General features: G+C 38.1%; 120 protein-coding genes, 2 tRNA genes, 1 other RNA gene, 1 pseudogene and 1 riboswitch. Of the genes and pseudogenes, 88 read left to right on the forward strand and 36 right to left on the reverse strand.

The annotated features are described in order from the left end of the window. The first annotated feature begins 161 nt into the window (after positions 1-161). The 3 genes from istA to dcm all read left to right on the forward strand — a co-directional run bounded on the left by istA (position 162) and on the right by dcm (position 3,997). Complete coding sequence (gene istA / locus JF53_RS15120) at positions 162-1,583, forward strand: IS21 family transposase (protein ID WP_053351207.1); 1,422 nt, start codon at positions 162-164, stop codon at positions 1,581-1,583. Beyond that, positions 1,580-2,305: an IS21-like element helper ATPase IstB gene (gene istB / locus JF53_RS15125; protein ID WP_047982139.1), complete on the forward strand. Its 726-nt coding sequence runs from the start codon at positions 1,580-1,582 to the stop codon at positions 2,303-2,305. The genes istA and istB overlap by 4 nt, the downstream gene beginning before the upstream one ends. Positions 2,306-2,650: 345 nt before the next feature. Next, the gene (dcm, locus tag JF53_RS15130) at positions 2,651-3,997 is read left to right on the forward strand and encodes a DNA (cytosine-5-)-methyltransferase (protein WP_047979732.1); all 1,347 of its coding nucleotides are present in this window, start codon (positions 2,651-2,653) and stop codon (positions 3,995-3,997) included. A 32-nt stretch (positions 3,998-4,029) separates the two neighbouring features. On the opposite strand, the gene JF53_RS15135 is transcribed toward dcm, so the two are convergent. Continuing rightward, a complete protein-coding gene (locus JF53_RS15135; protein ID WP_047979733.1) occupies positions 4,030-4,803 on the reverse strand; it encodes a PmeII family type II restriction endonuclease in 774 nt (257 codons plus the stop codon). Positions 4,804-4,965: 162 nt separating this feature from the next. Between JF53_RS15135 and JF53_RS15140 the strand changes: the two genes are divergently transcribed. Both JF53_RS15140 and JF53_RS15145 read left to right on the forward strand, forming a co-directional pair. Further along, complete coding sequence (locus JF53_RS15140) at positions 4,966-5,403, forward strand: hypothetical protein (RefSeq protein WP_047979734.1); 438 nt, start codon at positions 4,966-4,968, stop codon at positions 5,401-5,403. Positions 5,404-5,576: 173 nt separating this feature from the next. Next, positions 5,577-6,228: pseudogene (locus tag JF53_RS15145) on the forward strand (SDR family oxidoreductase). 104 nt (positions 6,229-6,332) lie between these two features. On the opposite strand, the gene JF53_RS17905 reads toward JF53_RS15145, so the two are convergent. Beyond that, positions 6,333-6,575 (reverse strand): Parvovirus coat protein VP1-like protein, encoded by a 243-nt coding sequence (locus tag JF53_RS17905; RefSeq protein ID WP_083443655.1) that lies wholly within the window; start codon positions 6,573-6,575, stop codon positions 6,333-6,335. Positions 6,576-6,780: 205 nt separating this feature from the next. On the opposite strand from JF53_RS17905, the gene JF53_RS15150 reads away from it, so the two are divergent. The 11 genes from JF53_RS15150 to JF53_RS15200 all read left to right on the forward strand — a co-directional run bounded on the left by JF53_RS15150 (position 6,781) and on the right by JF53_RS15200 (position 19,803). Further along, entirely contained in the window at positions 6,781-8,100 is a 1,320-nt protein-coding gene (locus JF53_RS15150; protein ID WP_083443656.1) for a DHA2 family efflux MFS transporter permease subunit, read from the forward strand. A gap of 65 nt (positions 8,101-8,165) precedes the next feature. Beyond that, positions 8,166-8,444 carry a hypothetical protein gene (locus tag JF53_RS15155; protein WP_053071825.1) on the forward strand — a complete coding sequence of 93 codons (279 nt, stop codon included), beginning with the start codon at positions 8,166-8,168 and terminating at the stop codon, positions 8,442-8,444. 108 nt (positions 8,445-8,552) lie between these two features. Continuing rightward, positions 8,553-10,220 carry a ribonuclease J gene (locus tag JF53_RS15160; RefSeq protein WP_047979735.1) on the forward strand — a complete coding sequence of 556 codons (1,668 nt, stop codon included), beginning with the start codon at positions 8,553-8,555 and terminating at the stop codon, positions 10,218-10,220. 541 nt (positions 10,221-10,761) lie between these two features. Next, entirely contained in the window at positions 10,762-11,718 is a 957-nt protein-coding gene (locus JF53_RS15165) for an ABC transporter ATP-binding protein (RefSeq protein WP_047979736.1), read from the forward strand. A gap of 4 nt (positions 11,719-11,722) precedes the next feature. Further along, positions 11,723-13,222, forward strand: coding sequence for an osmoprotectant update ABC transporter permease/substrate-binding subunit OpuFB (gene opuFB, locus JF53_RS15170; RefSeq protein WP_047979737.1), 1,500 nt, complete (start codon positions 11,723-11,725; stop codon positions 13,220-13,222). 210 nt (positions 13,223-13,432) lie between these two features. Then, positions 13,433-13,708: a DUF485 domain-containing protein gene (locus tag JF53_RS15175; protein ID WP_047979738.1), complete on the forward strand. Its 276-nt coding sequence runs from the start codon at positions 13,433-13,435 to the stop codon at positions 13,706-13,708. Continuing rightward, positions 13,705-15,249, forward strand: coding sequence for a solute symporter family protein (locus JF53_RS15180; RefSeq protein ID WP_047979739.1), 1,545 nt, complete (start codon positions 13,705-13,707; stop codon positions 15,247-15,249). The genes JF53_RS15175 and JF53_RS15180 overlap by 4 nt, the downstream gene beginning before the upstream one ends. Beyond that, the gene (locus tag JF53_RS15185; protein ID WP_047979740.1) at positions 15,246-17,015 is read left to right on the forward strand and encodes a LytS/YhcK type 5TM receptor domain-containing protein; all 1,770 of its coding nucleotides are present in this window, start codon (positions 15,246-15,248) and stop codon (positions 17,013-17,015) included. Before JF53_RS15180 ends, JF53_RS15185 begins: the two co-directional genes overlap by 4 nt. After that, on the forward strand, positions 17,012-17,758 hold the full coding sequence (locus JF53_RS15190; protein WP_047979741.1) for a LytR/AlgR family response regulator transcription factor: 747 nt from the start codon (positions 17,012-17,014) through the stop codon (positions 17,756-17,758). The genes JF53_RS15185 and JF53_RS15190 overlap by 4 nt, the downstream gene beginning before the upstream one ends. Positions 17,759-17,911: 153 nt before the next feature. Then, on the forward strand, positions 17,912-18,268 hold the full coding sequence (locus tag JF53_RS15195) for a DUF485 domain-containing protein (protein WP_047979742.1): 357 nt from the start codon (positions 17,912-17,914) through the stop codon (positions 18,266-18,268). Continuing rightward, positions 18,268-19,803 carry a solute symporter family protein gene (locus JF53_RS15200; protein WP_047979743.1) on the forward strand — a complete coding sequence of 512 codons (1,536 nt, stop codon included), beginning with the start codon at positions 18,268-18,270 and terminating at the stop codon, positions 19,801-19,803. Before JF53_RS15195 ends, JF53_RS15200 begins: the two co-directional genes overlap by 1 nt. 62 nt (positions 19,804-19,865) lie before the next feature. Here JF53_RS15200 and JF53_RS15205 read toward each other — a convergent pair whose 3' ends face one another. Then, entirely contained in the window at positions 19,866-20,372 is a 507-nt protein-coding gene (locus tag JF53_RS15205; RefSeq protein ID WP_053071826.1) for a universal stress protein, read from the reverse strand. 204 nt (positions 20,373-20,576) lie between these two features. On the opposite strand from JF53_RS15205, the gene JF53_RS15210 reads away from it, so the two are divergent. Continuing rightward, positions 20,577-21,521 carry a Gfo/Idh/MocA family protein gene (locus tag JF53_RS15210; RefSeq protein ID WP_047979744.1) on the forward strand — a complete coding sequence of 315 codons (945 nt, stop codon included), beginning with the start codon at positions 20,577-20,579 and terminating at the stop codon, positions 21,519-21,521. Between the two features lie 108 nt (positions 21,522-21,629). Here JF53_RS15210 and JF53_RS15215 read toward each other — a convergent pair whose 3' ends face one another. Then, entirely contained in the window at positions 21,630-23,105 is a 1,476-nt protein-coding gene (locus tag JF53_RS15215) for a DHA2 family efflux MFS transporter permease subunit (protein WP_407944463.1), read from the reverse strand. Between the two features lie 230 nt (positions 23,106-23,335). Here JF53_RS15215 and JF53_RS15220 point away from each other — a divergent pair, with 230 nt between their 5' ends. The 4 genes from JF53_RS15220 (at position 23,336) to JF53_RS15235 (ending at position 27,505) form a co-directional block, all read left to right on the forward strand. Further along, positions 23,336-23,935: a TetR/AcrR family transcriptional regulator gene (locus JF53_RS15220; RefSeq protein ID WP_047979745.1), complete on the forward strand. Its 600-nt coding sequence runs from the start codon at positions 23,336-23,338 to the stop codon at positions 23,933-23,935. Between the two features lie 184 nt (positions 23,936-24,119). Continuing rightward, positions 24,120-25,307, forward strand: coding sequence for a DUF4317 domain-containing protein (locus JF53_RS15225; protein ID WP_047979746.1), 1,188 nt, complete (start codon positions 24,120-24,122; stop codon positions 25,305-25,307). Positions 25,308-25,530: 223 nt separating this feature from the next. After that, the gene (locus tag JF53_RS15230; RefSeq protein WP_047979747.1) at positions 25,531-26,292 is read left to right on the forward strand and encodes a spr1630 family ClpXP-sensitive toxin; all 762 of its coding nucleotides are present in this window, start codon (positions 25,531-25,533) and stop codon (positions 26,290-26,292) included. A gap of 22 nt (positions 26,293-26,314) precedes the next feature. Then, a complete protein-coding gene (locus JF53_RS15235; RefSeq protein WP_047979748.1) occupies positions 26,315-27,505 on the forward strand; it encodes a spr1629 family repressor/antitoxin in 1,191 nt (396 codons plus the stop codon). A gap of 54 nt (positions 27,506-27,559) precedes the next feature. On the opposite strand, the gene cydS is transcribed toward JF53_RS15235, so the two are convergent. From cydS to JF53_RS17575, 4 genes are read right to left on the reverse strand one after another with little or no spacing between them, the layout of a single operon-like run. Further along, positions 27,560-27,667, reverse strand: coding sequence for a cytochrome bd oxidase small subunit CydS (cydS, locus tag JF53_RS18090; protein ID WP_407944464.1), 108 nt, complete (start codon positions 27,665-27,667; stop codon positions 27,560-27,562). Between the two features lie 10 nt (positions 27,668-27,677). Further along, positions 27,678-28,709, reverse strand: a complete 1,032-nt coding sequence (locus JF53_RS15240) for a cytochrome d ubiquinol oxidase subunit II (protein ID WP_047979749.1) — start codon at positions 28,707-28,709, stop codon at positions 27,678-27,680. Further along, positions 28,706-30,046 (reverse strand): cytochrome ubiquinol oxidase subunit I, encoded by a 1,341-nt coding sequence (locus tag JF53_RS15245; RefSeq protein WP_047979750.1) that lies wholly within the window; start codon positions 30,044-30,046, stop codon positions 28,706-28,708. Before JF53_RS15245 ends, JF53_RS15240 begins: the two co-directional genes overlap by 4 nt. 10 nt (positions 30,047-30,056) lie before the next feature. Next, a complete protein-coding gene (locus tag JF53_RS17575) occupies positions 30,057-30,203 on the reverse strand; it encodes a hypothetical protein (RefSeq protein WP_157052540.1) in 147 nt (48 codons plus the stop codon). 134 nt (positions 30,204-30,337) lie between these two features. On the opposite strand from JF53_RS17575, the gene JF53_RS15250 reads away from it, so the two are divergent. Beyond that, on the forward strand, positions 30,338-30,982 hold the full coding sequence (locus JF53_RS15250; protein WP_047979751.1) for a YczE/YyaS/YitT family protein: 645 nt from the start codon (positions 30,338-30,340) through the stop codon (positions 30,980-30,982). Between the two features lie 89 nt (positions 30,983-31,071). Here the strand turns inward: JF53_RS15250 and JF53_RS15255 are convergent, their stop codons facing one another. The 4 genes from JF53_RS15255 to JF53_RS15270 form a co-directional block, all read right to left on the reverse strand. After that, entirely contained in the window at positions 31,072-31,914 is an 843-nt protein-coding gene (locus JF53_RS15255) for an aldo/keto reductase (protein WP_047979752.1), read from the reverse strand. Between the two features lie 79 nt (positions 31,915-31,993). Then, positions 31,994-33,073 carry a Ger(x)C family spore germination protein gene (locus JF53_RS15260; RefSeq protein ID WP_047979753.1) on the reverse strand — a complete coding sequence of 360 codons (1,080 nt, stop codon included), beginning with the start codon at positions 33,071-33,073 and terminating at the stop codon, positions 31,994-31,996. Next, positions 33,066-34,127 carry a GerAB/ArcD/ProY family transporter gene (locus JF53_RS15265; protein WP_047979754.1) on the reverse strand — a complete coding sequence of 354 codons (1,062 nt, stop codon included), beginning with the start codon at positions 34,125-34,127 and terminating at the stop codon, positions 33,066-33,068. Before JF53_RS15265 ends, JF53_RS15260 begins: the two co-directional genes overlap by 8 nt. Then, the gene (locus JF53_RS15270; RefSeq protein WP_047979755.1) at positions 34,120-35,454 is read right to left on the reverse strand and encodes a spore germination protein; all 1,335 of its coding nucleotides are present in this window, start codon (positions 35,452-35,454) and stop codon (positions 34,120-34,122) included. The genes JF53_RS15265 and JF53_RS15270 overlap by 8 nt, the downstream gene beginning before the upstream one ends. A 230-nt stretch (positions 35,455-35,684) precedes the next feature. Here JF53_RS15270 and JF53_RS15275 point away from each other — a divergent pair, with 230 nt between their 5' ends. The 7 genes from JF53_RS15275 (at position 35,685) to JF53_RS15305 (ending at position 44,970) form a co-directional block, all read left to right on the forward strand. Then, entirely contained in the window at positions 35,685-36,800 is a 1,116-nt protein-coding gene (locus JF53_RS15275) for a sugar ABC transporter substrate-binding protein (RefSeq protein WP_047979756.1), read from the forward strand. A gap of 187 nt (positions 36,801-36,987) precedes the next feature. Continuing rightward, complete coding sequence (locus tag JF53_RS15280; RefSeq protein WP_047979757.1) at positions 36,988-38,508, forward strand: sugar ABC transporter ATP-binding protein; 1,521 nt, start codon at positions 36,988-36,990, stop codon at positions 38,506-38,508. A gap of 12 nt (positions 38,509-38,520) precedes the next feature. Further along, on the forward strand, positions 38,521-39,696 hold the full coding sequence (locus JF53_RS15285; protein ID WP_047979758.1) for a sugar ABC transporter permease: 1,176 nt from the start codon (positions 38,521-38,523) through the stop codon (positions 39,694-39,696). Positions 39,697-39,906: 210 nt separating this feature from the next. Next, entirely contained in the window at positions 39,907-40,884 is a 978-nt protein-coding gene (locus JF53_RS15290; protein WP_047979759.1) for a sugar ABC transporter substrate-binding protein, read from the forward strand. Next, entirely contained in the window at positions 40,881-42,344 is a 1,464-nt protein-coding gene (locus JF53_RS15295) for a sensor histidine kinase (protein ID WP_047979760.1), read from the forward strand. Before JF53_RS15290 ends, JF53_RS15295 begins: the two co-directional genes overlap by 4 nt. Beyond that, positions 42,319-43,857 (forward strand): response regulator, encoded by a 1,539-nt coding sequence (locus JF53_RS15300; RefSeq protein ID WP_047979761.1) that lies wholly within the window; start codon positions 42,319-42,321, stop codon positions 43,855-43,857. Before JF53_RS15295 ends, JF53_RS15300 begins: the two co-directional genes overlap by 26 nt. Positions 43,858-43,887: 30 nt before the next feature. Further along, positions 43,888-44,970: a D-xylose ABC transporter substrate-binding protein gene (locus tag JF53_RS15305; RefSeq protein WP_407944465.1), complete on the forward strand. Its 1,083-nt coding sequence runs from the start codon at positions 43,888-43,890 to the stop codon at positions 44,968-44,970. 59 nt (positions 44,971-45,029) lie between these two features. Here the strand turns inward: JF53_RS15305 and JF53_RS15310 are convergent, their stop codons facing one another. Next, positions 45,030-45,890 carry an aminoglycoside 6-adenylyltransferase gene (locus JF53_RS15310; RefSeq protein WP_047979763.1) on the reverse strand — a complete coding sequence of 287 codons (861 nt, stop codon included), beginning with the start codon at positions 45,888-45,890 and terminating at the stop codon, positions 45,030-45,032. Positions 45,891-46,032: 142 nt separating this feature from the next. Between JF53_RS15310 and JF53_RS15315 the strand changes: the two genes are divergently transcribed. Then, on the forward strand, positions 46,033-46,521 hold the full coding sequence (locus tag JF53_RS15315) for a hypothetical protein (protein WP_047979764.1): 489 nt from the start codon (positions 46,033-46,035) through the stop codon (positions 46,519-46,521). Positions 46,522-46,637: 116 nt separating this feature from the next. Further along, positions 46,638-47,189: a hypothetical protein gene (locus JF53_RS15320; protein ID WP_047979765.1), complete on the forward strand. Its 552-nt coding sequence runs from the start codon at positions 46,638-46,640 to the stop codon at positions 47,187-47,189. 131 nt (positions 47,190-47,320) lie between these two features. Here JF53_RS15320 and JF53_RS15325 read toward each other — a convergent pair whose 3' ends face one another. Continuing rightward, on the reverse strand, positions 47,321-47,632 hold the full coding sequence (locus JF53_RS15325) for a DUF3892 domain-containing protein (RefSeq protein WP_047979766.1): 312 nt from the start codon (positions 47,630-47,632) through the stop codon (positions 47,321-47,323). 2 nt (positions 47,633-47,634) lie between these two features. Continuing rightward, the gene (locus tag JF53_RS15330) at positions 47,635-47,850 is read right to left on the reverse strand and encodes a hypothetical protein (RefSeq protein WP_047979767.1); all 216 of its coding nucleotides are present in this window, start codon (positions 47,848-47,850) and stop codon (positions 47,635-47,637) included. Between the two features lie 147 nt (positions 47,851-47,997). Between JF53_RS15330 and JF53_RS15335 the strand changes: the two genes are divergently transcribed. Then, on the forward strand, positions 47,998-48,876 hold the full coding sequence (locus JF53_RS15335) for a DMT family transporter (RefSeq protein ID WP_047979768.1): 879 nt from the start codon (positions 47,998-48,000) through the stop codon (positions 48,874-48,876). Positions 48,877-48,910: 34 nt separating this feature from the next. Here JF53_RS15335 and JF53_RS15340 read toward each other — a convergent pair whose 3' ends face one another. Continuing rightward, entirely contained in the window at positions 48,911-50,140 is a 1,230-nt protein-coding gene (locus tag JF53_RS15340) for a putative glycoside hydrolase (RefSeq protein ID WP_162200789.1), read from the reverse strand. Between the two features lie 241 nt (positions 50,141-50,381). Here JF53_RS15340 and JF53_RS15345 point away from each other — a divergent pair, with 241 nt between their 5' ends. Beyond that, positions 50,382-51,368, forward strand: coding sequence for a cation diffusion facilitator family transporter (locus JF53_RS15345; RefSeq protein ID WP_047979769.1), 987 nt, complete (start codon positions 50,382-50,384; stop codon positions 51,366-51,368). Positions 51,369-51,383: 15 nt separating this feature from the next. Here the strand turns inward: JF53_RS15345 and JF53_RS15350 are convergent, their stop codons facing one another. Further along, positions 51,384-53,387, reverse strand: coding sequence for a sensor domain-containing protein (locus JF53_RS15350; RefSeq protein WP_047979770.1), 2,004 nt, complete (start codon positions 53,385-53,387; stop codon positions 51,384-51,386). 156 nt (positions 53,388-53,543) lie between these two features. On the opposite strand from JF53_RS15350, the gene JF53_RS15355 reads away from it, so the two are divergent. Next, a complete protein-coding gene (locus JF53_RS15355; protein ID WP_047979771.1) occupies positions 53,544-54,863 on the forward strand; it encodes a sensor domain-containing protein in 1,320 nt (439 codons plus the stop codon). Positions 54,864-55,090: 227 nt separating this feature from the next. Continuing rightward, positions 55,091-56,761, forward strand: coding sequence for a diguanylate cyclase domain-containing protein (locus JF53_RS15360; protein ID WP_047979772.1), 1,671 nt, complete (start codon positions 55,091-55,093; stop codon positions 56,759-56,761). A 48-nt stretch (positions 56,762-56,809) separates the two neighbouring features. On the opposite strand, the gene JF53_RS17580 is transcribed toward JF53_RS15360, so the two are convergent. After that, positions 56,810-56,953: a hypothetical protein gene (locus JF53_RS17580; RefSeq protein WP_157052541.1), complete on the reverse strand. Its 144-nt coding sequence runs from the start codon at positions 56,951-56,953 to the stop codon at positions 56,810-56,812. Positions 56,954-57,000: 47 nt separating this feature from the next. Next, complete coding sequence (locus tag JF53_RS15365; RefSeq protein WP_201777919.1) at positions 57,001-58,122, reverse strand: NAD(P)/FAD-dependent oxidoreductase; 1,122 nt, start codon at positions 58,120-58,122, stop codon at positions 57,001-57,003. A 169-nt stretch (positions 58,123-58,291) separates the two neighbouring features. Between JF53_RS15365 and JF53_RS15370 the strand changes: the two genes are divergently transcribed. Next, positions 58,292-59,224 carry a manganese-dependent inorganic pyrophosphatase gene (locus JF53_RS15370; RefSeq protein WP_047979774.1) on the forward strand — a complete coding sequence of 311 codons (933 nt, stop codon included), beginning with the start codon at positions 58,292-58,294 and terminating at the stop codon, positions 59,222-59,224. Positions 59,225-59,320: 96 nt separating this feature from the next. Here JF53_RS15370 and JF53_RS17585 read toward each other — a convergent pair whose 3' ends face one another. Both JF53_RS17585 and JF53_RS15375 read right to left on the reverse strand, forming a co-directional pair. After that, the gene (locus tag JF53_RS17585) at positions 59,321-59,488 is read right to left on the reverse strand and encodes a hypothetical protein (protein ID WP_157052542.1); all 168 of its coding nucleotides are present in this window, start codon (positions 59,486-59,488) and stop codon (positions 59,321-59,323) included. A gap of 116 nt (positions 59,489-59,604) precedes the next feature. Then, on the reverse strand, positions 59,605-60,174 hold the full coding sequence (locus tag JF53_RS15375) for a hypothetical protein (RefSeq protein ID WP_157052543.1): 570 nt from the start codon (positions 60,172-60,174) through the stop codon (positions 59,605-59,607). Positions 60,175-60,727: 553 nt separating this feature from the next. Here JF53_RS15375 and JF53_RS15380 point away from each other — a divergent pair. From JF53_RS15380 to JF53_RS17095, 7 genes are all read left to right on the forward strand, one after another. Further along, a complete protein-coding gene (locus tag JF53_RS15380) occupies positions 60,728-60,880 on the forward strand; it encodes a small acid-soluble spore protein P (RefSeq protein ID WP_047979776.1) in 153 nt (50 codons plus the stop codon). A gap of 212 nt (positions 60,881-61,092) precedes the next feature. Then, positions 61,093-61,878, forward strand: coding sequence for an MBL fold metallo-hydrolase (locus JF53_RS15385; RefSeq protein WP_201777918.1), 786 nt, complete (start codon positions 61,093-61,095; stop codon positions 61,876-61,878). 113 nt (positions 61,879-61,991) lie between these two features. Further along, complete coding sequence (locus tag JF53_RS15390; protein ID WP_047979778.1) at positions 61,992-62,978, forward strand: ABC transporter ATP-binding protein; 987 nt, start codon at positions 61,992-61,994, stop codon at positions 62,976-62,978. After that, positions 62,956-63,729, forward strand: a complete 774-nt coding sequence (locus tag JF53_RS15395) for an ABC transporter (protein WP_047979779.1) — start codon at positions 62,956-62,958, stop codon at positions 63,727-63,729. The genes JF53_RS15390 and JF53_RS15395 overlap by 23 nt, the downstream gene beginning before the upstream one ends. A 168-nt stretch (positions 63,730-63,897) precedes the next feature. Beyond that, positions 63,898-64,392 carry a spore coat protein gene (locus tag JF53_RS15400; RefSeq protein ID WP_047979780.1) on the forward strand — a complete coding sequence of 165 codons (495 nt, stop codon included), beginning with the start codon at positions 63,898-63,900 and terminating at the stop codon, positions 64,390-64,392. A 114-nt stretch (positions 64,393-64,506) separates the two neighbouring features. Beyond that, complete coding sequence (locus JF53_RS15405) at positions 64,507-65,061, forward strand: SLOG family protein (protein WP_047979781.1); 555 nt, start codon at positions 64,507-64,509, stop codon at positions 65,059-65,061. Between the two features lie 106 nt (positions 65,062-65,167). Continuing rightward, complete coding sequence (locus tag JF53_RS17095; RefSeq protein WP_064965388.1) at positions 65,168-66,061, forward strand: GNAT family N-acetyltransferase; 894 nt, start codon at positions 65,168-65,170, stop codon at positions 66,059-66,061. A gap of 59 nt (positions 66,062-66,120) precedes the next feature. Here JF53_RS17095 and JF53_RS15415 read toward each other — a convergent pair whose 3' ends face one another. Continuing rightward, positions 66,121-66,933: a glycoside hydrolase domain-containing protein gene (locus tag JF53_RS15415; RefSeq protein ID WP_047979782.1), complete on the reverse strand. Its 813-nt coding sequence runs from the start codon at positions 66,931-66,933 to the stop codon at positions 66,121-66,123. 149 nt (positions 66,934-67,082) lie between these two features. Here JF53_RS15415 and JF53_RS17590 point away from each other — a divergent pair, with 149 nt between their 5' ends. The 3 genes from JF53_RS17590 (at position 67,083) to JF53_RS15425 (ending at position 68,650) form a co-directional block, all read left to right on the forward strand. Next, a complete protein-coding gene (locus JF53_RS17590) occupies positions 67,083-67,235 on the forward strand; it encodes a hypothetical protein (RefSeq protein ID WP_157052544.1) in 153 nt (50 codons plus the stop codon). Between the two features lie 174 nt (positions 67,236-67,409). Then, complete coding sequence (locus tag JF53_RS15420; RefSeq protein ID WP_047979783.1) at positions 67,410-68,117, forward strand: class I SAM-dependent methyltransferase; 708 nt, start codon at positions 67,410-67,412, stop codon at positions 68,115-68,117. A gap of 14 nt (positions 68,118-68,131) precedes the next feature. Further along, entirely contained in the window at positions 68,132-68,650 is a 519-nt protein-coding gene (locus JF53_RS15425; protein ID WP_047979784.1) for an NUDIX hydrolase, read from the forward strand. Here the strand turns inward: JF53_RS15425 and JF53_RS15430 are convergent. After that, positions 68,631-68,960: a hypothetical protein gene (locus JF53_RS15430; protein ID WP_047979785.1), complete on the reverse strand. Its 330-nt coding sequence runs from the start codon at positions 68,958-68,960 to the stop codon at positions 68,631-68,633. The genes JF53_RS15425 and JF53_RS15430 overlap by 20 nt on opposite strands. 181 nt (positions 68,961-69,141) lie before the next feature. On the opposite strand from JF53_RS15430, the gene JF53_RS15435 reads away from it, so the two are divergent. From JF53_RS15435 to JF53_RS15500, 15 genes are all read left to right on the forward strand, one after another. Then, positions 69,142-69,714, forward strand: coding sequence for a hypothetical protein (locus JF53_RS15435; protein ID WP_047979786.1), 573 nt, complete (start codon positions 69,142-69,144; stop codon positions 69,712-69,714). Positions 69,715-69,762: 48 nt separating this feature from the next. Next, positions 69,763-70,455, forward strand: coding sequence for a response regulator transcription factor (locus JF53_RS15440; RefSeq protein WP_047979787.1), 693 nt, complete (start codon positions 69,763-69,765; stop codon positions 70,453-70,455). A gap of 83 nt (positions 70,456-70,538) precedes the next feature. Further along, entirely contained in the window at positions 70,539-71,462 is a 924-nt protein-coding gene (locus tag JF53_RS15445) for an ABC transporter ATP-binding protein (protein ID WP_047979788.1), read from the forward strand. Then, positions 71,455-72,222: an ABC transporter permease gene (locus JF53_RS15450; protein ID WP_047979789.1), complete on the forward strand. Its 768-nt coding sequence runs from the start codon at positions 71,455-71,457 to the stop codon at positions 72,220-72,222. The genes JF53_RS15445 and JF53_RS15450 overlap by 8 nt, the downstream gene beginning before the upstream one ends. Positions 72,223-72,245: 23 nt before the next feature. Then, on the forward strand, positions 72,246-73,157 hold the full coding sequence (locus JF53_RS15455; protein WP_047979790.1) for a sensor histidine kinase: 912 nt from the start codon (positions 72,246-72,248) through the stop codon (positions 73,155-73,157). Positions 73,158-73,277: 120 nt separating this feature from the next. Next, a complete protein-coding gene (locus tag JF53_RS17980) occupies positions 73,278-73,409 on the forward strand; it encodes a hypothetical protein (protein WP_269083310.1) in 132 nt (43 codons plus the stop codon). A 40-nt stretch (positions 73,410-73,449) separates the two neighbouring features. Beyond that, entirely contained in the window at positions 73,450-73,758 is a 309-nt protein-coding gene (locus tag JF53_RS17910; RefSeq protein ID WP_236686963.1) for a hypothetical protein, read from the forward strand. Between the two features lie 468 nt (positions 73,759-74,226). Further along, on the forward strand, positions 74,227-74,484 hold the full coding sequence (locus tag JF53_RS15465; RefSeq protein ID WP_047979791.1) for a hypothetical protein: 258 nt from the start codon (positions 74,227-74,229) through the stop codon (positions 74,482-74,484). 303 nt (positions 74,485-74,787) lie between these two features. Beyond that, positions 74,788-75,333: a hypothetical protein gene (locus JF53_RS15470; protein WP_047979792.1), complete on the forward strand. Its 546-nt coding sequence runs from the start codon at positions 74,788-74,790 to the stop codon at positions 75,331-75,333. Between the two features lie 105 nt (positions 75,334-75,438). Further along, positions 75,439-75,511 (forward strand) — tRNA-Thr (locus tag JF53_RS15475). A gap of 11 nt (positions 75,512-75,522) precedes the next feature. After that, positions 75,523-75,612: transfer RNA gene (locus JF53_RS15480), tRNA-Ser, on the forward strand. A gap of 220 nt (positions 75,613-75,832) precedes the next feature. Further along, entirely contained in the window at positions 75,833-76,333 is a 501-nt protein-coding gene (locus JF53_RS15485; RefSeq protein ID WP_047979793.1) for a GNAT family N-acetyltransferase, read from the forward strand. A 25-nt stretch (positions 76,334-76,358) separates the two neighbouring features. Next, positions 76,359-76,838: a GNAT family N-acetyltransferase gene (locus tag JF53_RS15490; RefSeq protein WP_047979794.1), complete on the forward strand. Its 480-nt coding sequence runs from the start codon at positions 76,359-76,361 to the stop codon at positions 76,836-76,838. Positions 76,839-76,842: 4 nt separating this feature from the next. Next, a complete protein-coding gene (gene fosB / locus JF53_RS15495) occupies positions 76,843-77,265 on the forward strand; it encodes a metallothiol transferase FosB (protein ID WP_047979795.1) in 423 nt (140 codons plus the stop codon). 35 nt (positions 77,266-77,300) lie between these two features. Continuing rightward, a complete protein-coding gene (locus tag JF53_RS15500) occupies positions 77,301-77,864 on the forward strand; it encodes a DUF6241 domain-containing protein (protein ID WP_053071828.1) in 564 nt (187 codons plus the stop codon). A 68-nt stretch (positions 77,865-77,932) separates the two neighbouring features. On the opposite strand, the gene JF53_RS15505 is transcribed toward JF53_RS15500, so the two are convergent. Continuing rightward, positions 77,933-78,364 carry a DUF6376 family protein gene (locus JF53_RS15505; protein ID WP_053071829.1) on the reverse strand — a complete coding sequence of 144 codons (432 nt, stop codon included), beginning with the start codon at positions 78,362-78,364 and terminating at the stop codon, positions 77,933-77,935. Positions 78,365-78,531: 167 nt separating this feature from the next. On the opposite strand from JF53_RS15505, the gene JF53_RS15510 reads away from it, so the two are divergent. Together JF53_RS15510 and JF53_RS15515 are read left to right on the forward strand one after the other, a co-directional pair. Further along, the gene (locus JF53_RS15510; RefSeq protein ID WP_053071830.1) at positions 78,532-78,858 is read left to right on the forward strand and encodes an ArsR/SmtB family transcription factor; all 327 of its coding nucleotides are present in this window, start codon (positions 78,532-78,534) and stop codon (positions 78,856-78,858) included. Then, complete coding sequence (locus tag JF53_RS15515) at positions 78,845-79,543, forward strand: SRPBCC domain-containing protein (RefSeq protein WP_047979797.1); 699 nt, start codon at positions 78,845-78,847, stop codon at positions 79,541-79,543. Before JF53_RS15510 ends, JF53_RS15515 begins: the two co-directional genes overlap by 14 nt. 67 nt (positions 79,544-79,610) lie before the next feature. On the opposite strand, the gene pdxK is transcribed toward JF53_RS15515, so the two are convergent. Both pdxK and JF53_RS15525 read right to left on the reverse strand, forming a co-directional pair. Continuing rightward, positions 79,611-80,408 carry a pyridoxine/pyridoxal/pyridoxamine kinase gene (gene pdxK / locus JF53_RS15520; RefSeq protein ID WP_407944466.1) on the reverse strand — a complete coding sequence of 266 codons (798 nt, stop codon included), beginning with the start codon at positions 80,406-80,408 and terminating at the stop codon, positions 79,611-79,613. A gap of 194 nt (positions 80,409-80,602) precedes the next feature. Beyond that, positions 80,603-81,481 (reverse strand): manganese catalase family protein, encoded by an 879-nt coding sequence (locus JF53_RS15525; RefSeq protein ID WP_047979799.1) that lies wholly within the window; start codon positions 81,479-81,481, stop codon positions 80,603-80,605. Positions 81,482-81,694: 213 nt separating this feature from the next. Here JF53_RS15525 and csaA point away from each other — a divergent pair, with 213 nt between their 5' ends. From csaA to JF53_RS15555, 6 genes are all read left to right on the forward strand, one after another. Further along, positions 81,695-82,024 (forward strand): chaperone CsaA, encoded by a 330-nt coding sequence (gene csaA / locus JF53_RS15530; RefSeq protein WP_047979800.1) that lies wholly within the window; start codon positions 81,695-81,697, stop codon positions 82,022-82,024. 44 nt (positions 82,025-82,068) lie between these two features. Then, positions 82,069-82,758, forward strand: a complete 690-nt coding sequence (locus JF53_RS15535) for a CBS domain-containing protein (RefSeq protein ID WP_047979801.1) — start codon at positions 82,069-82,071, stop codon at positions 82,756-82,758. Between the two features lie 277 nt (positions 82,759-83,035). Continuing rightward, positions 83,036-84,448, forward strand: coding sequence for a DHA2 family efflux MFS transporter permease subunit (locus JF53_RS15540; RefSeq protein ID WP_047979802.1), 1,413 nt, complete (start codon positions 83,036-83,038; stop codon positions 84,446-84,448). Between the two features lie 109 nt (positions 84,449-84,557). Next, positions 84,558-85,589 carry a S66 family peptidase gene (locus JF53_RS15545; RefSeq protein ID WP_047979803.1) on the forward strand — a complete coding sequence of 344 codons (1,032 nt, stop codon included), beginning with the start codon at positions 84,558-84,560 and terminating at the stop codon, positions 85,587-85,589. A gap of 67 nt (positions 85,590-85,656) precedes the next feature. Further along, positions 85,657-86,253: a short chain dehydrogenase gene (locus JF53_RS15550; RefSeq protein ID WP_047979804.1), complete on the forward strand. Its 597-nt coding sequence runs from the start codon at positions 85,657-85,659 to the stop codon at positions 86,251-86,253. A gap of 64 nt (positions 86,254-86,317) precedes the next feature. Continuing rightward, positions 86,318-87,118: an HAD family hydrolase gene (locus JF53_RS15555; protein ID WP_047979805.1), complete on the forward strand. Its 801-nt coding sequence runs from the start codon at positions 86,318-86,320 to the stop codon at positions 87,116-87,118. A gap of 20 nt (positions 87,119-87,138) precedes the next feature. Here the strand turns inward: JF53_RS15555 and serA are convergent, their stop codons facing one another. The 4 genes from serA to JF53_RS15575 form a co-directional block, all read right to left on the reverse strand. After that, positions 87,139-88,725, reverse strand: coding sequence for a phosphoglycerate dehydrogenase (gene serA, locus JF53_RS15560; RefSeq protein ID WP_047979806.1), 1,587 nt, complete (start codon positions 88,723-88,725; stop codon positions 87,139-87,141). Beyond that, on the reverse strand, positions 88,715-89,887 hold the full coding sequence (locus JF53_RS15565) for a pyridoxal-phosphate-dependent aminotransferase family protein (RefSeq protein WP_047979807.1): 1,173 nt from the start codon (positions 89,885-89,887) through the stop codon (positions 88,715-88,717). The genes serA and JF53_RS15565 overlap by 11 nt, the downstream gene beginning before the upstream one ends. Positions 89,888-89,918: 31 nt before the next feature. Then, positions 89,919-90,110 (reverse strand): hypothetical protein, encoded by a 192-nt coding sequence (locus JF53_RS15570; protein WP_047979808.1) that lies wholly within the window; start codon positions 90,108-90,110, stop codon positions 89,919-89,921. 134 nt (positions 90,111-90,244) lie between these two features. Further along, positions 90,245-91,348 carry a 5-methyltetrahydropteroyltriglutamate--homocysteine S-methyltransferase gene (locus tag JF53_RS15575; RefSeq protein WP_047979809.1) on the reverse strand — a complete coding sequence of 368 codons (1,104 nt, stop codon included), beginning with the start codon at positions 91,346-91,348 and terminating at the stop codon, positions 90,245-90,247. 131 nt (positions 91,349-91,479) lie between these two features. Then, positions 91,480-91,581, reverse strand: a riboswitch (SAM riboswitch). A gap of 195 nt (positions 91,582-91,776) precedes the next feature. On the opposite strand from JF53_RS15575, the gene JF53_RS15580 reads away from it, so the two are divergent. The 10 genes from JF53_RS15580 (at position 91,777) to JF53_RS15615 (ending at position 99,414) form a co-directional block, all read left to right on the forward strand. Next, positions 91,777-92,553, forward strand: coding sequence for a Cof-type HAD-IIB family hydrolase (locus JF53_RS15580; RefSeq protein ID WP_047979810.1), 777 nt, complete (start codon positions 91,777-91,779; stop codon positions 92,551-92,553). Between the two features lie 64 nt (positions 92,554-92,617). After that, the gene (locus JF53_RS15585) at positions 92,618-93,232 is read left to right on the forward strand and encodes a 3'-5' exonuclease (RefSeq protein WP_047979811.1); all 615 of its coding nucleotides are present in this window, start codon (positions 92,618-92,620) and stop codon (positions 93,230-93,232) included. Positions 93,233-93,398: 166 nt separating this feature from the next. Continuing rightward, positions 93,399-94,391: a signal peptide peptidase SppA gene (gene sppA / locus JF53_RS15590; protein ID WP_047979812.1), complete on the forward strand. Its 993-nt coding sequence runs from the start codon at positions 93,399-93,401 to the stop codon at positions 94,389-94,391. A 14-nt stretch (positions 94,392-94,405) separates the two neighbouring features. Further along, positions 94,406-94,873, forward strand: a complete 468-nt coding sequence (locus JF53_RS15595; protein ID WP_047979813.1) for an RDD family protein — start codon at positions 94,406-94,408, stop codon at positions 94,871-94,873. A gap of 256 nt (positions 94,874-95,129) precedes the next feature. Next, positions 95,130-96,716, forward strand: coding sequence for an acyl-CoA synthetase (locus JF53_RS15600; protein ID WP_047979862.1), 1,587 nt, complete (start codon positions 95,130-95,132; stop codon positions 96,714-96,716). A gap of 79 nt (positions 96,717-96,795) precedes the next feature. Further along, positions 96,796-96,936: a small, acid-soluble spore protein L gene (sspL, locus tag JF53_RS17100; protein WP_064965389.1), complete on the forward strand. Its 141-nt coding sequence runs from the start codon at positions 96,796-96,798 to the stop codon at positions 96,934-96,936. Positions 96,937-96,951: 15 nt separating this feature from the next. Continuing rightward, positions 96,952-97,200 carry a hypothetical protein gene (locus JF53_RS15605; RefSeq protein ID WP_047979863.1) on the forward strand — a complete coding sequence of 83 codons (249 nt, stop codon included), beginning with the start codon at positions 96,952-96,954 and terminating at the stop codon, positions 97,198-97,200. A gap of 82 nt (positions 97,201-97,282) precedes the next feature. Continuing rightward, positions 97,283-97,470: non-coding RNA, 6S RNA (gene ssrS / locus JF53_RS17105), on the forward strand. Between the two features lie 535 nt (positions 97,471-98,005). After that, positions 98,006-98,380: a VOC family protein gene (locus JF53_RS15610; protein ID WP_047979814.1), complete on the forward strand. Its 375-nt coding sequence runs from the start codon at positions 98,006-98,008 to the stop codon at positions 98,378-98,380. Positions 98,381-98,463: 83 nt separating this feature from the next. Beyond that, positions 98,464-99,414, forward strand: coding sequence for an alpha/beta hydrolase (locus tag JF53_RS15615; RefSeq protein ID WP_047979815.1), 951 nt, complete (start codon positions 98,464-98,466; stop codon positions 99,412-99,414). A gap of 53 nt (positions 99,415-99,467) precedes the next feature. On the opposite strand, the gene JF53_RS15620 is transcribed toward JF53_RS15615, so the two are convergent. Both JF53_RS15620 and JF53_RS15625 read right to left on the reverse strand, forming a co-directional pair. Continuing rightward, positions 99,468-100,037 (reverse strand): nucleotidyltransferase family protein, encoded by a 570-nt coding sequence (locus JF53_RS15620; protein WP_047979816.1) that lies wholly within the window; start codon positions 100,035-100,037, stop codon positions 99,468-99,470. A 40-nt stretch (positions 100,038-100,077) separates the two neighbouring features. Next, positions 100,078-100,653 carry a Maf family protein gene (locus tag JF53_RS15625; RefSeq protein WP_047979817.1) on the reverse strand — a complete coding sequence of 192 codons (576 nt, stop codon included), beginning with the start codon at positions 100,651-100,653 and terminating at the stop codon, positions 100,078-100,080. 141 nt (positions 100,654-100,794) lie between these two features. On the opposite strand from JF53_RS15625, the gene JF53_RS15630 reads away from it, so the two are divergent. After that, positions 100,795-101,073: a DUF4190 domain-containing protein gene (locus JF53_RS15630; protein WP_083443659.1), complete on the forward strand. Its 279-nt coding sequence runs from the start codon at positions 100,795-100,797 to the stop codon at positions 101,071-101,073. Positions 101,074-101,093: 20 nt separating this feature from the next. Here the strand turns inward: JF53_RS15630 and JF53_RS15635 are convergent, their stop codons facing one another. Further along, complete coding sequence (locus JF53_RS15635) at positions 101,094-103,217, reverse strand: metallophosphoesterase family protein (protein WP_157052546.1); 2,124 nt, start codon at positions 103,215-103,217, stop codon at positions 101,094-101,096. 193 nt (positions 103,218-103,410) lie between these two features. On the opposite strand from JF53_RS15635, the gene JF53_RS15640 reads away from it, so the two are divergent. The 8 genes from JF53_RS15640 (at position 103,411) to JF53_RS15675 (ending at position 111,653) form a co-directional block, all read left to right on the forward strand. Then, positions 103,411-103,632, forward strand: coding sequence for a type 1 glutamine amidotransferase family protein (locus tag JF53_RS15640; RefSeq protein WP_157052547.1), 222 nt, complete (start codon positions 103,411-103,413; stop codon positions 103,630-103,632). Between the two features lie 22 nt (positions 103,633-103,654). Further along, positions 103,655-104,167, forward strand: a complete 513-nt coding sequence (locus tag JF53_RS15645) for a DNA-deoxyinosine glycosylase (RefSeq protein WP_047979819.1) — start codon at positions 103,655-103,657, stop codon at positions 104,165-104,167. Positions 104,168-105,257: 1,090 nt separating this feature from the next. Further along, complete coding sequence (locus tag JF53_RS15650; protein ID WP_236686964.1) at positions 105,258-106,136, forward strand: sensor histidine kinase; 879 nt, start codon at positions 105,258-105,260, stop codon at positions 106,134-106,136. 10 nt (positions 106,137-106,146) lie between these two features. Beyond that, on the forward strand, positions 106,147-106,782 hold the full coding sequence (locus JF53_RS15655; protein WP_047979821.1) for a response regulator transcription factor: 636 nt from the start codon (positions 106,147-106,149) through the stop codon (positions 106,780-106,782). A gap of 388 nt (positions 106,783-107,170) precedes the next feature. Further along, positions 107,171-108,103 carry an ABC transporter ATP-binding protein gene (locus JF53_RS15660; RefSeq protein ID WP_047979822.1) on the forward strand — a complete coding sequence of 311 codons (933 nt, stop codon included), beginning with the start codon at positions 107,171-107,173 and terminating at the stop codon, positions 108,101-108,103. An 11-nt stretch (positions 108,104-108,114) separates the two neighbouring features. Next, positions 108,115-109,380 (forward strand): ABC transporter permease, encoded by a 1,266-nt coding sequence (locus tag JF53_RS15665; protein WP_047979823.1) that lies wholly within the window; start codon positions 108,115-108,117, stop codon positions 109,378-109,380. Further along, the gene (locus tag JF53_RS15670; RefSeq protein WP_047979824.1) at positions 109,377-110,495 is read left to right on the forward strand and encodes an ABC transporter permease; all 1,119 of its coding nucleotides are present in this window, start codon (positions 109,377-109,379) and stop codon (positions 110,493-110,495) included. The genes JF53_RS15665 and JF53_RS15670 overlap by 4 nt, the downstream gene beginning before the upstream one ends. A 204-nt stretch (positions 110,496-110,699) precedes the next feature. Then, a complete protein-coding gene (locus JF53_RS15675; protein ID WP_047979825.1) occupies positions 110,700-111,653 on the forward strand; it encodes an alpha/beta hydrolase in 954 nt (317 codons plus the stop codon). Between the two features lie 51 nt (positions 111,654-111,704). On the opposite strand, the gene JF53_RS15680 is transcribed toward JF53_RS15675, so the two are convergent. The 3 genes from JF53_RS15680 to dat form a co-directional block, all read right to left on the reverse strand. After that, entirely contained in the window at positions 111,705-113,702 is a 1,998-nt protein-coding gene (locus JF53_RS15680; RefSeq protein ID WP_047979826.1) for a S9 family peptidase, read from the reverse strand. 84 nt (positions 113,703-113,786) lie between these two features. Further along, a complete protein-coding gene (locus JF53_RS15685; RefSeq protein WP_047979827.1) occupies positions 113,787-114,305 on the reverse strand; it encodes a P-loop NTPase family protein in 519 nt (172 codons plus the stop codon). Between the two features lie 85 nt (positions 114,306-114,390). Further along, positions 114,391-115,266: a D-amino-acid transaminase gene (gene dat / locus JF53_RS15690; RefSeq protein ID WP_047979828.1), complete on the reverse strand. Its 876-nt coding sequence runs from the start codon at positions 115,264-115,266 to the stop codon at positions 114,391-114,393. Positions 115,267-115,343 lie beyond the last annotated feature (77 nt).

Raw genomic sequence — 115,343 nt, forward strand, 5'->3', positions numbered from 1 at the left:
TGTTTATGGCAAAATAAAAGTGCAGAGCTTTGCAATAGAAAAATGCAGAGTCCTGCACTTTATTTAATAGAAGTGTAGACAATAAAAAAAGACTTGCCAGCCACCCCAAGTCCCTCTAATGTTATTGGTGTCGAATCAAAACATATGGAGGTAATGAAAGGATGCTAGCAATGTCTGATATTAATTGTATCAAATTCCTTAGAAACAACAAGGGTTTATCAATATCCAAAATACAAGAAACATTAGGAATCAACTGGCGTACTGCCAAAAAATATGCAGATGAAGATCAATTGCCAAAGTCAAATTTAAAACAAAAAGATGGGATGATGTATACAGAAAAATGGGGAGAAATAGTATCTGATTGGTTAGTAGAAGATAGGAAGCTAAAAAAGAAATCTCGGCGTACTAAAAAACAGATTTTTATTGATCTCAAAGAACTTGGATTCAAAGGTTCGTACAGAACCTTGTGTTATTTTGTATCAGACTGGGAGAACACACATAATGAAGATGAGTTTGATAAAGGTTACGATCGTCTAGAACATCCACCGAGTGAAGCTCAAGTTGATTTTGGAATTATGGAAGCTGTTAAGGATGGGGAATTTGTAGATATACATGCATTAGTAATGTCTTTCCCATATAGCAATGCAGCCTTTGCCGTACCTTTACCATCAGAGAATCAAGAATGCCTTCTGCACGGGCTAAAGGAATTATTTAAACAATCAGGTGGTGTACCAAGAAAGATTAGGATTGATAACTTAACACCAGCTGTAAAAAAGACCCGCTCTAAACTAGAAGAAGCTCAATTAACCGATACCTTTATCCAATTTCAAAATCATTATGGATTTGAGGTTCAGGTGTGTAATCCGAGAAGTGGACATGAAAAAGGTAACGTAGAAAATAAAGTTGGTTATGTTCGGTACAATTTCTTTAGTACATCACCAATAATGAACAGCTTTGAGGAACTGACAGAAACACTTCGTGTTCAGTTAACGAAGGATAGAGAAAGGTTACACTATGAAAAAGAGGAGTTAATTGAAAATCTTTGGATTAAAGAAACTAAATACTTATTAGACTTACCTTCGCAAGACTATCCAGTATTTAAAGATACTGACGTAAAGGTAAATAAATATAATGAAACAAAATTAGATAACTCGGTTATACATATACCAAGAGCTGCAAACTATCCGGTCATTCATTTGATTTTAACATGGGACAGGTATAAAGCTGTATCTACTGATGGAGAGATTCTTAGTGAAGACTATAGACCTTATATGAATAAAAGCAGAGCTATTCCATGGACAACTGTGCTAAAGGATTGGATAAGAAAGCCAAGAGTGGTTCCTTACTCTAGGTATAATAAGTATTTACCAGGTAGAGTAAAAGATTATTTATTAGTGGATGATTTAACGCTTAGAAAAGAGAGATTAAAAGAATTAGTAAGTCTTTTGGTTACACATGACATGAAGAGAATTAATGAAGAATTCTATGATTTAATATCAGGAGAGAATGGCAACCCCTATGGGGTCAATTGGTCACTTTATGATTCCCTAACCCCCTCTGAAGATGGGAGGATTGTAAAATGAGTGATCCAATCCGTTCTATGTGTAAATCGCTTAGACTTGCATACGTTGCAGATATATACGAAGAGATTCAATTTGAATCGCCAACACAATTTTTAGAGGCATTATTCACTGAAGAATTTCGCTTAAGAGAAAAAGCTAAAATACAACGGTTGATTAAAAATGCAAAATTCTTAGATTCTAAGAATCTAAGTAATTATGAATGGCATGAGCAAATTAGATTTCCAGCACAATTAGATAAAGAGGAGCTAATTAGTCTTCAGTTTATTGATAGGAAACAAAATGTCGTTCTAGTGGGATCGCCAGGAACAGGAAAAAGTCATTTAGCAACTGGATTAGGTAGAAAAGCATGTGAACTGGGATACGAAGTCAGATTTCTTAGAGTTTCACTCCTAGTAGAACAACTAGAGCATGCATTAAGAGAAAATAAATTAGCAGCTTTTAGGAGGAGATTTGAGAAGGTTGATTTAATCATTTTAGATGAAATGGGTTACTTGCCGTTTAGTAAGGAAGGATCTGAATTACTGTTTCAATTAATCGCGGAGTGGTATGAGCAAAAAAGTTTAATTATTACTTCTAACTTAGAGTTTAGTCAATGGAATCGTATTTTCACTGACTCAAGACTAACTGCAGCGTTGGTGGATAGGTTAATCCACCACGCACATATACTTTCATTTAATGGTCAAAGCTATAGGCTTACTAACGCATTATCAAAATCACGCTAAATCATATAAAACAGGGTGGCAAAACTCTGTACTTTTAATTGCGCTATTCTGTACTTTTATATTGCAAAACACAGTTATAGATGGTAATTCGGTTAATGAGGTACTTTCGGAACTAGTGCTATTCTACGTAATAGGTAAAGAAAGGTTAATCTTTGTGAATAGAGATGATGCAAAAAACAAGAAAACCTTTCAAGCAAAAACCTTTTATGTATATGAGGTTAATATAAACTCACTATTAAAATTTGATTTAAGTGAGGAATAAAATGTTGACTCAGAGTAAAGTAAACTTTATAATAACCCTATTAGAAAGTTAAAATAGTTTTTAACTTTTCGGGAGGGGTATATATGCACTACGCTATAAGTAAAGAAAAAGTAAGACTACATATGAAAAAAAATGGAATATCAACACAAAAAGAATTGGCAGAGCAGTTGGGATTAAGTAAGAATCAATTATCTATGTTACTATCCCCAAACTATAATCCTATTAAAACTAATGCTTTAAAGCTATGTGAAACTCTAGATGTTAGTTTGAACGAAATTACTGAACAGTTGGAGTTTGATTTAGGCATTCAGGAAGAAAGCTCGAGAAAAGTCATTTACCAAAAAGGTAAAAAAGTAAAAGGAAATGACGATAATAATGATTTTATTGAAGTAAGAAATATTAAACCTAATAAAGAATATAAAGTCTTAGAATTATTTGCAGGTGCTGGTGGTCTAGGATTAGGTTTAGAATATGCTGGTTTTGAATCTATTGGTAATATTGAGATAGACAAACATGCATGTAATACGTTAAGGAAAAATAGACCAAATTGGAATGTGGTTGAAGAAAACATTGAGGTCATTACTCAAAAAGGAATTGAAAATTACATAGTTGCTCCAGCTGTAGGTGAACTTGATTTGTTATCAGGTGGTTACCCATGTCAATCATTTAGTTACGCAGGTAAAAAGGGTGGCTTACAAGATGCCAGAGGAACAATGTTTTTTCATTATGCAAAATTACTTGATCAGTTAAAACCAAAAATGTTTCTAGCTGAAAATGTAAAAGGATTAGTGAATCATGATAATGGCAATACATTAAAAACAATGTTAAAAGTATTTACTGAAATTGGTTACAAAGTAAAGTGGAAAGTACTGAGAGCATTGGATTATGACGTAGCTCAAAAAAGAGAAAGAATTGTAATTGTAGGGATTAGAAACGATTTAGTTATTAAAGAGAGCTTAGATTATTTCTTCCCCAAGCCATATGGTTATGAGTTAACACTGAAAGATGTTTTAAAAAATGTCCCTGATTCTGAAGGAGCAAAATATCCGGAGTCTAAAAAGAAAGTACTAGAACTTGTACCTCCTGGAGGGTATTGGAGGGATCTTCCTAATGAAATAGCTAAAGAATATATGGGAAAAAGCTATTATTCAGGAGGTGGTAGAACAGGTATGGCTAGAAGGTTATCTTGGGATGAACCATCATTGACTTTGACTTGTTCTCCAGCACAAAAACAAACAGAAAGATGTCATCCTGATGAAACTAGACCATTTACTGTTAGAGAATATGCCAGAATTCAAAGTTTCCCTGACACTTGGGAGTTTGACTGCTCAATAGGAAATGCCTATAAGCAAATCGGTAATGCTGTTCCTGTAAAAATGGCTAAAGCTATTGGATTATCAATAATTAATACTCTGAATCAACTGCAATAGAAATTGGAGGGTGTTATTAGTGCACCCTCTAATTAAACATCATATGTACCTTTTCCGTCAGCAACTTCTTTTATCTTTAAATTTATCTTGGGCTTAGAGTCTAGATTTTCCTCAATCTCTTTAGCCAGTGAATTAATAATCTTATCTATAAGTTTAGACCCATCATATTCAGTTGCGACATCACCTATAGCATTAGTTAGCCTATCATAAAAGTCCTTTTCCCCAGTAAGTCTATACCAAAAATCAACCCCGATAATCACAGGATATTCTTGAGCAATTTTTTTATAATGACCACTTAATTCTTCAGAAGTACCATAAAAAACACCAACAATTAGATCATTGAATCCGATATTGAGATTATTAGTCCTTGCTAAGTTTTTAACACCTTTAAAATGTCCCTTAATTGTCTCAACGTCATCTTTATTAATAGTGTTAGGTCCGGCTTTTATTTGGCAATATTTTCTTCTGCCATCAACCTTATCAATAAATTCAATATCAATTCCTGATGTGGTAGAAGCAAAACCTTCTAAGACATCACTGCAAAATTTTTGTAGTTTATTTCCGAATGTAGTGTTAATAGATGTTCCTAATACTCTAGGATATACTAATGCTTTTGCGATGCTGATAGGGTCGTCGTTTCCCGTTAGAAAACTTGCCTTATACTTGTCTAAAAAAGGATTAAGATTAAACTCTTTCAACTTAGTTAACTTTTCTGTATTAGCAATATGACTAGGAACAATTTCTTTTCTGAAAAATTCTTTAGCTTTCTTAATTATCTCATCATAATTACTTTTTATTTCATCCATTATATATACTCCTCTCGATATAATTATGCAATATGATCTAAAAAAATTATAACATATATACTATAGTATACTAGAGTGGTGAAATTAAAATGCATTCCAGTTTTAGTTGCGCACGAATATTTATCACATTACCTCAGCATATTACTACTGAGGTGATATATTATGAAGAAACTAATTCTATCATCAGTCGTAATATTCTTTTCCCTAATCCCATTCGCAACCAACGCACAACCAAGTATAGGCTGTCCCAATGCAAAAGAATTAGAAAAGCCTTCTCGGGCAGATAAGAATGAACTTGTAGAAGCACTGGATAAAATTATCCCGGAAACGTATGGTGAAAGTGACTATGGAAACTTTTATTCCGAATGGGAGGTCGTATCAGCTAAGCCACTGTCCAAAACAAATGGAATCGATCAGGATGAGGATTATTATGATATGGCGAGAAACTTTTGCGGTGAAGTGATAGCCGACCAATCGTGGTTAGTAACATTACATTTTCCAAGATGGGAAGGGAAAAGTGAGAGTGCAGTAAATGGTCAAATTTTCTTAGCGAAAAATAAAGCTGAAGACAATTGGTTTGCTTGGTATCGATATCATTAACAGGTTATGAGCTCCATTAATGTGGAGCTTTTTTTATTCCGAATATCAATAGCAAACCTAATTCTATCGAAGCGCATTCCTAGACAGCATCCTCTTTTTCGATTTAAGCTAGAGATGAGAAACACGGAAGTTTACGAAAAATAGTTATCACTATAAGAGAAAGGCTGTCTGGAATGAAGATTCTTGTAGTTGGGGCTAATGGTCAGATTGGAAAACATCTGGTGTCGTTTATACAGAAGAGCGATCAATTAACGGCAAAAGCAATGATTCGAAACGAGGAACAAGCTGCCTTTTTCGAAACGTTAGGGGCGGAAACAGTCATGGTTGATCTGGAAGGTAGTGTTGAATCGATAGCGGCAGCGGCTAAAGGGGTTGACGCGATTGTATTCACTGCTGGTTCTGGACCGCATACTGGGAAAGATAAGACAATTATGGTTGATCTAGACGGGAGCGATTAAAACGGTAGAAGCAGCTAAAATTGCTGGTGTGAAGCGATTTGTAATGATTAGTTCATTTGATACGAGACGTCAAGCAATCCTCGATGCTCCCCCGTCATTTGCACCATATGTTGCGGCAAAATATTATGCGGATGAATGGTTACGATCTACTGATTTGGATTATACCATCATCCATCCAGGTGGATTAACGAGTGATCAGGGAACAGGCGAGGTAAAAGCAGGGTTTGACCTGGCTATTGCTTCAATTCCTAGAGAGGATGTTGCGCGCGTCATTGTTGCTAGCTTAGAAGATGATTCCACTATCGGAAAGGAATTTCAAGTGGTTAGTGGCTCAACACCTGTAAATGAGGCTGTTCATACTGTTTGATTTCTTACTCTAACGATAGAACAATAAAGACAATCACAATTGCTCAATTTTTGTGATTGTCTTTTTTTGACTAAGTAGTCACTGACATACAAAGTACAGCCTTTCTAAAATCCACTCTTCAAGGATATAACCCGATACATGAGTCGTGCGTCTCTCCCTAATCTGTCTCTTCGGTAGAGATACGGCTGGAGATTACGTAAAAATAGCTCATCACAAGATCTTCTTGAGCCCGGCGGCCGACGGTAGCATTCATCGTGTTGCATGCAATAGTGGTCTAATGGATTAGTAGGTGCACCAGGGCCACTACATCCTGGCCCGCAGTAACGATAACCTGGTAGACACGGCATGACAATTCTCCTCTCTATGATGCGTGCAGGAAGTAATGTATAGTATTAGTTTATGCAGCGTGTGGTTAGGTGACATAGACGAAAATAATAGACTCATAGTGGAATTTAAGCAATCTAATAGCGGAATAATTTTCGTTCATGTATTCTGGATAAAGCGAATAGAATTCCTAAGATAATTGGGAATATTACAGGAGAGAGGGTCATTATGCAGACGGAGAATTTTAACAGAAAAACGATTGTTACATTGCTACTTGCGGGTTCGTTTATTGCCATTTTGAATCAAACATTAATGATTACCGCAATCCCTCCAATTATGGAGGAAATGGGAATTACAGCTAATACAGGTCAATGGTTAACAACCGTATTTATGCTAGTAAATGGTATTATGATCCCTGTCAGTGCGTTTTTATTAGAACGATTTACGACAAGGCAGCTGTTTATTACAGCGATGAGTATATTTGCTGTTGGGACAGTGGTAGCGGGAGTTGCTCCTACGTTTTCCACATTGTTGATTGGACGTATCATTCAGTCTGCTGGCGCAGGTGTGATGTTACCACTCATGCAGACAGTATTCCTGATGATTTTCCCAGTTCACAAGCGCGGAGCAGTGATGGGATTGATTGGTCTTGTTATCTCATTTGCTCCGGCAATTGGACCAGCGTTATCTGGTTATGTGACGGAGCATTATTCATGGCGTGTCTTATTCTTTATTATTTTGCCGATTGCAATTATTGATATAGTGATTGCCTTCTTTGCTATGAAAAATGTAACGGAAGTACAGAAGCCAAAACTTGATATTTTATCCATCATCCTTTCGTCGTTTGGATTTGGTGGCTTACTATATGGATTTACGTCAGCAGGAAATTATGGGTGGTTTGCATTAATTACCGTTGTGACACTTGCTGTTGGTGCCGTTTCCTTAGTTGCGTTCATATTGAGACAGCTAAAGCTCAAGCATCCAATGCTTGAGTTCAGGGTGTTTACGTATTCTATCTTCCCGTTAGCGGTGGCGATTGGCATGATTGCTTTCATGGGGTTAATTGGAGTAGAAACATTAATTCCGCTTTATATGCAAAACATGCGGGACTTTACAGCGTTCGAAGCAGGGTTAGCGATATTACCGGGGGCAGTCATAACTGGAATTATGTCACCGATTGCCGGTAGAATTTTTGATAAATTTGGTGCTAGAAAACTAGTCATAATTGGGTTAGCGATTATTACGGTGTCTTCCTTTACATTTATAAATCTAGACACAACTACCTCGTTTATGTACATGACGATTATGTACAGCATTCGAATGTTTGGGCTATCATTGGTTCTAATGCCAATTGCAACGGCTGGTTTAAATCAGCTGCCTAAACGCTTAATACCACATGGAGCAGCAATGGATAATACGATGAGACAAATTGCTGCTTCAGTTGGAACGGCAATCCTAGTCACTGTGATGACAACGTCTGAGGAAATTGCAACAACGAAGGAAATTGCCAATCCGGATATTTATGGTGCGAATAGTACAGACTGTTAAAACCAAATGGGGAGTTTATTTTCTCCATTTTACATCCTTGTTTCATCACACCTGATAGTGGTTGGGTGCGTAACCAGTTTGGAGAGAAAACGTACTGGAAGGTTGAAAAGTATTTCTTGGAAGGAGTTTATGATCAGCGAATCCCAGTTGATGCGGAGGAAAAAGTTGTTTATTATCATCGCACCATAACAAGCTATGTGAAGGCCATTCACCAAGCTGGATTTGCGATTAATGCTATGCTTGAGCCGAAGCCATCAGAGGATATGTTGATGAAATACCCTGAATTTGAAGAAGATCTGAATGTATCGTGTTTCTTAGTGTTTAAGTTGAGGAAATTATCCTAAATAACTTCATGTTTTGAAAAGCTGTCTTATTAATGAGGCAGCATTTTTCTTTCTATAAAATGGAAAATTGAGGGCATACTAAACCAAATTTGAATGCAGGAGGGTTAAATGCGCATGAACGAGAATTTACTATCTGTCTTTGCCCTTGGCGGCTTAAATGAAATCGGAAAAAATATGTATGCCATAGAATATGGAAATGATATCGTGGTAATCGATTGTGGCAATAAATTCCCAGATGAGAGTTTGTTGGGGATTGATTTAATTATCCCAGATATTTCGTATCTGGAGGAGAATAAGGAACGGGTACAGGCATTGATTGTCACCCATGGACATGAGGATCATATTGGTGGGATTCCGTTTTTCTTGAAGAAAGTGAATGTACCTGTTTATGCGACTCGCTTCACCTTAGGATTAATTGAAATTAAATTAAAGGAGCATCGGTTTTTACGGGAAAGTGAGCTAATTGGAATTCACTCGGATTCGGAAGTGAAAATCGGTGATATGATGATTAGCTTTTTCAAAGTAAATCATAGCATTCCGGATTGCTTAGGCATTGTTTTCAATACGCCAGCCGGGACGATTGTACATACAGGAGATTTTAAGTTTGATTTAACGCCTGCGAATAATGAGCGTCCTGAGATTCACAAAATGGCTGAAATTGGAAACAAAGGTGTATTGCTGTTATTATCTGAAAGTACCAATGCTGAGCGATCTGGTTACACGCCATCTGAACAAATGGTAGGGGAGAATTTGGAACGAATTTTCACGAAAGCGAAGCGGAAAATTTTTGTGTCTACCTTTGCTTCTAATGTTAGTCGCATCCAACAGGTTGTCCAAGCATCAGAGAAGACAGGACGAAAACTAGCCTTACTGGGGCGATCGATGGTGAATGTTGTACAGGTGGCAATGAAACGTGGGTACTTAATTGTTCCAAAAGGCATGTTAATTGAAACTCGTGATATTCACGAATTGCCACCAGAGATGGTAACCATTTTGTGTACGGGGAGCCAGGGTGAGCAAATGGCAGCCCTCAGTCGATTGTCTACGGGGAATTTTCGCGATGTGGAGGTTTTGCCAGAGGATACGGTTATTCTAGCGGCGGGGCCTATCCCTGGGAATGAGAGGAATGTAACGAGTATTGTTGATAATCTATACCAACTTGGTGCCAATGTGATATATGGACCAGGTAGCAGTTCTGGTATGCATGTTTCCGGTCATGGCTATCAGGAAGATTTGCGGCTCATGCTTACGCTAATGAAACCAACGTATTTTATTCCGATTCATGGTGAATATCGGATGCTGCATCACCACCAAATGCTGGCCGAATCAGTCGGGGTTGAACCTGGTAACACATTTATTTTAAAAAATGGGGATGTTGTGGATATAACAGACGGTATTGCGCGGAGTACGCGAACAGTGCCGAGTGGTGATACCTATGTGGATGGGGTGGATGTTGGCAATATGGAGTTTGTCTTGCGGGATCGGCAAAAGATTTCGGAAGATGGTATGCTGATGATTATCATTCCGCTCAGTAAACAAGAGGACAAATTGCTTGCGGATCCTGAGATCATTTCGCGGGGATTCGTGGATACTAATTTCACTGAACTACGAAAAGGGATAAACCGAATTACATTAGATACGATAAATGAGCTTCATGCGGCTAATCGTACGTCATGGAATGTATTGAAGAAACAGGTGAAACGTTCCATTGGTCAGTATGTGAAGGAGCGGACAAGGAAGGAACCGATGATTGTTCCGATCTTGCTTGGGATTTGATAAGAGGTTGGATTGGGAGAAGTAATCGCGGACTTGATCAAGTGGCGGCGGTTGCTTCTTTTTGGTTAGAGAGACACGACAAAAATTTAGCAGTAATTCTACTTTACTAGAATTACTTAATTTAGCAAACTCAGGATATTGTATGTCTTAATCTTATTCATTCTTCCTAGAGGAATATGGTCAATCGCACCTGAATAGTTGTAATATTTTTTTAGTGTGGTAGAATGTTGCGTATGAAATAGAATGTTTGTTCGCTTAATGTGGTTTAACTTAAGTAATTAGTAATCTTTAAGAAATGGTCGTAACCCCACAAGCAAGATCATTGAAATCCAAATGATCTACCATTAAGCTAAACCTACGTGAATTTTGTAAGAAAAGGATAATCACCTCTTAGACATACTAAATATCCAACGATTGATTATTTAAATGGTACCCTAGAGGATTTACATCATAGGGTAGAATGTTTTAAATAAACATTTTCCGAGTAAATGGTACGCGATCAAAGAAGAAGTCTTTCCAATAAAAAAAGGAGAACTAATTTATGATTAAATTTGAAGATGTATCAAAACAATACCCAGATGGTACGGTTGCAGTTGATTCAATAGACTTTGAAATTCAGCAAGGAGAATTTTTTGTCATTATTGGGCCTAGTGGATGCGGGAAAACGACGACTTTAAAAATGATAAATCGGTTAATCCCATTAACCGGAGGGACAATATTGATAAACGATAAAAAAATTAGTGCGTATGACATCCATGAGTTAAGATGGAACACTGGCTATGTGCTTCAGCAGATTGCATTATTTCCACACATGACAATTGCGGAAAATATTGCAATTGTACCTGAGCTAATTAAATGGGATAAAGAAAAGATTGAGAATCGAATACATGAATTGATGAATATGGTTGGGTTAGATCCTGAAACCTATGCAAGTCGAAAACCAAGTGAATTATCCGGGGGAGAACAGCAACGGGTTGGCGTAATTCGTGCCCTTGCAGCTGATCCAGAGATTATTTTAATGGACGAACCATTTAGTGCCTTGGATCCGATTAGTCGGGAAAAACTTCAAGATGACATGCTTGCCTTAAAGAAAAATCTTAAAAAGACGACTGTTTTTGTCACGCATGATATGCAAGAGGCATTGAAACTAGCAGATCGTATTTGCATTATGAAGGATGGAAAAGTTGTTCAAATAGGAACACCACAGGAGCTAGTTAATAACCCTTCAGATGAATTTGTTAAAGAATTCGTTGGGGATAATTCTAACAACTGGATAAGTGATATGACAATAGAAGGTTTACTGCGTCCGCTAGATGAAGAGGAAACATTAGAGTCATTCCAGATAATTAAATCTGTTACCACACCACTAAATAAATTAGTAGAAATTCTATCAAACTATGAACAAGTTGGAATTGAAAAAGATGGGAAACTAATTGGTTTTATTAATCGCCAATCGGTAATGAACAAATTAGCAACGATGCTGCAGGAAGGGGTGTAAAACGATGGATAATTTACTTCAAGTATTTCAGGATAGAAAAACCGAACTAGGAAGCGCACTAGTGGAGCATATCCAAATTTCCTTTATCGCCCTTTTCTTCGCCGTTCTAATTGCAATACCATTAGGAATCTATATTACAAGACATAAAAAAGTTGCGGAAGGGATTATTGGTATTTCATCGATTATTCAAACCATTCCTTCTCTAGCGCTATTAGGAATTCTTATTCCGTTATTCGGTATCGGGAGAGTCCCAGCCATAATTGCATTAGTTGCATATGCATTACTGCCAATTTTACGAAATACATACACAGGAATTAAAGAAGTTGACCCTTCCTTAATTGAAGCTGCAAGAGCTATGGGAATGAACTCTAGAAGAAGACTTATTAGGGTAGAAATTCCACTTGCAATGCCTGTCATCATGGCCGGAATTCGAACAGCAATGGTATTAATTATCGGAACTGCCACTCTTGCAGCGCTGATTGGTGCTGGGGGCTTAGGCGATATTATTTTACTAGGTATTGACCGAAATAATACTACCCTTATTTTACTGGGAGCTATACCAGCAGCACTACTTGCTATTTTGTTTGATTATTTATTGAAACGTTTCGAGAATCTTTCCTATAAAAAAGTGTTGCTATCACTTGGAGCAATTGGAATAATAGCTATTCTAGTTATTGTTGCTCCGTTAATTGGGAAGCAAGATGATAAAATTGTTATTGCAGGAAAACTAGGAGCAGAGCCGGAAATCTTAATCAACATGTATAAGATTTTAATTGAAGAGGAAACCGATTTAGAAGTAGAATTACAACCAGGTCTAGGTAAAACGTCATTTGTATTCAATGCGTTAAAATCGGGTGATGTTGATATTTATCCAGAGTTTACGGGGACAGCCATTTCCGAATTTTTAAAGGAAACCGCAACAAGTAACGACCGCGAGGAAGTATACCATCAGGCAAAAGAAGGCATGTTGGAAGAGTTCAATATGGTCATGCTGGAGCCAATGGCGTATAACAATACCTATGCCCTTGCCGTCCCGAATGATTTTGCAACACAATATGGCTTAGAAGCAATTTCTGATTTAAACGGGTTGGAGGATCAGGTGAACGCTGGTTTTACATTGGAATTTTCCGACCGTGAAGATGGTTATCTAGGAATTCAGTCTTTATATGGAATTGCGTTTTCCAGTCTTGTTACGATGGAACCAAAGCTCCGATATGTAGCGGTAGAATCAGGTGAAATCAATTTAGTAGATGCCTATTCGACCGACAGTGAATTACGGCAATATGGACTTAAGGTACTGGAGGATGACAGGCAGCTATTCCCACCATATCAAGGTGCACCATTATTAAGAGAAGAAACGGTTCAAGAGTATCCAGAAATCGTTGATGCGTTGAACCAATTAGCAGGAAAAATAACCGATGAAGAAATGCGCGAAATGAATTATCAAGTGAACGTAGAAGGAAAAAGCGCATTTGAAGTTGCAAAGGAATTTTTGGGTAAATAATCTAATCCCTCGATACTGATGTATCGGGGGATTTCTATGAAAATGGATTGTAAGTCGTTGGATATATTCTTTATGAAAATAGAGTGTAAATTCGCGGTTGTTGTTTTAGCATAATGGAACAAATACCTTTACAACCCACCCCAATCCCTTTATTATTCGAATTAATAAAATTTACTGATAGTTCACCTGCGGTGGTTTGGAGGAATGGGGATGGAAGAACGTTTGCTAGTCTTGATTCATGAAAAAAGACGAATGATGCTACTATCTTTAGGAATAGTGTTTTTGTTTTATTTTTCACTCCCGTTGTCGCTAATCTTCTTTCCAGATATGATGAACCGTACAAGCTTTATCTACGGTGTAACATGGGCATGGCTATATAGTTTCTTACAAATCCCGATGACTTGGATTATGGGTATACTTTATCATCGCAAGGCGAACGTATTTGAACAAAAAATCAAACAAATGAAGCGGGAGGAAATTCTATGAATCTGACTTATTTCTTATTTTTCCTCTGTATCATTGTTTGTACGTTAATTATTACTTATTGGGCAGCGAAACGTACGAATACGACAAACCGCTTTTATATTGCTGCTGGTAGTTTAACAGGTTTTCAGAATGGCATGGCGATCGCTGGCGATTTTATTAGTGCAGCTTCCTTTCTTGGGGTCGTAGGAATGATAGCCATTAGTGGGTATGATGGGTTTTTATATTCCATTGGCTTCTTAGTTTCGTATTTAGTTGTATTGTTCGTCATCGCGGAGCCTGTTCACCGTCTTGGAAAATATTCGCTTGGGGATGTGATTTGTTCTCGTTTTCCAAGTGATAAGATGCGCTGGATGATGGCATTTGGTGCGTTTATCATATCGATTCTCTACATGATTCCACAGCTTGTTGCCTCAGGATTTTTGCTTCGTTTATTACTTGATATCGATTATTCTATCTCTGTGTTAGTTATCGGGGGCTTAATGACCGTCTATGTTGTCTTCGGTGGGATGGTTGCGACCTCATGGGTTCAAATTGTGAAAACCGTTGTCCTGATGTCGGGAACCTTCTTACTATCCCTAATCGTATTTTCCAATTTCAATTGGGATTTGACTGCTTTAATCGATCGGGTTAAGGAAGGAACACCATTGGGGGATAGTTTCTTTATACCTGGACATTTGTTTGAAAATCCATTGGAATTCTTTTCACTACAGCTTGCTTTAGTTCTTGGTACGGCAGGATTGCCACATATTTTAATGCGATTATTTACTGTTCGAAATACGTTTGAGGTGCGGCGATCGTTACTAAGTTCTACTTGGATTATTGGCTTGTTTTATATGATGACGCTCGTGTTAGGGCTTGGAACAGTAGCATTATTAGGGTATCCAAATTTAATCGCAAATGATCCGACTGGGAATTTGGCAGCACCTTTATTAGCGCGTGAGGTTGGCGGTGATTTTCTTTTGGCATTTGTTTCGGCAATTGCCTTTACAACCATTGTTGCGGTTGTTGCTGGACTAGTGATATCGGCAACGGCGGCATTTTCACATGATATATTTCATCATATTTTGAAAAAAGGTCAATCCACTGAAAAGGAACAGCTACGGGCAGCGCGCTGGACAGCGGTTGGGATTGGCTTGATCTCTACTTTATTTGCCTTACGGTTGGAAACGATAAATGTTACGTTTCTAGTATCGATGACGTTTATTGTGGCGGCTGCTAGTAACTTTCCAGTACTTGTCTTAACACTATATTGGAAGCGCTTTACACAAGTGGGGGCTATGACTGCAATGGTGAGTGGACTTGTGGCATCACTAGTATTAATGGTTCTTGGTCCACATATTATGAATGTAGATGGAGGATGGATTGCGCGCGCGCCAATCATTGGGTTGTATAATCCGGGGATTATTGCGATTCCAATTGGTTTTCTAGGTGGTATTTTTGGATCAATTGTTTCTCATAAACAAGCGCAAAGTAAAGCGGAATATCAGCGTTTCTATATGCAGTCTCAAACTGGTGTGATGTCAAGGGGAGAGAAGCCATGAGGGATCTGACAATCATTTTATTTGAGCGTTTAGGCCTATTGCTGGTTATTGCCTTTGTAATGACACGTACACCTGGATTCAAATCATTATTATACCGAGAATATAGTGTGAAAATGTCGCTCTTACATGCGGTGGTCTTCGGAATATTTGGCATCGCAAGTACCGTTACCGGTATCATCATTACAGATGATGCGACGATTATTCGTACGTTTGTTATTTTTCCAGTGGCTGAAAATCAACTGATTGTAAGCTCCAGCTTAGTCGCCATCGTTATTGCTGGTCTATTAGGTGGACCGATGGTTGGCTTGGGGGCAGGATTCATTGCTGGGAGTCATTTAATGTTTCTTGGCGGAATCGGCTGGTTAGCGAATGGAATCGTGAATCCGTTGACGGGTTGGCTAGCAGGGATGACAGCGAGATTTTTCTCGAATGAACGTGTTATTGCCCCACATAAAGCATTATTTATTGGCGTGTTTCCACCCATTTTGCAAATGCAGTTATTACTTATTTTGTACGCTGATGGTGCTAGTTTGGTTGGTATAGTCGATCAGATTGGCTTGCCACTTGTTCTATCGAATTGTATTGCGATTGCTATTTTTACAGCAATGATTGGTATAGTTTTGCGGGAGCAGGAAAATGAAGCGGCACTTGCAACAAAACAAGCATTGACCATTGCCGAAGAGGCGTTGCCTTTTTTACGAAAAGATTCGAATGAGGAAGTGGCGGAAGGTCTTGCGAAATTGTTGTTTGAACGGTTGAAACTTGCTGCGGTTTCTGTGACGAATAAGCAGGTCGTTTTAGCACATGTTGGGCTTGGTGATAGGCATCACCGACCCGGGGATTTGATTGCGACACCACTTGCGCTTACTGCTATCAAGACAAATAAATTGCAGGTTTCTTATATGAAGGGGGACTTGCAGTGTCATCATGAGGATTGTCCATTAGAAGCAGCAATTATGATTCCGATTAAGGAAGCAGATGATGTTACAGGGCTTATCACCTTTTACTTTCGGAAGGCACAGCATATTTCACCGGTTGAGCTGATGATGGCAGAAGGATTGGGGAAATTCATATCGAATCAATTAAATGTCCTGACAACGGAAAAACTGAAAGACCATATTCGTGATGCAGAGCTACGAAATTTACAGGCGCAAATTAATCCGCATTTTTTATTTAATACGTTACAACTGATTGCATCATTATTTCGAGAGGATCCACAAACAGCAAGACATTTAACATTGCAATTGGCGAACTATATGCGATTTAACCTACGACTTGTATCGAAATCACTGGTGGAACTTGAAAAGGAATGTGAGCACGTTCAGGCATATACTGCCATTATTCAGGAACGATTCCGTGGGAGACTGCAGATTGATTTTATCAAGCCAGATAATTTAACACCTATTTATATTCCACCTTCTACCATTCAACCGTTAATAGAAAATGCGGTCCAGCATGGTTTGAAGGATGTTGCGGAGCAGGCAAAAGTGGTGATTCGTATTGAACAGGTAGACCGAGCGGTTTCTATATCTGTCAGGGATAATGGCTGTGGATTTCCTAAGCATATATTGCCATTGATTCTTCATAAACCATTAGTAGGTAAACAAAATGGTGGTACCGGTTTGTTTAATGTGAATCAGCGATTAATCCGGCTGATTGGAGAGTCGGCCAAGCTCCATATTCGTAATTTACCAAGTGGCGGTAGTGAGATCAAATTTGCGATTCCAATTCCAGCTGATACGCTTGAAGGGCGGGTAGTAACATGAGTATTCGTGTGATGATAGCCGAGGATGAAGTAATGGCTCGTAAGGAACTACTTTATTTGTTGGGGGACGAGAAGGGGATTAGTATTTTACCTCATGCAGAAACAGGGGAACAGGTTATTGAATTATCCAAGGAACATCAGCCAGATGTGATATTTTTAGATGTGCATATGCCTGGATTATCAGGTGTGGAAGCAGCGAAAATGATAAATGAGAAATCAGATAATCATCTGCCATTATTTGTTTTCACCACGGCGTATGATGAGTATGCTTTGGAAGCTTTTGATGTGGAGGCAATTGATTATCTATTGAAGCCTTATGATGAACTACGATTTAAAAAGGCGATGGCTCGAATTCGAAAAAAGGTCAGTAGTAGACTCACACCAAACGATGATTCAAAAATACAGCCAACTACATCGAAATTATTAGTCGATGATGGTGAACGGATGGTTGTTGTTGCGCCCGAATCAATTTATTATGCGGTGCCGAATAATCGGTTGCTGGAGATTCATACAGAGGATAAAGTAATTATGAGTCGCATGACATTACAGGAGTTGCAGGATAAGCTATCCGAACAATTCTTCTTTCGGGCACATCGCAGCTACTTAGTAAACTTAAATCATATATTAGAAATTACCCCGTGGTTTAATGGTACGAGTAATATCACGTTAAAAGATAAAGGCCGGACCGTTATTCCCGTAAGTCGGACTGCGAGTAAAACCATCCTAAAAACATTTCGAGTATAGGCATGTCTAAGTCTACCGTTTAGGAACGAAATAAAACCATTGAACCATCGAATTCAACCGTTTGCGCCAACTTTGTCTTATGAATGTTCGAAATAATTATAATAATTAGTAAGCGCTTACAGTTAATGAAAATGAAAGAAGGAGGATGGTTTAATGGCTCAACCGAAGCTTGCGGAAGAGAAGCGAAAGGTGGATTATGTAAAAGTAGAAAATAGTCCACAATTTAAACAACTGATGGCAAACAAAAAGAGGTTCATCGTGCCGATGACGATATTTTTTCTAGTATTTTACTTTTTGTTACCAATCTCAACTTCTTATGGAACATTTTTAAATACACCAGTGTTTGGTGACATTACGTGGGCGTGGGTATTTGCGGTCGCGCAATTTGTTATGACATGGGTGATTTGTTCCATCTATGTGAGAAAGGCTACTTCTTTTGATGAAGAGGCTGATCAGATCATTGCTGATCAGATCATTGCAGATCAGATTAAAAAAGGAGGTAACCGCTAATGGAGCCGATAGTTGTTATTCTATTTCTTGCGATCGTTACATTGACTTTGGTTATCACGTATTATGCTGCCAAACGAACAAAATCAACTAGTGAGTTCTATACTGCAGGTGGGGGCTTAACGGGCTGGCAAAATGGACTTGCGATTGCTGGTGACTATTTGTCTGCTGCTTCTTTCCTTGGGATTGCAGGTGCGATTGCCTTGCAAGGGTTTGATGGATTTTTCTACAGTATCGGGTTTTTAATTGCTTATTTGGTTGTATTGCTATTAGTAGCGGAACCATTGCGTAATCTCGGTAAGTATACTTTAGCGGATATGATTAATTCCCGTTTTGATGCGAAAAAAGTAAGAGGAGTTGCGGCATTAAGCACGATTACCATCGTTCTCTTTTACATGATTGCACAGCTAGTTGGTGCAGGTGCATTGATTCAGCTTTTATTTGATATTCCGTATTGGATAGCGGTATTAATTGTTGGGGTCATGATGACAATTTATGTATTGTTTGGAGGAATGATTGCTACTAGCTGGGTTCAAATTACCAAGGCAGTATTACTAATGGCTGGGATGATCATTATTTCATTCATGGTCTTATGGAAGTTTAATTTTAATATATCGGCGATGTTTACTGAGGTGAAATCAGCAACGAGTCATGGGGCGGACTATTTAAATCCGGGGATTAAGTATAGTGATCCACTCGGAACAATTTCGTTAATGCTTGCGCTAGTATTAGGTACAGCTGGTCTGCCACATATTCTAATGCGCTTCTTCACGGTAAAAGATGCACAAACAGCGAGAAAGTCTGTTATTACAGCGACATGGACAATTGGGATATTTTATATTCTAACGCTTTTCCTAGGCTTTGGTGCGGCAATATATGTTGGTGAAAGTGAAATTCTAGCAGCGAATCCTGGTGGAAATATGGCAGCTCCATTACTCGCCGAAGCTATTGGAGGGAATATATTATTTGCCTTCATCTCAGCAGTAGCATTTGCAACGATTTTAGCGGTTGTAGCAGGGCTGGTGTTGTCCGGTGCATCTGCATTTGCTCATGATATTTATGGGCAAATTATTAAAAAAGGACAGTCAACAGAAAAACAACAAATGCTTGCAGCACGTTATGCAGCACTTGGAGTGTCTGTGTTATCAATTTTATTATCATTAGGTGCGCAATTCTTAAATGTTGCCTTCCTAGTATCACTTGCTTTTTGTATCGCTGCAAGTGCTAATTTACCAGTTATTCTATATACCGTTTACTGGAAACGATTCAATACGTCCGGTGCAGTTTGGGCGGTCCTATCTGGGTTGATATCAGCTCTAGTTCTTGTATCACTCAGCCCGAGCGTATTCTCACCAGTTGAAGGAGCAGCACTATTTGTTGGTGAGCCAATCTTCCCATTAGAAAATCCAGCACTTTTCAGTGTTCCGATAGGATTTCTCGGGGGCTATCTTGGTACGATATTCTCGAAGGAAAATGACTTTGCCCGTTTTGCAGAGGTAAAGGTACGAGCGAATACAGGGTATCGGGAAGCGGAGTAAGGTGTAAGGAAAACGGAAAAAGCTGCTTGGGTGAAAACCAAGCAGCTTTTCTTGCTATTATTCTACTTCACTACTAACACTGGACAGTCTGCTTCTTCTACAACCTTCTTACTCACACTACCCATCACAAATTTTTTGATACCACTTATTCCGCGATTTCCCATGATGATAAGGTCGGTATCATGGTTTTTCGTGTAGTTGAGTATCGCATTAACTGGCTTCCCAGATAATATTTCATAGTCTACATCTAGTAAATTCGTTAACCGAAGCTCGGCATCGGAAATGATTTTGTCTGGTGTATCGTCTTGTGTGCTAGTTTCCATGATTCTATGTTGGGTTCCGATGCTTGGTGCTGGAAAAGGTCCCATATAGACATGGGATTGGTATAGGCTAGGATCTGAATTTTGGGTTGCCCCTGGTGTCACCGCAGTTTCTAGCGAAGGGCTATGCACATATCCTACCGTTAAGTTTGCATTCGTTCGTTTTGTCATGAACTCCGCAGTTCTCAATGCTTCTATACTATCAGGTGATCCGTCAAAAGCTAAAAAAATATTCTTAAATCCTTCCATCTTCAAACACTCCTTTTTGAGTTTTGGATATTTAAAGGACTTGCTATGTATATTCACGACTTAAAGGTTCTTTAAACTTACAGAGATATTAAACTAGTATGTCAAACTGATTACGAAAGAGCGGGCTAGGGTTTATTTTCATTGCCAAGCCTGTACTTTCGTGTGAAAATTAACTAAAGAAAGTTCATAAAAGGGAGTGCTATCATGATACATATTGGAATTATTGGACTTGGAGCAATTGGACAACGATTAATCAAGCAATTTAACGAGCATGCGGAAGTAGAAATTGTCGCAGTATGTGACCGAATGGAATCACTAGTACATGATACAGCAGCATCTATTGATAGGGTGCAAGCTTATACGGATTATCACGAATTAATTGCGGATAGTAAAGTTGATTTGGTTTATGTAGCAGTTCCTCCTAAATTTCATCATCAGATTGTTATGGATGTGCTACAGGCGAAAAAGCATGTGTTATGTGAAAAGCCGTTAGCGAATTCGCTGGAAGAGGCGCAGGAAATGGCAGAGGCAGCCAAGAAATCAGGAGTCGTTCATGCGATGAACTTCCCACTAAATTACGAAGCAGGCGCTACTAAATTTGCTGAACTTATACGTCAGAATTATGTTGGCAAGCTGCGTCGTGTGCAGTTTACGATGCATTTTCCGAACTGGCCAAGACTTTGGCAACAAAATGACTGGGTGAGTGGACGAGAACAAGGTGGGTTTGTGTTAGAGGTTGGCGTTCATTTCATCCAACAAGTTATCAAGATATTTGGGGATGTTAAAAATATTCAAGCACAATTGGAGCTACCAGCTGACGCGGATAAATGTGAAACAGGGATTATCGCCACTGCTGAACTGTTGGATGGAACACCTGTATTAATTGAGGGATTAAGTCAAATTGCTGGTAAGGAACATATAGCGTTTACGGCGTATGGAACTGATGGTGTATTATCACTAGAAAACTGGGGTATCGTAAAAGGCGGAAAAAATGGAGAAGAATTAGTTGAAATCCCTGCAGCTGATCAGCCTAATAACAGCTTAATAGAAGAATTAGTAAAAGCTGTGAATGGACAAGCGGCAGAAATTTATAATTTTGAAGTTGGCCATCAGGCACAAGTTGTATTAGAAGAACTGCGGAAATTATAAGTTTTGTACACTATATCAACCCAAGCCTGTCATACAAGAAAACTACTAAGCATAGGATCACGTCATCGTGAACGTTATAACTTAGTAGTTTTTCTTTTTCCAATTTAACTATGATTTTTCAGCTTGTGCTGAAGCCTCAGGTGCTTGTTCCACACGCTTAATAAAGAAGGCAAGCACTAAACTAATGATTCCAAAGACAAACATAATGAAATAAGAATCATTGATTCCTTGAATAGACGCCTCCATTGTCAAATGGGCTTGTGATTCAGCATCAATACCGCCATGCGTCATGAGCTCCTGTAGATGGTCTTTCGTTCTACTTGTCATGATGGTCACAAGCAGCGAAGTACCAATCGCACCTGCGACTTGTCTTGCCGTATTTGAAATGGCGGTACCATGTGCATGTAGACTTTTAGGTAATTGATTTAATCCTGCTGTTTGTAGTGGCATTAAGAATAGTGCCATTCCAATTCGGCGACCTGCATACATCAAGATCAGATACGTATAGCTGACCGAGTCAGTTAAATTCGTGAATGTATATGTTGTCGCTAGAATGATTGCGATTCCGATGATGGAAAGCCATTTTGCTCCGAATCGGTCAAAGAGTCGACCAACTGCTGGGCTGAGTAATCCCATCAATAAAGCTCCAGGCAACATCAGAAGTCCTGACTCCAATGCCGTAAATCCACGTGCGTTTTGTAGATACAGTGGTAGTAAAATCATATCTGCATACATGACAACGGTAATCGTACAATTGATAATGGTCGTTAGGGTGAACATAGTATAGTTAAATGCTCTTAAGTCTAGGAATGGATTGTTAGAAATTAGTTGGCGCCATGTGAACAGCACAAGCGTAATTGCTCCGATACTTAAAGAAACAATAACTTCCCAGTCTGTCCAACCTTTATGACCAGCCTCGCTGAATCCATACAGTAGTCCACCAAAACCAATTGTTGATAAGACGAGACTAATGTAATCCATTTTTGTTTTAGTCGTATCCGATACATTTTTAAGGAAAATAAACCCGCAAATGATAACAATAATAATGAATGGAATCATCCCATAAAACAATACTTGCCAAGGGAAGTAATCGAGAACATACCCCGTTATGGTTGGACCAATTGCTGGTGCAAAGATAATTGCTAGTCCAACGGTTCCCATTGCCGTTCCACGTTTATGTGGTGGAAATAGGGATAATACTACGTTCATGAGTAATGGCATGATAATACCAGTTGAAGCTGCTTGAATTAAGCGGCCAATTAGTAGAACGGAAAAATTAGGTGATAATGCTGCGACTATAGTTCCGATGAGGAATATAAACATTGAAGTCTGGAACAATTGTCTAGTGGTAAATCGTTTCATTAAAAATCCTGTGATTGGAATTAGCACACCATTTACTAGCATATAGCCAGTGGTTAGCCATTGCCCTGTTGACGGTTGGATGTTAAAGACATCCATTAATGTTGGCAGTGCAACAGTCATTGTTGTTTGGTTAAATAAAGCAAAAAACGCACCCAAAATCATGATAATCAAAATGGGGGCCTTTTTGACCGAACTGAGGTCAGTAGTGGCACTAGTTGTCAAAACGCATTTCCTCCTCTTTTACAGCTGTAGATTAAATTTACAGTTTGTAGTATAATTTACAAGACATAAATTACATTATAGGGGCAAGGATAATCGTTTTCAAGTTACAATAAATCGCTCACTGTCTATTACTTTACGTAATTTTAATAGCTGTAGTTTAAAGCTAAAAAGAACGACGATATTATTTATTGTGTTGTATAGATGGATGGTGATGGAGGGAAATCAACTATATGCGTAACCAAGAAGACCAGATGGATCGACGGGTCATTCGTACAAGACAATTGCTTAAAAATGCTTTAATTGAATTACTGCAGGAAATGGATATAGAAAAGATTTCAGTCAATCGACTTGCAGAACGCGCTACTATCAATCGAGTGACTTTTTATCTGCATTATCAAGACATATCCGACATGCTAGAGAAGCTGTCTGATGAAATGATAAGTGAGATTACGAGCCTGTTAGATGAACCGATTAATCCGAATGCATCCAATCACGAGGAAAATATTCGAATGCTGGAAAAATTCCTTGAGCATATTGCAGCGAATGGAGAATTTTATAAAACAATTCTAGCTTCGAAGCGGATACCAATATTCAAAGAACGGCTTTTGGCATTTCTTACAGATTGGCTTGATTTAAGAATCGAAAGCAAAATCGAAGGGGGCAATTCCTTTGTTTTACAGGCAGGTATTCAAAGGGACATTCTATTATGGTATGATGCAGCGGCATTAATCGGAACAGTTGTTGCCTGGCTCCGGAATGATATGCCCTACTCTCCGTCCTATTTAGCGAAACAAATTTATATAATCCATAAAAAAGGAATCTTTGAATAGCATTCCAAGAAAGAAGTAATTTGTCACCATATATGGAGATTGATTACTTCTTTTCTGTTTAACGTTTATATACTACTAATGAAAATTAATAAAAAAGACACAAGAGAAACAGCTATCATTTGTGATAGAATTAGAGAATGTGTTGAAGGAATCATACAGATTACAACTTAGGAGCATAAGAACATTGAACAAAAAAGACATCGCAAATTTTCGCAAACAATTTAAAGTAAATAACGATCTATTAAAGATACATGAAATTTTTTATGTGTATATTATGAAAGAATCAAGTGATATTTATCATCATCAAAGCTTCCCATTTGAGATGCTTGAACAAGAACAAAAAGAATTATTTATCGATAACTTTAAAAAAGTACTATCTGGACAATTAGACGAAAAGCTATTCGAGTTAAAATTCCAGCGAGATGTACCAGAGAGTAGTCAGTTAATTCTCCATCAAGGACTTTTAAGTCAGGATACGGAAGCATGGAAGTCACATATGCTTCTGCTTGTTGAAAAGATGCTGAAGGACAAGCAATATGAGATGGATCTTGTAGTTACCTTTATTCGTGGGGAATATAGGAAACCGATGAAGAAGAGTGATGAGTCAGAGGAAAGTTCACGAGATACAGTTTATTCCAACCCGTTTATTTTATGTAGTATGAATAAAACTCTCGATCCGAAGAAAGAATTACTGTTTGATTACGTCGAGAAGGAATTCAAATACAATATTGTCGTGGATCCAATTATTAATTTGAAGGCACCAATTTCGGGATTTCTTTTCCCATGCTTCGGAGACGGTGGGGCAGATGTTAATCATGTCCTCTATTCGGCCGGTAAGAAATATGAACTCGATTATCATGTTATTGAAGAAGTGTTGAATGCCGAGGAAACGATGACGGCAGAAGATGATAAAATTGTATTTGAGGAAATTGTTAAGAAAGTAACTGGTGATCAACTTAATACATCTACACTTTCGAATGTTTATGATGAAATTCATCGTGTTATTGAAGAAAATGAAGAGGAAGAAGTGCCTCGATTAGATTATAAGGACGTTGAAAATGTTTTGCGTGTTAGTGGTGTTAAGGATGTTGATACTGAAAAGGTTGAAACAGCGTTTAAGACCGTGATTGATGATGAAAAATACGAGTTTAAGGCGAGCAGTATTGTACCGAAATATTCGTCGAAATCAATCAAGATTAAGACGAAGGTTGCAGATATTGCCGTTAGCCCACAGGATCTTCGTTACGTGCGACAAGTTCATTTTGACGGCAAACTTTGTCTGATGATTGAAGTAGAGGAAAATCCATTAATAGAAGGCTTTCAAATGATCCCAGAGGTATTGTTTAATAAAGTAGAAGATAAACAGGAATAATTGAATTGGAAAAACGTCTGTTACTATTACTTCCAAGAATAGTAACAGACGTTTTTAGGTTGTTCAGATGACAATAACCTAGTATATCGAGTAACCTCATTAACTTTACAATTTAAATAATAAAATGCACAAAACTTTAAAGAAAATATATACAAATCATATTTTCTTTAATAAAATTGAATTAAACATTATGATTTAGTATAAAGTAAAGGGGTAGATGATATTGAAGGAATTTAAATTAGCAACTGAGTTAAGTCAGAAGATAGTTGATGGTTTAATGGAAGGATATCGTGAATACCTTGAGGTAAGAAGAGAAAAATCTAGGAGTATGAAAGTAAGTGGTGCATACGCATGGGTAAAGGGAAACCATATAGATGATCAAGTAGCTACTGCTTGTGAAGAATATGGTGTAGAGAGTAAACTAGCTAAAGCGGGATTAACATGGCAGTATCTTCAATTTCAACATCAAGATGAAAAGATACTATTTATTGTAAAGAACGCTAGATATTTTAATAGGGAACAAGTTAGTAGAGGAAAGGATGCTACAGGTAACTTAAATAATACTAAAATGCTGTACATGGAAGAATTAATAAAAATCAATTCATCGATTGATTTTCTTAACATTAATACCGTAGAAACAAATGATTCAATTCAATTACAATTATTTGAAGAAAGCTTTCTTAGTGATGAAGATAATTTTGAAATTGGTAAAATTGAACCTAACTTTGATCGATTTTATATCGTTACATATGAGATTGATGAGAATCAGTTAATTTCTAAAATATCTTTGTTTATGCCAAATCCGATTGATAATAGGGCATATCTAATTGATGATTTAACTCAATATATTAACCCAACAAATAGTGTCTTTATCGATGAAGAACTAAAAGAAGTACTTTCTACAAGTGCTGAAGTTATAAATAATTATGACGCGTTTAAATTTGATATTGGTATTAGTCAAGAATCTAGGGAAAAAGAGAGTTAATTAAAACAGGGAGGTATAGCCTGTGTTTATAGGCAAAAATTTGACCAACATCAGAATACTAAATGGATTAAGCAGAAAACAGTTGGCAGATAAAATAGGTGTTACGGAGCAGGCTATTTGGCAATACGAAAACGGATATGTATCTCCTAAATTACAAGTTGTAAATCAATTAAAAGCAATGTTTCATGTAAAATCCAGTTATTTTTATCATCACGACATTTTACATTTTTATGATATGGATAATATCCACATAGAAAATATAGCATATCGTTCGGAAACCATTAATTCACTGCATAAATCCTTGAGTGAATCAATACATGTCAAATTTATTGATGCTTTTTTAAAGAAAATTGAGGCCCGAATTAGTTATCCACATAATTTACTTTTAGAAATTAGAAATGATGCAGTTAAGTTTTTAGAAACAAATTTTGAACTGGAAAGAAATTGTCAAATCAAACATATTGCTAAATTAGCTCGAAAAAAAATAGGTTTAAAGGAGAACACAAATCAAGACTTCCTATTTTTATTAGAAAAAGCAGGAGCCTTTGTTTTTGAAAAGGAAATCGGCGAATCAATTGATGCTTACAGTGTATGGAGTGAGGATAATAGAGCTTATATTATACTTGGATCTATTAAAAAATCCGCAGTTAGAAGAAATTTTGATTTAGCACATGAACTCGGGCACTTACTTATCCATTATAAAGTTGAATTCTCTGTGCAAGACAAGAAAGATTATCGCGTCTTAGAGGATGAAGCAAACTATTTTGCATCGGAATTTCTTTTACCAGAGGAAGAGTTTATTAAAGACTTTAAATATATAGAGAAAAAGTCGAACCCAGATGCTTATATTGATGTAAAACAAAAATGGTTAGTATCATTACAAGCGATTGCAATACGGGCATTTAAATTAGGGTTAATTGATTATCAACAGTATCGATACTTCTATATGGTAGTAAACAAAAAAGGGTATAAAACTAGTGAACCATTAGATCCAACGCTAGCAATACAGCATCCTTTTAAAGTAAAAAGTATATTACAATTACTTTTCGATAATGGTTTTTACTCAGTAACCGGATTAATGGATGAAATGAGAATAGACCAATCCTTTCTCTCAATTTTAACAGGGTTGGATGAAGATTTTTTTATTCTGAATAGAAATAAGGAAGAGAAAAGATTTAGTGTAAATGAATTAAACGTCAAAACGAATTTTTAAGTCTCTTTATACAAAAAAGTAATCGTCACCCTTATCTAGGTGCGATTACTTTTTTTACTCTTCTTCACTAACCACGCCATCCTTCAAGACCGCCCAGAATGAAACTGCAATCGCTGCTATAATGACAAGAAATGGCGCTATAAATAGTAAAAAACTATCCACTCTACTCACCTCAATGTTCCTGCTTTGATTTTCCACTGACATAATCCTTATTGAATAAAAACAACTTTAGCAACAAATAAAGGGATGGAATAAGTAGTGCTAGTCCTGCAAGAAATACGACTATCAGAGCAATGGCCATGGCTTCGTTTGTAAAACCATCATAAAGTGTAAGGTAAGGATATAGTAAATAAGGGTAATGGGAAATTCCATACCCATAAAAGGCTAAAGTAAACTGCCCCACTAGAAGCCAAAAAGCAGTTCCGTAATTTTTTCGTTTCCAAATAAGCCAAACTGTACCGATAAAAAGTAAGAATGAGAGGGCAAACATCCACCATAGGTTCAAGAGCCGCTCGTAATGCTCAGGGTTGTGGTAACGTAGTTCATAAATGATACCACCTGCCGTAATAATTGTCGGGAGTGCCCAAATGAGAGCATATCTTCTAAGCAGATTGGTCGCAGCGGTATCATTTGCTTGATCTGCATACCAGGTTAGAAATACTGCTGATATGTATAATAATGCCGATACACTTAACACGACAATGCTCCAGGTTAAGGGACTTGTAAATAATGTCCAATATTCCAAATTAGGAGTTCCATCCTCCATCACGATGAAACCACCCTCCGATATGGTTAACACAATTGATAATGCAGCAGGAAGAAGTAATCCTGCCACTCCATACATAAAAGCATACCCTTTGTGTGACGGATTTCCGTATGTTTCAAATGCATAGTATGAGCCGCGGATAGCTAGGAGAATAATGGCTATACTTACCGGAACCAGTAAAGTTGTCCCATAATAAAAGGCTGTTTTCGGGAAAAATCCAACCATCCCTACAAAAAAGAACACAAGAAAAACATTCGTTACCTCCCAAACGGGGGATAAATAACGCTGAATAATAGTTGTTAGGATATGGTGTTGGTTCGTAAATTCACTATAAGCATGGAAAAAACCTGCCCCAAAGTCAATCGAAGCAATTAATACATAGCCAAATAGAAATGTCCATAGAACGCCAATCCCGATGATTTCTAAATCTAGACTCATAGCTTCACCTCTCCTTCGCGATCCTCCAGTTCCTTCTCTACAGGATTTTTACGGAACATTCTTGTCAAAATTACGATCGAACCAATTCCGAGTATGATGTACAGAACGCAGAATAACAAAAGCATTAAGTCTACTTGATTACTTGTAGTTGCACCTTCTTCGGTCCGCATAATCCCACGGAGAATCCATGGCTGTCTACCCACTTCAGCAAGCCACCAGCCTGCTTCCATCGCAACAACAGAGAGTGGACCACCGAGTACAAGTAATCGGTGAAACCATTTGGAATCCACAATACTCCACTTGAAGATTCGCCCGACAACAAATACAAGCGATACGGCGATCATCAGCATTCCAATCGATACCATAACATCAAATAAATAGTGGATATATAATGGTGGAGTTTCTTCCTTTAAAAATTGGTCCAATCCTATCACTTCAGCAAAGGGGGATCCATGTGCAAGAATGCTTAATGCATAAGGGATTTTTATTGCATAATCTACCTCACCATTGGAATCTAGTGTACCGAATAAAATAAGTGGTGCCCCTTCCTCTGTTTCAAAGTGCCACTCGGCTGCGGCGAGTTTTTCTGGCTGATATTCAGCCAAATATTTACCAGATAAGTCTCCAACAATAAGTGACGTTAACGAAAAAATCAGCCCGACCTTCATCGTAAGAAAGAGTGCTTTTTTATGATAAATATGATTGGAACCCTTTACTAATCGGAATGCGGCGATGGATGCAAGGACAAAAGCAGAGGTCATATACGCTGTACCTACGACATGGGCTACCTTTGTCGGCATTGCTGGGTTAAACATTGCTTTTAGTGGATTGACATTGACAAGTTCTCCATTTGCAATGTCAAACCCTTGCGGAGCATTCATAAACGCATTCACGATAGTAATAAATACCGCTGAGAAGGATGCGCCAATCGCAACAGGAATTAGTAATAGTAAATGCTTTTGCTGATTTTCAAACCGATCCCATGTATACAAATAAATTCCAAGGAAAATCGCTTCAAAAAAGAAAGCGAATGTTTCCATGAATAGTGGTAGCGAAATGACATTACCTGCTAGCTCCATAAAATTTGGCCAGAGTAATGTAAGCTGAAGGCCAATTGCAGTTCCAGTTACAACACCAATAGCAACCGTAATGACAAACCCACGTGTCCACCTTCTAGCTAGTAATATGTAATGCTCATCCTTTTTCTTAATTCCCACCCAATGGGCGAGCATAATCATCAGCGGTACGCCAACTCCAAGTGTTGCGTAGATAATGTGGAAGGATAATGTAAGCTCGGTTAAAATTCTGCTGTAGTGAACGGCACTTTCGTTTATCATGTTGCCCCCCTTATCCGCTCACTAATCTACCAATGATAGATAAAAGCATGATGGCAGCAACACCAAGGGTGAGCCATAATAACTTTTTTTCATGAATTTTGTACATTGGTTTTTCGGCGTGGTTTTGTTGGTTCATAGTCCTCGTATCTCGTTTCACTTATATCATCCCTAATCTGTAATGTCTTTATTATTCGTAGAAGTGTGGTGTAATATGCATAGGGGAGAAGTCGATTACCTTTCAAATTTCTAATAATCATACTATGATAGTTTAGACAGAAAGTAGGGGAAAAGATGGTACGTATCATTCGATGGTCCATGTATATTTGTGGGTTAATCTTCTTTAGCTATGGGATTACAATTGCACTGAAAATGCAGCATTTAGGGATACACCCGTGGGATGTTTTGAATGTGGCGTTATATGACAAATTAGGTTTGTCTATTGGGTCTTGGGCAATTATTATTTCGATACTTTTAATTATTGTTTCCTGGATCTTAGACAAAAGCTATATCAAACTGGGTACCTTTTTGAATGCAATTCTTGTTGGCGTGTTCGTCGATTTCTTTTTGTGGATGGATGTACTGCCAACAGCAAGTCATACGTGGACTGACATTCTAGTGATGATCGTTGCGATCATTCTAATGGGATTTGGTGGAGGATTATATAATGCAGCTGAGATAGGATCGGGTCCGAGGGATGGATTCATGTTATCCATTTCAGATAAAACGGGTATTTCCATAGGTCGAATACGGATTATAGTAGAGACGGTAGTCCTATTGATAGGTCTGGCTTTAGGTGGTCCCGTATTTGTTGTTACATTTATTTTCACGTTTATTCAGAGCCCGGTATTTGCTTTTACCTTTGTAAAATTTAAGCGAGTTAAATCCTTGCTAGAGCAACAATACCAGCAAAAGCAACCATCAAAAACAAGTGCATAGCTTGTAACAACAGTGAAAGGGCAGGGGAACTTGTAAGTGTTCCCTTGCCCTCATTTATTAGTACGTTGCCCGAAATTTCTAGTTTACAATTAAAACTCCTCATATTCAGCAGGATTCTGATTCCACATTCTGCCATCAATTCGAGAAAGTGCCCCAATGGTTTTCATATCGTCATCATCTAATGAAAAGTCGAATATCGAAATGTTTTCTAGCTGTCTTACAGGGGAAGCAGATTTTGGTATTGCCACTGCTCCTAGTTGGTAATGCCAGCGTAAGACAATTTGTGAGATACTCTTTTCGTGTTTAGCTGCAATGCTTTTTAGTGTATCGTTTTCGAAAACATCCTTCGCCCTTGCTAAGGGACTCCAAGATTCGGTTACAATTCCGTGTTCTTCGTGCCATTTTCGTTGAGTAGCTTGATTGAAAAATGGATGGAGCTCAATTTGGTTCATACTTGGTAAGACACCTGTTTCTTCCTGAAGGCGCTGTAAGTGTTCAGGCAAGAAATTACAAACACCAATAGAGCGGATTAACCCCCATTTTTTCGCATCAATTAAGGCTTGCCATGCTTCCACATAGTGATCCCGTTTTGGATTTGGCCAATGGATTAGATAAATATCATAATAGTCAAGATTGGCGCGATATAGCGATTCTTGTATGGTAATGACAGCATCTTCATATGTATGATAGCGTCCTGGTAGCTTCGATGTAATACGAAGGTCCTCTCTTCGGATCGATGTACGGCGGATGGCTTCCCCAATTGTTCCTTCATTTTCGTAATTATAAGCGGAATCGAGCAAACGGTAGCCTTTGTTAATAGCACTTTCAATAGCAGAAGCTCCTTCATTTCCTTTTAGCTTATAGGTACCATAGCCAACAGCAGGGATACGCATGCCGTCATTTAGCGTTATTTCTGGTATTTGGTGGGTCATTCTACTTCACTCCTCTTCAACTATTTATAACAATAAGTTTATCATATGGAGCATTTTTTTTACGAAAATGAGCTTTTAATTAATTCGTTAACGTTTTTAAATTTCCTTCATTTTGAATATCTACATGGATGTCTAATTGAAACGTAAGATTAGGATAGTATTCGGAACGCCAATTCTTTAATTCAGAATTAGGCAATTTATTTCGAAAGTATCGGCCAGTTCCTAGTATGTCAGCCTCACTTGATTGTAATTTAGCAAACATCTTATTAAACCTCTTTTGAAGAAGCTCTTTTAATTGTTTTTTAATTTCCCTTTTTGTTTCGGCTCCAATAGTTTCTAATACCGTTACGTTTAGATTTAAATCAGCTGTTAAGTAAGCTTGTCCATTAATTAACTTACTGTCATAATTGACCCAGTTTCCCAAAATCATAATACTAGCTTCATCTAATATCTCTATCATACCTTGCACGCTATTTTCCCATAAGGCGTTATATAATAAGGTTTCGTTTGGGTCGATTTCCTCGACGGCCTTTCCTTTTCTTATAACTAATGATCCTACTTGTTCAAGCGTTGTTGTTTCTCCTAATGAAATAATCGGTAAAGCGGTATCATAGGTTCGGGAGTGGATACTTTTGTATACTTGCCAGAGTCGAGTTAAAGCAATCTGGGGATTCCAACCAGCATTTTTCTCAAAAAAATCTAAAGGAGTAGTACTGCTTGGGATAATTTGTTCGTTCATGCTTTGAAAAAAATGATTCATATCTTCCTTAATGGTAGCAATTAACACCTTGGAAGATACATCTCTTGATCGCATAAAACCGGCTATGAGGTCTTCTAACCCCTGTTTTGCTAACTCGTGATCTACGATGATTACTTTTACGTGAAGTAGGTCTATACTGCTTTCCATGTTTGAGCTAATGTTGTCAATAACGTGGTTAATCGTTTTCCCTTCTCCTATGATGATTCTTGTTTCTAGAGTTTCCTCCACTGGTTCTGAAACCTGCAAGAAAACTTTATAGTTATCTTCTTCTGTAGTGACGCCTAACACAACTGGCATGGTTCGATGGTTAATGTCTCTTATGTCCCAGCAACCATATAGGTTTAAAAACAATATACTAAGGAAAGAGATTTTTATGATCCTGCATCTGTCTCTATTCACTTTTTCTTCTCACCCCCAGGATGTAAATCGAAATGGGAACAGATAGTAAGACATAAAATCGTAAGAACGTATTCCATTTAAATAGATTCTCCATGGAACTCCACGTTGGAATAAAAAAGCTAATAATGTATATCAAAGCCGAAATTATCACCAAAAGGTAGGCAGGTTGCCAAGAGGAAATGTAATGGTTTGTAATTCTTACAGTTTTCCATAATATAAGTGAAATAAATAACATAATAAACGTCAGCAAACTCAGTAATAAAAACATCGTAATTCGGTCAAACATTAGCCACGTCAAATTTATTGCATCAACTGCCATTACAAATGGAAATAAAAATGTTGAAGCAGTAGATCCCCCAAATGTAAGAACAGGAATGTAAACGGAAAGGAAGAAACAGGGGATAATTATTGTCAATGCAATAAATACCTGCTTCCGTTTATAGCTAAGATACGGTTGTACAAAGCCAAGGAATATAAATCCTCCACCAACGGCAAAAAAACTCTTTAAGTAAGAGGAATTAGTTAAAAATGAAAAGTCATTACTCCAAAAGGGGAAAAAATGATACCAATCGACATTTTGAAATGAAATTATTAATACAAAAAAAACTAGCGGTAAAAACACGAAGGCGATAATGAAACCAGTTCTAAAAATTGCTTCTATGCCTTTAGAGGCTAAATAAGTAGAAATAGTAAGTAATAGTGCCATAACAGCCCACAAGGGTGTATTAGATAAAAAAACAATGGTAATTATTTCAGAATATGCGCGTACTAAAATAATATTTTCCATTAGAAAATAGAAAAAGATTGGTGCTAAGAAACACAAAGAATAAAATTTGCCAGCCTCTGAATAGATAGTTATAATATCGGTTTTTGGAAAAAAATGGAGTCCTTTCAAATACACTGCAACAATTATAATATGACACACAATACCGATACTTATAGGGAGCCAAAATCCTTGCTCAGTACTTTGAATAATATTGGCGGGATATAAGAAAAAAATAAGACCAAGGTGTACTAGGATATACATAAATACAATATGTAAGCTTTTATCCATTTTTAAGATCATCCTTCGAAAAATTAATATTTAAATACGGGACGCCAAATGTATTAATACTTGCTAAATAGGAGCAAACGAAAAAAAGTCCCACTAAGATACCAAGTACACCGAAGCTAGCAGAAAAGATAAGGACAATGTATTTAAATATGCGAATGGAAGCAGAATTCTGAACGCCGACAATAGAGGAATTTGCAATGGTTACAGCTGCTAAAATTATAATTAGCAGGTTGCTGACTAATTTTGCTTCAACGACAGCCTGGCCAAGAATAATACCGCCTACCATAGTAATGGTAGGGCCTACACTTTTAGGGAGTCTTACACTTGCCTCCAGTATTAACTCAAGAATAATGAGCATAATCATAATTTCGATAAAGGCCGGATAGGGAACACCGTTACGGCTTTGCGCTACAGATAAGGCTAATTCTATTCGCAAAACCTCTGGGTTAACGGAGACTAAAGCGACGTATAACCCAGGTAAAATTAAGGTTACTAAAAAAGCAATAATTCGTAATAACCTAATGGCAATCATGAGCGGATAGGTATAGTTTCGATCATTTTCTAGCATAAACATATCCCCAATCACACTAGGAAGAATAAGCGCAAAAGGAATTCTGTCGACAAATAGTATTATTTTTCCTTTTAATAATGCTGAACTTGCCTCCTGTGGAAGCTCAGTTGTGTGAACTTGAGAAATGATACTCAAGAGGGGAAGACCTAACAGTTGCATCAGTTCTTGAATATTATTGAATCCCTTTGATGTATTTTGTTCCAGAAGTTGAACGACTTTTCCCACGATATGTTGATCAGCCTTGGTCTCATAATAGACTAAAGACACACCTCTAGTGATTTCTTGTCCAATTGATATATTCTTCACCTTCAACTTGTCAGAAATAATTTCCTTACGAATAATCCCAATATTAACATCTCTGTCCTCATTAAAAGCATAATGTGATCCTTGTAGAATAGTTTCATTCGAAGGGGACTCAATTGCTCTTTGAATCTCTTTGTTAATAGGAATCACACGTAATAAATATTCAGATTCTTTCCCTAAGTAGATAAGTAAGTTCCCTTCAAAAATAGCAGTCATTGCTTGTTCTTTATCGGTAATCTTTTCTCCTATTTCCTGCAACTGTTCTAGACTAGCGTTTGCGGATAAATTAGTTTCAAGGAGCTGTTGTTGAATTGCTTGATTTGTTCTTGAAATATCAATTAGGGATTTAAGACCAATAATCACGACACTTTTATTGCCGTACATATGTTCAGTCATAAATATATCATCATGATGAACAAGGGAATCTTTTAAAAATAGGAATATAGATTTCATACCTTTATTTATCCTTTCGGAGTTTCTTAGCTAGTATTTCCCTTTTTACATGTAACTATTATTTGGTTCATGATTCTTGGGAAAGTGTTCATTCTTGAGGAATAAGAGTACATAGGTTAAAAAAATACAGCTAATATTAAAAGATTACCACTTGTTAACGCTTACATGTAGTTTGCTAGCCACTATAATGAAACGTGTAAACAGCAAACAATTGAAAAGGGGAGAGAAAAATGAACAAATTAATGAAAGCGCTAACGCTTAGTTTTGTTGCTGTAATGTTTCTTTTTGTATTAGCTGCGTGTAACAGCGATAGTAGCGGTAGTGGTGGGGCAGTAAGTGTTGGTATCGTTTTACCGACTAAGGATGAGCCTAGATGGGTTCAAGATGAAGAACGATTTAAAGCTGCACTAGAGGATTCTGAGTATACAACTGAAATATTGTTTAGCCAAGGATCATCTGCAAAGGAAAAAGAAAATGTTGAAACGTTAATTAGTAAAGGTATTGATGTCCTAGTAATTGCACCTCATGATGGTGCTGCAGCAGGTGCAGCGGTAGAGGCTGCTAAAGCAGAGGGGATTACGGTTATTGCGTATGACCGATTGATTACCGACACAGATGCAGTCGATTATTATGTAACATTTGATAGTGTTGCAGTAGGAGCTGCACAAGGGCAATACTTAATTGACAATGTAGAAGGTACTGGGGTTCCACTATACCTTTATGCCGGAGCTTCCTCAGATAACAATGCTTTCTTATTCTTTGAAGGTGCATGGAGTGTACTACAACCGAAAATTGCAGATGGAACATTTGTGATTGCTAACTCAAGTGAAGCAGAAGGTTTAAAGGATAAGGCAGAGCTTTCTCGTGATGAAATGAGTGCGATATTAGGACAGGTAACAACAAACTGGGATCCTAATGAATCGAAGAATAAGGCAGAAACACATTTAACTGCTGTTGGAGATGACTTAAAAGGTGATGTTGCTATCCTAGCACCTAACGATGGTACAGCACGTGCGATTGCAGATGTATTCGGGGCAGAATCAGCAATCTCAAGCTATGTAATTACGGGGCAGGATGCAGAAAAAGCATCTATTCAGTATATCCTAGATGAAAAACAAACGATGACTGTATTTAAAGATGTTCGTACACTTGTAAATGACGCTATGGGGATGGCTATCGATATATTAGAAGGTAATACACCAGAAACTACTGGCTCGTATAACAACGGAGCAGTAGACGTCAAAGCGAAACAAACCGATGTAATTGTTGTGGAAAAAGACAACGTTCAAACCGAACTAATTGACTCTGGTTACTACGAAGCAAGCGAATTTACAGGACTAGAGTAAACGATTAATAGTGTGAAGAGCCCAGGGGCAAAAGTAAAACGAGAAGGTAGAAAAGCGAACGATGCATGAACTTATCGGAGTAAATACCTGAAGCTGGTATCGTGCACCAACGTTTGGATTTTATCTAATTATAAACACTTTTGCCCCAGGCTCTTTGCGATTTTAACTTGATTAAAGGGTGGGTGCGATGAGTGAATTCATACTAGAAATGGATCAGATATCCAAGTCTTTTACAGGCGTCAAAGCACTTAATAATGTTAACTTCAAAGTGAAAAAAGGCGAGATTCATTGCTTAGTTGGTGAAAACGGAGCCGGTAAATCAACCCTAATGAAGGTATTAAGTGGTGTTTATCCTTATGGTACTTATGAAGGAAATATAATATTTGATGGTGAAATTAAACAATTCTCGAAAATAAATGACAGTGTAGATGCCGGAATTGCGATCATCTATCAGGAGCTAGCCTTATTTCCCGATCTATCTGTTTATGAAAATTTATTTGTGGGGAATGAAGTACAGCATAAAGGTGTTGTTGATTGGAATAAAACCATTGTTGAATCTCGTAACGTTCTAGAAAAAGTAAATTTAAGCGTAAATCCTGAAACACTTATAAAGGATTTAGGTGTTGGAAAACAGCAGTTAATTGAAATTGCCAAGGCATTGAGCAAAGAAGTTAAGCTTCTAATCTTAGATGAGCCGACAGCAGCCTTGAACGAGGATGATAGTGAAAATCTACTTAATCTCCTGCGTGAGCTAAAAAAACAAGGAATTACTAGTATTATGATCTCACATAAGCTAAAAGAAGTTATTGCTATTGCAGATAGTGCAACAATACTCCGTGACGGAAATACGGTTTGCACGTTAGCTGCTGCAAAGGGTGAGATTAATGAGAACACTATAATTAAGAATATGGTTGGCCGTGAGATTAATAATATTTACCCAAAACGTGAGAACCAAGCGATAGGGGATACAATTCTCGAAGTATCGAACTGGTCCGCATATGATTCTCAGTTAGGTAAGCGAATTCTACGTGACGTGAATTTTCATGTGAAGCAAGGTGAAATAATCGGTATTGCAGGCTTGATGGGTGCAGGTCGTACAGAGCTTGCCCAAAGTATCTTTGGTAATCCGAAAAACTATAAGCTGCAGGGTGAATTGCAGATTGATGGCAAACCAAGAAAATTCAAGCATACTAGTGAAGCAATAAAAGCAGGAATCGCTTACGTAACAGAAGATCGTAAAGGAGATGGCCTGTTTTTAACACAAAATATTAAAAATAATATCTCAGTAGGAAACCTAAAAGAGATTTCTGCAAGTGGTGTCATTAATGAAAACGAAGAGATAAAAGTGGCAAATGACTATAAAAAAGACTTAACCATTAAGGCGTCGTCCATTGAACAGTTAGTTGGTAATTTAAGTGGCGGGAATCAACAAAAAGTATCGCTTGGAAAATGGTTATTTGTTAAGCCTAAGCTACTAATTTTGGATGAACCAACTAGAGGAATTGATGTTGGTGCAAAATTTGAGATTTATACGATTATGAACAGCCTAATTGCGGAGGGAATGAGCATTATTATGATTTCTTCTGAGCTTGGAGAAGTGCTAGGTATGAGTGATCGAATTTATGTCATGGCTGAAGGTGAAATAAAAGGTGAACTATCAGCAGAAGAAGCTGATCAAGAAAAAATTATGCAACTAGCGACACAATAGGGGGTGGAGTCCATGAGTTTTTATACAGAATTAAAAGCTTTATTAAAGAATAATATTCGCGACTATGGGATGTATATTGCACTATTCGTTATTATGTTAACCTTCACGATTTTAACGGATGGGATATTTATGTCTTCTCGTAACATCAGTAATTTACTAGATTCGGCGGGATATATTGCTGTATTAGCGGTTGGGGTAATGATTGTTATTGTCATTCGCCATATTGACTTATCTATTGGGTTCTTAGCAGGATTTCTAGGTGCAATCGCAGCTATTTTACTCATGAGTGTTGGTATGCCAGTATATTTGGTAATCCCAATTATTCTCATCATTGGAACCATTATTGGATTAACTACAGGATTCCTTGTTGCTAAAGTGGGAATTCCTTCATTTGTAGCTACATTAGCTGGATGGCTTATCTTTAGAGGAGCTATTTTACAGGTAACTGAGGATTCTGGAACGATCATTATCCAGAATGATGCATTTAATGCAATAGGGAATGGCTACATTCCTTCATTAGGACAAATTGGTGGCTTACATTTGCTGTCTTTATTAGTAGGAATACTCGGGATTTTATTTTATGTGTTCGGAGCTATTTCAAAACGTAGAAAAATGATTACCTACCAATTTGATGTTGTATCGAAGCCGATTTTTGTTTTGCAATTAGTATTTGTCTCGGCAATTATAGCATATATCACATGGATATTAGCTGGCTATAATGGTCTATCGTGGACCTTAGTAATTATTCTACTCGTAGTGGTAATCTATCATTTTATTACGACGAAAACTGTGATTGGAAGACATATTTATGCAGTAGGAAGTAATCCTGAAGCTGCTCATCTGAGTGGAATTAACGTGAATAATATTACTATGCTCGTATTTGGCTCCATGGGAATGCTTGCTGCGTTATCAGGGATATTATTTACGTCTCGATTACAATCGGCAACGACAACAGCAGGGACATTGTTTGAACTAGATGCTATTGCAGCAGCTTATGTTGGTGGTGTATCCTCAGCTGGTGGTGTAGGAAAAGTAACAGGTGCAATTATCGGTGCGATAGTGATGGCATCTCTAACAAACGGTATGAACTTACTAGGTACTGGAATTTCCTATCAATATATGATTCGCGGTGGTGTCTTAGCACTAGCGGTTATTTTTGATGTAACGACTCGAAAGCGTGGAAAATAACGAGATAAAATGTGGGGGCAATTACATGCCCCTGCATTAATGGTATTCAAACTAATCTTCTGTATTGTGCAATTAGCCCCCCGTTTTTAACTTCTTTCGATATAAAAAATCCCTTCCTAACGGATACTAGAATGGAAATTTTGAACAATTCGTAATAGGTGGTATGATGATAATAGTCTCATAGTTAAGTAGTGGAAGGAGCCATTTCTCTTGCGAAAGACAGCGATATTTCTACTGAGTGCACTGTTTATAATCCTTTGTTATTTTACCTCTGTTTCTGCAATTAGCGTTTTTCAATCGGATTTGGAATTGCCTGATTCTACTAGTGAACAGCAGTCAATGTATCGTATCGTATTAATAACACAGGATATTGATACCCCGTTCTGGGATGAGGTTGGAAGAGCTGCTAAGCAAGAAGCAGAAAAGCTTGGCGTCAGTCTTGAAATGTGGGGGAATTATGGGAGTCATCAGGAGGATTTTTTAAAAAATCTAGAGATTGCGATCCAGTCTAAAGTGGATGGAATCATTATACAGGGACTTGATACAAAAGAATTTCAGGAATTGACCAAGGTTAAAGCTTCTTTTTATGGAATCCCGATTATTACGATTGCCAATGATGTATCAATGGATGAGAGTTTAAGAAGAACCTATGTCGGTTCAGACCAATATAAAGCAGGAAAAATGATAGCACAGCAATTAATTTCAGATATGGGCGCAACGGGAAATGTTGTACTCCTGCATAATGATAATCATGCGTTTTATCAAGAGCAGCGTCTTAAAGGTATGGAGGATATCTTCATGAAGCATAGAGGTATTAAGCTACACTATGCTAATACAGCAACCACTCGAGACGATATGATAGCAGCAACACAGGATATTTTGAATCAGGTACCTGATGCGGATGCTTTTATAGCGGTTAATGCAAACTTTGTTGGGGCAATCGTCCAAGAAATAAGTAAGCGCTATCAGGTTGAGCCTTTTTATATCTATTCATTTGACGATGGACCGGAATCGCTTACTTTATTAGAACAGGGACTTGTGGATGGCATCCTGAAGCAATCGCCAGATGAGATGGGAAGGCTTAGTGTACAAGTATTAACAGAGTGGTTAAATGGTGAGACCATTCCACTGGATTCAAACGGGTATATCACGGAAATTCAAATTGTGAAAGCGACTGACGTTCCATGAGTCAAATCCAGAAGAAAATATGGATCGTTTCAATGATTGTATTGGCAATCATGTCGTTAATATGGATTACGCTTACATATTACAATAATAAATCGATCACTCATTATAATGAGATTTTGGAACGGTATTTAAGTATGAATGAGGTCACGACTGCTAGTCAGCGTGTGATAAATGATCTAAATGATTATTTACTGGATCCATCCGCTAATAATCTAGAACAAATTGAACAAAGTAAAGCGAAAGTCTTAGAGGCAAAACAAGCTGTATACAAGCTCAGAAATAGGGAAAATGATTTTACGTTAACAAATTATATTCACTTGATTGATAGTTTTGTTGAGAGTACGGACAGGTTTATCTTGTTTTATTCCGATAATGAAGTGGAGGCTTCCACGAAGGAATTTGCCGAGGCTACAAGTATTTCAAACCATATATCGGATATGACACTCCGTCTAATTGATGAGGAATTACAGACTTATGACCGGTTTTATCATGGTATTATTGCGCAATCAGATGATCTGCAGAAATTAGGAATATGGTTATTGCTCTTGATTGCTTTTATGTTACTTGTGTTTTCCTATTTGTTCTCGCGAAGTATCACGAAGCCAGTACGACAACTGACGAAGGCTGCCAATGAGCTTTCAAACGGGCGGTTTGACCTGGAGGTTAAGGTAGATACGAATGATGAAATTGCCTTTTTAGCAAAAACATTTGACCATATGCGGAAAAATATAAACAAGCTCTTCTTAGAAACGAAGCAAAAGGCACAGTTGGAGCATGAACTACAGCAGAATAAAATTTTATTACAGGAAAGTCAGTTTCGTAGCTTGCAAAGTCAAATCAATCCGCATTTTTTATTTAACACATTGAATACAATATCGAAAAAGGCATATCTGGAGGGTTCTCAGGAGACGAGTGATTTACTCGTAAATGTTGCTGGGCTATTACGGTATAACTTAAAGCAAATGGATCGTTCTGTAACGCTGCAAGAAGAAGTAATTGTTTTACAACAATACATGGAAATACAAAAAGCTAGATTAACAGATCGGCTGAAGGTTCTACTAGAAATTGATGAAGCATGTCTTGATGTATTGATTCCTACCTTAACGATACAGCCGATTATTGAAAATGCTGTTATCCATGCGATTGAGCCAAGTGTACATGGTGGCACGATATGGGTGCGAATAATGGATGAGATAGACAGTGTAAGGATTGAAATAGAAGATGATGGAATGGGGATGGATACTCAAATAATTGAAGAGATTCTAACCGAGCAATATGTTCCGACTGAAGGACATTCCACCGGTATTGGTTTCAGCAATGTTGTGAAGCGACTACGTCTGTTTTATGGAAAAGATGATGTAGTTCAAATTGAGAGCGTTTTAGGCGAGTTTACCAAGGTGGTATTGAACATTCCAAAGAAAAGAGGGGAAGTAAATGCTACAGCTCCTAATAGTGGATGACGAACAGGTTGAGCGTGATGGGATGAAAGCAATCTTACACAAGTCCTTTCCAAGTCTTGTGATCAAAGAAGCACGGAACGGGGATAACGCTATTGAGATGGCTGCCAAAATGAAGCCAGATTTAATTTTAATGGATATTAAAATGCCGGGGATCAATGGGTTGGAAGCGATGGAGCAAATCATGGAAGACCATCCCAACACCAAATTTATCATGGTTACGGCTTACGACACCTTTGACTATATGCGACAGGCGTTAAAACTCGGTGCCTCAGACTACCTATTAAAGCCGAGTAAGGCAAAGGATATAGTGGAGATTGTTGGGAAAGTTTTGAAGGAAATCGTGATAGAACAGAAGGCTCGTGCACGTAATAGACGGCAAGAAGAAGTGCTCCAACAAACAATGGCAGTGCTGGAGACAGATGTTGTGACCCAATTATTATTTGAGCATGTACATGAGATTCATGTCGCTATGCTGGTAGAGTTATTAGATATTCAAACTAATCGGGAATTATTCGTCCTAACGATTCGAATACCAGCAGGAGAAGAGCAACTCTATTCAACAGTAAAAGAGGTGGTCAGACAATCAGGAACTAGTTTAGTAGGAGCATTGTATGCTAATCAATTGCCAATTATTATGTTTCGAAATCCTGAAACGTCATTCCGTACGCAAGCCATCTCACTAGCGCGTCAGATTCTTTCTATAACCAATCAATCGAGTCAGCGATGGTTTATCGGGATAGGAAGTGTATATCCTTCTATTGAACAAGTCCGCAGTTCCTATCAAGAGGCATTGATGGCGACGATGGACACGACAGTTCCTGCTCGGTATAGCTTTTATTCAGAAGTACCAGCAGCTAGTGAGGATGTATTAAATCAAAAGATTAGCGTTCTAAAAAAAGAAATTCCTGATCGAATCAGGCTAGGGCAGTGGGATCTAGTTAAAACGGAACTATTTAATGTGATTCAGCTATTCGAGAACACCGGAATTCCACCATTACAAACACAGCAGAGGCTGTTGGAGACGCTTTGGTTTGTATCCAATACGATGCGTGATATTGGGATTGAGTCTAACTCCCCATTTTTCACGTTTCAAGCCCATGATTATCGCCAGCTGCGCACTGGAATAGCGCAGTTGCTTCAGCAAATGCGTCTAGAGTATACGGAATACTATCAACGGCTTGAAGCGGATACTATAGAGCAAATCAAGCAATACATTATGTCGCATTCTCATGAAGAAATATCGTTAGAAACATTAGGAGATATTATGGGACTAAGCCCAATTTATATAAGTAAAATGTTTAAGGAAAAGATGGGAATTAATTATATTGATTTTCTAACCAACTATCGCATAGAACGAGCAAAAAAATTAATGCGTGAGCCTAATCGAAGTATTAAAGAAATAGCTATTGAAGTCGGTTACCATGAACCGAATTATTTTAGTAAGGTGTTTAAGAAGCTGGTGCAAGTTTCTCCAAAGGAATACCAAAATTCCCTACTTGGGAAGAAGGAATAATAGCATGTGTTCTGGTGGAAGGTGATGAGGATGATGACGCAACGGTATGTTGTAATCTGGTTAGGTTTGGTGCTTTTCCTGGTAATTCTAACAGCTTGTGAACATGATACCGAGGTGGCAGAGTCTACTGAAGCGCTGGAGCCAGTGATGGATAAAGGCAATAATCCTAACGATTCAGCGGATGATACAATCAAAATTGGTTTTTCCATGGATACATTAGAAGAGGAACGCTGGTTAAAGGATAGAGAGCTGTTTAAAGAAGAACTGGAAGCATTAGGTGCCGAAGTAGAAATTATGGTTGCTAATGAAAATGCATCAGTACAAATTTCACAAGCAGAAACCTTAATAAGTAGTGGTATTGATTTGTTGGTTGTTGTACCGTATAACACGGAGACTGCTGCTGCAATTGTGGAAAAAGCTCATCTTGCAGGAATCAAAGTATTGTCCTATGATCGTATCATTAAAAATGCCAATATTGATTTATATGTATCATTTGATAATGAGATGGTCGGGGAATTACAGGCAGAAGCGATCAAACAACTTGTCCCAACAGGCAATTATGTATACATAGGTGGACCAGTTACTGATAACAATGCTATTCTCGTCAAAAAAGGTGTATTCCATGTCCTTAAGCCGTCAATTGATCGTGGAGAGATAACGGTCGTCTATGATCAATGGACAGAGGATTGGAATCCCGATAATGCTTATAAAAATATGCTTGCAGCACTGGAAGCGAATGATAATCAAGTAGATGCAGTAATTGCTGCTAATGATGCAACGGCAGGTGGAGCAATAAGGGCATTAGCTGAAAAAGGATTAGCGGGAATTCCAGTTGCTGGTCAAGATGCCGATCTTGCTGCTGCTCAACGTATTGTCAAAGGTACCCAAACAATGACAGCCTACAAGCCAATTCGTGCGCTTGCCCAGAGAGCAGCAGAGCTTGCAGTTAAGCTTGCGAGTGGAGAAACAATCGATACAGATAATAAGATTAACAATGGAAAAATTGAAGTTCCGTCTGTTTTGCTCGCACCAATTGAAGTAAATCAACATAATATTGATCAAACAATCATTGCCGATGGATTTCACACGAGGACAGAGGTTTACGGTGATTAATGGAATCATATAACGAATAGCAAGCTGAGTTCATCCCTCTTCAGCTTGCTTGCTACTTTTTATAATTCCTTTATTGAGGACTCAACCGCCTTCAAATAACTCGATACTCGTTGATCATCCTGTGTGTTATATGAATAACCGAGACTTTTCGCTACGCTTTTTGCGGTGTCCCGGAACAATTCGCACATGCCAAATAATGCCGCCCAAACACTTTCATAGCTACCTGTTGGATAGGTCATCAGTAGCCTTTTCCAAGTTATTTCTGGAAGAAATTGATCTAAGTATTTACCGTTTTTTCCAATGCTGAGGGAAAAATTCGTTTGAATACCAACCTGCCATTCTAGCATTTTGATTAGCATTGGCCGAACATACAGGTTAAGATGATCAGTAGCATAAAGAAATTCTTTCCGCCAAAGCCCTTTTGCCACATACGTCGAAACCCACCAGAACTCATTACAGCAATCTGCGAAATAGTCAGCTGATGGACGGCTCACCCAGTAATCTCGATCAGTCGGAGGTGGGACGAGGGGAAGGCTGTTATCTTTATCCATCAATATAATGGTCAGTTTATCCTCCTTACAATAGATATCTTTTTCCTCGAGGGGAATAAGCATTAGGTCGATCCGATTTCCATCGGTAAACAGCATTAAGTAAGAAAACCGTTTTCCGAGCTCTGGTGGAAACATGGCCATGTCCTCTGGTGTTTGCAAAATAATACGCTCCCCGAAAACATCTATCCACGTTGGGTCACGTAGAAACGAATCCATTTCGGAGACTAGGTAGACAATATCAAAGTCTTGAAATCTGTCCTTTGGGACGTTCGGGTTCGTTCTTGAGCCGTTCAACCCAACAGCACGAACTCGTTCATCTTTTTCAGCTACTGTTAAAATTAACTCCATCATTACATCGGTAGATCGCATGTATGTACCTCCTATTATTTCTCTTCAAGTAGTTCTATGATGTTATCAAGTTTTTTACTGATATCATAAATAAATCGAATAGTAATCGTCAACATGGATATCTTAAAATTAAATGATATAGATAATTAAGGAGAAATTGGTGATGGTATCCAAAAGGCACTTCCTATTCAACCTAGTGTTATTAATTGTTCCTTGGCTGACGGTATTGTTTCTTGGAAAGCGAAATGTTAAGCGGTACTATCTATCGGGATTGTTTATAATTCTATTTGAAATTATCAATCACATATTTGGTCATAAGCGTAAGTGGTGGAAGTTCTATGATGGAAATAAGGCTTTTATGAGAAATGAGCTTCCGTTTACTGTCGGCCCTTATATGCCGTTGTCTATGTGGATATTGAAATACTCCTATGGTAACTTTAAAAAGTTTTTGTTACTTAACGCAATATCGGATGGGCTTTTTGCCTTCTTTTTAATCAAGATTCTAAAGAAACTTAGAATCGTTAGGTTAAATCGTTTAAGTAATATCCAATTTTTCCTTTACCTCTACTATAAAGCATTTCTACTGTATGGCGTGCAGTATTTTATTGAAACCAAAACAAGTTTAATGCATAAGGATGAGAGTACTGCATAGATGCTTATAATATATAGTGGAAAAACACGAATTACGAAAAACAGCAGAATGAGACTTTCTGCTGTTTTTTCTGCTATGATAAGTAGTAACGATATCAATAAAAAAGGGTGGATCAGTTGGATACTATCATTCAGAGCTATTTTGATAATTTACATGCTGAAGATAAACAGAAGCAATACGAGTCATTTCAGTCCATTATGGAAGCAATCGACAAACCGGTTGATTGGGCTTATGACGTATGGGAGCAATTAGTAGAAAATCTTACCCATTCCGATAACCATGAACGCGCTAGAGCAGCGCAATTTCTTTGTGGACTTGCCAAAAGTGATCATGAAAAACGCATCTTAAAGGACTTTAATGCAATTTGGCAGGTGACTTATGATAAGAAGTTTGTAACGGCAAGGCATACTATTCAATCGATTTGGAAAATTGGACTTGCAGGTCCCGAGCAAAAGGAGTTATTGTTAATTCATTTGGCTGATCGATATAGGAGTTGTATAAATGAAAAGAATTATACGCTCATTCGCCATGATATCCTAGTGGGATTGCGAAAATTATATGATCAAATTGACGATGAGAGCATAAAAACAGGAGCACTCCAATTAATTGAGGAAGAAGAAGATCCTAAGTATAAAAAGAAATATGCTACTGTTTGGAGAAATGTATAAGTTTTGCAGTTAATTATAGCCTCCTTGATTAGGAGGCTAATTTAGCCGATAGTAAAATATAACAATCTTTCGCTCTGGCATAAGAAATGCTTGCGTAATCGCTGGAAGACAAGCGATTGCGATTTTTCAAATTAAAAATCAGGCAGATTATCTAAATTATTCTCTTTTATGCCATCTGGTTCACTCCGTATAATATCCCGCCCATACTTATGGAATACGTCAATATGAAAAAGACTTCCGGACTTAGCCTCCTCTAACGCTGTTATATAATCCAGTTCACGACCAGTATTTGTCTTAAAAGCAATGATATCACCGTCATCATTTTTTCGAACAGCGACAATTTCTTCTTGTCCATCTGACGATTCCTTACTTGAATTTTCTTGTTGCTCACTTTGATTTTTTCGGTAATTATTGTAAATCTGCTCAAAGTCCTTTTCTGGCATGGTTATCCACCCTCATTTGGGTTCGTTGTTTTTTGTAGTTGCCTTCTGACTACCTCGGGATCTGTGTCACTATATATAGCGGTACCATGTCCTCCAGTAGTTTTAGCAAGTAATGCTTTAGCCTCGTTATACGATAGACCGGATGCAGCATTTTTCTGTTTTACTTCCTCTATATTTGTGCCAGCAATGGTATATGAATTTTGGTCATTATTATCCATGGAAATCACCTCATTTTCATTAGCTTACGATTTAATCAAGACATTATACATTACGTATGAAATGTATATTATTCAGCTTGTACTGCGTAGTTATGAGATAATAGAAAAAACTTAAGTATGGCATCGTTTAAACAGGGGGAGTAGTTGTTGAAGGCAAAGACTACATTTGTATTGGTAATGCTTATATTTGGAAGTATTGGTTTGTTTGTGCGAAATATTGATTTGTCTTCCAGTGAAATTGCGCTATTTCGTGGGTTAATCGGAGGTGTTTTTTTAATTGGGGCAAGTTTTATACTGAAGCAGAAGATAAAACTTAGAATCTCTAAGCGGAATCTTTTTCTACTAATTTTCTCCGGTTCGGCGTTAGGGTTTAATTGGATTTTTTTGTTTGAGTCATATCAGCATACAACGATATCAAATGCAACATTGAGTTATTATTTTGCGCCAGTGTTTGTGATGATCTTGGCTCCTATCATGTTGAAGGAGCGCTGGACTTGGAAAAAAGGTGTAAGCATTGCTATTGCAATGATTGGTTTGTTTTTAGTTATACAACCGGAAAATGGTATTAGCAGTGACACATATAACCATTCTGTGGGCATTATTTATGGGCTGTTAGCAGCAGTGCTGTATGCCAGTGTTATTATGATGAATAAATTCATGCAAGTACTTTCTGACTTTGAAACGACGGTTATCCAATTAGTCGTTGCTTCTATTATATTGTTACCATACGTATTATTTACTGAGGACATGAACATTGCGGATTTAGGGATACAATCAATCGGTTTACTTGTTGTAGTGGGAATTGTTCATACAGGGCTTGCGTATTTATTGTATTTCGCTTCGATGAAAAAAATAAGTGGACAAACCATTGGTATTCTAAGTTACCTTGATCCTATCTCTGCGGTTATTATGGCTACGATCCTTTTACAGGAAAGTATGAGTATACTGCAAATGATTGGTGGGGTGTGTATTTTGGGGTCGACGTTCATAAGTGAGTTACGCGTAAAGAAAATGGTGCGGGGATAAGGGGTATGTATACCGCTGAATTTCAGCGGTACGCTTATTTGAACGCTTCAACCGTATAGCTGTTAGCTGCATTCCAAATAAGATATTGCGTAATTCCTTGTTCTTCTAATGCTTTGATTTGGTTTTTAACGTCTGTTGCAGTGTAATTACGAAGATAATCGAAATCCTGAATCCAAGGTCGGATTATTGCCGGTGTTTGTCCTGCTTCCTTGAGGTTTTGATTGCGTTGCTTGGCGTCCTGTGCAGCTCGGAACATAATATCATATGGGAAATCATCAGGATTACTTATTCCGTAAGTGCCTTTTGCGTAATGAGAAGGATAAGTCATTGGTGATATATAATCTACATTTGGTGCTATATTTTCCCAAATTTGACCAATCCCCATATCATCTGTAGCGGTTGTAGTGAGTCCGAATACGTCAGCAGAAACATAAACTGGATAATCATTTAATTTCTTTTTTGAAGATTGGAGAAAAGCTAAAATATTTTCAGCTTTGGATACATTCGTTGGATTAGCAAAGGCTACTTGTTTATCGACCTGCTTGGCATTCTCTGGGAAGCGGATATAGTCATACTGGATTTCATCAAAACCGTTAGCTGCTGCTTCTTGTGCAATAGCCGTTATATAGTTCCACACTTTCTTTTGATAAGGGTCAACCCACTTCATGCCAGCGGCGTCCTGCCATACGGTTCCATCCTTTCGCTTAATCGCTACGTCATCTTGATGTGCAGCTAAATAAGGATCTTTAAAGACGACAATACGTGCAATGGTATAAATTCCTTCCGCTTTTAAACGTTGGATTAATTTCTTTAAGTCCTTAGTTGCTGGATTGCTGTCTGATCCTATTTGATTCGCTAACGTCACATTGGAATCATAGGTGAGTTTCCCGTAATCATCTTTAATGTCAATCACAACTGCGTTAAGCTTGGTGTTCTTTACGATATCGATATAACGTTGGATGTTTTCTTCTCGAATCGAGGTGCGATTCAAATATAATCCTTTGACATCGATCTTTTCACGTTTTGGTGGTTTTTTCTCGATACTGTTTTTTACCCTTGTACTATCTCGTGGTACTTGTTCTGACTTAATTTCTTCCGTGGTTGGGGGTGTTGTGTTATTGGTGGTGAGATTTTTGACATTGCCCTGATCGATTGGTGGTGCGGTTTGATTGCCTGTATTGGTGGAAGAATTTATTTCTAACTCGTTCTTTTCTGTTTGAGGCGATATTTGCCCCTGGTTATTCTCTTGTATCGAACATCCCACTAACAGGATGAAAAGTATAATGGTTGTTATGATTTTTTTTACCAGCTTAATCCCTCCCTTTGCTTTTACGTTGTGCGCTCGGGAGGCTTTGTATTCGAGTCATTTATTAGCAATAGCGTGTGTTTTTTCAAAAGAAAAGTACGTATAAATAAGTGATATCGCTCCTGCTTTTAATTTGTACATGAACTTGTTCGTTAATGGGAAAGTTATACAAAGAATTACTATTATGGGGGGAATGGTTATGGGTTTTCTTCAACTGGTGAAAAAAGGGAATACGTCATCAGGGGTCGCCGCATTGGGGAATGCGTTTATTGCAATTATTAAAGCAATAGCGGCAGGCATTAGTGGTAGTGGAACAATGTTTGCATCTGCTATGCATTCATTTGCAGATGCGGTTAACCAAAGCTTTGTCTTCTTCGGCAGTGTCTTATCAGAAATGAAGCCGTCGAAACGTTTTCCTGTTGGGTTTGGCCGGGTTATTAATATCTTTTGTATGGTGGCAGTCATTGTTGTCACGGTAATGGCATATGAAACGATTAAAGAAGGCTGGCATTTAATTCAGCATCCTAGTGAGGCAAGCAATTTTTTACTAAACGTTAGCATTTTGGTTGTGTCCTTTCTAGTTGATGGTTTTATTTTAATTAAAGCGATGAAAGAAATAAAATCGGAAGCAAATCTTAAAACCGGTGAAAACTTATTTGTGACAGCCTTTAAAGGAGCGTCAAAAGCTTCTCCTGCGACTCGGTTAGTATTTTATGAAGATCTAGTAGCTACGTTGAGTGCGGTTTTAGCAATAGTTGGAATTGTTTTGGCGCAGTATTTTGATATCGTACAGGCAGATGGAGTTATTTCCATCATTATCGGTCTGTTCATGTTGTTTGTTGCTTTTCGAGTTGGTTATGATAATATGGTTGGTCTGATTGGAGTTGCAGCTCCTGCAGATGTCGAAAACAAAATTGGTAAGCAGCTCTTAGCTGATGAAATGGTAATTGATATCTATAAGATGCGTGTTTTACAAGAAGGAAGATTGTATCATGTGGAAGTAACGGTGGAGTTAAAGAAAGGACTTTCATTAGCAGAAGCCGACGATATTAAATTTAAGCTAACCGATCATTTACTACGCGAACCAGAAATAGCAGATGTTGTGCTCGGAATAATAGAAGATGATGATGTGAAATCTTGGGAAGAAAAAGTAGGGAAGAAAAATGAAAAAGAAGCGGAAAAATAATGATTTTCGCTTCTTTTATCTCATGTTTTCCTGTTTATTTTTCGCTACTAAACACCAGGCTTCAAATTCGTCTACGGCAATTGGTTTGCTATAAAAATAGCCTTGTCCATAAACATCATGAGTGGAAAGTAATTCAATTTGTTCCCGTGTTTCAATTCCTTCTACAACTACTTTTGTATTCATCTTTTTACCGATTTGAATGATTGCTTCTAGCAAGGAGCGTACTCGGGTGTTTTTTAATGAGTCATGTAGGAATGAGCGATCAATCTTCAATTCATCAATTTCAATATTTCGAATCATACTTAGTGACGAATAGCCAATTCCAAAATCATCAAGGGACACACCCACCCCTAAATTACGCAGTTCTAAAATGTTTTCTTTAGCATCTTCATAGTATAAAAAGGCGCTTTCCGTGATCTCCAGTGTAAGAAGATTAGGCTCTACTGCTTCCTCCGTTATAATGGTCCGAATGCGATCGACAAAGTTGGGCGCCATAAGCTGTCTAGTGGAGATATTAACAGAAATCGGAAACGAATTCAGCCCTTTATCTTGGAATCGTTTAATATCTCGACATGCCTGCCTTAATACCCATTCCCCAATTGGAATAATTAGACCAGTATCCTCTGCAATTGGAATGAATTCATCTGGCTTGATTTTTCCCATCGCACATTCCCACCGTAATAATGCCTCTGCACCTGTTATTCGGTAAGAAGCTATATCAAATTGTGGTTGATAATGAACGGTTAGCTCATTGTGATCAATGGCTTTGTGTAAATAAGTTTCTAAAATCATACGTCGTTTCATTTTTTTATTTAGTTCTTCATTATAGAACTGATAATTATTTTTTCCGATATCCTTTGCTAAAAACATAGCAAAGTCGGCTTTTTTAATTAAGGTCTCGGCATCATCATTCCACTCAATATTTAGGCTTATCCCAATACTTGGTGTAGAAATAATTTCCATTCCATTAATGGTATAAGGATCATTCATTTCTACAATGATTTTTTTCGCTAATGCTTCTACTTCCTGAACGTCACGGCTTTCTACTAGGATTAAAAATTCATCTCCACTTTGCCGTGATACAATATCACTGTCTCGTAGTATTGATTTCAGTCTGTTAGCAATGCGAATTAATAACTGATCCCCAGCACTATGGCCTAAGGTATCGTTTATTCGTTTGAAGTTATCGAAGTCAATAAACATCACTGCAAGTGGCCGACCGAATTTATTCGCTGAAATTAGCGCGGTTTCTAAATAATTTTGGAACCATTTTCGATTCGTTAGTCCGGTCAATGAATCGTAATGGATCAATTGATTCATGCGTTGCTCAACCTTTTTTTGGTCGGTTATATCAAAGGAAACTCCATCGACACGTGTAACGACACCATGTCTATCAATGTATGGTGTTGCGCGGTCCTGTATCCATCGTATTTCTCCGTTTGCATGGAAATATCGATAGGAGATAGATGTTTTTTTACCAGCCTGTTGCTGTTCGATTGCTTGTAATACTATTTCTTTATCGTCTGGGTGAACAGCATCTAGCCAGAGCGTGGGATTTTCCTTAAACTGTTCACTGGAGACACCATAGAGTTTGGCATAACCTTCCGAGAAGGAATGTTCCTCCGTTTCATTATCCCAAGTCCAAAACGTAACATCGTTATTTTCGAATACCTTTCTCAATTGAACTTCATTGGCTTTAATTTTCCAACCTAATGTTCCAAGAGCTAGCGCTATAAATAAACCAATAGCATATGGTGAAAGGTCCGTTACGACCAGCACATTTGGTGTGGAAATGGTAAGCATTCCAGCATAGATCCCACTAAGAAGTAAGATGAGAAGGATTCCACCATAAATACCCCCATAGTAGGAAAATAACGCCACGAGAAAAATATTCACAGTCCAATACAGACCTTCAGAATCGATCTGTGTATTGGTTTCCAAATAAATGGAAATAGCTATGGTGAGCATGCTTATGATCCAAACGGCTATTGGTATTTTTTTCAAACTAGATTTCGTCATATAGATTCACCTGTCAAAATTTGTCGAAATAACTACTTGTTACTTTGTAGTTTACCATAAGTATTCTTAATATAAAAAGTATTATTTGATAAGTGAGTCATTTTTTTATAATCAGAAATTAATGAAAAGGAAATTTTTCTGAAGGGTTGTTTCATCATGGAAAGATTCTTTGAAAGCTTTGGTACGATAGAAGGATTTAAATATATTATGGATTCGGTTAAGGATCTCGTCATTGTCTTAGAAGTGAGGGGAACTTCTTTTCATTATGTGTTTATTAATCAGTCAGCTGCTTCTGTCTTAAATGCGGATGTGGAACAAATCCGTGGCAAGTCAATTGAAGCTGCCTTAGAACGTTCTCTCGCTACAAAGCTTGCGGAACATTCTCGCCAGGTTGTTACAAGAAAAAAACCATTAAAGTTTGAACAAAAATTTACGAAGGATGATGTGGATTATATAGGAGAAATATCACTAAATCCGATTATAGCTGCAAACGGAAAGTGCAACTATGTTGTTGGGATTATCCGTGATGTTACAGAGAAATGGCGCCATTATCGAGAGCTAAAAGTAATGAAGCAGTCCCTCCAGGATCAGCAAATTGCCTTAAACTATCAAAAGGAACAATATAAGTCGTTATTTCTTAATCATCCAGACGCCATTTACTTATTAAGTTTAGAAGGTGACTATATTAGCTGTAATGCAGCTGCTGAGAGTCTCTCAGGCTATTCTTCAGAAGAATTGATAGGCAAGTCGTTTAAAACTATCCTATTAGAACAAGAAGTAGAAAAAGCTGTGGAGCAATTTGAATTATGTCTGAAAGAACGCCTGGCAGTGAGTTATGAATTGAAATTTAGGAATAAGAATCACTTGAATATGATTTTATTAATTACGAACATTCCGTTTGCGGTCGGTGGTGAAATTGCAGGGGTATTTGGCATTGCGAAGGATATTACGGAATTTAAAAGGCAGGAAGAAAAGCTTGAACGGATGGCCTATCATGATTATCTTACCGGCTTAGCAAATCGAAGAGAATTTGATAAAAGTTTAGAGCTTGCTCTAGATAAAGCGGCACTTGTCCATGAAAATGTTGGTTTGATGCTATTGGATGGTTATGGCTTTAAAACAATCAATGATACGTATGGTCATGATGCAGGAGATGCTGTGATAAAGGAGATGGCCATACGAATTCAAGCTGCTGTACGTGACTCTGACATTGTTGCCAGAATAGGTGGCGACGAACTAGCAATTATTTTACCTGCTGTAAATTCTACTATGATTAAAGCGATTGCCACCAGAATTCTGGATGCCTTCAAAGAACCGTTAACCTTTCATCAGCATATGATAGAATTTGGGGTCAGTATTGGTATTGCTTGTTATCCTGAGCATGCTATTCAATTAGACGAGCTAGTTAAAGCAGCTGATGAAGCACTCTATGAAGCGAAACGACGTGGGTATGATTATGTTATCTATAGGAGCTAAAGTGGTGGTGTTGGATAATTTTACCTAAACACTATCATTTCGTGTTGGAAATGGTTACGTATATAATTAAATCCATAGCTGATTTTTGCAAAATTATAGGTATAAAGACCTATTGTTTTTCTAGTAGTATTTTAGTATTTTTATCTATATTAAATATTTTAAGAACATTGTAATAATGGTGAAAATGTTAATAGGATAGCTAATTAAGAGATCGAGTGTGAGTTTAGATGATGAAATTAAAGGAACAATTTTTAAATAATGTCCTTTTAAATGGAATTCAAGATATGATCTATATTATGGAAGTGACGAGTGAGGGACAATTTGTCTATCATTTTATTAATCTTGCTGTGCAAAAATATGCTGGATTAACGACTGATATCATTGGAAAAACGTTACACGAATCACTAGATGACCAGAAGGCAAACTTCCTATACCAGAAGTATCAAGAAGCTGTTTTAACAAAGGGTTGTGTCGTGTATGAGGACCTTTATCCGTCTCCGCTCGGTGAAACACGGTACGGGGAAAATGTTCTGACACCATTACTTGATGAAGAGAATCACTGTACACATGTCGTGGCTGTGGTTAAGGATATTACGGAAAGAAAACTAGCGGAGCAAGAAGCAATGCGAGCTCGTGAGATGTTAATCGAGGGAAAAGAGCGCTATCAATCTCTTTTTGATTATAACCTAGATGGTGTAATTGCTATTGATGAAGATGGCAAGATAGTGACCGGTAATCGTTCACTAGAGTTAATTACTGGCTATACGAATCAGGAGCTAATTGGGGTGCATTATACTTCTTTAGTTGTGGAAGAGGACGTTGAAAGTGCAACCAAGTATTTTGAAGTTGCTATTAATGGTATTTTGGAAGAATTCCGCTTGCGTATGAACAATAAAAGCGGAAAGACAATTGAACTGATAGTAAAGTTTACGCCAATTATTGTAAATGATCAGACGGTTGGTATATATGCTATTTGTAAGGATATGACCGAGCAAATTAAAATTCAAAATAAATACACGGAAAGCGAAAATAAGTTTGAAATCATTGCGCAGTACTCAGGCGATTTAATCACCATGCTAGACCACGAAGGGAAAATTACGTATGTATCCCCATCCTATCGTGACGTTCTTAACTTTGAAGCAGAAGAATACATAGGCAAGGATTTTTATTATAATGTACACCCAGAAGATATTGCGTCCTTATTAAATTCGTTTGAACAGTCTATCCAGCATGGTAAACCATGGGTGGCACAATTTAGACAAAAGCATCAAACGATGGGATGGATTTGGTCTGAATTGAAAGGCTCCCCAGTATATAATTACCGGCAGGAGTTTAAACAAATGGTAGTGCTTTCTCGTGATATTTCAATGCGAAAAAATTATGAGGATAAACTAAAATATTTTGCCTACCATGATTCCTTAACGGGTCTACCTAACCGAAGATACTTCAATATCCAATTAAAAGAAGCGCTTGACGCATATGAAACCACAGGAGAAAATTTCGCCGTTATTATTATGGATCTGGATCACTTTAAGACAATTAATGATACATTTGGTCACGATGTTGGTGATAAAGCCATTTCTGAATTCTCGCTTCGAGTAGGAAAGAAGATTCGTCATTCCGATACATTAGCTCGACTCGGAGGCGACGAATTTGTGTTATTACTGAAGGAACGTGAGAGTATGGATGACGTAGTTTCTGTTGCTGAGGAAATTATTGAAGCGGTTCAAGTTCCGTGGCGGGTGGATAATGCAGAATTTATAACGACGACTAGTATTGGAATTACGGCAACTGCTGAAAATCAATCGAATACATATGAATCACTTTTTAAAAATGCCGACCAAGCCCTTTATGAGGCAAAGAAGGCAGGAGGAAATCAATATTTTATTAGCGTGTAAAAGAGTTAAAGCGCCTTTCTTGTATAGGAAAGACGCTTTTGTTCTGTTTTATTTTAATTGGCTATTAGGAATACCTTCAGATTTTAGTTCGACTCCATGGTTTTCGACAACATCGCGAAGTAAGAACCAAGCTAGAATCATTGCTGCAATGGTAAATAAAATAATGATAAATACAGTCATTTTTCCTTTCATTCCCAAACCCCTTTCATTTCACTTCCTATTACGTGTTGCGAATATGATTAATTAATGGCGCCCTCTACAGCATAATCAGCTAAGTTTATTTCGTATTCTTCTCCTAATGCTAGTTTTGCAAGCTGTGTCCCGAGATATGGACCAGTTGTCAGCCCAGAGGATCCGAGTCCATTTGCGAGGAGGAGTCCCTGTATATTCGGGATACCTCCGATAACCGGAAGAAATCCTGGTGTAAATGGGCGAAATCCAACTCTAGCTTCTTCCACTGTACTGTTGGCAATGGAAGGCAGTACCTGAATGGCTTTTGATAGAATATCATGAACTCCACCAGCCGTTACCCGTAGGTCAAATCCAGTATCATTCTCATGTGTTGCACCAATGACTAATCGCTGATCAAATGGCACAATGGATTGACTCGTTGGTGGCATTAGAACTGGCCAGTTCTTTGTATCCTGTGCTGATAAAGCTAGGTGAAGAATTTGCCCTTTTTGACTTGTTGCTTGAAAATGAACGCCAAGTGGAAGGAGAAAGTCGTTCATCCAAGCTCCACAAGTAGCGATTACCATATCTGCTTCATAACAAGTACCATCTACAAAAACACCTTTTACCTGTGACCCTTTATGGTGGACGGTAGCATCGCCGGTAAGAAGGGTAGCCCCATATTGTTGCGCAGCATGTAATAGCGCATTTCGGAACACACGGCCATCCACTCTTGCAGCACCACTAATATGAATCGATGAATAGTTCTGGTCAACTAGTGGGAATAATGCTCTCGTTTGCTCTGGATTAAGCAGGGTTACCTCACCAATTTCGGGAGCGTCTTCCCGCCGCTTAAGCGCTCTTTCCTTCATTTGAAGCAATTTCTTTTCATCTGTATGTAGACTAAGTGCTCCTACTTTTGCATAACCAGTTTCGGTTTCACCATCTTGAATTAGCTCTTCTACTAAAGCAGGATACATTCGAGCGCCACTTTTCGCTAAGGTGTACCAAGCTTTATTCCTTCTCTGAGATAGCCATGGACAAATTACACCTGCCGCAGCATCTGTCGCTTGTCCGACTTCAGCACGATCCACGATGAGTACCTCTGCTCCAGCTTTGGCAAGTCTATAAGCAGTCGTTGCTCCAAGTATACCAGCACCGACAATTAGATAGCGTTTCATATTCCAAATCCTTTTCAACTAATTTAATCTCTACTACAACTATAAAAATAAACCTAGTAATTGTAAAATTTCACACTTGATTCTGTGTAAATTTATTCAATCCTGTCATAATTTATGGTAATCTTGTAACTGAATAAAACGTGTACATGAAAGCTATACATATAAAAGGAGAATGAAGATGGAAAAAACGCTTGTATTCGGTCATAAAAATCCTGATACAGATACAATCTGTTCAGCGTTAGCGTATGCAAATTTAAAGAACAAATTAGGGGTTCAAGCAGAGGCTGCAAGACTTGGTGACGTTAATAAAGAGACACAATATGCACTGGACTACTTTAATGTAGCAGCACCAACATTAATTGAAGCAGTGCCTGAAGATGTAGCTAATGTTATTTTGGTTGACCATAATGAATTCCAACAAAGTGTTAGCAATATAAAAGACGTTCGTATTACAGAGGTTATTGACCATCACCGAGTTTCCAATTTTGAAACGAAGGAGCCACTCTATTTCCGCGCAGAGCCAGTTGGCTGTACGGCTACTATCTTGAATAAGCTTTATAAAGAAAATGGGGTAGAGGTTACCAAAGAAATCGCAGGATTATTAGTATCAGCGATTGTCTCGGATTCTTTATTATTAAAATCACCAACATGCACACAGGAAGATGTGGATGCAGCCCATGAATTAGCTAGAATTGCTGGCGTGGACCTAGAGGTATATGGTTTGGAAATGTTAAAAGCTGGAGCAGACCTGAGTGATAAAACGGCACAAGAGTTAATTACGATGGATGCGAAGGAATTTGCCATGGGCGAAGCGAAAGTAGAAATCGCTCAAGTAAATACAGTCGATGCTGCTAAGGTGTATGAACTACAAGCAGAGCTTGAGGCGGCAATGGATAAAGCTGTTAGTGAAAAAGGCTTAGATTTATTCTTATTCGCAGTAACAGATATTTTAAATAATGATTCAGAGGTATTAGCGCGCGGTACTGGAATAGCAAAAGTTGCCGAGGCATTCGGTGTTTCATTAGATTCGTCTAACCGTGCTTTATTAAAAGGTGTTGTTTCTCGTAAGAAGCAAATTGTAACAGCATTAACAGATGCATTTACTAAATAAATAATAGGATATGAAAAACACCTCCAGGCTAGTGGCTTGGAGGTGTTTTCGTGGTGGAGCAGTAGGTATAGCATTAGAAGGATTGGTGCTATTCCATTAGGAATTCCGAATACGATTGACTATATTTTTTAGAAGTTCATTTGTTGCTTCGTTTTTGGCTTGAGACTCCTGAATTTTTGTGCGTAAACTATCGGCTCTTTCGTTAAATCGATTTTGCACAGTTTGAATCGTTTCGTTTACTTTCGATTGAATTTGATCAAGCATCAGCAAACCTCCTTTCTAGTAATAGCATATGAAAGGAGGTAGTGCTTGCTAGTATGTTTTCATTAATACTTGAAATGTTGATAGAAAAATAAATAGAATAACTAGTAGACATTATACTAGTTGTCTTTCTTTAGTGCCTTTGATAGCATATCAGTCATCTCAGCAAGCTTCTTTTCGTCACTCATTACCTCCTTCATCATATCCATCGCTTTTTGTTGCATAGCAGGGTCATTCATCATGTTCTGTAGTAATTCAGATGTATCCACTTGACCTGTTAAATTTTTGAGTAAATCATTCATGTTTTTATCTTTGGCCATTACATTTATCACTCCTTTTAAGGGGATTTTTTGAAGTAGTGGTGTTGTCTTTTTCCATATTTGTTGAATCCATGTCCTTCCCGCATCCGATCGCACCAACTGACTGATTCCCAGGATAGTATCCAATAATTTCGAATCTAAATTAGCAAGCTTCCATTCTGTTTTTAGTTGCTCGATGGAGCTCAAATTCTGTGGTGATATTGGTGGAGAAGGGGGTTCGGGGCTAGCTTCGTCTGCTATTGCAACGGCTGTGACTAGTGGCTCTGTAGTCGGAATAGGTTGGACGTTCAACGCAAGGATGGAACGTTCATCCCGCAATTGCTTATACTTTCCCGCAGCAGTTTGTTTGTACGGTCTTCGTTTCATCATATTCACCACCTTTTTGATGATTACTTACTATACATGCTTACGCTGGAGTTGTTAATTGGTCCGTGTGGATGACTACGTTCTAGCAAAATATATGCTTGCCTACTAGAAAAATGGGTCAAATCTAGTATACCTATGGCTATTAATCCTACTGAATATAACCATTTTTCACTGTGGGTGTGGTTTCGTCCAATCTTAGTAGATTACATTGCATAATTTATATTGTGAGATCTCATAGAAATTCTATGGGAGGTGAAAGTGGATGATTGCAGCATTAGTTTTGTTATTCGTCTGGTTTGTGATATTTACTCCAATTATCTTGCTGATTGCGGTTTTGGCTGCGTTGACCTAAAAAGTAGGTAAAGGGAAATCTTCCGCTTATCATGAGGTAGTAAGCTATCAACTCGATAGTTTACTACCTTTTTTGTATTGGTAGTGTGGGAATTGGCAGAAAAAGTAGCGTTGGTTTAATCAGCTACTCTCTAACATTCAAACCTATGAATAAAATTATCGTCCCACCCAAAACTAAGAGTATAGCTTGAAAGGAGGAAATTAAATGGCTGGAAGACCAAAGGGACCGAAGCAACAAAAGCAACCGAATCTTCCTACTGGACCAGAAATGCCATATGGCGAGGGATTGGATGGTTCGAAAAAAGTAAAGAATAAGAATCATTCAAGGCAAAAGAACAATCCCCATCACGGGTTATAAGGGAAATGCAAAAGACAGTCTATTTGGCTGTCTTTTCGATTAGCTCGGAATAGGGTCTCAAGACTATTTTGACTAAGTGGTCGTTCAGAAATGAGCCCGTGCCACCCACACTTCATAACCGATATTGCACACGGTGTTCGGCAATTAGTTGCTATTGTTGTTAGTTTTACCTAATATGAAAATTATACTAGTAACAACAGGGAGAGATACGATTGAAACTATTAAATGATCCGTGGTTTACCGTGGAAGAAATTGATGCGACTACTTTTGCAATTAGTGAATATGGACACTGGGAGAAGGTGCACTCCTTTTTGTTAATTGGAACAGAGCGGGCTGCATTAATTGATACTGGATTCGGTATTGCTAATATTAAGCGGATTACTGATCAGCTAACTAATTTGCCTATTGTTGTGATCACGACACATGTACATGCTGATCACATTGGTGGACATGGTTTGTATGACACTATCCTCGTTCATCAGGCAGAGGCGGATTGGCTGGAGAATGGAATAAAAGGACTACCGATTGAGCAAATTCGATATGATATTGGTCGAGATATAACGAAACCAACTCCTAAGGAATTTAATTCGGCTACTTATACGCCATATAAAGGGAAGCCGACAGCGATATTATCTGATGGTGAGTTGATTGATTTAGGTGATCGATTGCTAACTATTTTTCATACACCAGGACATTCTCCTGGACATGTTAGTATTTTGGATAATGATCGAGAGTATTTATTTACGGGTGATTTACTGTACCTGGACACCCCAATCTATGCTTTTTACCCGACGACAGATCCAGTGGAGCTGTTAAACTCTTTGGAGAGAATTTCCTATCTACAAGTAGAAAAAATATATGGTTCCCATAATACGTTAGGCATAGATCCAGGTATATTTTTTGAGGTTCAAGAGGCCGTTTACAATTTACGGATGAAGGATGTAGTTCGTCACGGGACAGGATTACATAAATTCAAATCCTTTAGTATTCGCTTTTAAGTCTGGAAATGATCTCCGTCTTAAGTCTGAAACATTTTCAACCCAAGGTCCGTAGTATGATTATTCAAACTTTTTTAAACTAGACTTATCACATACAAAAGGGGTTGAGGTAAATGTCGCAGGCTATTGTTGAGGTACGAAATCTGAAGAAGTCCTACAAGAAACGTAAAACAAAGGAGTACATAACAGCGGTGGATGATATTTCATTTACAGTGAATAGGGGAGAAATCATTGGCTTATTAGGCCCGAATGGTGCGGGGAAGACGACAACGATTAAAATGATTTGTGGTTTAGTGGTTCCAGATAGTGGAACGATTACCATTAACGGAATTGATAATCAGAAAAAACGGCTCCAGGCTAGGGAACATATAAGTGCTGTTTTGGAAGGTAATCGAAACCTCTACTGGCGTCTTACAGTCCGGGAAAATTTGGAGTATTTTGCAGGGAACCGTGGGATGTCACGAAAAGTGGTTGCACCAAAGATTAACGAGCTATTAAAACAGTTTCAATTAAAGGATAAAGAAAATGAACTGGTTAATCGGCTGTCACGCGGGATGCAACAAAAGCTTGCGATTGCGGTTGCGATGCTTGCAGGTAGTGAAGTGATTCTATTGGATGAACCGACACTAGGCATTGATGTGGAGACAGGGTATGAGGTTCGTGAACTTCTACGTTCTATTGTTACAGAACAAAAGAAGACGATTATCATTACCTCGCATGATATGGATGTCATCCAAGATTTATGTGAACGTACGGTTATTATTAATGATGGTACGGTCATTACGAATGATCGAGTGGAAAACCTATTGAAGCTATTTGATGTTCGGGCATATTCGGTTAAGCTTGGAGGGCATTTGAGTGAAGAACAACATGAGCTTCTTTTGCAAAAGTTCCCTGATCTTGTATATATTCCTGATACATTTCAATCGACACTAGAGGTTGAATTGATTCAAAGTGAGGCGATTTACGATTTGTTTGATGTGCTTAAATTAGAACAAATCCCGGTCGATACCATTGATCGTAAAACGATTAACTTTGAGCAGGTCTTTATGAAGATTGTAAAAGGAGGCGAAAAATATGCGCTTTCTGAACGTGCTTAATGCCAATATCCGCAGGGAATATCTATTGTTGAAGCGGTACATGCCGAATACAATTGCAATGATTATTACGTTTTATGTGCTGTTCTTAGGAATGTTTGCCGGTATTTCATTAATTGGTGATCCGAGTTCACAGGATACGAATATTCAATACGTGATTGTAAATTATATCTTTTGGTTCTTGGCAATGTTAGTCGTGAATGATATCGGTTGGCAAATTACAAATGAAGCAACACAAGGGACACTGGAGCAATTAGGTATGTCCCCAATCGGAATATGGAAAATAATGATGTCGCGATTAATTTCGACAACGATCATTGAATTTATTATCATCATTGCCTTACTTTACTTAAGTATGTTAACGGCAGGACAATGGTTGAATGTTGATGTACTATCTATTCTGCCCATTTTAATCTTGACGCTTATTAGTATGTTTGGCCTGGGTATGATTATTGCTGGATTCACAATGATTTTGAAGCAAATTCAGGCATTTTTACAGATACTACAATTTCTCTTAGCTGGATTAACGTTTGTTCCATTAAGTGTTGCACCATTCTTAGCATTTTTCCCATTTGTTAAAGGAATTGATATGGTTCGAGATGTGATGATAAATGGTGTATCGATTAGTCAATTTCCTATAGGGGATATATTGATATTGGTATTTAATGCTGTATTTTACTTTGGGCTTGGTTTAATTATATTCTTGCGTTGTGAACGATTTGCCATGCAAAAAGGACTACTTGCCCATTATTAAGAAAAAGTGATAGTAACTGAATCAGTTGCTATCACTTTTTTTGGTGATATGGTTCGGTGTGCTAGTAAATTATCAGCTAATTTCCTGAAAATAGGTTACTGTCTGATGCAAGGATTTGCCAGTAATCATAGGTTAATAGTGAACTTATCACAAGAAAGGGGATTGTAAATGAGACATCGTAGAATGAATTGCGGATGCCCAACCAATCAAGTTGTGCATCCTACTCAAGAAAATGTCGTACACCAATGCTCAGAAGAAACCGTTCAACATATTCATCCATCTCACACTACTGTTGTAAACCATCACTTAATTAAGAACCAACACGTTTATCCACACTCTACCTCCGTACAAAATACGGTTAACAGCGTTGATGAGTTTGGTGGAGCGTTTAATGTGCCAGCTGCACCTGGTCAAGTAGCAGGGGCATTCGATCCGGGCTTAGGAGCTGGTGTGCCTGGCTATGGAATGGGTCCTGGTGCTGCACCTGGCCAAGTGGCAGGAGCATTTGATCCAGGCGCGGTAGCAGGTGCAGGAACTGGTTTAGGTGGTTGGGGTGGAACTCCAACACAAGTAGCAGGAGCAATGGACCCAGGCTTAGGATACGGTGCACCAAGCGCAGGACTTGGAGCACAGCAGTGGAAAAAACCTAAGAAATGGTGTTAACATGATATGGGCTAGCTTATGCTAGCCTCTTTTAATTTGTTGATACTATATGCTAGCACATATAAAAGTAACAATGATAGTAGCATATAACGAATAAAAATAGGATGTGTACATATGAAGGTACTCACTGTTACGGGGTATAAACCAACGGAAATCGGTATTTTTAAAGAAAATGACCCGAAGATTGCTATTATAAAAGCTGCAATCGAAAAAAGGCTAATTGGATTTATTGAGGAAGGGCTAGAGTGGATATTAATTTCCGGACAAAAAGGTGTGGAACTATGGGCGGCTGAGGTAGCGCTAGAACTAAAGGAGGAATATGACATCCAAATTGGCATTATCCCTCCGTTTGAAAAACAAGAAGAACGATGGTCCGAGGATTTAAAATTGAAGTATGAAGAGTTAACAATGGTCGCTGACTTTTACCAACCACTTTATAATGGAGAATATAAAGGTCCTTATCAATTTCGAGCTAAAAATAAATGGCTCGTCGAAAAAAGTGATGCTTGTTTGCTATTGTTGGATGATGAATATCCTGGGAGTATTCGCTTCTTTTATGAGGAAGCAAAGCAAGCAACTAAGGATTACCCTGTTTATTTGATTACTCCAGCAGATTTAGATGATATCGTTGAAGAAATGCGGATGGCTGATCCAGATTACTGGAATTAGTACAGAATGCTTTGCAGGAATTTGGCAATGAAAAATCGAATAATAGGTAGTGAAAAGTGAGTTCGCAAGTAGCATGGTCAAATAGCTGCTGAGAGGAGCAACGTTCATGAATAAGTTTCCTGTACTATATACGAAAAGATTGCAATTAGTAGAAATCGATCATCGATTTACCGACGCATTTTACCGGATTTTATCACGTGATGAGGTAACGAAATATTACGGGCGGGATAGCCTGAAATCCGTTGATGAAGCAGCGGATCTAATTGATTCTTTTCAAGTCCTTTTTAAGGAAGGACGCGGTTTTCGTTGGGGAATTATCGTGAGGGAATCAGATGAGTTCATTGGTACGATTGGAATTCACCACTATAATTCTGAGCAAAAACGGGCAGAAATTGGATTTGAGCTTCATCCAAATCATTGGCGAAAAGGGATCATAACCGAAGCGATTGAAAAAGTACTAGACTATTGCTTCCAGGAGTTAAGCATTTATCGAATTGGCGCAATCACATTTCCAGCAAATACAGCTTCCAATCGCCTATTAGAAAAAGTAGGTTTTACACGAGAAGGGTCACTACGAGGTTATATTTATCAACATAATCAATCACATGATGCACATGTTTTATCTCTTATAAAGCCAGATTGGATGCGGAAAAAGTACCATATGGAAGCGCCAATCCAATATACCGACCATATGACTGAAATCATCAAACGATCAGAAGCGGCGGGAGATTTCGATAATCTCCCTGGTAAAGGAAAGCCACTAAATCTTGGGCGAAACTATACGAACCCATCCGAAGCACAGCTCTATAAAACATTAAAAGATAATCATATTTTGCCAGCCTGGGTGGAACTAGCCAATGAAATTGATCAGTTGAAAGAAAAGCTAGTTGGATTAGAAGGAAAGGAACGGCGCAAGCTAGTAAAAGAGATTAATAAAAAAATAAAAGCATATAATTACGCTTGTCCACCTTCTTTGCAGCGAAATAAGGTGAGTGAATAAGCCTGTAGCATCGTCAAAACCAGCAAAAAAGAGTGGACGCCCTAGCCCACTCTATTAAGCTACCATAAGAAATCTAGCATGCTGTCTTGAAATAGATTAGTATCAATGTTGCAAGCCTCTCCATGTAGCGCGTATTGCCATCCATATACTCTGGCATTTTCTGGTCCTTGTGGGTTATATTCTGGTGCGTTTTCTTTTGTTGTGATTTCACCTTGAGGATATGCTGTCCATACGATTGTATTTTCTTGAGCGTCTTGGTTCATCTCATTATAAGCATTCATCAATTCGCTTTCTTCATCAAATACGCCATATACGCCAGGCTCATAGTTAGATTCTGCTAGCGTTGTGTACCATCCTTCTATAAATGCTGTATCTACTGGGTAATCAGGTTCGATGTCAACGAAAATTGCCACGCCATCAGGAATTTCTAATTCTCCAGCAAGTGCAATCGCCTGGTTGGCGTGATTAACACCATTGTCATGCCCTCGCGCATCCTCTACATGATTATAGATTACGAGAATACGAATATCATTGTCGTGAAGTAGGTTGGCTTCATCGGCATCGATTCCTGCGGAGACGCCTTCTTTCTCACCCAAGTAACGTCCCCATACCTCAGGTTCTCCATAATTCTCGACTACACACCCAAGAAAATCTTCATCCGTATATGTTGCCGAGTCTACACCCCAATGGATTTCGTCACCATTACCAGTATCCCCGTCATTATTATTCCCGGTATCATTTTCTTGTTCACCAGAACTTGGATTATCTGGTTCATCTGGTGGAGTAGGCTGATTTGGAAAAATGTTAACTATAAGTCCGATGGCAATTACAGCTGCTAAAACGATAAGGGGAAAAAGTTCGAAATTCTTCATGAAGTCTTACCCTCCCTTCAAACCCCTATAGCATTCTATTACAGGGGAGAAGGATCGGTGTGGGCAGCCTATTTATAGATGTGGTATTGCAATGTGTTTGTTATAATGAGTAAATGAGTACTAACGTTAACAGGACATGAGGTGATTTAATGGACTTTATCATTAGTTTATTGGTATATATCATTCCGATTATCATTCTTTACTTTGTGATTTCAGCTGCTGTTAGAAATGGGATTAATAGTTCTGATGTTGCAAAAATTCTACGAGAAAAGAATGAAGAACTTACTAAGAAACGGAAGTAAATAGCGCTATTGATATTGGCGACTTAAATTAAATAATGAACTGCAAGCAGACACCTGTGTAATAACTTACCAGGTGTTTTTTTGCAGGAAAAAGGTAAATGCTTGTCGAATATTTTAGTAATGGAAAGAGTAGTTAACGGGAGCTAGATGATAGAAAGGGAAAGGAAGTATCTTATGGCCAATATCAAGGAAATTCGATTAGAAGAAAAATCCTATCACGATTATTGCTATGACAATTATGCATTATTTGAAGCGGGTTCATGGTTACACAAGCCTGTTCAAACGGTCATCGATTTATTTCCTTTCTTTGAAGACTACGAAACGATGAAAGTCCTTGACTTAGGAAGTGGCGTTGGACGAAACAGTATTCCGATTGCTGAAATGATACGGGATAATGGGAAGACTGGAGCAGTAGTATGTGTCGACCTATTACAATCTGCTATCGAAAAATTAACGACGTACAGTGCTCAATTTGCAGTCGAGGATATGATTAGCACGCATCGATCATCTATTGAAGAGTTTCGTATAGCAGAAAATTCATATGATCTTATTGTTGCTGTCTCGAGCTTGGAGCATGTGGAGTCGATTGACCAATTGGACGATGTATTAAAAAGAATGGCCGTCGGTACGAAAAAGCATGGAATTAACTGTATCATTATCAATTCTGAAGTAGAAGAAATAGACCAGAACACAAAGGAATCGCTTGATGTAAAAATGGAGATTAACGCAACAAAAGAAGAAATGTTCCATAGATTAGAGATGGCATATGGAGGCTGGATAGTTCTGAAAAAACTCGTAAGACCACTAGAATATTCTATTAATAGAGGTGGTCGAGACATCCAGCTTAATACAAGTGCAATTACTTATGTCGTGAGAAAATAAGGGGGAGCAATCGTATGACATCTATACATGTCAACTGGGGAAAATCCAACGTCAAATTAACCTGGAAACAAGATTATGTTGCACCTAGAGAATTGGTAACTAGTGTTCACGGATTCTGCTTTTCGGATGAAAAATTGCTACTCGTGGATCTAAATCAGCGAGGATGGGATATTCCAGGTGGACATATTGAACCTCATGAAACTCCAGAAGAATGCTTTCATAGAGAAGTAATCGAAGAAGGATATGTGGAAGGCATAAATAGTCTCCTAGGTTCTGTTGAAATCGACCATCATGAGAATCCAGCTTGGGATGATAATAGCCCTTATCCAATAATCGGCTATCAAATGTTTTACCGAATGGATATTACCACGTTCCATGACTTTGAAGGTAGGCATGAGGCGAGTAGAAGAAAATTGATTAACCCAATAGACATTGGGAAATATTATCAAGGCGTTAGTGTCATTCATCGAGAGATTCTGGCTTATGCAGTACAAATGGGATCGAAAATACTTCTTAACGAAAGAAAAGGATAAACGGGAAAAATAGCCATGCATCATCCACATATAAAATCATGAGCACACCAATCAAAACCCCAATTGTAACAAAAATTTCCAGGTGTGTTCTTTTTTTGATTAAATGGAATGAGTAACCGGTAGCTAAAGCTAAAAACACAAAAGTTAAGCCAACAGTAAACTGTCCGATACTAAACCCCGCCAAAAAGCTAAAGATATAGTTTCCTAGCGCCGCCAACCAATAAAGCTGATGCTTACCCTTAATAGCAAATACCAACGCTAATAGTGTGATTGCAAGTGCGGAAAATGCAATGACCGAAAAAATAGCCACGATAAAATCTCTCCCTTTTCTCCCTATCCATGTAATCCCTAATTCCACGAGTTTCACTCGAGGTACTTTATTTTCTTCATAACTATTCCAAAAAACTTAAGATATTCTTAAGAATTCTTTTAAGCTTTTCTTATGTTTTGCTCGGTATATTGATTATAGAAAATGTAAGAGGTGATATAATATGAGCGAAAATAAGGTTTATATTCTATTAACAGATACAGGTACTTTGCTTACTAAAATAATAAAGCTTTATACGAAAAAAGACTATAATCACGCCTCGATTGCCTTTGATCAAGAATTAACAGAGGTATATAGCTTTGGAAGGAAAGAAGCAAACAACCCTTTTGTAGGGGGATTTGTTCAAGAGGATGTTACAACTACTTTATTTATACACGCGAGGTGTGCGGTCTATTCGTTTTCCGTAACTGAGGATCAAAAGCGAAGGATGAAGTATTATATTGAAGGAATTAAATCACAAAGGGATGACTATCGCTATAATTTCCTAGGATTATTCGGTGTTATGTTTAATAAACCAATAACTAGAAAAAATGCTTTCTTCTGTTCGCAATTTGTTGCATCTGTTCTAGAGGAAAGTAACCGTGTTGAATTCGATAAGCCTCTTTCGCTTATAGCGCCACATGACTTAGTCGAGATGGCTGACGTACAATTAGAATATGAAGGGCTATTAATGAATTATACGAATAACAATTCGGTGAAAGTACCACGCATTCCTGTTAATTTATGGGCTATGTAAATGGATAAATGCAATTGTTGAAAACTTTTTAGTCAAGGGAGAAAAACAGTGAACGAGCAAATAAACATTTTAGTTGTTGAAGATGACAATGATATTAATCAGTTACTATGTAACATTATCAAGAAAAGTAATTATCAGCCCCAACCTGCCTATTCTGGAACGGAAGCGATGATTTATTTGGAAAAGCAGCGTTGGGATTTAGTATTACTTGACTTAATGCTTCCTGGCAAGACCGGTGAGGAGCTGCTAGTGGAAATCACGGAAAAAGCTTCTACTCCGGTCATTATCATTTCGGCGAAAAATGCCCAGCAAACAAAAGTAGAAAGTTTACGGGCTGGTGCTGATGATTTTATTCCCAAGCCTTTTGATGTGGAAGAAGTAGCTGCCCGGATTGATTCCGTATTAAGACGATATAAGCAACATCGCAATACGGACCGTAACAGTGCGTTAATCCATAAGGACCTCCATATTGATCTCGAGGAAAAATCAGTTCATGTGAACGGAGTGCAGTTACTCTTGACTGCTCGCGAATTCGATATTCTAGTCCTATTAATGGAAGCGCCTAAAAAAGTCTTTTCCAAATCAAATCTTTTCGAAAGCGTGTGGAAGGAACCATTTCACGGAGATGACAATACGGTAAATGTGCACATGAGTAACCTACGGAATAAACTAGCCAAGGCAAATCCGGCACAAGAGTATATCGAAACGATTTGGGGAATGGGGTATCGTCTTAAATCTTAAGTTTTTCTTAAGGTTTGTCTTAAGCATTTCTTATGGTTTACAGTTCATACTGATGGTATTACCGAATAAGGGAGACAACATGTATGTGTGAATCTATTTTAACAACGAATCAACTTACTAAAAAATATCGAAATCACCTCGCACTTGATGCAATCCATATCAACATCAAAAAGGGAGACATTTATGGCTTCATTGGGCAGAATGGTGCAGGGAAATCTACATTATTACGATTGATAACAGGGCTAGCAGCTCCAACAAGAGGCACTATTGCATTATTTGGAAATGACAATCCCAAAGCATTAACGGATGCACAAAAAAGAATAGGGGCTATCATTGAAAGTCCTGCACTTTTCCCGACTATGACTGCGAGGGAAAACCTAGAAGTCCATCGGTTACAAAAAGGGGTTCCTGGTAAAGCGTGCATCGATAAAACACTAGAGCTAGTTGGGCTAACCGATACAGGAAATAAAAAAGTGAAAAACTTTTCGCTTGGCATGAAGCAAAGACTTGGACTAGCTATTGCCTTATTAAGCGATCCGGAATTCTTAATTCTAGATGAACCAACGAATGGGTTAGATCCAATGGGAATAGTTGAATTGAGGAAGCTCATTCAAAAATTGAATAAGGAAAAAGGCTTAACCGTATTAATCTCTAGCCATATTTTAAGTGAATTACATCAATTAGCAACCAAATATGGGATTATTCATAACGGAAAATTACTAGAAGAACTGACAGCAAACGAACTAGATGACCAATGTAGACAACATTTACGAATCAAAGTTGATCAGCCAACTTCAGCAACAACCGTATTGGAAAAAGAGCTAACCACTACTGATTTTGAAGTCATGCCAGATGGTACAATCAAACTCTATCAATATCTAGAAGACGTACGAAAGGTTTCAAAGGCTTTAACGGATAATCAACTTATTATCGAGCACCTTTCACAAAATGGCGATAGTCTTGAAAGCTATTTTACCAGCCTAATAGGAGGTGCAGATCGTGATTAATCTCATGAAAGCAGAATTATATAAATTACAACGGAATAGTACGTTTTGGGTATTGATTTTAACCGTAACGGGTTTAAGTGCATTACTACATTACCTTATCATCACTGGATGGTGGCAAATGTCAGGTACTGTATTTGATGGTGCTGGATTAAGTGAGCTAAATGCCTTATCTGCCTTTACAGTGCCACTATTTTTTAACTTGATTATTAGTCCATTGGCAGCCTTTTATATCGCGATTGAGTTTTCCCAAACTGGCGTTATTAAAAATCAAGTCATGAGTGGGAAGAAAAGAAGCCAAATCTATCTATCAAAACTCCTTGTTCTAACACTTGGGTCAATCGTTGTTACGGTTTTATTACCAGTAGTGGTTGGGATAGTAGAGGCGCTTTTAGTGGGACAAGTGGATATACTAAATCAAGTAAGCATCGTCTATTTACTGAGAGCGTATCTCTTGTTTACGTTGCAATTTCTAGGGTATGTAGCTATCCTATTATTGATTGCAGTTATAGTCGGAGATAGCGGGAAAACGATTATCTTTTCTATTTTGCTTACCATTATTATGTTTGCTATTGAAAAGCTTCCGAAGGCACCGATTATAGCTATGCTTTATGAGAATTCTATCTTCCATCAATTTAGTGCGGTATTCAAGCAGTCAATGACAGATGGTGAAATCATGCAATCGATTCTAATCGCATTGATTTCATTTATCTTCATAACCTTTTGTGGAATTTTACTATTCAACAAAAAGGAGATTAAATAACTTATTAAAAGCGGGTGAAAAGAATGCTTTATCTATCCATAGTTGTGTCACTAGTAGCTATTTTCTTATTCACCCGCTTGTTTATCATAAAACAAGAATTGAAAAAAATAGCAATACAGATTTCCAACTACAATAACAACCATTCACACAAAAAAATCGATGTTGCGCTAGTTGATGAAGCAATTGAATATCTTGGCGCTGAAATCAATCAGCTAATTGATTTACACGTCAAAGAACAACGCGAGAAGATTCGCTTTGAAAACGAGTTAAAGCAATCTATCGCCAATATGTCACACGACTTGCGTACACCATTGACATCCATTTTAGGGTATATACAAATGTCTCAATCCGATGACATTACGGAGGAGGAAAAACAGGAATTTTTATCGACAGCTCAAAAGCGTGCATGGAGACTGCAGACGTTGTTAAATGAATTCTTTGAGTTGTCCGTTATTGAATCCAACGATTATCAGTTGAAATCGGAAAGCGTTAATCTAAAGAATCTAACGATAGATGTATTGATGAGTTTTTATGACCGTTTTAACCAAAGGAATATGGAGCCAGCAGTAACCATCCCTGAAGATAGTATCTTCATAATAGGTGATGAATCGGCCGTGACGAGAATGATTGAGAACCTGATTTCAAATGCAATTACACATTCTACAGGAAATATCGTCGTCAGTATCGAACAAGAGGATAAGAGAACTCGTCTGATAGTTAAAAATGATGCACCGGATTTAACACAGGAGGATGTCCATCACTTTTTTGATCGATTTTACATGGCGGATCAAACACGTTCCAATAAGGGTGCTGGCCTAGGGTTGTCCATCGCCAAAGCCTTTATGGAAAAAATGAATGGAACGATTACGGCAACAATAACGAAGGGTCAACTAGCAATTATATGTGAATGGACTAAACACACCGTGAATTCCTAACAGGATTTATGGTGTGTATTTATTTTAGAAAAAATACTACTTAGGTAAAAGCGCAAGATGAATAATATAGTGATAACATACAAAATCTAATAATATTCCTACTATAAAAGGGTGAGGGACATGTTAAATCAAGTTATCTTATGGGGTATTCTGATTGCACCTTGGCTCACGCTGTTTTTTATGAAAAAAGATGCGATTAAACGGTATATGCCTGTTGCGATTTTTGCTAGCATTGTTAATGCTTGTTTATAATGTATATGCGAAAAATCAAGATCACTGGGTCCTTCATGACATGTTATTCCCAGTACTAAAGCCTTTATTCGTTTCTGGTTTGTTTGGAGCGTTTCCAGTTGTTACTATGTGGATATTTTATTTTACATATCGTAGGTTTTGGATTTACCTGATAACGAATATCGTGTTAGACTTCATGTTTGCGGTTTTTCCAATCCACTACCTCATGCAAGATGTGTTAGGGATTTATACGTTACATACAATTACTCCTTGGCAACGTTTTATGCTCTTTGTATTGGAATCAATTATTATTTATGGCTACTTTAAATGGCAAGAAGGTGTAATGAAGCAAAAGGGGAAGAACAAGTAAGCCTACAAGCTAGTTCATACTAGTGGTATCAGATTCTCCTTCATAAAGATTGATTACTTCTTCAGATTTATCCGTGCATCTAGCAATTCGTACTTGAACAGCTGAAAATTGATTTAAATCCATATAAATGCCCCCTAGAATAACAGGCTCTAAATAGTACAAATAGTATAACATTTAAAAAGATACAACTATAACCATTTGCCTTTTAGTAATTGAATTGCTCATACCTGTATCCATAAAAAAGAGCTTGGGAAATAAGTAAAATGAAAAGATAAAATTCCCGAAGCGGGTATTACACGCAAATTCGGATTTTATCTTGTCAAAAGTACTTATGTCCCAGCCTCCTGATTCATTACTACAGCTACCTTTCTGGAAGCACTTGCCACAAACATTGGAAGCATATTAATTGGTGGGGAAAATATTGATTCCGATAGTGGACTAGCTTCAGCTCGTGTATTAGGTAATGCATTGAAATTAACGTGGTCCATTAAAACAAGAAAGGGTTTCTTTTTTCGAGCGAATGATTTCATTAATTTTACGAAAAGGCTAGAGGAAAATGGGCAATTTATTATAGCAACACATTCTCCGATTTTAATGGCAATACCCAACGCAGAAATTTATGTCATTGAGGATGAAGTGATAAAGCCTATAGCGTTTTATGAGGTGGAGTATGTAAAACTAACAAGAGATTTCTTGAATAACCCGGAGCGTTTTTACGATTTTTAAATTAAAGGAAAAGTCCCAATTGGTGGTGTTCCCTAAATGAATTTTGCGGGCACCCAGTTGGGCTTTTTTTCTTTCCAATAATTTGAAACTTTTATGTCTTCTAATCCGTCTATATAAAAGAGGAATAATTTCATTAATCTGCCTATTTGAAATGGCGAAGTCGATTACTTTCAATATTTGACGATGATTCAATTCTATTAAAAATGCTTAAGGTGTGGTTTAAAAAAGGTTTGAGAGGAATGATAGTACTTACAAATTAGAATACGTGGGCAAACTATAGCCCTGATTATCAGGGAGGGGAATATGAAAAGGGTATTGGTAATTCTAATCTTTATTGTAATGGCCTTGGCGGGATGTTCCTCGGAAACACTACAAGGTGCAATCGGTCAAAGTAAATACGGTGCATACGATAATCCAGAAATATTGTATCAAAATGATGAGGTCGGTGTGGTCATATTTTTAACGAAAGATGGCAAAGGTGACTTTATGGTCTGTCGTAGTAGCTATGAGAAGAATGGATTAAATCGGTATGACTTAATAACAGGAAGTGATAACTCGATCCCAGTTGATATTAGTAAGAAATCGGAATTCATTACCGTCGATACAATCACAGAGAGTCCAAATAATGCGATTTATTTAGTCTGGGGTGGTATATTCCATTATCCAAGTGCAGAAGAAGTAGCGTATGAGGTTCGAAATCCACAAGGTGATCAGCTCTATCAAAATAAGGTGGAGATAAATAATAAGCATGTTTTCGTTGATATACTACCAGAGAAACTGACTGATTCGTACTCGATTACATTTGATGTTGTGGATCAGGAAGGAAATATATTATTTGAGTATAATTGATAGACCCTTTGAAAATGATTAAGGGGTCTTTTTCATGAGCTATTTAGCTTGAATGAAATACGAAAAAGGCGTATTATTTCTATGTGAAATTTAGTTATCCTTTTTGCTGGTGTAGCACAGCTGGTAGTGCACTTCACTCGTAATGAAGGGGTCGGAGGTTCGAGTCCTCTCACCAGCATCCTTTTCCACGGAGAAGTACCCAAGTGGTTATAAGGGGATGCACTCGAAATGCATTAGAGGTTTGCGCCTGCGTGGGTTCGAATCCCACCTTCTCCGCCATATGTATTGTTAATAAACTATAATTAAGTGCCATATTCTTATTTTCGATAGGATAGGGCTTTTTTTGTTTTGTCTTTTGGGAAAAAGAAGGAAATCTTTCGAAAAAGACAAGAAAAATAAAGGAAAATTGCAAATTTTGTGGAATAGTTAAATAGAGTGGGTAGAATAAATAAACAGTCTTCATAACTTACTAGATTAGGATAAATTTGGGGGAATCCAAATGATTAGATTGCTAGAACCAAAAGATGCTATACAGTACTTTTTACTTCGCAAAGAGGCACTAACAGAAAATCCAGAAGCCTTTGCGACAACCTATGAGGAGCTAATGACTGGAGCAAATCCAGAAGAAGCATATAAGAAAAGCATAGAATCCGGTGAGTCGTATACTTTCGGTGCTTTTGAAGAAGAAAAATTGGTTGGCGTCGTCACGATGGTTCCTGAAAATAAGGAAAAGCTAAAGCATAAAGCAACTATAGTTGGCATGTATGTAACGCCGACTAAACGTGGAAATGGGATTGGAAAAGCGTTAATGGAAGCGGCCATTTCGAAAGCAAAGGAACTTGGTGATGTTGTGAAGCTAAACTTAACGGTAGTCTCCATTAATGATGAAGCAAAAGCGCTTTATACTAAAATAGGTTTTGAAACCTATGGCCTTGAAGAGAAAGCTTTAAAGATGAAGAATGTATATTTTGATGAAGAGTATATGACACTATTTCTTTAGGAATAGGTAGAATAGAGGGAAATAAATGAACTGGACTACAACAAATATAACGCAAAAATACGCGGTTGATATTCTGAGTTGGAAATATGATGAACCATATGATTTCTATAATAATGTATTATCTGGCGAGGCAATTCTGGAATTAACGCGTGATGCATATAGAGTAATTATTGATGCCAACCATGATGTAATCGGTTTTTATTGTACCGGGAATACAGCTCAAGTACCTGCTGGTAATCGGATTGGGGCATATCAAGATGACTGTATCGATATCGGTTTTGGGATGAGGCCGGATTTAACGGGAAAAGGGCTGGGTAAGAATTTTTTACAACTAGTCCTACAGAACATTGAACTAGAATATGATGGGTCTATTCGTTTAACCGTTGCCGATTTTAATAAGCGTGCTATACAGCTGTATAAACGATTTAACTTTCGTAAAAAGGATGAATTTTACCGAGAGGATGTAAAATTTATTACGATGCTAAGGACATCAGAAGGAAGGTAAGGGAATGAAGCTAGGAGGACTTAACCATTTACTATTTTCTGTCTCCGATTTAGAGGAGTCAATCGTGTTCTATCAACGTGTTTTTAACGCGAAATTATTAGTAAAAGGTAGGAGCACGGCATATTTTGATCTAGCTGGTTTATGGTTGGCCTTAAATGAGGAAAAGGATATTCCAAGAAATGAGATTCAGCATTCTTATACGCATATTGCCTTCACAATTGAGGAAGATGTTTTTGATGATTGGTATCAAAAGCTAATGGAGTTAAATGTAAACATTCTTTCAGGGAGAGAACGGGATATTCGCGATAAACAGTCCATTTATTTTACCGATCCAGATGGCCATAAGTTTGAGTTACATACGGGAACCCTAAGCGATAGACTAACGTATTATAAGCAGGATAAGCTACATATGGAATTTTTTGAGTAGGGTTGTACATATAGTACTTAGTGGAGGAGGTTATTATGAAAAAAGCTTTACTTATCGTAATTCTTACTGCAGTTGTATTAATGATTGGGTACGGTGGTTGGAAAGTGTATAGCTGGTTTAATGAAGAACCACAGGAAACGAGTAAGGAAGAAGTAGCAAATGCGGAACAACAAAGTAATTTAGAAGAGCAGCGAGAAATGGTACAAGGAAGTGTTACCGAAGCGGATATTGCTGCATTTAGTGAAGAGGGATTAAATCCATTTGGACATCCTGGTGATGCTACTGATTTAACCGATACGATTTATCAAGAGTATATTCACGGAATGTCACACCAAAAAGTAGAAGCGGAAGAAAAGTGGGGTTTTTATGGTATTCACCCTGAGCGGATTAATTGGTTACTAGAGAGTTTGGAAGTCGTTGAATTAGAACACGAGGACGTGTACCGGGAAATTTTGGAAAAGTGGCAGCAAGGGGATTTCTCCACGGCAGATGATGATCATAATGCAATTTGGACACTACAAGGCGGTACGGTTGGTAAAGCAACTGGTGTATTAAGTGCTGAAGAAGAACAGTCCTATATTAATAGTAGAAACAATTAAACATACTAAGATTAGTGGTAAAGTCACCCGTCGATGACCTTACCTACTAACCTTAGTATGTTTTTCTATTACTCAAATCCCAATTGTTCAATCTGGTTTTTAAAGTTTGTAATGCTTTCAATTGTTTGGTATAAATTGGTGTTTCGTAATTCGTCTAGAGCGACGTCGCCATTTTCTTGAATGGAATTAATGGTATCCAGTAGTTTTTCGTTTTGTGTAACGATATCTTGATGAAGACTGTCAGCAAGTGCTGGTACCTCAATCGTATTAAATTCCTCGATGGTTAGCTCTAATTCCGTTAACCTACCTTCTATATCTTCTATCGATGTAGCTCCTTCATTCACCAGGGTAGAGGTTTCTTCTGCAAATGTACTTAGCGTATTTAGGTATTCCGTAGTTTCAGTTGCGTAATTTATTGTGTTCTCGGTTTCTTCTAAAAATGAGCATCCAGAAAGAACTAGGATAGCGATTAACATCATGATGTAGATAATTTTCTTCATTAGTAAACTCCTTTATCATTTTTTGATTATTACTAGGATAGCATGTTATGAAGAATTCGTCTTGTGATAAAAGAATGACAAATTTTCATAAAAACAATTGACTAGTAGTAAGGGCAGTAGGTATATTATATATAACCATTTGGTTATACGAAAAGTGAGGGATGACGATGCCAGATTTCTATCGAGCATTAGGTGATCCGACGAGGCGGGGTATATTAAGCATGCTTAAAAAAGGGCATCTGACACAAAAAGAAATAGTGGAGGCTTTTCCTATCTCACAGCCTGCCATAAAGAAGCACTTAACAATTCTGTTGGAAGAGAAGTTGATAGCAGAAGAGCTAAGTGGCAAGTTTCGTCTTTACACCTTAAATCTTGATATGCTACAAACTGCCTATAACGAAATGCTTCAGTACATCGGAGATCTACTTGATGATAAACTCGTAAGTTTAAAAAACTATGTGGAAAAAGGAGAAATTCGAGATGAACAAGAGTAAGGATTCCGTAAAACGTGAAATTGTTATCAACGCACCACTTGCAAAAGTGTGGGATGCCTTAACAAAACCAGAGCATCTAAATCGTTGGTACACAAAAGAAGCTAAACTTGATTTTCGTGTTGGTGGAAAAGGGTATATGAATCATGGTTGGGGAGTTGAATCAGAAGGAATATTCTCAGAAATAGTTGACAGGAAGTATTTTGTACTACAAAGTCCTGATGGTGATTTTAAAACCATTACATCGCTACAAGAGGTTGAAAATGGGATCAAAGTAAGTATTGAATATCAAGCATCGTTCATGGATAAATTGGAAATGGCATCTAAAGAAAATATGCTATTTGGTACTGGTCAGTTTTTAGAAAATCTTAAGCTTGTATATGAAAAAGGGATAGATAATCGGAAAAATTTGTGGAGAACTTGGATTGGCATTATCCATGCGTCGAATCTTGATGGGATTGGTACAAAGGTTCTACACGTTAAAGAAGGATCTAATGCTGATATCGCAGGAATAAAAGCAGGTGATAGTATAACCGGAATTGATGGAGAAGCAGTGGATGGTTATGAGTCATTTGAACGCTTAGTAAATGAAAAAACGGTGAATTCTATTGTGTCATTAGCCATTCTTAGAGGAGGAAATAAGTTCGAAGTAAAATGTGAAGCTTGGGCCTATCCAGTTCCTTACTAATATGAAATGCTACATGAAAAAACATGGAATAGGGATTAACTACCTTATTCCATGCTATCTATTTGAATTACTTTTTATTATAAGCCCCGTGCATAACTGGACCAACATATTCATTTAGCTTCCAGCCATGTTTAATCGCTGCTGAAACGAACTTCTTCGCATTTGTTACGGCATCAACAACAGATTGTCCGTTAGCTAGATTAGCAGTAATTGCTGCTGCAAATGTACATCCGGCCCCATGGTTGTAGGTGGTATCAATCTTGTCGCTTTCTAATAGTGTGAAGTCTTTACCGTCATAGAATAAGTCGACTGCTTTTTCATGCTCAATTGCTCTTCCACCTTTAATGACAACGTTTTTAGCACCAAGTTCATGGATTTTAACAGCAGCTTCCTTCATGCCATCAATCGTTTTGATTGGACCAGAAGTTTGAGCAAGTTGCCATGCTTCAAAAAGGTTTGGTGTTGTTACAAGTGATAATGGCAGTAATACCTCACGCATCGCATCCGTATTTTCAGGTAGAAGTAATTCATCTTCCCCTTTACATACCATTACTGGATCTAGTACATATTTCTCAATAGCATGCTCCTTAATCTTTTTAGCACCAAGCTGAATAACATCAACAGTACCAAGCATACCTGACTTCATGGCATCCACACCAACAGACAGAACTGTATCCAATTGTTTTTCTACAATATCTACATCAATAGTTGTTACATTATGATTCCAACCATTTGGTTCCATGGTCACAATAGAGGTTAGCGCATTCATCCCATAAACGTTATGTTCTTGGAATGTCTTCAAATCTGCTTGAATACCTGCACCACCACTAGTATCAGAACCAGCAAGGGTTAAAGCTTTTTTCATCGTCAAGGTAAATCCCCCTTAAATTTAATTCATAGACAATTACTAGGATATAATACTTTACCGAGAAAATAAAGGATACATACTCAATGACTAGATGAATAGAAAACCCCAGCCTCAATTGTGAACTGCACCCTAATAGTTAGACCATCTAAGTATGGGAGGTGTAGTTCAGTGGAAGGTTGGGGTTATTACAATTACATGACAGGACCTTGTTGATCAAAGTGTGATTGATCTGCAGATGGCGGTATTTTTCCAGGTATTGGCGTGTTGTGAATATAGGCAGGTGCTGGGTTTAGCGTAGGCATCTCTCCCATTGGTTCGGGATTCGCGACATATTCAATCGTTGCTTGCTTATCCATACTTTCACCACTAGCCCATCTACCTTGGGCACTGTCTTCGCCTTCTGAAAAACTCATGAATTTATAGGATACCTCTTGTACTTCTAAGTTTTGTGGGAAAGTACTTGGTACAATTGGTTTCTCTGTTTGTTCTAGTTCTTCAATAGCGGCCATCCATTGGTTCTGATGCATCGTGTCGCGAGCGAGTAGGAAGGATAGCATATCACGAACACCTGGATCTGTCGTCATCTCATAGAGACGTGCTACTTGTAAGCGACCTTGTGATTCTGCATTTAGATTGGATCGAAAATCTGCTAGTAAATTACCACTCGCCACAATGTAACGTGATGTCCATGGGTAGCCTACACTATCGGTTGGGGTAGCGCCTAAGCCAGAAACAATGGCATGCTGTGGATTCATACCACCAAGAACGGCTTCCACAGCAGGATTCTGTCCTGCGACCTCTTCTTGAACGTTGGCTGGTGCACCGTCTAGTAGTTGGGCAATCATGGTCGCAATCATCTCGACATGGCCAATCTCTTCGGTACCAATGTCTAAAATCATATCCTTGTATTTTGCTTCGGCGCGACAGTTCCAGCCTTGAAATAAGTATTGCATCATGACACTTATCTCACCAAATTGCCCGCCTAATATTTCCTGGAGTTTTTTTGCGTAGACAGGATCAGGTTGAGAGGGCTTCGCCTTGTAATGTAGTGCTTTCATATGGTGAAACATACCATCACTCCTTTACTATGTTAATAAAGGTATTGTCTGTTAATAACTGGAAACTATACCTGTTTGTTTCGTATTCATGTAAAAAACTTTTACTTTCGTATAAGAGCAAGTACAATAGTAATAATAGAAGATACCAACTTTGTTCTTTCAGCCTCTATGTACGAATTTATTTTGCGCATGGGGCTATCGCTATTTTTAGGAGGGAAAATGAACATGGCAACGATTGAAGATTTTATGAAGCTTGATTTTCGCATTGGTACTGTTATAGAAGCAGAAGCATTTCCAGAAGCACGAAAACCTGCGATAAAATTAGCAATTGATTTTGGAGAATTAGGGGTGAAGCATTCATCTGCTCAAATTACGAAGCGCTATAATCCGGAAGTGCTAATTGGTAGACAGGTTGTAGCGGTTGTTAATTTCCCACCGCGAAGGATTGCCGGATTTAAATCAGAAGTGTTAGTTCTTGGCGGTATGCCAGGGGAGGACGATGTCGTTCTATTAGCACCAGATGAACAAGTAGAAAATGGCACTAAAATATCCTAATACTTTCAACGCTAGGTTTACATATTAAAGGAGATTGTTGTTTTATGCTGAAAAACTCAGAACGATTTATTACCGCTTTTAATCGGATTGATAAGGCATTGGATTCTGAATTGAATCAGAGTAGGGGAATTGGTTTTTCAAAAGCAGTGCGTATTTTAGCGAAGTATAACGCGGTAGTGAATCGATATAAGGAAGACTTGTTGGAATATGCGGAGTTACGAAATGCTATCGTACATAATCGGATGGACACAATCCATGTTATTGCGGAACCACATGACTCTGTTGTAGCACATATGGAGAAAATTGAACAAGCTATTACCGAGCCAAAGCGCGTTATTCCAATGTTTTCAAAAGAGGTCTATTCCTTTGCTAGTAAGGATACATTATCGGATTTATTAGACGTGATTTATCGGGAAGGATATTCTAAGTTTCCAGTGTATAATCACGACGTATTTATTGGATTAGTAACAGAAAGCGGTATTACAAAATGGCTGGCAGAACATAAGCAAACAAGCATTAGTGAAGTTACCATTGAAGAGATTATTCCTTATCAGAAGGAGTCTAATTATCAATTCGTTGCGAAAACTACGACAGTCTATCAGGTGGTCGATTTATTTAAGGAACACATTAGCAAAGGGAATCGTCTCGATGCACTTCTTATTTCTGAAACAGGTGAAAAACAGGAGCCTTTGTTAGGAATTATAACTGCTTGGGATATTATGGGAATCGAGTGAACGGAATAATCGTAAAAGAAGTTTGAGCGAGGGTTAGTTACTATCGCTTGAACTTTATTTTTTTTATAAATATGGGAACGAATTAACATAACGTTCTCCTATTGGAGGAGACAGTATCTAGTTTTAATGGTTATTGGAATTATTCAGGTATGTTATATTGGAAACTTGTTGAATTGATAGTATTTGGTTGGAAATGTCATTTCAATCATTAGGTGACATAAAATATAGTTGTTGTGGTATCAATAAGTATGAGATAAACAGAGAAAGAAGGAGTACTATGGATAGAAGTCTAGCGGAGCAACAAACAGAGCCAATCCGTAAAGTCCCACTAATCATCGTGTTATTATCTGGGGCTTTTCTAGCGATTCTAAATCAAACCCTTTTAGCTACTGCATTACCAGTGATTAAGGATGATTTGCAAATAAACGATAATACCGTGCAATGGTTACAATCAATTTTTATGCTGGTGAATGGGATCATGATTCCGATTACCGCATTTTTAATCGAGAGGTTTACAACAAGAGGATTATTTATGACGGCCATGGGGTCATTTGCTTTAGGAACAATTGTCTGTGCAATTGCCCCTGAATTTTATACGTTGCTATTGGGACGAGTTCTCCAAGCAGCAGGTGCTGGAATCATGATGCCATTAATGCAAACCATCATGTTCTTAATCTTCCCTAAGGAAAAAAGGGGTACGGCAATGGGGCTATTCGGATTAATTATTTCCTTTGCCCCAGCAATAGGACCTACTTTATCAGGATATTTACTAGAGCATTATCCGTGGAGAAGTTTATTCTATGTTGTCTCACCAATTGCTATTATTGATGTAATTGTTGCGTATTTTATCTTGAAAAATGTTACGAAACAAACATTTCCAAAGGTGGATATCCTATCGATTGTCCTGTCCTCATTAGGATTCGGTGGGTTACTATATGCATTTAGTACAGCTGGAAATGCAGGCTGGACTAGCTGGCAAGTGATTTTGACCATGTTACTTGGAGCGGTGACTCTGCTTTGGTTTATCTTACGACAGTTGAAATTAGAAAAGCCTATCTTAGAGTTTCGTATTTTTAAAAATCCTGTTTTTACAATGACGACGGTATTAGGAATGGTAGTATTCTTAGCAATGATCGGTGGAGCCGTTATTCTGCCATTATTAATGCAAGATATGCTTGGATTTAGTCCGTTTGAATCTGGCTTAGCGTTGTTACCGGGTGCGATCGTCATGGGAATAATGAACCCGATAACAGGTCGGTTATTCGATAAATATGGTGCGAAATGGTTATCTATTATAGGATTGTTAATACTTACGGTAAGTACGTTTTTCCTAACGGTTCTGACACCAGAGACGACCTTCACATATATTGCAACAGTCCATACATTCCGAATGTTAGGAATTGCAATGGTGATGATGCCTGTTACAACAGCAGGATTGAATCAACTATCACCACAACTGCTTCCACATGGTACGGCAATGAATAATACCTTACGTCAGGTGGCTGGAGCTATCGGTACGGCTATGCTGGTTACAGTAATGACGACGACCGCTATCCCAAAAGAAGGCTTGAGTGGCTATATTCATGGGGTAGACATGGCATTTGCGGTGGCAGGAATCATTGCTGCGGTAGGGTTAGTGATTACTTTCTTCACAAAGTATGATCAAACGAGTGTCGCGAAAGAAAATTAATACCTCAATTCTTCATCGAAGCACTGGAATATTTTATTCCGGTGCTTTTTTGCAGGAATTAAGCAGGTGAAAATAGAATAATTAATGTAGAAGATTTTGGGGGGATAATATGTTAATTAAACCACAGCATTTACAGCCGGGTGACAAAGTAGCAACAATTAGCTTGTCTTGGGGTGGAGCAGGCGATAAGGAATTACGCTGGCGATATGAACAGGGTGTTAGACGTATGGAGGAGATTTTTGGTCTTGAAGTAGTTCCAATGCCGAATAGCTTAAAAGGAACTGATTATTTATATAATCATCCAGAGGCTCGTGCAGAGGATCTTATGACAGCTTTTCAGGATAAGGATATTAAAGCTATTTTTTCTACCATTGGAGGAGACGATAGTATTCGGCTGTTACCCTATATTGACTATGAAGTGATTCGTAATAATCCCAAAATATTCATGGGCTTTTCGGATACGACGATAGCACATTATATTTGTTATAAGGCAGGTGTATCCTCCTTTTATGGTCCAGCAGTTTTAACCGATTTTGCTGAGAATGTGGAAATGCATGCCTACACGATTGATATGATAAACCGTATCCTTTTTTCTACGAATCAGATTGGTGAAATAAAAGCAGCGCCGGAATGGACTAGTGAATTTATACCCTGGGATGAGGGAAATAAAAATCGGAAACGCAAATTTTTACCGAATGCCGGTTATGAAGTGATTCAAGGAAAAGGGATAACCCAAGGGCGTCTGATAGGTGGGTGTATGGAAGTAATGGAGTTTATGAAAGGCACAACACTTTGGCCATCGCTGCAATCCTTTCAAAACAGTATCCTTTTCTTTGAAACCTCGGAAGAAACACCAGATCCTAGTTTCATTCGATATTGGCTGCGAAATTATGGCGCACAAGGTATATTGAACGTCGTAAATGGAATTATCTTTGCAAAGCCTTTGGACGAAAAATATTATGAAGAATATAAAGTCGAAATTAGAACGGTTTTAAAAGAATATGGTTTAGAAGAACTACCTGTTTTATATAATCTCAATTTTGGCCATACCGAACCGAAATTTATTTTGCCATATGGTGCAGTTGCAGAAATGGATTGTGAGAAGCGAACATTTTCTATAATCGACAATGGAGTGGAATAGTTTCCAAACTGTAAGACATATTTATTAGGTATGGGACTAAATTAAAATCCAAAAAGGAGATTTGCCGATGAGGATTTTGGTTGTAGGGGCAAGTGGAACAATCGGAAGTAAAATATGCAACGTATTGGCTAATCATGAGATTATACGAGCAGGGCGAAATGGGATAGATGTTTCCGTAGATACAACGGTAGAGCAGAGTATCAAAGAGATGTATGAAAAAGTTGGTAAAGTGGATGCTGTGGTTAATGCTTCGGGTGGGGCGAACTTTGTTTCGGTAGCTGAATTAACGCCAGAATTAAATGAACGCGGTATTCAAAGTAAGTTAAAAGGCCAAATAAACTTAGTCTTACTTGGGTTGAATTACGTCAATGACGGTGGTAGCTTCACCCTCACAACTGGAGTCATGATGGATGATCCGATTCCATTAGGGGCATCTGCAGCAATGGCAAATGGTGGCGTGAAATCCTTTGTCAAAGCTGCATCTATAGAAATGCCCAGAGGTATTCGAATCAATAGTGTAAGTCCCAATGCTGTTTTGGAATCATGGGGCAGGTTGGAGAAGTTCTTCGCTGGTTTCACACCTGTTCCGGTTAACCGTGTTGCCCTTGCATATAAGAAGAGTGTGGAAGGGGCACAAACTGGACAAAATTATGAAGTGTACTAAAGAACAAGGCTAACCCGGAGCTTTTGGTTAGCCTGTTATTATGTGCTTAAGAAAGGAGAATAGCATGTTAAAAGCGATTATGTTTGACCTTGATGATACGTTAATACATGACAAAAAGAGTATCAAGAAAGCATTCGAGGAAACTTGTAAAATTGCTGCTATCAAATACGATATCGAAGCAGTGTTTTTTGAAGAAAAGGTGCGTGAATGTGCTAAAGCTCTTTATTCTTCTTATGACGTGTACCCATTTACAAAACGGATTGGGATTAATCCATTTGAAGGATTATGGGGAACGTTTGATGACGACGGAGAGGACTTTCAAAAACTCAGGGAAATTGCGCCATTATATCAAAGAAGTGTGTGGGCAAATGGGCTACAGGCAGTTGGGATTGAAGATAAGGAATTAGCGATAGAGCTAGCCACGGCATTTTCCGCATTTCGGAAACAGTTCTCCTATGTTTTTGATGACACCTATTCTGTTCTCGACCAGTTAAAAGGAGATTACTCTCTTGTGTTGTTAACGAATGGTGCACCATCCTTACAGCGTGCGAAGCTAGGCTTAACATCAGAATTAGCAGGATATTTTGATGAAATTATTGTTTCCGGTGATTTCGGGATAGGGAAGCCTGATTCAACCATTTTCCAGTATGTATTAGATAGAGTAGCTGTTACGAAAGATGAAGTCATCATGGTTGGCGATAACTTAAATACAGATATCCTGGGTGCTAATCGTGTTGGGATTAAGAGTGTGTGGGTTAACCGTAATCAGAAAGTCACTACTGATATACAGCCTACTTTTCACATTGAAAAGCTAAAGGAATTAATTGGGATTCTCAATAAGTTAGGAGAGGTGGACGCTGTTTAACGTGACTACCTCTCCATTTTTTAAAGATCTATCGCTCTTACGTGATGGATTTCTTCTAGTGTGACAAGTTCACGTAACACATCTTTTTCTACATGTTTATCGACTTTTAAAAGCATTATCGCATCTCCACCAATATCTAAGCGGTCTACCTGCATGGTTGCGATATTGACATGATGTTTCGCTAGTAAACTGCCCATTTTGCCGATGACTCCAGGCTGGTCGGTGTGGTGGATGACGATGATGTGTCCCTGTGGATCTACGTCAACACTGTATTGATCAACCGAAACGATGCGAGGGCCAAGGCCGTCTAATAACGTACCTGAAACACTTCTTGTGGCAGACTTTGTTTTCATCTCCACCGTAATAAGATTCGAGAATCCTTTCTTCGTTGAAGTTTTACGCTCATGTATATGAATCCCCCGTTTATCAGCGAGATATAAGGCGTTAATCTCATTGACATGTGTTCCGAGATGACGTGCGAGCATCCCTTTGATTATTTTTCTGCTTATTGGAGATACTTCATTTTTGATCATATTTCCGGCATATTCTATCGAAACATCCTCGACTGTTTCATCGGTTAAATAAATGAGAAATTCACCTAGCTTTTCCGCTAACGAAAAATATGGTTCTACTTTGCGAATTCGTTCTTTATCGAGGGAAGGTAGGTTGACGGGATTACGTACTAGTTCCCCATTTATAAACCGTAGGATGTCTTGGCTAACATCGATGGCTACATTTTCTTGAGCTTCAATCGTGCTTGCACCTAGATGAGGGGTTGCTATAACTTCAGGAAGCTCTAGCAGGCGATGATTTAAAAATGGTTCCTCTTCGAACACATCAAGTGCTGCACCTGCAACAGTTTTGTTCTTAATGGCATCAAATAATGCATCTTCATCAATAATACCACCTCGGGCACAGTTAATGATTTGCACACCAGCTTTCATTTTTTTGAAGGCATTTCGATTTAGTAGGTGCTTCGTTTCGTTCAATAATGGTATGTGAACGGTAATAAAGTCTGATTTTCGCAATACGTCCTCTAAACTTCCATATTCAATCCCCATTTTCGCCGCTTTTTCCTTGGTTAAATAAGGATCATAGGCAAGAATATTCATACGCTGACCGCTAGCGCGATAGGCAACCTCTGTACCGATTCGTCCGAGACCAATTATGCCAAGGGTTTTATTTTTTACTTCAACCCCAATGTAACGCTTTCTGTCCCATTGCTTATTCTTTAATGCATGATAAGCCTGTGGTATTTTTCGTGATAAGGCCATTAGCATGGCCATTGTATGCTCGGCAGCGGAATTAGTATTTCCGTTGGGGGCATTCACGACGATGATTCCTTTTTCAGTTGCTGCAGCTACATCGATATTATCTACACCGACTCCTGCACGTCCGATGATTTTTAGATTCGTTGCCTTTTCGATGACTTCTCTCGTAACGTGTGTCTGGCTGCGGACGATTAAAGCTTGAAATGAAGGGATGATGTCTTGTAATTGATCGCGTGATAAATTTGTCTGTTCTACGATATGAATGTCAGATGCTTCCCGTAATGGTTTAATTCCTTCATCGTTCAGTGAATCTGCTATTAATATGTTAAATGTCATCTTCATCCCCCTGGAAATATTTTAAATAGACTTGTTGTGCTGCTTTTGTTCCGCTACCTAATGCTATGTTCTGTCCCATTTTACGTAGTCCTAGCTCGATACAAGAGATAATCTGGAGGATATCTGCTGGATGACAATAACCCATATGTCCGATTCGGAATATTTTCCCTTTGAGTTTGTTTTGCCCCCCAGCTACTACAAGACCGAATTCCTTTTTTAAGATATGACGAAGCATATCTGGTTGAAAGCTGGTTGGTTTAATGGCTGTCACAGTAGGAGAAGCATCGGCATCATTCGTTAGCAAGGGTATCCTTAATGAACGAAAAGCTGCTCTAGTCATATCCTTCATTAGTTGGTGTCTAGAATAGATAGAAGGGAGTCCTTCCTTTTCTATTAAATGCAATGATTGTTCCAGTCCGTATAGTAGGGAGATGGCTGGTGTAAATGGTGTGGAATCCTGTTGAAGGGAATCGTGATATTTTCGTAAGTCAAAATAAAATCGGTGCTGTTTAATTCGTGCTATTCTTTGCCAAGCTTTTGGACTTGCGGCAATAAAAGAGAGTCCTGGTGGGAGCATAAGTGCTTTTTGTGATCCAGTAATTAATACATCAATTCCCCATTCGTCCATCTTCGTTTCCACAGCGCCAACACATGATACACCGTCGACTATTAATAAGGCATCAGATACCTTTTTTATTTCTTGGGCTAATTCTTGGATGGGATTTAAAACACCAGTTGATGTTTCACAATACGTTGCAAAAACAGCTGTTATGGAAGGATTTTCTGCGAGGTAATCTCTAATTTTTTTCGTGTTTAATGCGTTTCCCCATTTAGTTTCATATCGGTGGACAGCTATATGATTGGCTTCACATATTTTTGCGAAGCGATCTCCAAATGTTCCGGTAACTAAAACTAGAACTTCTTCTTTCGCTTCAACTGTATTGACAACAGCAGCCTCTAGTGCGGCTGTACCACTACCAGCGATTATGAAGACATCTAGTTCTGTTCCAAAGATAGCTTTTAATGGTGATTGGATTCTAGTTAGTAAATCCTTTGTTTCCTGGTCACGGTGCCCAATCATTGGTTGAAGCATGGCTCGCTGTACACTTGGCGGGACTGGGGTAGGACCAGGAATGCGAAGCAACTGATAGTCTTCTAACATGAAATCGGCTCCTTTCAAATGTTAAAAAACATCAGGGTTTCCCTAATGTTTTGTCTGTAGTATCTCGGCGTTTTCTTTTTCGAATGAATTTTTTTGTATGATTGGTCTGTTGTTTCTCATCTGTTGTTTGATTATGAAACGCTATTCGATTGGATAAGTAATATAAGCCTTCTTCAAGAACGATTAATGCAATTATGATAACGATAATCCAAAACAACAACATGCGAAGGTCCTCCTGCATTTTAAGATACGTCTATGTATAGTGTACCAAAAGTTCCGAGAGAAGTTGATAAATTTTAGATTTTTCTTTAAAAAGAAAAAGTCAGGCTAAAAATGTTTGCCTGACTACTCGTATGCTTAACCCCAAACTTCTTTTGTGATATCCACGATAAACTTTAGCTTAGCCCATTGCTGTTCTTCTGTTAGCTTATTTCCGTGATGTGTTGATGCAAAACCACATTGTGGACTTAAACACAACTGGTCGAGTGATACAAATTCTGTTGCCTCTTGAATCCGTTTTTTGATGAACCCCTTATCTTCTAAGTCACCGAATTTAGAAGTAATCAATCCTAGTACTACTCTCGTATCGCCTCTAGGAATATGCGCTAATGGCTTGAAGGTTCCAGAGCGTTCGTCGTCATATTCAAGAAAGAATCCATTGACTTTCTCCTTGGCGAATAAAGTAGGAGCAATAAATCCGTAGCTCCCCTCAAATGCCCATCTAGATTCATAGTTGCCTCGACATAAATGGGTGGTTATGTATAAGTCCGCTGGTTTATCAGCTAAGACACCATTTACTACACGTAGTGCCAATTCAATTAATTCGTCACGTGTTAGGTCAGGCTCGTAAGCAATTAAACTATCAGAATTTAGGCCAGCAATATACACGTCATCGAACTGTAAGTAACGAACTCCAGCGTTATAGAATGCTCGTAAAGCATCCCGATAAGTATCGATAATGTCTGTAGCATAATCCTCAATGCTTGGATAAATCGCGCTATTCCGTATGCCACGATGAAATAACTGATTTGGGCTTGGTATGGTTTGTTTGGTCACTGCACGGCCATCGACAATGGCGTTTAGTTCGATAAAGTCTGTGATAAATGGATGATCGGGATTAAAGGAAATTTTTCCTGTATTACGTACATCATAAGGCTCAGTTTCGATACCTTGAAATGGAATGCCGTGTTCAGGCACATACCCTTCAATCCCATTCAGATGTTCCAAAAAGTCTAGATGCCACCAAGAGCGACGAAATTCGCCGTCTGTTACTAACTCAAGGCCGACTTCAATTTGTTTATCAACAATACGCTTTATTTCTTTTGTTTGTATCGTTCGAAATTCCTCTGCTGATAGTTTTCCAGAATTATAATCAGTTCGTGCTTGTAATAAATTTGCTGGTCGAAGTAAGCTTCCTACATGATCTGCTCGAAATGGTGGGTGATGAACAGTTTTAGTCATTTGTAATCCCTCTTTCTTTTTTAAATAGTGAATAAAATGAACAAATTATCGTTTCCTTTATTTACCGCCGAACAACAAAAAACCTCTTCCTAAATCATAAGAAGAGGTTCACTTAATATCGTAGCAATCTCTTCTTATCATCTAGCCTTACGCTACTGGAATTGGCACAGTACTCATCGGAGTCCGCTGCCGAGGCTTCAAAGGGCCAGTCCCTCCACCTCTCTGGATAAGAAAGTATTCGTAATTTAATTGTTAGTTTATAATTTACACACGTCCTAAAGGGTTGTCAAGTAAATATTTTTCAAAAAAAAAGAAAATTCAGTTCAATGATAAATTTTCTTGGAGACCATGATAGTTGACTTGGTATGCCTTTCATACGTTAGAATAGAAATAGAAACGAAATAGATAATAGAGGAGCAGAAAACGATATGACAGCGCAAAGTGTTCTATTTTTTGATATCGATGGTACATTGTTAGATCACAACAAAGAATTACCGAATTCTACAAAGGAAGCCATTCAACAGTTGAAAGCTAAAGGTCATGTTGTTGCAATTGCTACAGGTCGTGGACCATTTATGTATAAGCGTCTTCGGGAGGAATTAGGAATTGATACATATGTTAGCTATAACGGGCAGTATGTCGTCGTCAAAGGTGAGGTTGCGTATAAAAATCCTTTGCATCGACCATCATTAGAAAAGTTGACGAACGATGCATTGAAAAATAATCACCCGGTTGTTTATATGTCACCTACTGTGATGAGGTCCAATGTGCCAGAGCATGCCTTTATTACGGAGAGTATTAGCACATTAAAGATGGAGATGCCTAGTCATGATCCGCTTTATTATCAGGATAACGATATTTTCCAAACCTTGTTGTTCTGTGAAGAAGGGGAGGAAAAACAATACGAAGAAGCATTTCCAGCATTTGATTTTGTACGTTGGCATCCATTATCTGTTGATGTTCTGCCAAAAGGTGGTTCTAAAGCACAAGGAATTGAGCAGGCAATGCAAAAACTCCAGTTTGCAAAAGAACATCAATATGCATTTGGCGATGGATTAAATGATATTGAAATGTTGGAGTCGGTAACCAATAGTGTTGCAATGGGAAATGCGGAGGAAATTGTAAAGTCTCATGCGAAATATGTGACTAAGCCAGTTGATCAAGATGGAATATACCACGGTTTGAAAATGCTTGGATTATTGTAACGGTTGGTATATTGTTTGCCTGGTGTTAAGCTAGGAATAAATCGTCATAAAGGAATGTCTAACTATGAATTTTGTATCGATTGATTTTGAAACGGCAAATGAAAAACGGAATAGTCCTTGTGCAGTAGGTATTGTAATTGCGAATGAAACAGAGATTTTAGAAGAATACTACTCTCTAATTAATCCCGAAACCTATTTTAATTACCATAATATTCGAGTCCATGGGATTATGGAGGAAGATGTACTTGATGCGCAAACTTTTTCCGAGATGTGGCCAAAATTGAATGGGTATCTTTCTGGAAATCTAGTTATTGCTCATAACGCTAGCTTCGATATGAGTGTTATTAGGCAAACATTGGATCAACATGGGCTAACCTATCCAGACATGGATTATTTATGTACCGCGAATATTGCCAAAAGAGTGTGGCCAGCATTGGAGAACCATCGCTTGAATACACTTGCTGCGCATCATGGCATTGTTTTTGAACATCACCATGCCTTAGAAGATGCTCGTGTCGCTGCCAAAGTGATGCAAAAGGCAATCGCAGCCTATGAAACCGATTCACTTGATGAAATGCTGAAGCAGATCAATATTACAAAGGGGAAAATCTATGAACGAGGTTATTTTCCACCTAAGGTGAAACGAACAAGGAAACATGCAACATTGTATTTATCTTAGTTTAAAGTTAATCGCGTATAACTAGAAATCCAGTGCTCATATTTAGTGGGCACTGGATTTTTTTCTGGTATCATCCCCGTAGAAAATAAGATTCGTCACGATTAGAAATCGATACCTAAATAGTGTATTCTGTTAATTAGAATTGGGAAAAACAGGAGGATATAACATGAATAAGAAACGCTGGTTTGCATTATTAGCAGCTGTAGTGTTGTTTGTTGTCTCACTAGGATTTCGATTTGTAACAAGTGTTGCTAGTACAAATTTTGAACAGTTATTTTCTTTTCCAGAAAATAAGTTTGAAGAAGAAGTGCTGGAAAATGGTACACAGGGCAAGCTTGTTGTTTTGTACTTGGATGGTGTCATTCAAGATACCACGCCAAGTTCTTTTATTAATACCACTTCTTATAATCATCGTCAGTTTTTAGAAATGTTAGAGGAGGCTGGTGATGATCCAACTGTTGATGGGATTATCTTACGCATTAATACTCCTGGTGGAGGAGTAGTTGAAAGTGCGGAGGTTCATGATAAACTAGTTGAAATTCAAGCGGAACAGGAAAAACCAATTTATGTGTCCATGGGGAACACGGCAGCATCTGGTGGGTATTATATTTCAGCCCCAGCTGATAAGATTATTGCCCATCCGGCAACACTAACTGGCTCGATTGGTGTTATCATGCAAGGTTATGACCTTTCTGGTTTAGCAGATAAACTAGGTGTAGAGGTTAATACCATTAAAAGCGGTGAATTTAAAGATATTATGTCCACCTATCGTGACATGACAGATGAGGAACGGGAACTACTGCAAACGATGATTGATGATATGTATGCAGATTTTGTTCAAGTGATTGTTGATGGTAGAGGTATGTCTGAACAAACAGTTCGAAAGCTTGGCGATGGACGTGTATACACTGGTAGCCAAGCAAAGGATAATGGTCTTGTCGACGAGCTTGGTTCATTAGAGGATACGATGGAAATGATGAAAGCAGATTTGGAACTAGAGAATGCACAAATCGTTACGTATAATCAACCATTTGGAATCGACCGATTTTTTGGAATGTCTATGAAAAATCTTTTTGGAAAAGATACAGAGCTCTTTAATATGATGGATAGCATTCGTGAGTCAAATGCACCTCGAGCGATGTACTTGTATTCGAATTAGGGGAGGGATAAGGAATGAGTGAACTACGTATGGAACCAATAGCTGATCTTGTCACCCTTGAAAAAAGATATGCAGGATTTTGGATGCGTTTTTGGGCATATAGCATGGATCTAGTAGTCATTTTTAGTCTAAATGGTATCTTGCTTTCTCCGTTCAAATTTGTCAATGAGGGGCTGGCGGTTAGCGTTGGTTTTTGGACGGTGACTGGAATAATTGGCGCTATTATTTACTATGCCTATTTCTTATTCATGACGAAGTATTTTGGGCAAACAATTGGAAAAATGATTATCGGGATCAAAGTTATTCGGGAGGATGACCAGCCACTCAAATGGAGCGATCTTTTATTTCGAGAGCTTATAGGTAGATTTATTTACCAAGTATTTTCGTTCCTAGCAGTACTTTATATCATTGTAGGATTTACCGATGAAAAACAAGGATTGCATGATATGATTGGTAGTACGCGCGTTATATTTGAACAATAAAATAGATGAATGAGGCTCTTCTTGCAGTGATTCTTACGATAAGGAGAGTTTTTTTGTTTAGAAACGGATTGAAAAAGGACGTAATGTAGGTGATTTTTGGGTCGAAATTAGTTGAATAAGATGAAGTTTTGACAGAGTGTTTACTTTATATTGCTAACAAAAATTATCTGAATTAAAATAATTAATAGAATTTTAAAACGGTCAGTCATCAAATTATGTTGAGGAGTTGGTTCTGTTGAACACAGATTCAAATGTAATGGATGAACTTACGAATTTACTCGAACGTGCCCGCCGAAATACTTTAGGAGATATTTTAGCGCGAACAAGAGATAGGATGCCCGAAAAATTTGCTTTGGCATATCGGGATAAGCGTCTGAATTACGAAGAACTCGACGACTTAGTCAATCAAACAGCGTTTGTTTTTCGGGAGAACGGAATGAAAAAGGGCGATATGATTACGGTAATGTCTAAGAATAGCCTAGATTTTGTTGTGGTTAACTTTGCTTTAGCTCGAATTGGTGCTGTGATGATTCCGATTAACTATATGCTGACAAAAGATGATGTTCGCTTCATCCTCCAGCATGCTGGTGTTCGTGGCTTTATTGCGTCTGAGGAATATGCGCCAGTACTTGACTTAGCAGGTGAAGGAATGCAAATTGATTTTCGCTATTTAATGGATTTGGAGGAAGCGGATTATCCAGATGAGCGCTTAGTGGACTGGACACCATTGCGTGATGTTACGGTGGATAAGCCTACTGAATTCGTAGATACGGCATTAGCTGATGATGACCTTGCTCACGTCTTATATACTAGTGGTACAGAATCACGTCCAAAAGGGGTTATGTTGACACATAAAAGTATTATTAGTGAATATATGAGCTGTATTGTTGACGGTAATATGACAGAGGAGGATGTCATCATTCATCCGCTTCCGATGTATCATAGTGCACAGTTACACTGTTTCTTAGGGCCAAGTATTTATCTAGGATCTAGTGGGATTATTTTAGATGGTGCAAGTCCAGAGGTTATTTTGACTACAGTTGAAAAGGAATGTGCTACCCAGCTGTTTTGTCCACCGACGGTTTGGATTGCGCTTCTTCGCCACCCAGAGTTTGATACGCGGAATTTATCAACATTAGAAAAATGCTATTACGGTGCTGCGATTATGCCAAGGGAAATATTAAAGGAGCTTTCGGAAAGGCTTCCCAATGCGAGGTTTTGGAATTTTTATGGGCAAACAGAGGTTGCACCTCTCGCAACAGCCTTACAGCCACAAGACCAATTACGTAAGCTAGGCTCAGCAGGAAAACCAGCATTAAATATGCAAACAAAAATAGTAGATGATAATGATCAAGAGGTACCTCGTGGTGATATAGGCGAGATTGTTCATCGTACACCACATGCGATGAAAGGGTATTTATTTGATCCGGAAAAAACGGCGGAAGCATTTCGAGGTGGTTGGTTCCACAGTGGTGATTTAGGGGTAATGGATGAGGAAGGCTACATTACAATTATCGACCGGAAAAAGGACATGATCAATACAGGTGGTGTGAATGTCTCCAGTAGAGAGGTGGAAGAGACCATTTATCAAATGGAAGGTGTTTCCGAGGTAGCTGTCATTGGCATTCCAGACAAATATTGGATCGAAGCCGTTACGGCAATAATCGTACCAAAATATGAAGCGAGTTTAACGGAAGAAGCCGTAATAGCGTATTGCAAAGGGATTTTATCAACCTTCAAAGTTCCGAAATATGTCGCCTTCACGGATGTCTTGCCTAAAAATCCTAGTGGCAAAGTTTTGAAGCGAGAATTACGACAGGAGTATGAGGGTCTCGGTGATTGAGAAAAAATTAAATTTCCTAGCATAGGAATTCGGATAAATCATGTTGTTTTTGAAATACTAGCTAATGGAGGTGTTGAACTTGCCAGAGAAAAGTGATAACTGGAGTAAAAAGCGTGCTATTTCAAGTGTGAATCCTCAAGGTTTAACCGAGGAGACTGCCAATCACCGACCAAAATCGCAGTTAGAGGACAGGGCTAAAAAGAAGAACACGAAGATTTAAAAGCAGGTGAGAACAATCGATAAGACATTGTTGTACTTAAGAGAATCTTTATCTAATTATGCAGAGAATGAGTTAAACCAATCGATTTATCATAAATTAATGAAAAATAGGTATGACAGCGAAGTGGCGTTTGTAGAGGATCTAAACGATAAAGAAATGCAGTATTTAGAGAAAATCCTGCAACGAGAAATTAATTATGCAGAAAATGTTCAAGATGATCTAAGGACAGAACAGCTTCGAGAGGTTTATGAACAAATTTTTTAGGACATATGTGAAGAATTGCCTATTTTCCAAAACTGGATGACATTGACATTGCTATTGAGGTTCGAACGATGTATGATAAGGATACAAGCTACGATGTACGTATTTAATTAAGTTTTAACCTCTAATTGGATAATAGGGAGTTTTACATTGAAACTCTAATGCCGTGCCGCCATGGATGAGCGGAAGGCAGGAAGGTTTCTGCAAACACCCACTTTGGTGAAGTGGTGGTTTAAAACTTTTTATTCAAAATACGGCATATGTGGCTGTTGATAACTAACATGACAGGCCAGTTTCTTTCGAGAGACTGGCCATTTTTATTGTGCGATAGAATAATTAGTGGATATGTGTGAGGAGTAACAATAGGTAATTTAGGACATCAGTATATAACCAGTCTGGAGTGGAGATTATCAGCCCGAAATACGGGAATATCGCTCGTAATGAGGAAACATCGCCCGAAGTACTGGAATATCGCTCGTAATAGGGAAACATCGCCCGAAATATGGGATTATCGCTCGTAATGAGGAAATATCGCCCGAAGTACTGGAATATCGCTCGTAATAGGGAAACATCGCCCGAAATATGGGAATATCGCTCGTAATGAGGAAATATCGCCCGAAGTACTGGAATATCGCTCGTAATGATAAATTATCGCCCGAAATACGAGAACATCGCTCATCAGTAGGGATACCGAACTGCACGATCCTACCTTATAAGCAAATCCTTTCAACTAGTATTGGTAAATAGTATTATTAATTATCACTCTCAACTATTATGATAAATGTATCAATGGGTGAGGGGTGTTTGTATGAATTTTAATTATGAAAAGATTGATCATGTGCAGTTGGCAGCGCCAGTGGGAGAAGAAGAGAATGCGCGCTTGTTTTACAGGGATTTGCTTGGACTTAACGAGGTAGAGAAGCCAGCAAATTTAAAGAAGCGTGGTGGAGTTTGGTTCCAGTCTGGTAATGTTGCCATTCATATTGGAGTTGAAGAACCGTTTTATCCAGCTAACAAGGCGCATCCTGCCATACGTGTGAACAATATTGAGGCGATGAGAGCTTATCTTGATTCGAAAAATGTTGCTTATACAGATGATGATAATTTACCAGGTGCTAATCGATTTTATCTAATCGATCCATTTGGCAACCGCTTAGAATTCCTTGAGTGGGGGAATTTATAGTTTCCGCTTTATGAGGAAATAGAACTAGTATATTATTAAATTAACGTAAAGATAGTATGTTTTTAGGCCCAGGGGGAGAACAATTGAAAAAGAAACATATGATTATTTTAGGAATTGTTATCGGTATTCTGATCATTGGATTGCTGGTAGCGGGTAATTATTTTTATGGGGAAGGCATTAAACGCGGTACTGATATCGAGTTACACAGTGAATCGGAAACCGTAAATGCTGAAGCGAGTGAAACGGCGTTATCTATTATTGAAGAAGCGGAAGAATGGTATGCAACACAAGAACCAGAAATTCTAGAAATACAGTCTTATGACGATTTGACATTAAAGGCTGGGTTTTTGAAAAATGAGGAAAGCTCAGGTAAGGCAGTAATCTTGGCGCATGGCTATAGAGGAAAACATGATGATATGGATGATTTGGTTAAGTATTATTATGATCAGGGGTTTGATGTGTTAATGCCTGATGCAAGAGGTCATGGTGCTAGTGAAGGGGACTATATTGGCTATGGCTGGCATGACCGCCTTGATTATGTAAAATGGATTGACTTGTTAATTGCGGAATATGGAGAAGAAGATATTCTTTTACATGGAAATTCCATGGGTGCTGCCCTTGTATTAATGACCAGTGGTGAGGAACTCCCATCAGAAGTGAAGGGGATTATTGCAGACAGCAGTTATACAACTGTTAAGGAAGAACTAAAGCACCAAATGAAATATTTATATCATCTTCCATCGTTTCCATTACTTGATGTAACGAGTGTAATAACGAAGGTTCGTGCTGGCTATTACTTTGGTGAAGCTTCTGCTGTTGAGCAGGTGAAGAAAAATACGCGTCCACTTTTCCTTATTCATGGAGACGCTGATGAGCTAGTGCCAACAGAAATGGCTTATGAATTATATGACGCAGCAGGTGGCGAAAAGGAATTATGGATTGTCCCTAATGCTGGTCATACAAAGGCATACACAGTTGAAACAGAAGAATTTCAACAACGATTACAATCGTTTATTGATAAAGCACTTGAATAGCAGAGAAGCACCGCTAATTTCCATTGGCGGTGCTTTTGCTTAGTTAAAATTTTCTAGGCATCTAAATAGGTTACCTTATTCCAGGTTGCTTTCCAGTTTTTAGATTTTATTCGCTTATAGTAAATTTTCATTTGGGCATCTGAACACTTGCAATCTGGAGTAGGGCGAACGGTTAGGTTTAGAACATCCTCCACACCATGAGGAGCCGTCAAACGTAATTCACCATTTCTGATTAGTTTTACACCTAATGCTGTCACCGTTTCTGGAAATTTAGAAATGGCATCTACTGTACTAGTATAGGGATCGATTCCGTTTCTTAGATGCATACGGGCTTCGTTTTTTACCGACCATGGAACAGAAGGCAATAGCTGTTTCAGTCTATTCTCATATTCCTTTTCCATAGCTTCGTCAGTAGTAAATTTATCAAAGTAGACCAAATCAACATCATCGATTATTGTGGGCTGGGTAAAATCATGGAGAACATCCCAAATTTTTGAACGGACAAAGCCAGCACAGATCCACCAATCAGGTAGATCAAGCGTATGGGCTGCTTTAAGGATCTCCATCATGGTTGTGTCCTGTTGGATGATATCGTAAATGTCTTTTTCGTTTTGTAGTTGCATTGATTTACTCTCCATTTCAAGCATTGAATAAAATAGCCAGTCAGGAAGCTGGATAAATGTCAAATTGCTTTAATTCACGAATTACCCGTGAAATTGGGAGCCCCATAACTGTATAGTAATCACCGGTTAAGCTTTTTACCAATGCTGCTCCTTTGCCTTGAATGCCATATGCGCCAGCCTTATCAAACGGTTCTTTTGACTGTATGTATTGGGTGATTTCTTGTTCTGTTAATGGCCAGAATTCAACAAGTGTTTTTTCCACAAAAGATATTTCATGTTGATGGGAACGAATCATGACGCCTGTATAGACCTCATGCACGTTTCCGCCTAAGGAAGTTAGCATGGTAAAAGCATCTTCATCATTTTTCGGTTTACCAAAAATATTGCCGTTAAATGCAACAACGGTATCGGCTGATAAAATGACTTCGTTTGGGCGGGTAATTTCTGTTTGCTTACCTTTAAGGATTGCTAACTGTTCTACTGTTTTGGCAGGATTACCAAGATGAATATGTGATTCGTCGACATCTTGTTTTCGAATTGAAAATGGAATATTAACCTGTTCTAACAGTTCTTTTCTCCGAGGAGAAGTGGATGCTAGAATTAGTTCTTGTGTCATCAAAGTACCTCCGTTGAAACAATGTTCTAGTACTAATTAGTATACTAAAATTTATCTATTAAAAATAGTTACTATACAGATTGCTCATTTTTTGATATTTTTGATATTGTACACCAAAAGTCCTACATAGGGGGAATGAAAATGGAAACAAAAGAGACAAATGGAAAATCGGTTGCGTCATTAGTTTTAGGAATCATAGCAGTTATTGTACCTTATATTGGAATTATTCTTGGAATAATTGGTCTTGTATTAGCGAATAAGGGTATTAAAGAGATTGCGGTTACTGGCCAAGGCGGTAGAGGCCTTGCAGTTGCTGGAAGAGTTACCAGTATTATCGGGATTGTTTTTGGTGCTATTCTATTATTCTTTTTAATTCTAAGTCTTGCAATCCTTTCTTCAGATCCATATTATGGTTATTAAAAAAACGGTAGTGATCAGTGTTACAGTTGATCACTATCGTTTTTTTTCTCTTGATAACTCTGATAGGTAGCCACGCTATTATGCTTGAGAAGTCTATTTTGGATGAATTCACTCGTAATCATTATAAGTCCAATATTATTTTGTGTGTGCATAATGGAACCAGTTGTCGAAGTAAGGTAATTAATATGCTCCTGCCAGTCACATTGTTTACCATTAGTATCCGATTTTTTGATAAAGGTAAGGCTATTTTCTTCATCATAGGTTCGGTAGATGGTTCGTTTTTTCCTCGTTAGCGAATTGAACCATACGACGAATTTTAACAACAAACCCCATAGACCAGAAAAACTCATATTATGAATCGGGCTACTAGTAAATTGATAAATCGTAATTGGCTCGTTATGATTTGCATATACGGTGGAACGAACAGCGTTTGCGTAATGAACATCACCAGAGAGGATGTAACAGAACTCGGGTTGCCATTTCAATAATTGTTGAATAAAGCGATTAAATCCTCTTCCGTTATATTTCCACGCTTCAAAATCTAGTGCATAGCTTACTGGTAGCCCGATTGCTCGCAGTGGATAAACGAAGCGTTTTAGAAACGATTCAATAATACCAAGTCCATATAACGGGGTAGGTGAAACGACGATTATCGGGTCTCCTTTTTTCCAATTGCTAGTTCGTAATGTCTTGTAGGCAATATTCCAGCCTCTTTTTCCAATTAGTTGAGGAGTTCTAGCTGCTTCATGAAAAATTTTGCCGATTCGTAACGGTTTTGGCTTACTATCAAATTGCCTTAAAGTCCGAATGTCGAGAAATAATGCCTTTGGTTTAGTTGGAGCAATGAAAGTCCACTTGCTATAGTTCGGTAGTTGAATAGTCCATTCATCAGGGAAGTAGGAATACTTCTTGTGATATTTAAGTTGAGCGGTGAAGGTAGTTAATTTAGTACGAAAGGCTTCTGGATCGTTTCCCCATCCTTGGAAAAGCCAATAGGCAGTTAATCCATTTGTGATGATATGCTTCCCAAGTCTTTTGTTTTGGACATTTTCAATCCATTCAGATGAGATATTCCAATCGTCGGTGATGTCATGGTCATCAAATATCATATAGGTTGGGGTATTTGCCAATACCCTTCGAATTCCAGCTAAAGTCGGAATGAAGTCTCTTAATTGTTTAAGTTGCTCCTCGTATTTCTGTTTAAGCTGCTTCAATTCTTTTTTTCGTCTTCGTTTTTTCCGTGATGGATACATCACATAATAGGCATCCTCTTGGACTAAGGCTTCAAAACTTGGGATCTCTAAATTTCCGTCTATTTCTTGTTGCCAAAGTGATGGCCCTAATGTCACTAAGTACATCATGGCATATTCACTGAAACGTATTAAGTGGTTACTCGCATGGTTTGAAGTGAATTTTGCAAAGGTATTCATGACATATTGCCTGCCATTGATTTGATCGATTCCACGTTGAAAGGGTGCTGTTTTTAGGCGAGGCTCAATGATTTGGATTCCTTGTTCATCTTCGTCAATAATAGGCTGTGCAAGCTTCCATAGCTTGTAAAAAATGTAGTCCGCAACATCATCAGCATAAATTTGATCCCCCATAAAGAACAAGGCGTTTGGCCGTTCATTTACCAGGAAAGCGTGTTGTTCTATCCAATCATCGGCAACCGTTATGACACTTGAATCCTTTCCATGTGGCTTTTGGCAGGATCCATATAAAATGTTTGCTGGAATGCTATCTTGAATGATGAAGGTGGGATAGGAAAGATTACCATATACAATGGAGTGAGGATTTTCTTTATCGAGTAGATTAAGGTCGCCTAAATGGAAGGTTTCATCTCTTGTCTTAAATAACAGATTGTAGCCAATCATACAATCGGTAGGAAAATTATTGCTGTAAGGTGTTATTTTAACAAGATAGATGTATAAGTTCTTGCCAGCTTGAACCATACTCGATTCTGTAGTTGTCTCCATTGGTTCATATTCAATAGAATGCATAGATACATCTACGTTTACTTGAAAGAATTGTGCTTCCACCTGAACGTTTTCACTCGTTGTCATCCAGATATATACTTGGTTTGGTTCGACACGTCTTATAATTGGTCCCGCTAACAAAAAAGGAATGTTATCAATAGCAATCACCTCCAACCTATATAAATTAGTTTATTCCTGGCACGGAGAGTTGTTTGGTTGCGAGCCTACTTATCGTACTATTTGTTAACTATTCCTTCTTATCTAGGCGGTTTTGTATATAATGAAGGGAGAATAAAATGGTGGGGTGAGGTAATGACGAAGGTTTTACTTTTTGTATATCCACAATATGCAGATTTTGAAATTGCGCATATTTACCTGTACGCCAATTACATATGATACGTTTAAGCATGTATTTGAAGGTGCAGAATATACTGGTGGTCGGGTAGAGGTTTCCGGCAACATTGTAACTGCAAAGGGAACCGCATTTCCTGAATTTACACTTGCCGTATTGGAACAATTAGGTCTGTGGAATTCACAAGAGCAGCGAGAAAACGCATATAGGTTCTGTAAGGGTGACGTATAAACAAGGAAATGGAGATGGGACAATGGCAGTTAAAATTGTTGGTCTACCGCCAATCATTACAACAGAATCAAAAGTACTTATACTTGGATCAATGCCTAGTGTACTGTCGTTAGAGCAACAAGCCTATTACGGGAATCCTCGTAATCATTTTTGGAAAATCCTTTTCGCTTTGTTTAAGGAAGAAGTGCCCGATGATTATAACGCTAAAATTGCTTTTATAAAGGAAAAGAACATCGCATTATGGGATACAATCGGTGCTTGTTATCGGGAGGGCAGTTTGGATGCTAACATTTATGGTGAGGAACCGAATGATATACCGAGTCTACTACGTGAATATCCCAAAATTAGATTAATCGTATGCAATGGGACAAAATCATATAACACGTTAAAGAAGTATTATAAAACAGAGGTTTTATCGACTATTACAGTCTTGAAGCTTCCTTCTACTAGCCCGATTCCGGGGCGATTTAATAAAACATTAGCTGAAAAAATAGATGCTTGGAAAGTGATAGTTAAATATCTAGAGGAAAAATGATGCAATTTTCGAAAAAGTGTTGTGCGTGGTGTATCCAATTCTGTATAATAAACTTTGGGAGTGTCGTCAGCCTCATACATGCAGGCGAGTCGTAAGTGTGGACTTACGACTCGGACAGTTATATAGGCTTCGGCGACTTCCTTTCTTGGTGAAAAAGGTAATTATCCTGGTTCCTAGTAAGAGACAGGGTGATTACTTTTTTTCACGGGAGTTCACAACTAACAATATGAGCGTTGAGAACATTAACATTAACTCGATCGTCTTGTCAATTGGAATCACAAGCTTCAGCCCCTTTCCTGGGGATTTTTTGAAGCCGCCGTTAACTCCAATCCTGTCAGTCGATTCTAAAACCTATACTTCTGTCACCATGATTATACTACAAATTAGGGGGTCAAGTATCGAGATTATTGTGAAATGGTACAATATTCATAGAATTTAGTTTGTTGCTGCGAAATACCTATTCTAATGCCTAATTCAATATTCTCGTTGTAAAAGGGACTATCGAATCAGTTTATTTTTCCTCCATCTATGCCCCTGCTTAAGCGATACTTTTATTATATTTGTTTTGAATCATTTTTATTTCTTCAATAAAAGCTTAGCATCGGTTCCAATGTATCTTTCAAATCAGGGAACTTAATTCCAGACTCCGAAAAATCCTGAGTGGCTACCCTACAATCATAGGATGAATGTGTAAATATCAATTACTTCTACTTCTGCTCGTAACTATATTTGAAATGATCTTATATCCTGTAATAAATATCATGTTCCAGAATTGCTACGTCATAGAACCACTTTATTTCGGGAAATTAATTGAAAATGAATCCGTATGATAAAATATGAGGTATTACTTTATTAATATGTTGATGGTGAAAAGGAAAGTAGGGGTTGGATGTACCGTTTCTGGTTACGATTCTGTATTTTTGTCATACTATGGACTTATTTGATTTATAAATATAGCAATAATTTAGGAATGAGTTTTTTATGCTTCGCAGCAGCAGCTAGTATCTTTTTCTTTCTATCGTTAAGGCGAGTTTCGTTGTTCTTGTATTTTGCGCTATCCGGTATGGTTTTCTTTCATGGGTTGGTTTTTGTGGGGGAGAATTTGTATTCCATTATTCTCTTACTCTATCTCACTATTATTGCTTCCTTACGATTGAATGAGGGAAAACTAAAATGGTATGCTATCATTAATTTGGCATTAACATTACTACTAGCAGTGTTACAAAACCAGGGAATAATTGATATGACTGTTCTGATGCTGTTTTTTTACTATTTAATACTTGCTATGCATCAGTATCAAGCGGTGGTTTTTGAACAAAAAGAACTTTATGATCAGCTGCTTGGGGAATATCGGAAGTTAAAGCGAGTAAATCTTCTTGTTGAACAGGATGCTCGGGTCGAAGAACGAAATAGAATTGCACGTGACATACATGATTCCGTAGGGCACCGGTTAACGGCGTTGATTATGAAGCTTGAAATGCTGGCGATACAAGCTAACAATGATGCATATCGTGAATTGAAAGTGATGGCAGAGGAAAGCTTAGACGAGACTAGACAAGCAGTAAAGGCGCTACAAGCTGAAGAAACCGAAGGAATTGCAACAGTGGTTCATCTTATCCGTAAATTAGAGGCGGAAAGCCATATGGTTGTCCAATTTACGATGAAGCAAGGGGTCCTATCTGTTCCACTTTCCAATGAGAATAGTGTCGTATTATACCGAGTCATTCAGGAAGCATTAACGAACGCTATGCGTCATGGCCAATCGAGAGAAGTTCAGGTTGTAATTGGTAAGTCAGCGATTGGGGATGTAACGTTAGAAATAACCAATGCTATTTTTCAAGCGAAGGCGTTTGAATTTGGATTTGGTTTAACCAATATGAAAAAAAGAGTAGAAGAAGTTGACGGCAAGTTAGAAGTTTATCAAACTGAGAACCAATTCAAGGTAACAGGAATAATACCGGCGAGTTAGGGGGATGTGTATGTGGCGTGTTTTGTTAGTGGAAGACCAAGCAATTGTTCGGCAAGGATTGAAAGTAATTTTAGAACAAGATAAAAACATTACGGTAGCACATGAAGCAAACAATGGAGCTGAGGCAATCGCAGTACTGGAGAAGTATGCAATTGACTTTGTGATGATGGACGTACGAATGCCAATCATGAATGGTCTAGAAGCAACTACAATTATCAAGAAACGATGGCCAGCGATAAAAATACTTATCCTTACCACTTTTAACGATGATGAATATGCCGTGGAAGCATTAAAACAAGGTGCTAATGGATTTTTACTTAAAACCGCGGATTCAACTAAGCTGATTGAAGCGGTATACAGCTGTATGCATGGTGGGCTAACACTCCATGATGAAGTGGCGGCAAAAGTAATGCCTAAATTATTACAGCATACTAGTAAACCATCGGTAACAGTTGCGCTTTCCCCTCGAGAATTATTGATTACGAAATTAGTGGGAGAAGGAAAAACCAATAAGGAAATTGCTAATCAATTATTTTTATCGGTCGGTACGGTGAAAAATCATATAACCCAAATATTACAGAAGACAGCATTACGTGATCGGACACAGCTTGCGATTTATGCGGTTAAACATGACATTACAGATTGAAAAGGAGAATCTTGCTTCGGCAGGATTTTTTTCATTGTTTAGGAAATTATAAAATTAAACACTGTGGATAACTGAAGTTATTTGAACGGCTACGTCCAGCTCCAGCGCCCAGGGACTATCTGACTTCCTTCACCTCCGTACGATAAGTCAACATCGGCTCCCTGCAGTCGCCGTGTTTCCTTTATCTCCTACGGATCAGTCCAAATGTTTTCGGTGGGGCGAGTAATCGCAGTCCCAGTCCGTACGTCCCTTAGCGGGCGCTTGCGCTTTTGTTCTTAGACATCAAAAAGTGACGGAGGTCATGTAAGTATTTCTCGATTTGATGACTGTAGATAGTAGGATATTTCGAATGATTAGCGTAAGCTTTTGTAAGAGGGAGGGATACTCGATGATTGAATTAGTTAATTTAACGAAAAAGTTTAAACAAGTAGAAGCAGTGAAAAATTTAAATATGTACATTGAAAAAGGTGAAATAGTTGGATTATTAGGTCCAAATGGAGCTGGTAAGTCAACAGCGATTTCGATGCTATCTTCCTTAGTAGAACCGACAAGTGGTGATGTGCGCTTTGAAAATAAAAGTATTATTAAGAATCCTGCATCATTTCGCCGAGTTGTTGGTATGGTCCCACAAGAAATTGCGCTTTACACGGACTTAACAGCTGAGGAAAATCTGCATTTTTTTGGAAGAATTTATAATCTCCGTGGAAAAGAATTAAAGCAAAAAATGGATGAGGTACTAGAACTCATCGGACTATCCGACCGTCGCAAGGATGTGGTTAAGAAATTCTCCGGTGGTATGAAACGGAGATTAAATATTGGTGTGGCGATGCTTCATGATCCAGAAATAATCATTATGGATGAACCGACTGTCGGTATAGATCCACAGTCAAGAAACTACATCTTGGAAACAGTCAAACGACTAAATGAAGAACGACAAGTGACGGTCCTTTATACAAGTCACTATATGGAAGAAGTGGAGTATCTTTGTGACAGAATTTATATCATGGACAAAGGAAATTTGATTGCTTCAGGTACGAAGGATGAGATTAAACAAATCCTTTCTTCAGAGAGAACAGTCTCAATTCGGACGGAGCGCTTAAATGAGGCTTTTATTGCTGAACTGAAGGAGAATCCCTTCGTCTCACATGTAACAGTGGCGGATAAGGAAGTCATAATTATTGTGCCAAAAGAGGCGAATATGTTTGTGGAAATCACGAGAATTGCAGATATCTCCAATGTGGAATTGACCTCTGTAGATATCAAAACGCCTACCTTAGAGGATGTATTCTTACATCTAACAGGTAGAGCGTTAAGAGACTAGGGGGAATTCGTATGCTTTGGCAAATTATAAAAAAACAAGGTTTGCTTTTCTTTAGAAATCCACAGGAACTCCTTTTACTTATCGCATTACCGATTATATTAGTAACCATTCTGGGGACAGCTTTAGGTAGCTTTATGAATAGTGAGAGTTCTCCTATCGAATTGAAGGTAGCATTTATCGAGCATGAGGATGAACAAGAGCAGCTTAATCGTTTCTTAGCTGACATGGCGGAGCAACTTCCAGCGGAGTCAGTAGCGGAAATTCAGGCGGAAGCGGAACAAATGATGCCAATAAAATTGTTGAAAGAACAGGTTTTTGGCAATGAGGAGTTAAAGAATTTTATAAAACTGCATGAGGTTGAGCCCTCAGAACGAAATGAAATTATACAGGATGATTCCTATACATCGATTATTGAAGTGCCAGCGAACTTCACGTATGCTGTCCTCAATAATATGGTGTTAGGAAATGAAGACCAGCCGGTGTTAACGATAACGCAAAATGAGGCAAGCCAGGCTGGTGCCAGTATTGTAGATAGTGTGTTAACCCAATTTCAAGAACAATTAACTTTAGGTAATTTTCTTTCCAAAAATAATATGGACGAAAGTGTTCTTAATATTGATGAAAGCATGCTACCAGGGGAAATGACAACCATAAATGAAAAAGATCCGATAAGCGCTAAAGCGTACTATACGATTGGGATGGTTGTTATGAATGTGCTATTTCTTGCAGGTTCCATTAGTTCCTTTGCATTTGAAGAAAAACGTATTCATGTCATCGATCGCGTGATTTTGGGAAATGTACCAAACTGGGTGTACTATAGTGGGATATTGGCGTCTGGTACAATTTTTGCATTTATTCAGTCGATAATCGTTTTTACCTTCTCTAGAATAGCATTTGGAATCAGTTGGCCAGATTTACCTGCGTTCTTAGCTGTAACTCTAGCGTTTTCGTTGGCGGTAGGAGGAATTGCGGTATTGTTATCTGCGATCAGTTATCGGATTAATAGTGAGACGGTTACCGGCTTTTTTAGTAGTATTCTAGTGACATTGTTATCGGTCTTAGGAGGTAGCTTTTTTCCAATAGGAGATTTCTCTTCTTTTATTCAAAAACTTGGAAATCTGACGCCAAACGGAGCTGGTATGTCTGCTTACCTCGCCATTTTACGAGGAGATGGCTTTGCAGAGATAGGAAATCACCTTATCTATTTGACGTCATTTGCATTATTTACCGTAATTATTGCAGCCCTTTGTTTTCCTAAAAGGAGTGTGACGACATGATTGCAGTTCTATTCTCGAAAATAAAGCAGTTTATTCGTGAGCCGTGGACCTTTATAATCTTTACAGGAATGTCCGTATTATTCGCATTTATATTTGGAGGCTCCAGTATGGGAACGACGACCTTACCCGTTCCTGTGTATAGCGATGAGGATACAATGAGAACATCTGCTATAGGAAAAGCGTTAGGAGAAGAAGCGGCTTTCGAGTTTAATTGGATGAGTGAAGAAGAGGTTAACGAGCAGGTTTCTGCCGGAAAGGCAGAGGTAGGCGTTATTCTTCATGAAAATGATTTCCAGGTAATCGTTGGTGTCGATTCACCTAATGTAGGACTAATCCGGCAGACAATTCAAAAGGTTTATCTGGAAGACATGAGGAAGGACCGAATTTTAGAAGCTAGCAATACGACATCTACAGAGGATAAGCAAGCGTTTTTAAAGGATTTTGATGAGGCAATGGGTGCACCACCTTTTAGACTAGAAGCGGTAAGTTTCCGAGGAGAGGGATCTTTTGTCTATGATAATTCATTACATCGTTTGTTTGGATTTTCATTGTTTTTTGTAATCTATACAATCGCATATAATGTATTATCCATTCTCTTAGAAAAAAGAGATGGTATCTGGGACCGGATTATATTATCACCAGTTAAAAAGTGGGAAATGTATGTCGGTAACTTAATCTATAGCTTTATCACTGGCTATATTCAGGTAGTCATCGTATTCCTGATATTCCGATATGTTTTTGGTATTGATTTTTATGGGAGATTTCTAGAAACGTTATTGCTGTTAATTCCATATGTATTTTCCATCGTTTCGCTGGCAATTTTAATTACGGCAATTGTGAAGACTGTTCAACAATTTAATGCCGTGCTTCCGATTATCTCAGTTAGTATGGCAATGATTGGTGGTGCTTATTGGCCGATAGAAATTGTGGAGTCGGATGTGTTATTAGCACTAGCTAAAATAAATCCATTAACGTATGGAATGGAAGTATTACATGGCGCGACTGTTTATGGCTACTCCATGAACGAATTATTGGTGCCTATTAGCATCTTAATATTATCTGGAGTACTCATGATGGGACTAGGGATACACTTAATGGAGAGAAGACATATATAGCATAGTGTAGAAACGTATGTCAGTTACGTAATAGGGAGATAGGAATTTTTCGGATAGAAGTAATCGTTTTGTCAAAAGCCACCATCAAGTAAGATGGTGGTTTTTCAAATATATACCAACGAAATATTTCTATTTTTTAAGAAAATTTTTAGTATAATAGTATTATACAACAGGAGAGAGCTACCATCTTAGGGGGATAATTAGGTGAAGAGAATACTGAAAATTTCAACAGGTGTTATTAGTATACTATTAATCATAGATATTATTGCTAGTTTTTATTTTTATGATCTGGCAATTAATCGAGGACCAAAGGATTTCTTACAAGGAAATAAAGACCTGGAAGTGTCAGCCGAAACAATGGAAGTATTACTGGAGGGTGGTTGGCGTGACTGGGTTTCTAACCAAGAATTTGAGAGTATTGAAATGACCTCAAGAGATGGGTTGAATCTCCAAGGCTATTATTTGGAAGCTAAAGAACCAACGAATAAACTGGTAATCGCTGCACATGGCTACCTAGGACGTGGAAGTGATATGGGATTATTTGGTCAATACTATTATGAGGAATTGGGCTACAATTTTTTTACAGCAGATGCACGTGGTCATGGCAGGAGTGAAGGGGACTACATAGGCTTTGGCTGGCCTGATCGTTTAGATTATGTAGACTGGATCAATATGTTAGTTGAAAAGCTAGGTCCGGATACAGAAATTATACTGCATGGTTTATCGATGGGGGCTGCGACTGTACTGATGACTAGTGGGGAAGAATTGCCGGAAAATGTCAAGGTAATCATTGCCGATAGTCCTTATACTAGTGTTCAAGATTTATTTACGTACCAGATTACGAGAATGTTCCATCTTCCAGCATTTCCTGTTATCCAAACGACCAGTATGGTGACCAAGGCGAAAGCAGGGTATTCGTTATCTGAAGCATCAGCACTTGAACAGGTAAAAAAAGCAGAAGTACCTATTCTTTATATACATGGTAACCAGGATTCATTTGTGCCAACTGATATGTCACGTGAGCTCTATGAAAATACAAAAAGCAAGGCGGAGATCGTTATATTTGACGGAGCGAACCACGGGGAATCGTTTGTGATGGATGAGGAAACGTATAAGGAAGTATTGAATACATTTTTAGAGGAAAGTTTTATGAAATAATCATAAAAAGCTGACGTATAATGATATACACGTCAGCTTTTTGTTGTACTTTTACAAATAGCTTTCAAACCATCTGCAAATATGATTTAACCGTTCTACACGCATTTCTGGTTTTCCGCTACGGCTAAGTTCATGATTCGCACCAGGGAAACGTACAAATTCAACTTCCTTTTTTAAATGCTTTAATGCTACATAGAATTGTTCACCTTGTTCAATTGGACAGCGATAATCGAGTTCGCCATGTAAAATTAATAATGGTGTCTCTACTTGATCAGCATATTTTAATGGTGAAATATCCCATAAAGCTTCGGGATCTTCCAGTAGATTAGAGCCATGCTGCATTTTATTAAAGAAGTAGCCAATGTCGCTAACGCCATAGAAGCTTAACCAGTTACTAATCGAACGCTGTGTTACAGCCGCTTTGAAGCGGTTTGTATGACCGACAATCCAGTTCGTCATGAATCCACCATAGCTACCACCTGTAACGCCTAAGCGATTTTCATCAATAAAGTCATAGGTTTCTAATGCATAGTCAACTGCCGTCATAAGGTCTGTATAATCACTACCACCATAATCATGGCGGCATGCATCAACAAAGCTTTGACCATAACCATGGCTACCGCGAGGATTTGTATATAAAACAACATAACCTTTAGCGGCAAGTAGCTGCATCTCATGGAAGAAGGTTTGTCCATACATGGTGTGTGGTCCACCGTGTACTTCAAGGACTAATGGGTATTTCTTTCCTTCTTCAAATCCAATTGGACGAAGTAACCAGCCATGCACATCCCAACCGTCTTTTGCTTTAAAGGAAATACTTTCTGGTTTATTAATAGCAACCTCTTCTAGAAATGCTTTGTTCGTATCGGTTAATTGTTTTTCTTGTGAATCTGCATCAAGTAAATAGAAATTACAAGGGTCAGTAGTTTTGCTAACACCAATAACAAATGAATCGTTAGCAGGATTATACGAGAACCCAAATACATGACTGTCTACGTTATAACGTTCGGTTAATTCACCTTGTAAGTTAGCCTCGTAGAGATTGGTTGCGCCATGATCAGAGCCAATGAAAAACAGACGATTTTCGTCTTTTGACCAAATAGGGCCAGTTTCAGAGGATCCTAGGCGAGAATCTCCGGCAATTAAATCTCCTAACTGGAAATCCCAATTTTCACTTAAACAGATTGTCTCTTTCGTCTCACTGTCATAAATATAAAGTTCAGTAAGTGTTGCATTTGCAAATTGTTGCTTATTCCCTAAAAAGGCAATTTTAGTACCACTTGGAGAAAAGCGAGCTGTATAATACGTCCCTTCTCCATCGGTTAGCTTAGTTATTTCTTTGGTCGCTATATTTAACGTATAGACATCATTTTTGATTTCATAATCTGCATCTTCACTTAAATTACCGGCAAATAGGATGGTTGTACCATCTGGAGAAATATCCTGGTAAGCATGGTGATGATTGCCCCTCGTTACTTGGGTAAAGGTCTCTTTCTCGATATCGTAAAGAATAATTTGAGATTTTTTATTATCAAGGAATCCTTGTGCATCTGATTTATATCGCAAATTTTTTACGATTAAAGGTTGTTTGCTTTTTTCATCATGCTCTTTTTGGCGCTCTTCTTTGGATAATTCATTCTGGTTCGTTACATCGTCGTCTTGTTCTAATGAAGCGGTAAAGATTATAAACTTCCCGTCCTTGGACCAGAATGGATTTACTGCACCATATTTGAACGTAGTGAGCTGCTTTGCTTCACCACCATCAGTAGGGAGTATCCATAATTGTGGAACACCGCTACGGTTGGATTGGAAGACGATTGTGCTTCCATCCGGTGAGAAGCGGGGACTACCGTTCTTATCATGGCCAAATGTCCATTGTTTTGTTGAATGATTGTCTAGCTTTTGCACTAACAGATTAGATTCGTATTCCTTCTTATCATTTACAGTAGTGGAAACGTATGCGTATGTTGATCCGTCCGGTGAAAGTTGCGGATCACTAAGTATTTCAAGCTTCATAAAGTCTTCTGCTGTAATTGCGCGTTTAGCCATTTAATAACCTCCAATAATCGTAAGTAGAATTTTCAAACTTGTTTTTATTCTAAACTATTTCGAGATACGAAGCAATTAGAATTACTAGATTACTTGATTTTGTCTAAGGCTTTCTAGATATGTAGTTAATTGTTTTCTGTATCTAAAAATATGTATGTCGGTGTTGGTTGTTTTTAATAGTTTTTGATACAGTTTTGGTACCTTATTTTTATTATAATTTTTGGTCCAAAGAATGAATTCAAGATTTAGCCGTTCTGGACAACCCTTCCCAATATCAGGTCTTGTCTTATTATGATATTGAATTCGTCGCTTGATTATGCCATAAAGACATTTGATTGTTGTGTAATGTAAAAAAATAACGGTATCGGCATCCTCTAAACGTTTTGGTAGTGTAACACTATAATTGCCTTCAATTATCCAACTGTCTTGTTTTAAAATCTCATCATGTTGCGAAATTAGCTCAGCTTCATCTATTGCTTTCCATCCGGGTTTCCAATAGATTGCATCCATATGGTAGACAGGAATATCTAGTAAATGACCTAATTGCATGGCAAGAGTCGATTTTCCAGCTCCAGGATTACCTAGAATCGTAATCTTCTTCATAAATACCTCCAACTCTTTTAATGATTTAATATTCTGAATAAAGTCTATGAAAAGAAGTATCCCATCTGTTGTGGGATACTCCGTTCTATGCGTAGTTTTCAATAAGGTTTTCAACGATATTAGCGTCTTTTTCATACGCTACTTGTAATTGTCTTGTTATGTTACCTGGTTCTCCGTTGTTAATAGCAAGACCATCGACAGTCACAATTGGTGTAACCTCGGAGGTGCTGCTTGTTAAGAATAACTCATCAGCCTCATTAATATCTTCTAATGTAAAGGCTTCTTCGATTAGCGGGATTCCTAACTCTTGAACAAATCGTTCAACGGCCATCCGGACACATCCATGTAAGATATTATTCGTCGTTGGGTGTGTATAAATTTTTCCGTCTTTTACAAGATATACATTAGCGGAAGAACATTCTGTTACACGTCCGTCACGATGGAGTATTGCTTCATAGCAATTTTGCTCCTTTGCTTCTTGTTTTGCCATAACATTTGGTAATAAATTCAGGCTTTTGATAAAGCAATTTTCCCAGCGAATATCGCGATGTGTTATAACGCTAACGCCGTTTTTTAATGTTACTAGATTACGAGGCTGTGTTTGAACATATGCATAAATATTTGGGTCCACATCCTTTGGAAATACATGATCTCTAGGAGCAGATCCTCTTGACACTTGCATATATAATTTGCCGTCTTCCGTCATTTCATTACGCTTCAATAATTCATGAAGCAGATTTTTAAATTCTTTTTTTGTAAACAAGAGTTTTATTTTTATGGCTTCAGTGGATCTGAATAGTCTATCTACATGCTCGTCTAATAAATAATACTTACCTTTGTAAATACGAATAACTTCATAAATTCCATCACCAAATTGTAGAGCACGCTCTTCAATTGGAAAGGTTAGACTATCACGATGAATAAATTTTGTTTGTGATAGGATTACTGGATACATTGACAAGCTAAATCGCCCCCTTGTTAATATGATTATTTTATTACTTCCAAGTTGCCTTGTAAATGGTTGTTTTTATATAATAT

It is taken from the genome of Ornithinibacillus contaminans, from assembly GCF_001038425.2.
GTDB lineage: Bacteria > Bacillota > Bacilli > Bacillales > Amphibacillaceae > Ornithinibacillus > Ornithinibacillus contaminans.

Bases quoted from the DNA above. Each gene is read 5' to 3' on its own strand.
- istA (WP_053351207.1), top strand. From the start codon at position 162: ATGCTAGCAATGTCTGATATTAATTGTATCAAATTCCTTAGAAACAAC.
- istB (WP_047982139.1), top strand. From the start codon at position 1,580: ATGAGTGATCCAATCCGTTCTATGTGTAAATCGCTTAGACTTGCATAC.
- dcm (WP_047979732.1), top strand. From the start codon at position 2,651: ATGCACTACGCTATAAGTAAAGAAAAAGTAAGACTACATATGAAAAAA.
- JF53_RS15135 (WP_047979733.1), bottom strand. From the start codon at position 4,803: ATGGATGAAATAAAAAGTAATTATGATGAGATAATTAAGAAAGCTAAA.
- JF53_RS15140 (WP_047979734.1), top strand. From the start codon at position 4,966: ATGAAGAAACTAATTCTATCATCAGTCGTAATATTCTTTTCCCTAATC.
- JF53_RS17905 (WP_083443655.1), bottom strand. From the start codon at position 6,575: ATGCCGTGTCTACCAGGTTATCGTTACTGCGGGCCAGGATGTAGTGGC.
- JF53_RS15150 (WP_083443656.1), top strand. From the start codon at position 6,781: ATGCAGACGGAGAATTTTAACAGAAAAACGATTGTTACATTGCTACTT.
- JF53_RS15160 (WP_047979735.1), top strand. From the start codon at position 8,553: ATGCGCATGAACGAGAATTTACTATCTGTCTTTGCCCTTGGCGGCTTA.
- JF53_RS15165 (WP_047979736.1), top strand. From the start codon at position 10,762: ATGATTAAATTTGAAGATGTATCAAAACAATACCCAGATGGTACGGTT.
- opuFB (WP_047979737.1), top strand. From the start codon at position 11,723: ATGGATAATTTACTTCAAGTATTTCAGGATAGAAAAACCGAACTAGGA.
- JF53_RS15175 (WP_047979738.1), top strand. From the start codon at position 13,433: ATGGAAGAACGTTTGCTAGTCTTGATTCATGAAAAAAGACGAATGATG.
- JF53_RS15180 (WP_047979739.1), top strand. From the start codon at position 13,705: ATGAATCTGACTTATTTCTTATTTTTCCTCTGTATCATTGTTTGTACG.
- JF53_RS15185 (WP_047979740.1), top strand. From the start codon at position 15,246: ATGAGGGATCTGACAATCATTTTATTTGAGCGTTTAGGCCTATTGCTG.
- JF53_RS15190 (WP_047979741.1), top strand. From the start codon at position 17,012: ATGAGTATTCGTGTGATGATAGCCGAGGATGAAGTAATGGCTCGTAAG.
- JF53_RS15195 (WP_047979742.1), top strand. From the start codon at position 17,912: ATGGCTCAACCGAAGCTTGCGGAAGAGAAGCGAAAGGTGGATTATGTA.
- JF53_RS15200 (WP_047979743.1), top strand. From the start codon at position 18,268: ATGGAGCCGATAGTTGTTATTCTATTTCTTGCGATCGTTACATTGACT.
- JF53_RS15205 (WP_053071826.1), bottom strand. From the start codon at position 20,372: ATGGAAGGATTTAAGAATATTTTTTTAGCTTTTGACGGATCACCTGAT.
- JF53_RS15210 (WP_047979744.1), top strand. From the start codon at position 20,577: ATGATACATATTGGAATTATTGGACTTGGAGCAATTGGACAACGATTA.
- JF53_RS15220 (WP_047979745.1), top strand. From the start codon at position 23,336: ATGCGTAACCAAGAAGACCAGATGGATCGACGGGTCATTCGTACAAGA.
- JF53_RS15240 (WP_047979749.1), bottom strand. From the start codon at position 28,709: ATGAGTCTAGATTTAGAAATCATCGGGATTGGCGTTCTATGGACATTT.
- JF53_RS15245 (WP_047979750.1), bottom strand. From the start codon at position 30,046: ATGATAAACGAAAGTGCCGTTCACTACAGCAGAATTTTAACCGAGCTT.
- JF53_RS15250 (WP_047979751.1), top strand. From the start codon at position 30,338: ATGGTACGTATCATTCGATGGTCCATGTATATTTGTGGGTTAATCTTC.
- JF53_RS15255 (WP_047979752.1), bottom strand. From the start codon at position 31,914: ATGACCCACCAAATACCAGAAATAACGCTAAATGACGGCATGCGTATC.
- JF53_RS15265 (WP_047979754.1), bottom strand. From the start codon at position 34,127: ATGGATAAAAGCTTACATATTGTATTTATGTATATCCTAGTACACCTT.
- JF53_RS15270 (WP_047979755.1), bottom strand. From the start codon at position 35,454: ATGAAATCTATATTCCTATTTTTAAAAGATTCCCTTGTTCATCATGAT.
- JF53_RS15275 (WP_047979756.1), top strand. From the start codon at position 35,685: ATGAACAAATTAATGAAAGCGCTAACGCTTAGTTTTGTTGCTGTAATG.
- JF53_RS15280 (WP_047979757.1), top strand. From the start codon at position 36,988: ATGAGTGAATTCATACTAGAAATGGATCAGATATCCAAGTCTTTTACA.
- JF53_RS15285 (WP_047979758.1), top strand. From the start codon at position 38,521: ATGAGTTTTTATACAGAATTAAAAGCTTTATTAAAGAATAATATTCGC.
- JF53_RS15295 (WP_047979760.1), top strand. From the start codon at position 40,881: ATGAGTCAAATCCAGAAGAAAATATGGATCGTTTCAATGATTGTATTG.
- JF53_RS15300 (WP_047979761.1), top strand. From the start codon at position 42,319: ATGCTACAGCTCCTAATAGTGGATGACGAACAGGTTGAGCGTGATGGG.
- JF53_RS15305 (WP_407944465.1), top strand. From the start codon at position 43,888: ATGATGACGCAACGGTATGTTGTAATCTGGTTAGGTTTGGTGCTTTTC.
- JF53_RS15310 (WP_047979763.1), bottom strand. From the start codon at position 45,890: ATGCGATCTACCGATGTAATGATGGAGTTAATTTTAACAGTAGCTGAA.
- JF53_RS15315 (WP_047979764.1), top strand. From the start codon at position 46,033: ATGGTATCCAAAAGGCACTTCCTATTCAACCTAGTGTTATTAATTGTT.
- JF53_RS15325 (WP_047979766.1), bottom strand. From the start codon at position 47,632: ATGCCAGAAAAGGACTTTGAGCAGATTTACAATAATTACCGAAAAAAT.
- JF53_RS15330 (WP_047979767.1), bottom strand. From the start codon at position 47,850: ATGGATAATAATGACCAAAATTCATATACCATTGCTGGCACAAATATA.
- JF53_RS15345 (WP_047979769.1), top strand. From the start codon at position 50,382: ATGGGTTTTCTTCAACTGGTGAAAAAAGGGAATACGTCATCAGGGGTC.
- JF53_RS15350 (WP_047979770.1), bottom strand. From the start codon at position 53,387: ATGACGAAATCTAGTTTGAAAAAAATACCAATAGCCGTTTGGATCATA.
- JF53_RS15355 (WP_047979771.1), top strand. From the start codon at position 53,544: ATGGAAAGATTCTTTGAAAGCTTTGGTACGATAGAAGGATTTAAATAT.
- JF53_RS15360 (WP_047979772.1), top strand. From the start codon at position 55,091: ATGATGAAATTAAAGGAACAATTTTTAAATAATGTCCTTTTAAATGGA.
- JF53_RS17580 (WP_157052541.1), bottom strand. From the start codon at position 56,953: ATGAAAGGAAAAATGACTGTATTTATCATTATTTTATTTACCATTGCA.
- JF53_RS15370 (WP_047979774.1), top strand. From the start codon at position 58,292: ATGGAAAAAACGCTTGTATTCGGTCATAAAAATCCTGATACAGATACA.
- JF53_RS17585 (WP_157052542.1), bottom strand. From the start codon at position 59,488: ATGCTTGATCAAATTCAATCGAAAGTAAACGAAACGATTCAAACTGTG.
- JF53_RS15375 (WP_157052543.1), bottom strand. From the start codon at position 60,174: ATGATGAAACGAAGACCGTACAAACAAACTGCTGCGGGAAAGTATAAG.
- JF53_RS15380 (WP_047979776.1), top strand. From the start codon at position 60,728: ATGGCTGGAAGACCAAAGGGACCGAAGCAACAAAAGCAACCGAATCTT.
- JF53_RS15390 (WP_047979778.1), top strand. From the start codon at position 61,992: ATGTCGCAGGCTATTGTTGAGGTACGAAATCTGAAGAAGTCCTACAAG.
- JF53_RS15395 (WP_047979779.1), top strand. From the start codon at position 62,956: ATGCGCTTTCTGAACGTGCTTAATGCCAATATCCGCAGGGAATATCTA.
- JF53_RS15400 (WP_047979780.1), top strand. From the start codon at position 63,898: ATGAGACATCGTAGAATGAATTGCGGATGCCCAACCAATCAAGTTGTG.
- JF53_RS15405 (WP_047979781.1), top strand. From the start codon at position 64,507: ATGAAGGTACTCACTGTTACGGGGTATAAACCAACGGAAATCGGTATT.
- JF53_RS17095 (WP_064965388.1), top strand. From the start codon at position 65,168: ATGAATAAGTTTCCTGTACTATATACGAAAAGATTGCAATTAGTAGAA.
- JF53_RS15415 (WP_047979782.1), bottom strand. From the start codon at position 66,933: ATGAAGAATTTCGAACTTTTTCCCCTTATCGTTTTAGCAGCTGTAATT.
- JF53_RS17590 (WP_157052544.1), top strand. From the start codon at position 67,083: ATGGACTTTATCATTAGTTTATTGGTATATATCATTCCGATTATCATT.
- JF53_RS15420 (WP_047979783.1), top strand. From the start codon at position 67,410: ATGGCCAATATCAAGGAAATTCGATTAGAAGAAAAATCCTATCACGAT.
- JF53_RS15425 (WP_047979784.1), top strand. From the start codon at position 68,132: ATGACATCTATACATGTCAACTGGGGAAAATCCAACGTCAAATTAACC.
- JF53_RS15435 (WP_047979786.1), top strand. From the start codon at position 69,142: ATGAGCGAAAATAAGGTTTATATTCTATTAACAGATACAGGTACTTTG.
- JF53_RS15445 (WP_047979788.1), top strand. From the start codon at position 70,539: ATGTGTGAATCTATTTTAACAACGAATCAACTTACTAAAAAATATCGA.
- JF53_RS15455 (WP_047979790.1), top strand. From the start codon at position 72,246: ATGCTTTATCTATCCATAGTTGTGTCACTAGTAGCTATTTTCTTATTC.
- JF53_RS17980 (WP_269083310.1), top strand. From the start codon at position 73,278: ATGTTAAATCAAGTTATCTTATGGGGTATTCTGATTGCACCTTGGCTC.
- JF53_RS17910 (WP_236686963.1), top strand. From the start codon at position 73,450: ATGTTATTCCCAGTACTAAAGCCTTTATTCGTTTCTGGTTTGTTTGGA.
- JF53_RS15470 (WP_047979792.1), top strand. From the start codon at position 74,788: ATGAAAAGGGTATTGGTAATTCTAATCTTTATTGTAATGGCCTTGGCG.
- JF53_RS15485 (WP_047979793.1), top strand. From the start codon at position 75,833: ATGATTAGATTGCTAGAACCAAAAGATGCTATACAGTACTTTTTACTT.
- JF53_RS15490 (WP_047979794.1), top strand. From the start codon at position 76,359: ATGAACTGGACTACAACAAATATAACGCAAAAATACGCGGTTGATATT.
- fosB (WP_047979795.1), top strand. From the start codon at position 76,843: ATGAAGCTAGGAGGACTTAACCATTTACTATTTTCTGTCTCCGATTTA.
- JF53_RS15500 (WP_053071828.1), top strand. From the start codon at position 77,301: ATGAAAAAAGCTTTACTTATCGTAATTCTTACTGCAGTTGTATTAATG.
- JF53_RS15505 (WP_053071829.1), bottom strand. From the start codon at position 78,364: ATGAAGAAAATTATCTACATCATGATGTTAATCGCTATCCTAGTTCTT.
- JF53_RS15510 (WP_053071830.1), top strand. From the start codon at position 78,532: ATGCCAGATTTCTATCGAGCATTAGGTGATCCGACGAGGCGGGGTATA.
- JF53_RS15515 (WP_047979797.1), top strand. From the start codon at position 78,845: ATGAACAAGAGTAAGGATTCCGTAAAACGTGAAATTGTTATCAACGCA.
- pdxK (WP_407944466.1), bottom strand. From the start codon at position 80,408: ATGAAAAAAGCTTTAACCCTTGCTGGTTCTGATACTAGTGGTGGTGCA.
- JF53_RS15525 (WP_047979799.1), bottom strand. From the start codon at position 81,481: ATGTTTCACCATATGAAAGCACTACATTACAAGGCGAAGCCCTCTCAA.
- csaA (WP_047979800.1), top strand. From the start codon at position 81,695: ATGGCAACGATTGAAGATTTTATGAAGCTTGATTTTCGCATTGGTACT.
- JF53_RS15535 (WP_047979801.1), top strand. From the start codon at position 82,069: ATGCTGAAAAACTCAGAACGATTTATTACCGCTTTTAATCGGATTGAT.
- JF53_RS15540 (WP_047979802.1), top strand. From the start codon at position 83,036: ATGGATAGAAGTCTAGCGGAGCAACAAACAGAGCCAATCCGTAAAGTC.
- JF53_RS15545 (WP_047979803.1), top strand. From the start codon at position 84,558: ATGTTAATTAAACCACAGCATTTACAGCCGGGTGACAAAGTAGCAACA.
- JF53_RS15550 (WP_047979804.1), top strand. From the start codon at position 85,657: ATGAGGATTTTGGTTGTAGGGGCAAGTGGAACAATCGGAAGTAAAATA.
- JF53_RS15555 (WP_047979805.1), top strand. From the start codon at position 86,318: ATGTTAAAAGCGATTATGTTTGACCTTGATGATACGTTAATACATGAC.
- serA (WP_047979806.1), bottom strand. From the start codon at position 88,725: ATGACATTTAACATATTAATAGCAGATTCACTGAACGATGAAGGAATT.
- JF53_RS15565 (WP_047979807.1), bottom strand. From the start codon at position 89,887: ATGTTAGAAGACTATCAGTTGCTTCGCATTCCTGGTCCTACCCCAGTC.
- JF53_RS15570 (WP_047979808.1), bottom strand. From the start codon at position 90,110: ATGTTGTTGTTTTGGATTATCGTTATCATAATTGCATTAATCGTTCTT.
- JF53_RS15575 (WP_047979809.1), bottom strand. From the start codon at position 91,348: ATGACTAAAACTGTTCATCACCCACCATTTCGAGCAGATCATGTAGGA.
- JF53_RS15580 (WP_047979810.1), top strand. From the start codon at position 91,777: ATGACAGCGCAAAGTGTTCTATTTTTTGATATCGATGGTACATTGTTA.
- JF53_RS15585 (WP_047979811.1), top strand. From the start codon at position 92,618: ATGAATTTTGTATCGATTGATTTTGAAACGGCAAATGAAAAACGGAAT.
- sppA (WP_047979812.1), top strand. From the start codon at position 93,399: ATGAATAAGAAACGCTGGTTTGCATTATTAGCAGCTGTAGTGTTGTTT.
- JF53_RS15595 (WP_047979813.1), top strand. From the start codon at position 94,406: ATGAGTGAACTACGTATGGAACCAATAGCTGATCTTGTCACCCTTGAA.
- JF53_RS15600 (WP_047979862.1), top strand. From the start codon at position 95,130: ATGGATGAACTTACGAATTTACTCGAACGTGCCCGCCGAAATACTTTA.
- JF53_RS15610 (WP_047979814.1), top strand. From the start codon at position 98,006: ATGAATTTTAATTATGAAAAGATTGATCATGTGCAGTTGGCAGCGCCA.
- JF53_RS15620 (WP_047979816.1), bottom strand. From the start codon at position 100,037: ATGCAACTACAAAACGAAAAAGACATTTACGATATCATCCAACAGGAC.
- JF53_RS15625 (WP_047979817.1), bottom strand. From the start codon at position 100,653: ATGACACAAGAACTAATTCTAGCATCCACTTCTCCTCGGAGAAAAGAA.
- JF53_RS15630 (WP_083443659.1), top strand. From the start codon at position 100,795: ATGGAAACAAAAGAGACAAATGGAAAATCGGTTGCGTCATTAGTTTTA.
- JF53_RS15645 (WP_047979819.1), top strand. From the start codon at position 103,655: ATGGCAGTTAAAATTGTTGGTCTACCGCCAATCATTACAACAGAATCA.
- JF53_RS15655 (WP_047979821.1), top strand. From the start codon at position 106,147: ATGTGGCGTGTTTTGTTAGTGGAAGACCAAGCAATTGTTCGGCAAGGA.
- JF53_RS15660 (WP_047979822.1), top strand. From the start codon at position 107,171: ATGATTGAATTAGTTAATTTAACGAAAAAGTTTAAACAAGTAGAAGCA.
- JF53_RS15665 (WP_047979823.1), top strand. From the start codon at position 108,115: ATGCTTTGGCAAATTATAAAAAAACAAGGTTTGCTTTTCTTTAGAAAT.
- JF53_RS15670 (WP_047979824.1), top strand. From the start codon at position 109,377: ATGATTGCAGTTCTATTCTCGAAAATAAAGCAGTTTATTCGTGAGCCG.
- JF53_RS15680 (WP_047979826.1), bottom strand. From the start codon at position 113,702: ATGGCTAAACGCGCAATTACAGCAGAAGACTTTATGAAGCTTGAAATA.
- JF53_RS15685 (WP_047979827.1), bottom strand. From the start codon at position 114,305: ATGAAGAAGATTACGATTCTAGGTAATCCTGGAGCTGGAAAATCGACT.